Source organism: Xenorhabdus siamensis (assembly GCF_037996745.1).
Lineage (GTDB): Bacteria > Pseudomonadota > Gammaproteobacteria > Enterobacterales > Enterobacteriaceae > Xenorhabdus > Xenorhabdus indica.
Genome location: NZ_JBBMXE010000006.1, coordinates 1 through 115,343 on the forward strand (window position 1 = coordinate 1; position 115,343 = coordinate 115,343).

The 115,343-nt window shown below is 41.1% G+C and carries 101 protein-coding genes, 3 tRNA genes, 9 pseudogenes and 1 other annotated feature; of the genes and pseudogenes, 45 read left to right on the plus strand and 68 right to left on the minus strand.

Annotation, left to right across the window (positions count from 1 at the left end; all coding sequences use genetic code 11):
• Both AAC852_RS06035 and AAC852_RS06040 read left to right on the plus strand, forming a co-directional pair.
• On the plus strand, positions 1 to 466 hold a 466-nt coding region (locus AAC852_RS06035), incomplete at its 5' end, for a condensation domain-containing protein (protein WP_340620253.1).
• Positions 348 to 6,137, plus strand: a complete 5,790-nt coding sequence (locus AAC852_RS06040) for an amino acid adenylation domain-containing protein (RefSeq protein WP_340620254.1) — start codon at positions 348 to 350, stop codon at positions 6,135 to 6,137. The genes AAC852_RS06035 and AAC852_RS06040, both read left to right, overlap by 119 nt.
• 242 nt (positions 6,138 to 6,379) lie before the next feature.
• Here AAC852_RS06040 and AAC852_RS06045 read toward each other — a convergent pair whose 3' ends face one another.
• The 8 genes from AAC852_RS06045 to AAC852_RS06080 all read right to left on the minus strand — a co-directional run bounded on the left by AAC852_RS06045 (position 6,380) and on the right by AAC852_RS06080 (position 10,671).
• The gene (locus tag AAC852_RS06045) at positions 6,380 to 6,592 is read right to left on the minus strand and encodes a hypothetical protein (RefSeq protein ID WP_340620255.1); all 213 of its coding nucleotides are present in this window, start codon (positions 6,590 to 6,592) and stop codon (positions 6,380 to 6,382) included.
• Positions 6,589 to 6,855, minus strand: a complete 267-nt coding sequence (locus AAC852_RS06050; RefSeq protein WP_340620256.1) for a hypothetical protein — start codon at positions 6,853 to 6,855, stop codon at positions 6,589 to 6,591. The genes AAC852_RS06045 and AAC852_RS06050 overlap by 4 nt, the downstream gene beginning before the upstream one ends.
• Positions 6,846 to 7,496: a phytoene desaturase family protein gene (locus AAC852_RS06055; protein WP_340620257.1), complete on the minus strand. Its 651-nt coding sequence runs from the start codon at positions 7,494 to 7,496 to the stop codon at positions 6,846 to 6,848. Before AAC852_RS06055 ends, AAC852_RS06050 begins: the two co-directional genes overlap by 10 nt.
• Positions 7,420 to 7,620 (minus strand): cyclase family protein, encoded by a 201-nt coding sequence (locus tag AAC852_RS06060; protein WP_340620385.1) that lies wholly within the window; start codon positions 7,618 to 7,620, stop codon positions 7,420 to 7,422. Before AAC852_RS06060 ends, AAC852_RS06055 begins: the two co-directional genes overlap by 77 nt.
• Before the next feature lie 57 nt (positions 7,621 to 7,677).
• Positions 7,678 to 7,863: a hypothetical protein gene (locus AAC852_RS06065; RefSeq protein WP_340620258.1), complete on the minus strand. Its 186-nt coding sequence runs from the start codon at positions 7,861 to 7,863 to the stop codon at positions 7,678 to 7,680.
• Positions 7,864 to 7,982: 119 nt separating this feature from the next.
• Positions 7,983 to 8,531 carry a flavin reductase family protein gene (locus tag AAC852_RS06070; RefSeq protein ID WP_340620259.1) on the minus strand — a complete coding sequence of 183 codons (549 nt, stop codon included), beginning with the start codon at positions 8,529 to 8,531 and terminating at the stop codon, positions 7,983 to 7,985.
• Between the two features lie 14 nt (positions 8,532 to 8,545).
• A complete protein-coding gene (locus tag AAC852_RS06075) occupies positions 8,546 to 9,826 on the minus strand; it encodes a styrene monooxygenase/indole monooxygenase family protein (RefSeq protein WP_340620260.1) in 1,281 nt (426 codons plus the stop codon).
• A 56-nt stretch (positions 9,827 to 9,882) separates the two neighbouring features.
• Positions 9,883 to 10,671 (minus strand): SDR family oxidoreductase, encoded by a 789-nt coding sequence (locus AAC852_RS06080; protein ID WP_340620261.1) that lies wholly within the window; start codon positions 10,669 to 10,671, stop codon positions 9,883 to 9,885.
• 613 nt (positions 10,672 to 11,284) lie between these two features.
• Between AAC852_RS06080 and AAC852_RS06085 the strand changes: the two genes are divergently transcribed.
• The 4 genes from AAC852_RS06085 to AAC852_RS06100 all read left to right on the plus strand — a co-directional run bounded on the left by AAC852_RS06085 (position 11,285) and on the right by AAC852_RS06100 (position 15,065).
• Positions 11,285 to 12,622: a cytochrome ubiquinol oxidase subunit I gene (locus tag AAC852_RS06085; protein WP_340620262.1), complete on the plus strand. Its 1,338-nt coding sequence runs from the start codon at positions 11,285 to 11,287 to the stop codon at positions 12,620 to 12,622.
• Entirely contained in the window at positions 12,612 to 13,619 is a 1,008-nt protein-coding gene (cydB, locus tag AAC852_RS06090) for a cytochrome d ubiquinol oxidase subunit II (RefSeq protein ID WP_340620263.1), read from the plus strand. The genes AAC852_RS06085 and cydB overlap by 11 nt, the downstream gene beginning before the upstream one ends.
• Entirely contained in the window at positions 13,600 to 13,758 is a 159-nt protein-coding gene (locus AAC852_RS06095) for a DUF2474 domain-containing protein (RefSeq protein ID WP_340620264.1), read from the plus strand. The genes cydB and AAC852_RS06095 overlap by 20 nt, the downstream gene beginning before the upstream one ends.
• A 329-nt stretch (positions 13,759 to 14,087) precedes the next feature.
• Positions 14,088 to 15,065 carry a hypothetical protein gene (locus AAC852_RS06100; RefSeq protein ID WP_340620265.1) on the plus strand — a complete coding sequence of 326 codons (978 nt, stop codon included), beginning with the start codon at positions 14,088 to 14,090 and terminating at the stop codon, positions 15,063 to 15,065.
• Positions 15,066 to 15,252: 187 nt separating this feature from the next.
• Here AAC852_RS06100 and phoH read toward each other — a convergent pair whose 3' ends face one another.
• Positions 15,253 to 16,056 carry a phosphate starvation-inducible protein PhoH gene (gene phoH, locus AAC852_RS06105; protein ID WP_340620266.1) on the minus strand — a complete coding sequence of 268 codons (804 nt, stop codon included), beginning with the start codon at positions 16,054 to 16,056 and terminating at the stop codon, positions 15,253 to 15,255.
• Positions 16,057 to 16,472: 416 nt separating this feature from the next.
• Positions 16,473 to 17,435 (minus strand): endonuclease, encoded by a 963-nt coding sequence (locus tag AAC852_RS06110; RefSeq protein ID WP_422824263.1) that lies wholly within the window; start codon positions 17,433 to 17,435, stop codon positions 16,473 to 16,475.
• Between the two features lie 308 nt (positions 17,436 to 17,743).
• Here AAC852_RS06110 and AAC852_RS06115 point away from each other — a divergent pair, with 308 nt between their 5' ends.
• The 8 genes from AAC852_RS06115 (at position 17,744) to AAC852_RS06150 (ending at position 30,801) form a co-directional block, all read left to right on the plus strand.
• On the plus strand, positions 17,744 to 17,932 hold the full coding sequence (locus tag AAC852_RS06115) for a hypothetical protein (RefSeq protein ID WP_340620268.1): 189 nt from the start codon (positions 17,744 to 17,746) through the stop codon (positions 17,930 to 17,932).
• A gap of 708 nt (positions 17,933 to 18,640) precedes the next feature.
• Entirely contained in the window at positions 18,641 to 19,492 is an 852-nt protein-coding gene (locus AAC852_RS06120; protein ID WP_340620269.1) for an N-acyl homoserine lactonase, read from the plus strand.
• Positions 19,493 to 19,683: 191 nt separating this feature from the next.
• On the plus strand, positions 19,684 to 20,715 hold the full coding sequence (locus AAC852_RS06125) for a hypothetical protein (RefSeq protein WP_340620270.1): 1,032 nt from the start codon (positions 19,684 to 19,686) through the stop codon (positions 20,713 to 20,715).
• A 352-nt stretch (positions 20,716 to 21,067) separates the two neighbouring features.
• Positions 21,068 to 23,785, plus strand: coding sequence for an inverse autotransporter beta domain-containing protein (locus AAC852_RS06130; RefSeq protein ID WP_340620271.1), 2,718 nt, complete (start codon positions 21,068 to 21,070; stop codon positions 23,783 to 23,785).
• Positions 23,786 to 24,146: 361 nt separating this feature from the next.
• Entirely contained in the window at positions 24,147 to 25,889 is a 1,743-nt protein-coding gene (locus tag AAC852_RS06135; protein WP_340620272.1) for a hypothetical protein, read from the plus strand.
• Between the two features lie 114 nt (positions 25,890 to 26,003).
• Positions 26,004 to 27,737: a hypothetical protein gene (locus AAC852_RS06140; RefSeq protein WP_340620273.1), complete on the plus strand. Its 1,734-nt coding sequence runs from the start codon at positions 26,004 to 26,006 to the stop codon at positions 27,735 to 27,737.
• 119 nt (positions 27,738 to 27,856) lie between these two features.
• Positions 27,857 to 29,119: a hypothetical protein gene (locus AAC852_RS06145; protein ID WP_340620274.1), complete on the plus strand. Its 1,263-nt coding sequence runs from the start codon at positions 27,857 to 27,859 to the stop codon at positions 29,117 to 29,119.
• A 50-nt stretch (positions 29,120 to 29,169) separates the two neighbouring features.
• The gene (locus tag AAC852_RS06150; protein ID WP_340620275.1) at positions 29,170 to 30,801 is read left to right on the plus strand and encodes a hypothetical protein; all 1,632 of its coding nucleotides are present in this window, start codon (positions 29,170 to 29,172) and stop codon (positions 30,799 to 30,801) included.
• A 200-nt stretch (positions 30,802 to 31,001) separates the two neighbouring features.
• On the opposite strand, the gene AAC852_RS06155 is transcribed toward AAC852_RS06150, so the two are convergent.
• From AAC852_RS06155 to adiA, 5 genes are all read right to left on the minus strand, one after another.
• Entirely contained in the window at positions 31,002 to 31,391 is a 390-nt protein-coding gene (locus tag AAC852_RS06155; protein ID WP_340620276.1) for a nuclear transport factor 2 family protein, read from the minus strand.
• A gap of 145 nt (positions 31,392 to 31,536) precedes the next feature.
• Complete coding sequence (locus AAC852_RS06160; protein WP_047683539.1) at positions 31,537 to 31,974, minus strand: universal stress protein; 438 nt, start codon at positions 31,972 to 31,974, stop codon at positions 31,537 to 31,539.
• Positions 31,975 to 32,143: 169 nt separating this feature from the next.
• Positions 32,144 to 32,572, minus strand: coding sequence for a universal stress protein (locus AAC852_RS06165; RefSeq protein WP_047683536.1), 429 nt, complete (start codon positions 32,570 to 32,572; stop codon positions 32,144 to 32,146).
• 318 nt (positions 32,573 to 32,890) lie between these two features.
• Complete coding sequence (adiC, locus tag AAC852_RS06170) at positions 32,891 to 34,219, minus strand: arginine/agmatine antiporter (protein WP_340620277.1); 1,329 nt, start codon at positions 34,217 to 34,219, stop codon at positions 32,891 to 32,893.
• Between the two features lie 3 nt (positions 34,220 to 34,222).
• Entirely contained in the window at positions 34,223 to 36,505 is a 2,283-nt protein-coding gene (gene adiA, locus AAC852_RS06175; RefSeq protein ID WP_340620278.1) for an arginine decarboxylase, read from the minus strand.
• A gap of 743 nt (positions 36,506 to 37,248) precedes the next feature.
• On the opposite strand from adiA, the gene AAC852_RS06180 reads away from it, so the two are divergent.
• The 10 genes from AAC852_RS06180 (at position 37,249) to AAC852_RS06225 (ending at position 44,517) form a co-directional block, all read left to right on the plus strand.
• Positions 37,249 to 38,034, plus strand: coding sequence for a thioesterase II family protein (locus tag AAC852_RS06180; RefSeq protein WP_340620279.1), 786 nt, complete (start codon positions 37,249 to 37,251; stop codon positions 38,032 to 38,034).
• 329 nt (positions 38,035 to 38,363) lie between these two features.
• The gene (locus AAC852_RS06185; protein ID WP_340620280.1) at positions 38,364 to 38,726 is read left to right on the plus strand and encodes a hypothetical protein; all 363 of its coding nucleotides are present in this window, start codon (positions 38,364 to 38,366) and stop codon (positions 38,724 to 38,726) included.
• Positions 38,727 to 38,867: 141 nt separating this feature from the next.
• On the plus strand, positions 38,868 to 39,275 hold the full coding sequence (locus AAC852_RS06190; RefSeq protein ID WP_340620281.1) for a GFA family protein: 408 nt from the start codon (positions 38,868 to 38,870) through the stop codon (positions 39,273 to 39,275).
• 301 nt (positions 39,276 to 39,576) lie between these two features.
• Complete coding sequence (gene uvrY, locus AAC852_RS06195; protein WP_340620282.1) at positions 39,577 to 40,236, plus strand: UvrY/SirA/GacA family response regulator transcription factor; 660 nt, start codon at positions 39,577 to 39,579, stop codon at positions 40,234 to 40,236.
• Positions 40,237 to 40,258: 22 nt separating this feature from the next.
• Entirely contained in the window at positions 40,259 to 42,091 is a 1,833-nt protein-coding gene (gene uvrC, locus AAC852_RS06200) for an excinuclease ABC subunit UvrC (RefSeq protein WP_340620283.1), read from the plus strand.
• A 56-nt stretch (positions 42,092 to 42,147) separates the two neighbouring features.
• Positions 42,148 to 42,696 (plus strand): CDP-diacylglycerol--glycerol-3-phosphate 3-phosphatidyltransferase, encoded by a 549-nt coding sequence (pgsA, locus tag AAC852_RS06205; protein WP_340620284.1) that lies wholly within the window; start codon positions 42,148 to 42,150, stop codon positions 42,694 to 42,696.
• A 145-nt stretch (positions 42,697 to 42,841) separates the two neighbouring features.
• A tRNA-Gly gene (locus AAC852_RS06210) sits at positions 42,842 to 42,917 on the plus strand.
• A 5-nt stretch (positions 42,918 to 42,922) separates the two neighbouring features.
• Positions 42,923 to 42,996: transfer RNA gene (locus tag AAC852_RS06215), tRNA-Cys, on the plus strand.
• A gap of 6 nt (positions 42,997 to 43,002) precedes the next feature.
• Positions 43,003 to 43,089 (plus strand) — tRNA-Leu (locus tag AAC852_RS06220).
• Between the two features lie 165 nt (positions 43,090 to 43,254).
• Positions 43,255 to 44,517: a tyrosine-type recombinase/integrase gene (locus AAC852_RS06225; protein ID WP_099109795.1), complete on the plus strand. Its 1,263-nt coding sequence runs from the start codon at positions 43,255 to 43,257 to the stop codon at positions 44,515 to 44,517.
• 34 nt (positions 44,518 to 44,551) lie between these two features.
• Here AAC852_RS06225 and AAC852_RS06230 read toward each other — a convergent pair.
• Together AAC852_RS06230 and AAC852_RS06235 are read right to left on the minus strand one after the other, a co-directional pair.
• Positions 44,552 to 44,929, minus strand: a pseudogene (locus AAC852_RS06230) (transposase); the annotation flags it as partial.
• 233 nt (positions 44,930 to 45,162) lie between these two features.
• A complete protein-coding gene (locus AAC852_RS06235; protein WP_340620285.1) occupies positions 45,163 to 46,572 on the minus strand; it encodes a hypothetical protein in 1,410 nt (469 codons plus the stop codon).
• 845 nt (positions 46,573 to 47,417) lie between these two features.
• On the opposite strand from AAC852_RS06235, the gene AAC852_RS06240 reads away from it, so the two are divergent.
• Positions 47,418 to 47,627: a helix-turn-helix transcriptional regulator gene (locus AAC852_RS06240; RefSeq protein WP_340620386.1), complete on the plus strand. Its 210-nt coding sequence runs from the start codon at positions 47,418 to 47,420 to the stop codon at positions 47,625 to 47,627.
• A gap of 72 nt (positions 47,628 to 47,699) precedes the next feature.
• Here AAC852_RS06240 and AAC852_RS06245 read toward each other — a convergent pair whose 3' ends face one another.
• A complete protein-coding gene (locus AAC852_RS06245) occupies positions 47,700 to 47,879 on the minus strand; it encodes a YlcI/YnfO family protein (protein WP_099109885.1) in 180 nt (59 codons plus the stop codon).
• A 132-nt stretch (positions 47,880 to 48,011) separates the two neighbouring features.
• Between AAC852_RS06245 and AAC852_RS06250 the strand changes: the two genes are divergently transcribed.
• Positions 48,012 to 50,786: a DUF927 domain-containing protein gene (locus AAC852_RS06250; RefSeq protein WP_340620286.1), complete on the plus strand. Its 2,775-nt coding sequence runs from the start codon at positions 48,012 to 48,014 to the stop codon at positions 50,784 to 50,786.
• Between the two features lie 486 nt (positions 50,787 to 51,272).
• Here AAC852_RS06250 and AAC852_RS06255 read toward each other — a convergent pair whose 3' ends face one another.
• The 6 genes from AAC852_RS06255 to AAC852_RS06280 form a co-directional block, all read right to left on the minus strand.
• Complete coding sequence (locus tag AAC852_RS06255; RefSeq protein WP_422824259.1) at positions 51,273 to 51,449, minus strand: PAAR domain-containing protein; 177 nt, start codon at positions 51,447 to 51,449, stop codon at positions 51,273 to 51,275.
• Positions 51,450 to 51,515: 66 nt separating this feature from the next.
• On the minus strand, positions 51,516 to 52,313 hold the full coding sequence (locus AAC852_RS06260) for a hypothetical protein (protein ID WP_340620287.1): 798 nt from the start codon (positions 52,311 to 52,313) through the stop codon (positions 51,516 to 51,518).
• 21 nt (positions 52,314 to 52,334) lie between these two features.
• Positions 52,335 to 54,269, minus strand: coding sequence for a lipase family protein (locus AAC852_RS06265; RefSeq protein ID WP_340620288.1), 1,935 nt, complete (start codon positions 54,267 to 54,269; stop codon positions 52,335 to 52,337).
• A 15-nt stretch (positions 54,270 to 54,284) separates the two neighbouring features.
• Positions 54,285 to 55,079: a DUF4123 domain-containing protein gene (locus AAC852_RS06270; RefSeq protein WP_340620289.1), complete on the minus strand. Its 795-nt coding sequence runs from the start codon at positions 55,077 to 55,079 to the stop codon at positions 54,285 to 54,287.
• A 5-nt stretch (positions 55,080 to 55,084) separates the two neighbouring features.
• A complete protein-coding gene (locus AAC852_RS06275) occupies positions 55,085 to 57,118 on the minus strand; it encodes a type VI secretion system Vgr family protein (protein WP_340620290.1) in 2,034 nt (677 codons plus the stop codon).
• A gap of 44 nt (positions 57,119 to 57,162) precedes the next feature.
• The gene (locus AAC852_RS06280; protein ID WP_340620291.1) at positions 57,163 to 58,920 is read right to left on the minus strand and encodes a type VI secretion system baseplate subunit TssF; all 1,758 of its coding nucleotides are present in this window, start codon (positions 58,918 to 58,920) and stop codon (positions 57,163 to 57,165) included.
• A gap of 1,068 nt (positions 58,921 to 59,988) precedes the next feature.
• Between AAC852_RS06280 and AAC852_RS06285 the strand changes: the two genes are divergently transcribed.
• The 5 genes from AAC852_RS06285 (at position 59,989) to AAC852_RS06305 (ending at position 66,597) form a co-directional block, all read left to right on the plus strand.
• Entirely contained in the window at positions 59,989 to 60,864 is an 876-nt protein-coding gene (locus AAC852_RS06285; RefSeq protein WP_340620292.1) for an integrase domain-containing protein, read from the plus strand.
• Between the two features lie 249 nt (positions 60,865 to 61,113).
• Entirely contained in the window at positions 61,114 to 61,383 is a 270-nt protein-coding gene (locus AAC852_RS06290; RefSeq protein WP_340620293.1) for a helix-turn-helix domain-containing protein, read from the plus strand.
• 724 nt (positions 61,384 to 62,107) lie between these two features.
• The gene (locus AAC852_RS06295) at positions 62,108 to 63,049 is read left to right on the plus strand and encodes a hypothetical protein (protein ID WP_340620294.1); all 942 of its coding nucleotides are present in this window, start codon (positions 62,108 to 62,110) and stop codon (positions 63,047 to 63,049) included.
• Entirely contained in the window at positions 63,024 to 65,249 is a 2,226-nt protein-coding gene (locus AAC852_RS06300; protein WP_340620295.1) for an AAA domain-containing protein, read from the plus strand. Before AAC852_RS06295 ends, AAC852_RS06300 begins: the two co-directional genes overlap by 26 nt.
• 73 nt (positions 65,250 to 65,322) lie before the next feature.
• Positions 65,323 to 66,597: a phospholipase D-like domain-containing protein gene (locus tag AAC852_RS06305; RefSeq protein WP_340620296.1), complete on the plus strand. Its 1,275-nt coding sequence runs from the start codon at positions 65,323 to 65,325 to the stop codon at positions 66,595 to 66,597.
• Positions 66,598 to 67,319: 722 nt separating this feature from the next.
• Here AAC852_RS06305 and AAC852_RS06310 read toward each other — a convergent pair.
• Positions 67,320 to 67,475: pseudogene (locus AAC852_RS06310) on the minus strand (ISNCY family transposase); the annotation flags it as partial.
• A gap of 755 nt (positions 67,476 to 68,230) precedes the next feature.
• Here AAC852_RS06310 and AAC852_RS06315 point away from each other — a divergent pair.
• Entirely contained in the window at positions 68,231 to 68,929 is a 699-nt protein-coding gene (locus AAC852_RS06315) for a hypothetical protein (RefSeq protein WP_340620297.1), read from the plus strand.
• A gap of 60 nt (positions 68,930 to 68,989) precedes the next feature.
• Here the strand turns inward: AAC852_RS06315 and AAC852_RS06320 are convergent, their stop codons facing one another.
• Positions 68,990 to 69,211: an Ogr/Delta-like zinc finger protein gene (locus tag AAC852_RS06320; RefSeq protein ID WP_340620298.1), complete on the minus strand. Its 222-nt coding sequence runs from the start codon at positions 69,209 to 69,211 to the stop codon at positions 68,990 to 68,992.
• Positions 69,212 to 69,266: 55 nt separating this feature from the next.
• Here AAC852_RS06320 and AAC852_RS06325 point away from each other — a divergent pair.
• Together AAC852_RS06325 and AAC852_RS06330 are read left to right on the plus strand one after the other, a co-directional pair.
• Positions 69,267 to 69,963: pseudogene (locus tag AAC852_RS06325) on the plus strand (IS1 family transposase).
• Positions 69,964 to 70,030: 67 nt separating this feature from the next.
• Positions 70,031 to 71,035, plus strand: a pseudogene (locus AAC852_RS06330) (IS110 family RNA-guided transposase).
• A 32-nt stretch (positions 71,036 to 71,067) separates the two neighbouring features.
• On the opposite strand, the gene AAC852_RS06335 reads toward AAC852_RS06330, so the two are convergent.
• From AAC852_RS06335 to AAC852_RS06410, 15 genes and pseudogenes are all read right to left on the minus strand, one after another.
• The gene (locus AAC852_RS06335; RefSeq protein ID WP_340620299.1) at positions 71,068 to 71,235 is read right to left on the minus strand and encodes a hypothetical protein; all 168 of its coding nucleotides are present in this window, start codon (positions 71,233 to 71,235) and stop codon (positions 71,068 to 71,070) included.
• Positions 71,236 to 71,305: 70 nt separating this feature from the next.
• A pseudogene (gene tnpC, locus AAC852_RS06340) lies at positions 71,306 to 72,477 on the minus strand (IS66 family transposase); the annotation flags it as partial.
• Positions 72,478 to 72,559: 82 nt separating this feature from the next.
• The gene (tnpB, locus tag AAC852_RS06350) at positions 72,560 to 72,901 is read right to left on the minus strand and encodes an IS66 family insertion sequence element accessory protein TnpB (protein WP_340620300.1); all 342 of its coding nucleotides are present in this window, start codon (positions 72,899 to 72,901) and stop codon (positions 72,560 to 72,562) included.
• Positions 72,898 to 73,194, minus strand: a complete 297-nt coding sequence (tnpA, locus tag AAC852_RS06355) for an IS66 family insertion sequence element accessory protein TnpA (protein WP_340620301.1) — start codon at positions 73,192 to 73,194, stop codon at positions 72,898 to 72,900. The genes tnpB and tnpA overlap by 4 nt, the downstream gene beginning before the upstream one ends.
• Positions 73,195 to 73,274: 80 nt before the next feature.
• Positions 73,275 to 73,856, minus strand: coding sequence for a tail fiber assembly protein (locus AAC852_RS06360; protein ID WP_340620302.1), 582 nt, complete (start codon positions 73,854 to 73,856; stop codon positions 73,275 to 73,277).
• Positions 73,856 to 74,869 carry a phage tail protein gene (locus AAC852_RS06365; protein ID WP_340620303.1) on the minus strand — a complete coding sequence of 338 codons (1,014 nt, stop codon included), beginning with the start codon at positions 74,867 to 74,869 and terminating at the stop codon, positions 73,856 to 73,858. Before AAC852_RS06365 ends, AAC852_RS06360 begins: the two co-directional genes overlap by 1 nt.
• 57 nt (positions 74,870 to 74,926) lie before the next feature.
• On the minus strand, positions 74,927 to 75,523 hold the full coding sequence (locus tag AAC852_RS06370) for a YmfQ family protein (RefSeq protein WP_340620304.1): 597 nt from the start codon (positions 75,521 to 75,523) through the stop codon (positions 74,927 to 74,929).
• Positions 75,520 to 76,659 (minus strand): baseplate J/gp47 family protein, encoded by a 1,140-nt coding sequence (locus AAC852_RS06375; RefSeq protein ID WP_340620305.1) that lies wholly within the window; start codon positions 76,657 to 76,659, stop codon positions 75,520 to 75,522. The genes AAC852_RS06370 and AAC852_RS06375 overlap by 4 nt, the downstream gene beginning before the upstream one ends.
• A complete protein-coding gene (locus tag AAC852_RS06380) occupies positions 76,649 to 77,095 on the minus strand; it encodes a phage GP46 family protein (protein WP_340620306.1) in 447 nt (148 codons plus the stop codon). Before AAC852_RS06380 ends, AAC852_RS06375 begins: the two co-directional genes overlap by 11 nt.
• Positions 77,092 to 77,676 carry a phage baseplate assembly protein domain-containing protein gene (locus AAC852_RS06385; protein WP_340620387.1) on the minus strand — a complete coding sequence of 195 codons (585 nt, stop codon included), beginning with the start codon at positions 77,674 to 77,676 and terminating at the stop codon, positions 77,092 to 77,094. The genes AAC852_RS06380 and AAC852_RS06385 overlap by 4 nt, the downstream gene beginning before the upstream one ends.
• Complete coding sequence (locus AAC852_RS06390) at positions 77,663 to 78,769, minus strand: phage baseplate assembly protein (protein ID WP_340620307.1); 1,107 nt, start codon at positions 78,767 to 78,769, stop codon at positions 77,663 to 77,665. Before AAC852_RS06390 ends, AAC852_RS06385 begins: the two co-directional genes overlap by 14 nt.
• Complete coding sequence (locus AAC852_RS06395) at positions 78,766 to 80,175, minus strand: DNA circularization protein (RefSeq protein WP_340620308.1); 1,410 nt, start codon at positions 80,173 to 80,175, stop codon at positions 78,766 to 78,768. The genes AAC852_RS06390 and AAC852_RS06395 overlap by 4 nt, the downstream gene beginning before the upstream one ends.
• 96 nt (positions 80,176 to 80,271) lie before the next feature.
• On the minus strand, positions 80,272 to 80,553 hold the full coding sequence (locus AAC852_RS06400) for a type II toxin-antitoxin system YafQ family toxin (protein WP_340620309.1): 282 nt from the start codon (positions 80,551 to 80,553) through the stop codon (positions 80,272 to 80,274).
• Positions 80,540 to 80,803, minus strand: coding sequence for a type II toxin-antitoxin system RelB/DinJ family antitoxin (locus AAC852_RS06405; RefSeq protein ID WP_187650471.1), 264 nt, complete (start codon positions 80,801 to 80,803; stop codon positions 80,540 to 80,542). Before AAC852_RS06405 ends, AAC852_RS06400 begins: the two co-directional genes overlap by 14 nt.
• A gap of 176 nt (positions 80,804 to 80,979) precedes the next feature.
• Positions 80,980 to 81,777 carry a hypothetical protein gene (locus AAC852_RS06410; RefSeq protein WP_340620310.1) on the minus strand — a complete coding sequence of 266 codons (798 nt, stop codon included), beginning with the start codon at positions 81,775 to 81,777 and terminating at the stop codon, positions 80,980 to 80,982.
• A gap of 162 nt (positions 81,778 to 81,939) precedes the next feature.
• On the opposite strand from AAC852_RS06410, the gene AAC852_RS06415 reads away from it, so the two are divergent.
• On the plus strand, positions 81,940 to 82,386 hold the full coding sequence (locus AAC852_RS06415) for a hypothetical protein (protein ID WP_340620311.1): 447 nt from the start codon (positions 81,940 to 81,942) through the stop codon (positions 82,384 to 82,386).
• 38 nt (positions 82,387 to 82,424) lie between these two features.
• Here the strand turns inward: AAC852_RS06415 and AAC852_RS06420 are convergent, their stop codons facing one another.
• Positions 82,425 to 82,682, minus strand: a complete 258-nt coding sequence (locus AAC852_RS06420) for a hypothetical protein (RefSeq protein ID WP_340620312.1) — start codon at positions 82,680 to 82,682, stop codon at positions 82,425 to 82,427.
• A 29-nt stretch (positions 82,683 to 82,711) separates the two neighbouring features.
• Between AAC852_RS06420 and AAC852_RS06425 the strand changes: the two are divergent.
• Positions 82,712 to 83,311: pseudogene (locus tag AAC852_RS06425) on the plus strand (IS982 family transposase); the annotation flags it as partial.
• Between the two features lie 22 nt (positions 83,312 to 83,333).
• Here the strand turns inward: AAC852_RS06425 and AAC852_RS06430 are convergent.
• Positions 83,334 to 83,720, minus strand: a complete 387-nt coding sequence (locus tag AAC852_RS06430; protein ID WP_340620313.1) for a transglycosylase SLT domain-containing protein — start codon at positions 83,718 to 83,720, stop codon at positions 83,334 to 83,336.
• A 193-nt stretch (positions 83,721 to 83,913) separates the two neighbouring features.
• A pseudogene (locus tag AAC852_RS06435) lies at positions 83,914 to 85,066 on the minus strand (IS3 family transposase).
• A 104-nt stretch (positions 85,067 to 85,170) separates the two neighbouring features.
• Here AAC852_RS06435 and AAC852_RS06440 point away from each other — a divergent pair.
• Both AAC852_RS06440 and AAC852_RS06445 read left to right on the plus strand, forming a co-directional pair.
• Positions 85,171 to 85,763 (plus strand): annotated as a pseudogene (locus AAC852_RS06440) (IS1 family transposase); the annotation flags it as partial.
• Positions 85,764 to 86,138: 375 nt separating this feature from the next.
• Complete coding sequence (locus AAC852_RS06445) at positions 86,139 to 86,303, plus strand: hypothetical protein (protein ID WP_340620314.1); 165 nt, start codon at positions 86,139 to 86,141, stop codon at positions 86,301 to 86,303.
• 221 nt (positions 86,304 to 86,524) lie between these two features.
• Here AAC852_RS06445 and AAC852_RS20170 read toward each other — a convergent pair.
• Positions 86,525 to 86,637 (minus strand): annotated as a pseudogene (locus tag AAC852_RS20170) (transposase); the annotation flags it as partial.
• A gap of 145 nt (positions 86,638 to 86,782) precedes the next feature.
• Positions 86,783 to 87,022: a hypothetical protein gene (locus tag AAC852_RS06455; RefSeq protein ID WP_340620315.1), complete on the minus strand. Its 240-nt coding sequence runs from the start codon at positions 87,020 to 87,022 to the stop codon at positions 86,783 to 86,785.
• 758 nt (positions 87,023 to 87,780) lie between these two features.
• On the opposite strand from AAC852_RS06455, the gene AAC852_RS06460 reads away from it, so the two are divergent.
• Positions 87,781 to 88,146 (plus strand): helix-turn-helix domain-containing protein, encoded by a 366-nt coding sequence (locus tag AAC852_RS06460; RefSeq protein WP_340620316.1) that lies wholly within the window; start codon positions 87,781 to 87,783, stop codon positions 88,144 to 88,146.
• A 167-nt stretch (positions 88,147 to 88,313) separates the two neighbouring features.
• On the opposite strand, the gene AAC852_RS06465 is transcribed toward AAC852_RS06460, so the two are convergent.
• The 21 genes from AAC852_RS06465 to AAC852_RS06560 all read right to left on the minus strand — a co-directional run bounded on the left by AAC852_RS06465 (position 88,314) and on the right by AAC852_RS06560 (position 108,504).
• Positions 88,314 to 89,330 (minus strand): lipoate--protein ligase, encoded by a 1,017-nt coding sequence (locus tag AAC852_RS06465; protein WP_340620317.1) that lies wholly within the window; start codon positions 89,328 to 89,330, stop codon positions 88,314 to 88,316.
• Positions 89,331 to 89,408: 78 nt separating this feature from the next.
• Entirely contained in the window at positions 89,409 to 89,894 is a 486-nt protein-coding gene (locus AAC852_RS06470; protein WP_340620318.1) for a C40 family peptidase, read from the minus strand.
• On the minus strand, positions 89,894 to 90,289 hold the full coding sequence (gene arnF, locus AAC852_RS06475; RefSeq protein WP_340620319.1) for a 4-amino-4-deoxy-L-arabinose-phosphoundecaprenol flippase subunit ArnF: 396 nt from the start codon (positions 90,287 to 90,289) through the stop codon (positions 89,894 to 89,896). Before arnF ends, AAC852_RS06470 begins: the two co-directional genes overlap by 1 nt.
• On the minus strand, positions 90,286 to 90,636 hold the full coding sequence (arnE, locus tag AAC852_RS06480) for a 4-amino-4-deoxy-L-arabinose-phosphoundecaprenol flippase subunit ArnE (RefSeq protein ID WP_340620320.1): 351 nt from the start codon (positions 90,634 to 90,636) through the stop codon (positions 90,286 to 90,288). Before arnE ends, arnF begins: the two co-directional genes overlap by 4 nt.
• A gap of 1 nt (position 90,637) precedes the next feature.
• The gene (arnT, locus tag AAC852_RS06485; protein ID WP_422824264.1) at positions 90,638 to 92,284 is read right to left on the minus strand and encodes a lipid IV(A) 4-amino-4-deoxy-L-arabinosyltransferase; all 1,647 of its coding nucleotides are present in this window, start codon (positions 92,282 to 92,284) and stop codon (positions 90,638 to 90,640) included.
• Between the two features lie 22 nt (positions 92,285 to 92,306).
• Positions 92,307 to 93,200: a 4-deoxy-4-formamido-L-arabinose-phosphoundecaprenol deformylase gene (gene arnD, locus AAC852_RS06490; protein WP_340620388.1), complete on the minus strand. Its 894-nt coding sequence runs from the start codon at positions 93,198 to 93,200 to the stop codon at positions 92,307 to 92,309.
• A complete protein-coding gene (arnA, locus tag AAC852_RS06495) occupies positions 93,200 to 95,203 on the minus strand; it encodes a bifunctional UDP-4-amino-4-deoxy-L-arabinose formyltransferase/UDP-glucuronic acid oxidase ArnA (RefSeq protein ID WP_340620322.1) in 2,004 nt (667 codons plus the stop codon). Before arnA ends, arnD begins: the two co-directional genes overlap by 1 nt.
• Positions 95,200 to 96,183 (minus strand): undecaprenyl-phosphate 4-deoxy-4-formamido-L-arabinose transferase, encoded by a 984-nt coding sequence (arnC, locus tag AAC852_RS06500; protein ID WP_340620389.1) that lies wholly within the window; start codon positions 96,181 to 96,183, stop codon positions 95,200 to 95,202. The genes arnA and arnC overlap by 4 nt, the downstream gene beginning before the upstream one ends.
• Complete coding sequence (gene arnB / locus AAC852_RS06505) at positions 96,180 to 97,325, minus strand: UDP-4-amino-4-deoxy-L-arabinose aminotransferase (protein ID WP_340620323.1); 1,146 nt, start codon at positions 97,323 to 97,325, stop codon at positions 96,180 to 96,182. Before arnB ends, arnC begins: the two co-directional genes overlap by 4 nt.
• A 132-nt stretch (positions 97,326 to 97,457) precedes the next feature.
• Complete coding sequence (gene btuD, locus AAC852_RS06510; protein WP_340620324.1) at positions 97,458 to 98,225, minus strand: vitamin B12 ABC transporter ATP-binding protein BtuD; 768 nt, start codon at positions 98,223 to 98,225, stop codon at positions 97,458 to 97,460.
• A 117-nt stretch (positions 98,226 to 98,342) separates the two neighbouring features.
• Positions 98,343 to 99,362, minus strand: coding sequence for a vitamin B12 ABC transporter permease BtuC (gene btuC, locus AAC852_RS06515; RefSeq protein WP_340620325.1), 1,020 nt, complete (start codon positions 99,360 to 99,362; stop codon positions 98,343 to 98,345).
• A 66-nt stretch (positions 99,363 to 99,428) separates the two neighbouring features.
• Positions 99,429 to 99,725 (minus strand): integration host factor subunit alpha, encoded by a 297-nt coding sequence (ihfA, locus tag AAC852_RS06520; protein WP_086953402.1) that lies wholly within the window; start codon positions 99,723 to 99,725, stop codon positions 99,429 to 99,431.
• Between the two features lie 4 nt (positions 99,726 to 99,729).
• Positions 99,730 to 102,117, minus strand: a complete 2,388-nt coding sequence (gene pheT, locus AAC852_RS06525) for a phenylalanine--tRNA ligase subunit beta (protein WP_340620326.1) — start codon at positions 102,115 to 102,117, stop codon at positions 99,730 to 99,732.
• A gap of 14 nt (positions 102,118 to 102,131) precedes the next feature.
• Positions 102,132 to 103,115, minus strand: coding sequence for a phenylalanine--tRNA ligase subunit alpha (gene pheS / locus AAC852_RS06530; protein WP_340620327.1), 984 nt, complete (start codon positions 103,113 to 103,115; stop codon positions 102,132 to 102,134).
• A 90-nt stretch (positions 103,116 to 103,205) separates the two neighbouring features.
• Positions 103,206 to 103,329 (minus strand) — a sequence feature (Phe leader region).
• Positions 103,279 to 103,326 carry a pheST operon leader peptide PheM gene (gene pheM, locus AAC852_RS19930; RefSeq protein ID WP_422824265.1) on the minus strand — a complete coding sequence of 16 codons (48 nt, stop codon included), beginning with the start codon at positions 103,324 to 103,326 and terminating at the stop codon, positions 103,279 to 103,281. (Overlaps the previous feature by 48 nt.)
• Positions 103,330 to 103,450: 121 nt before the next feature.
• Complete coding sequence (gene rplT, locus AAC852_RS06535) at positions 103,451 to 103,807, minus strand: 50S ribosomal protein L20 (protein WP_010847342.1); 357 nt, start codon at positions 103,805 to 103,807, stop codon at positions 103,451 to 103,453.
• A 42-nt stretch (positions 103,808 to 103,849) separates the two neighbouring features.
• The gene (gene rpmI / locus AAC852_RS06540; RefSeq protein WP_006118955.1) at positions 103,850 to 104,047 is read right to left on the minus strand and encodes a 50S ribosomal protein L35; all 198 of its coding nucleotides are present in this window, start codon (positions 104,045 to 104,047) and stop codon (positions 103,850 to 103,852) included.
• Positions 104,048 to 104,139: 92 nt separating this feature from the next.
• Positions 104,140 to 104,679: a translation initiation factor IF-3 gene (infC, locus tag AAC852_RS06545; RefSeq protein WP_072021977.1), complete on the minus strand. Its 540-nt coding sequence runs from the start codon at positions 104,677 to 104,679 to the stop codon at positions 104,140 to 104,142.
• A gap of 3 nt (positions 104,680 to 104,682) precedes the next feature.
• Positions 104,683 to 106,611, minus strand: a complete 1,929-nt coding sequence (thrS, locus tag AAC852_RS06550) for a threonine--tRNA ligase (RefSeq protein WP_340620328.1) — start codon at positions 106,609 to 106,611, stop codon at positions 104,683 to 104,685.
• Positions 106,612 to 106,915: 304 nt separating this feature from the next.
• On the minus strand, positions 106,916 to 107,554 hold the full coding sequence (locus AAC852_RS06555) for a hypothetical protein (protein ID WP_340620329.1): 639 nt from the start codon (positions 107,552 to 107,554) through the stop codon (positions 106,916 to 106,918).
• 275 nt (positions 107,555 to 107,829) lie between these two features.
• Complete coding sequence (locus AAC852_RS06560; protein WP_422824260.1) at positions 107,830 to 108,504, minus strand: transglycosylase SLT domain-containing protein; 675 nt, start codon at positions 108,502 to 108,504, stop codon at positions 107,830 to 107,832.
• Between the two features lie 293 nt (positions 108,505 to 108,797).
• On the opposite strand from AAC852_RS06560, the gene AAC852_RS06565 reads away from it, so the two are divergent.
• The 5 genes from AAC852_RS06565 to AAC852_RS06585 all read left to right on the plus strand — a co-directional run bounded on the left by AAC852_RS06565 (position 108,798) and on the right by AAC852_RS06585 (position 113,359).
• The gene (locus tag AAC852_RS06565) at positions 108,798 to 109,712 is read left to right on the plus strand and encodes a metal ABC transporter substrate-binding protein (RefSeq protein WP_340620330.1); all 915 of its coding nucleotides are present in this window, start codon (positions 108,798 to 108,800) and stop codon (positions 109,710 to 109,712) included.
• The gene (locus AAC852_RS06570) at positions 109,709 to 110,608 is read left to right on the plus strand and encodes a manganese/iron ABC transporter ATP-binding protein (RefSeq protein WP_340620331.1); all 900 of its coding nucleotides are present in this window, start codon (positions 109,709 to 109,711) and stop codon (positions 110,606 to 110,608) included. Before AAC852_RS06565 ends, AAC852_RS06570 begins: the two co-directional genes overlap by 4 nt.
• The gene (locus AAC852_RS06575) at positions 110,605 to 111,480 is read left to right on the plus strand and encodes a metal ABC transporter permease (RefSeq protein ID WP_340620332.1); all 876 of its coding nucleotides are present in this window, start codon (positions 110,605 to 110,607) and stop codon (positions 111,478 to 111,480) included. Before AAC852_RS06570 ends, AAC852_RS06575 begins: the two co-directional genes overlap by 4 nt.
• A complete protein-coding gene (locus AAC852_RS06580; RefSeq protein WP_340620333.1) occupies positions 111,477 to 112,352 on the plus strand; it encodes a metal ABC transporter permease in 876 nt (291 codons plus the stop codon). The genes AAC852_RS06575 and AAC852_RS06580 overlap by 4 nt, the downstream gene beginning before the upstream one ends.
• 143 nt (positions 112,353 to 112,495) lie before the next feature.
• Positions 112,496 to 113,359, plus strand: coding sequence for a fructosamine kinase family protein (locus tag AAC852_RS06585; protein WP_340620334.1), 864 nt, complete (start codon positions 112,496 to 112,498; stop codon positions 113,357 to 113,359).
• A 295-nt stretch (positions 113,360 to 113,654) separates the two neighbouring features.
• On the opposite strand, the gene AAC852_RS06590 is transcribed toward AAC852_RS06585, so the two are convergent.
• Complete coding sequence (locus AAC852_RS06590) at positions 113,655 to 114,194, minus strand: YniB family protein (protein ID WP_340620335.1); 540 nt, start codon at positions 114,192 to 114,194, stop codon at positions 113,655 to 113,657.
• A gap of 250 nt (positions 114,195 to 114,444) precedes the next feature.
• On the opposite strand from AAC852_RS06590, the gene AAC852_RS06595 reads away from it, so the two are divergent.
• Complete coding sequence (locus AAC852_RS06595) at positions 114,445 to 115,038, plus strand: metal-dependent hydrolase (RefSeq protein ID WP_340620336.1); 594 nt, start codon at positions 114,445 to 114,447, stop codon at positions 115,036 to 115,038.
• Positions 115,039 to 115,343: the final 305 nt, after the last annotated feature.

A 115,343-nucleotide genomic window follows, 5' to 3' on the forward strand; every position in this document is an offset into this window, starting at 1 on the left:
GATTGCGCAGACCCATCAGCAGGTTGCCGAAGCCAAAGCCCATCAGGATATGCCGTTTGAACAGCTCCTTGATGCCCTGAATATTGAACGTGATACCGCCCGCCACCCGATTTTTCAGATCATGTTTAGTTTGCAGGGTTCCGGAGAAAATTCGTCAGACAGCCGCCTGCCATTCAGGCCGGTAACACTGGACGATTCTCTGTACAGCCCCGCCAAGTTTGATCTGAGCCTGTTTATGTCCGACGGGCAAACCAGCATTACCGCTTACCTGAACTATGCAGTCAGCCTGTTTGATGAGGCTACCATCGTCAGGCTGACAGAGAGCTATCAACGGGTGCTGGAAGCCTTTGTGGCAGACCAGAAACAACCGCTGTCCGCGCTCGATATCCTGTCTGCACCTGCTGCATACCTGGAACCAGACCGATGCGCCTTACCCGCGGGACAAAACCCTGCAACAACTGCTTGAAGCTCAGGTGGAAAAAACACCGGATAACGTGGCACTGGTGTTTGAAGGGGAAACACTGACTTACCGTCAGCTTAACGAACGGGTAAATCAGCTCGCTTATGTGATCCGCGAACGCTATCAGCAACAGAATCATGAAACGATACAGGCTGACACACCGATAGCCCTGTATCTGGATCGCAGCCCGGAAATGGTGATCGCTATTCTGGCAGTGCTGAAAGCCGGGGGAGCTTATGTCCCGATTTCCCCCGCTTATCCCGCTGAACGAGTTCAGTTTATTCTGACTGACATAAAAACGCCCTGTGTACTGACGCAACAGCAGCATCTGGCTACATTGGCAGAATACAGCCAAACACTCACGAAACAACCTATACTCATCGCGGCGGATGACCGGACAATCACCGCAGGCCAGCCTGTGGAAAATCCGGTGCGGATAAACCAGCCAACCGATTTGGCCTATATTATTTATACGTCAGGCACCACGGGTCAGCCCAAAGGGGTGATGATTGAGCACAAAAGTGTGGCGCATATGGTGGCAGCACAGGCCGAAATCTTTGATGCGGCAAAGAGAACAAAAGTCTTAATGTTTGCCGCTTATGTATTTGATGGTTCTGTTTTCGAATTATTCCCTGGCTTATTTAATGGCCTGACCATTTACCTTTGCAGCGAAACAGAACGTCATGCTCCTGCAATTGCCAGGCTCATTCAACGGGAAGGTATTGAGATTGCCGCCTTACCCCCGGCCATTTTGAAATTGTTAATCGGCACGGCGTTACCCTCCCTGCAATTATTGGTTACAGCGGGAGAGTCCCCCTCCCTGGATTGTCTGGCATATTTCAGCCAATACGGCAGCGTACTGAATGCTTACGGTCCGACAGAAGTTACCGTCGGGGCAACCGGGCATGTGTATCAACCTGGGGACACTGCCACCAATATCGGCAAAGCGAATAATAACGTCCGCCTTTACGTTCTTGATAGTTATGGCAATCTGTCTCCCGTCGGCGCACCGGGAGAACTGTATATCGGCGGTGCCGGACTGGCGCGGGGGTATTTAAACCGGCCTGAACTGACCGCCGGGCGGTTTGTGACAAATCCGTTTGCTACGGACGAAGACAAGGCACGGGGTTATACCCGGCTGTATAAAACCGGCGATTTGGTGCGCTGGCGGCCGGATGGCAATCTGGATTATCTGGGCCGCAATGATTTTCAGGTCAAAATCCGGGGCTACCGCATTGAATTAGGGGAAATTGAAAGTGCACTGGCGACCCATCCACAGGTGAAACAGGCGGTGGTGATCGATCGGGAACACGAAGGGGATAAAGTGCTGGTGGCCTATCTGGTGACGGAGGAGGGGGTATCGGATGACAGCCTGATCGGGCATCTGTCAGCCCGTCTGCCGGAATATATGGTGCCGGCCAGTTTTACCCGTCTTGAGTCTGTGCCACTGACGCTGAACGGCAAACTGGACCGCCGGGCTTTACCAGAGCCTGTCTGGGTAAATAGAGACAGTTATGTGGCGCCCCGCAATGCACTGGAAACCCAACTCTGTGCCATTTGGCAAGAGGTATTGGGGCTGGAACGGGTTGGCATAGAAGATAACTTCTTCCGTATCGGCGGTAACTCCCTGACAGCGGTTAAGCTGACCGCGGCCATTCGCCGGGTTTTGGCAACCGAGGTCTCGCTGGCACAATTGTTTGAGCTGAAAACCATCGCTGGCCTGACAACCCGGATGGAACAACAGACCTATACGGTTATCCCCCGCCTGCAACGGGAGCGCTACCCGTTATCGTTTGCCCAGGAGCGGATGCTGTTTATCGAACAGTTTGAACAAGGCTCTGATGTCTATCATATTCCTTACCTGGTTCAACTGGATAATGATGCCTGTCTGCCATTATTAGAAACCGCCATTAACCGGCTGGCTGAACGCCATTCAGTGATGAAAATGGTGTACCACAATGATGATACCGGCCAGATTTATCAGCAAATCTTGCATGAAAATCTGGTTATCAGATCCCAGCCCTGTGAAGATTTTAATGCGCTTCTGCACACCGTTCGCGCTGAGATTGCCACGCCATTTGATTTAACCACGGAACCCAGTCTGCGCCTGTGTCACTATCCGGTTTCTGACAGCCACTATTTATTACTGCTATGGCACCATATTGCCATTGATGGCTGGTCAATGGATATCTTTCTGCATGAACTGGCGGAAATTTACCACTCCTTGCGGGAAAAACGGGACAGCCAGCTTCCTGGGCTGGATATCACCTATGGAGATTATGCCGCATGGCAACGCGACTATTTACAGGGTGACATACGTGAACGCCAGCTAGCTTACTGGCGGCAGGCTTTAGCCAACTATGAAGCACTGGCCTTGCCAACTGATTACCCCAGACCGGCTCAGGTGAATTATCAGGGACGGGATTTCACTTTTGCGCTGGACCCCCGGCTTTCTGACCGGTTAAGAAGTCTGGCCAAAATGCAGGAAACAACCCTGTATACCGTGCTGCTCAGTGCCTTTTATGTCACGCTGGCAAAATTAACCGGGCAAAATGATATTGTACTGGGGACCCCCACCGATAACCGTCATCATGCCCAGACTCAGCCCCTGATTGGCATGTTCGTTAATTCACTGGTCTTAAGGGCACAACTGCAACACACTGTCAGCGTGGCAGCCCTGATTGCGCAGACCCATCAGCAGGTTGCCGAAGCCAAAGCCCATCAGGATATGCCGTTTGAACAGCTCCTTGATGCCCTGAATATTGAACGTGATACCGCCCGCCACCCGATTTTTCAGATCATGTTTAGTTTGCAGGGTTCCGGAGAAAATTCGTCAGACAGCCGCCTGCCATTCAGGCCGGTAACACTGGACGATTCTCTGTACAGCCCCGCCAAGTTTGATCTGAGCCTGTTTATGTCCGACGGGCAAACCAGCATTACCGCTTACCTGAACTATGCAGTCAGCCTGTTTGATGAGGCTACCATCGTCAGGCTGACAGAGAGCTATCAACGGGTGCTGGAAGCCTTTGTGGCAGACCAGAAACAACCGCTGTCCGCGCTCGATATCCTGTCTGCACAAGAACGCCATACCCTGCTGCATACCTGGAACCAGACCGATGCGCCTTACCCGCAGGACAAAACCCTGCAACAACTGCTTGAAGCTCAGGTGGAAAAAACACCGGATAACGTGGCACTGGTGTTTGAAGGGGAAACACTGACTTACCGTCAGCTTAACGAACGGGTAAATCAGCTCGCTTATGTGATCCGCGAACGCTATCAGCAACAGAATCATGAAACGATACAGGCTGACACACCGATAGCCCTGTATCTGGATCGCAGCCCGGAAATGGTGATCGCTATTCTGGCAGTGCTGAAAGCCGGGGGAGCTTATGTCCCGATTTCCCCCGCTTATCCCGCTGAACGAGTTCAGTTTATTCTGACTGACATAAAAACGCCCTGTGTACTGACGCAACAGCAGCATCTGGCTACATTGGCAGAATACAGCCAAACACTCACGGAACAACCTATACTCATCGCGGCGGATGACCGGACAATCACCGCAGGCCAGCCTGTGGAAAATCCGGTGCGGATAAACCAGCCAACCGATTTGGCCTATATTATTTATACGTCAGGCACCACGGGTCAGCCCAAAGGGGTGATGATTGAGCACAAAAGTGTGGCACATATGGTGGCAGCACAGGCCGAAATCTTTGATGCGGCAAAGAGAACAAAAGCCTTAATGTTTGCCGCTTATGTATTTGATAGTTCTGTTTCCGAATTATTACCTGGCTTATTTAATGGCCTGACCATTTACCTTTGCAGCGAAACAGAACGTCATGCTCCTGCAATTGCCAGGCTCATTCAACGGGAAGGTATTGAGATTGCCACCTTACCCCCGGCCATTTTGAAATTGTTAATCGGCACGGCGTTACCTTCCCTGCAATTATTGGTTACAGCGGGAGAGTCCCCCTCCCTGGATTGTCTGGCATATTTCAGCCAATACGGCAGCGTACTGAATGCTTACGGTCCGACAGAAGTTACCGTCGGGGCAACCGGGCATGTGTATCAACCTGGGGACACTGCCACCAATATCGGCAAAGCGAATAATAACGTCCGCCTTTACGTTCTTGATAGTTATGGCAATCTGTCTCCCATCGGTGCACCGGGAGAACTGTATATCGGCGGTGCCGGACTGGCGCGGGGGTATTTAAACCGGCCTGAACTGACCGCCGGGCGGTTTGTGGCAAATCCATTTGCTACCCCTGAAGACAAGGCTAAAGGTTACACCCGGCTGTATAAAACCGGCGATTTGGTGCGCTGGCGGCCGGATGGCAATCTGGATTATCTGGGCCGCAATGATTTTCAGGTCAAAATCCGGGGCTACCGCATAGAACTGGGGGAGATCGAAAGTGCGCTTGCGACCCATCCACAAGTGAAACAGGCGGTGGTGATTGACCGTGAGCATAACAATCATAAAGTACTGGCCGCGTATCTGGTCACGGAGGGGGCACTGTCCGATGACAGCCTGATGAGCTACCTCTCCTCCCGCTTGCCGGAATATATGGTGCCGGCCAGTTTTACCCGTCTTGAGTCTGTGCCACTGACGCTGAACGGCAAACTGGACCGCCGGGCTTTACCAGAGCCTGTCTGGGTAAATAGAGACAGTTATGTGGCGCCCCGCAATGCACTGGAAACCCGACTCTGTGCCATTTGGCAAGAGGTATTGGGGCTGGATCAGGTTGGTATCGACGATAATTTCTTCCGCATCGGTGGTAATTCCTTGATGGCAATTAAGCTGACCACAGCGATACGCCATGGAATAGGCGTTGATATTCCTTTAAATATTTTATTTAACTGCAAATGCATTTCTTTATTATCTCAATGGCTAAAAACAGATAATACAAAACTCAGCTTACTTAATTCATTAACACCAAAATCAATTGCAAGCAATAAATTGTTTATGATTCATCCTGCTAATGCCGGTAGTGAAGTCTATGAATCTCTGGCAAATAGCTTATCTGATGTGTATAAATGCATAGGCATCGATAACTATAATCTTTGCACAGATAATCAAATAGATTCACTACACCAAATAGCTCAAATCTATATGGAGTTGATTCTGACAGAAACTTCTATTGATCAACCTATCCATATCTTAGGATGGTCATTAGGTGGACAATTAGCGATGGAAATTGCATTTAAATTGGAACAGCTTGGAGCAAAAAAAATTCAGCTATTCTTATTAGATACTATCATTAATAACGAAGCGCTAGAAGAGCTTAGAAATAAATTAGATATTTCAAAGAAATACAAGGAGATGACTGAGAAATTGCAGGAAATGGGGGCAAACGACACTTATATCAATAAGGTATTGAAAGCCGCGCCATTTGAGTTTAGCATCGCTAACTGCAATTTAAGTGGAAAACTCTCTCACACTAATATTACGTTATTTAAAGCGGGTCAAATGAGTCCATTTAACAAAGAAGGAATTGGATTCACGATGAATCAATTGATAATAGAAACCCCAGATAATAATATTTCCCAATGGACAGTCAATCCATTAAACATTAAAGTGATTAATAATCGTTATCACGAAAGTATTATCGAAGCAGTTTCCATTATCAGTACAGAAATAATCAACACATTCGAAATTAAGGATAATGTCACGATAAATTAACTTAATTATTATTAACGAGGCTGGCACTGCTGGCCTCGTCAGTCAGAATACGATTATTTTATCTTCCAATTTAATCCGGTAAAAATAATCCCGAATTAAAACGGAACCACAACTTTTAAGAAAACCTGTGAACCGGCTGAATGTTAGCGTCATTGATTTTATTGCCATGTATTCTTTCCTCATAGCGTTTTTCTCTCTGTAAAAGATGAATAGATAACGAGTGAAATAATGAATTCATTTGATTAGCGCCGCGCAAGCTGACGGGCAACAAGGTAGCCAGAAGTCCCGGCTAACCCAGGACCAGGATGTGTTGAAGCCCCAATATGAAATACATTACTGACAAAAGTTTGATGTGCTTGCGTACCTTGCGAAGAGGCAAAAGGACGCAGCCAGAAAAATTGATCCGGTGAACAAATTCCTGAATAGGGATCTCCCCCAACCAAATTGCAATTCAATGCCTGTAAATCTGCCGGAGAATACGCCTTACGGCCAACAATCGAAGATGAAAAACGGGGATGACAGTTTCCAAACGAGACTGTACGCGATCTGCAACCGCTTCACGGACAGTTTCATTCCATTTGCCATCAGCAGGAATAGAAATTTCGCCCAAAGCATCTCCTTTCAAATAACCGGGTAATTCCTGCATCTGAACCCATAGGATCCATCCCCCTTCAGGCGCTCTGGAAGCATCAAGTACGGTTGGTTGTCCTATAGCCAATGTCGGATGACTCGGCAAATAACCGTTATTAGCCTGTGTGACAGACAAACCTGTTCCATACTCTCCGTTAAATGAATAAGCGGTACATGACGTAACTCCGGGTCACACCATGATGGAGAAGTATTCAGGGCAAAGTGAATCTGCATCCCACCACGTCCGTAACGATAGCTCTGTGCACGTTGCCGGACTGTATCAGGAATATCATTCAATAAATGACCATAAAGCTGTTGAGGAGTGACATTGCAAACTACGGCATCGCAGGCGTGATAAACCTTTCCTGCGGCTATGACACCAAAAGCACGGCGTTTTTTTCCATGCCCTTGCGTAATGATACGGTCAACCTGGGTATGAGTAAGAAGCTGACCACCATGTTGTTCGATGATCGCCTGTAATGCTTCAACGATGCGACTACCACCGCCTTTAACCACTGGCATTCCTCCGGCTATAACAGCAGCAAAGGTCAATTTACCAATCAGGGCAGAGCCAGCATCATCCGGCCCCAGTCCGGTATGTAGTGCCCACGGTGCAATGAGCGCACGACTGAATTCAGACTGCAATTCACGTTCAGACCAGCGCCAACAGTAACCATGTCTGGGCAGGAATACGCCCGTATTGTTCTTCCCATGCCTGTAAAAACTCAACCGTCAGCAACCAATCTGAATATCGCGCCACCTGTTGACTGGCATCCACCACCACCGCGGGCGCGATAAAATTATGCAGGGGGATAGTATCAACTGTATTATCTGCATGATCTTTACCGCTTATCCAATGTACCGGAGCATCAAAATGGGTTCCCGTATGCTCACCGCAACTGAAATTATTCTAATACCAGGCCGGGCCATTCTCGTCATAATGAGAAATACGTTCCATTTTGAATGACCAGACTTGTCCAAACTGTTCCGGTAACTGCAAGGCCGGAAAACCAGAGGACAATGTCTGCGTGAGATCGATAATCCTCACACTTCCCTGACTCAGCGCAGTAACAAACGCATTTAGTGGGCTTTTCATTCATCTTCTCCCAACATCTGAGTAAAACGACAGAATGATCGATCCTGACTCTGCGGATCTCAGAATGCAGCGTAATCAGCGAAACTGTTATTTGAAAAACGACGGATGACAGCGGACTGTCATATTTCCCGAATATCATGTAACGCAGTAAACATGCCGGCATGAAAAACCAATGGCTTTCCTTCAATACTGGCAATACGCTTTACCTGCCCAATCATCAACATATGATCGCCAAGATGGGTTTGCTGACGATTGGCACAAACCAGTGTCGCTATTGCACCATCAATTGACGGCATCCCTTCTGGTGTTTCCTGCACGGGAATACCCTGAAACTTATTTTCAACTCTCGGATTGGCAAAACGCAGAGCCAGCTCCTGATGGTCACAGCCAAGAATACTGATGGTGAAATATTCACAGTTACGGAATACAGACAGATTGGGAGAGTGATTAATCAGACTCCAGAGTATCAAAGGCGGTTCCAGTGAAAGTGAAGCAAATGAGTTGATGGTCAACCCAACATTCCTTCCATCAGTAGTACGTGTTGCAACAATAGCCACCCCGGTTGGATAACATCCTAAGAGTGTGCGCAGCGTTCGTGTTTCAAATTCTGCTATCCCCCACTCAACATCAGGCAACGGTATTTGAATGTTCTGAATATTCATTGTCATATCGGATACTCCGTTCAGAGCCCACTCTTCTCGACAACTTGCGAATGAGCGGCCTGCGCATTATTAGCAACCAGCACATCATGGACATATGCTTCACAGGCATCGCTATCCCGCCACCACGGAAACAATACAGGAGGATGATTAAAAGCGTTGGCAATCGTACTGGCGAGAGCAGGTAATCGCTGAGCCGCGCCCAACAAATTCAGAATATGGGGTTTTGGCGGGATAAGCAGGCTGTTTGTCCATTCCACAACGTACTGACTATATTTCCAGGACTGTTCGAATGTGTCATTCATCCATTCTGCCGTAAAAGGTTTGTCACCACGGGTAAGAATAGCTTCGTAATAAACTTTGCAGGCTTTAGTTGCATTATTGGAACCCTGCCCGGTCAGTGGATCATTTGTGACTACCGCATCCCCCAATCCAAAGACCTGACGACCAGAAGGCAATGTCAATATTGGTTTGCGTACTACTGGCGCAAAACAGCCAGCCAGAATACCATTTTCATCGGTAAGTTCTATCTGTTCACAACGTGCCGCTTCCCACGGCAAGAAAGTTTTGAGGATATGCTTACTATAGGCCAGATGTTCCTGCGCTGTTCTGACCTCTCGCCAGCCGTCCATCGCTCCTCCTGGGATCCCTTCAAAAACCATAATGTCACAAGGGCCACTCAGGGTCAGGGCAGGAAAAACGAAATATTCCCCCACTCCTGGGATCAAGTTAAAAGAAACACGGGAATATTCGGGGACTGGCAACATACCATGCACATAAGTCAAGGCTAATGCGCGCAGGGGTTTATCATAAGGAGAGCGGGAAGCGTCACGCTCCAATAATTTCACGATGTTCCCCTTTCCCCCGGCCAAAATAACCAACTCATGACTGGCTGTTAGTTGTTCCAACTCAGTCATCCCCACATCACGAATTTCCAGATTACCACCGCGAGAAGCAAACTGTTCCAGCCAAAATGGCATCTTGATACGCTGATCAACAGCCTGTGCGTAGTTATTGAGTCGTGCACTCCAGTCAATCACCTTTTCATGCGGAATTTCAGGATGAGGAACAGTAAAACCGATACCTTCAACGGGTGGACATTGTGTTTCCCACCGGTCCAAAGCTAAATCACGTTCAAATTGTAAAGAGAAATCGAACATGCACTGACTCGACATCACCCGGCCAGTTCGGACCTCATCAGGCGTGCGATTGGTAACAACAGTTACCTGATAGCCTTTATCAAGCAGACCAAGTGCCAAAGGCAGTCCAGCTTGACCGCCTCCGACAATAGCTATACGACGCATAGTATTTACTCCTTCGGATTGTGTTAGATCTGGAATCGCTGCTATTCCTATTTCTCCTATTCCGCCAAACGAGAAATAGCAGGTTTGGCTTGCTCAGGCCCCATTGCTGAATAGCCGCCATCAACAGCGTAATCAGCACCGGTCACAAAACTCGCTAAATCAGAAAGAAGAAATGCAACTACCTGAGCGATCTCTTCAGGATCTCCAACACGGCCAAGCAAGTGATAATCTGCGGCAACTTCATCCGTTTTCTGGCGATTGCCCTGAGTCAATTCATCCATGACCCGTGACCAAGTCCAACCCGGCGAAACAGAGTTCACACGAATGTGATCAGCGGCATAGTCCATTGCCATGCTGCGGGTGACTTGCAATAAGGTGGCTTTTGAAGCGGGATATAACCAACGGCCTGTCTGAGCAATAGAAGATGAAATACTGGTGAAATTGACAATCGCTCCACCTCCGGCAACCATAAAATAAGGGTGTACAAGCTGAGCGGCCCTGACGGCACTGACCACATTAATATTTAGTGCTGTCAGCCACGTTTCGCGACCAGAGGCTAGACCATCATCCAGATAAGTTGCAGCGAGATTAACGAGGCAGTTAAGACGACCATAATAAGCTGCAACCTCATGCACTCCCTGAACAAGTTGTTTATCATCGGTAACATCGACATGCCAGAAACGAATGGAATCCGGTCGGAAATGACAGGCTTTCTTTCCCCCTTCCCGGTCAATATCGAAAATCGCAACCTTAACACCATATTCACTCAATACGCTGGCAACAGTTGCACCAATTTTAGTGGCACCACCAGTGACAATAGCGACTTTATTATTTAAGCCTTTCATGAGTGATCCCCTTATATCATATATACCCAATCCATTACTATTCAGTGTATTAATCAGTAACTAATGAGTCATGAGGGATATCATTACGTGAAATAGAGAAAGTCAAATAGCCTATATATGCAGAAAAGATCCATTTAGTGCAGATATGTATAAATCCAATATATAAACTCAACTAATTCTCATATTACAACCATTAGAATGTGATTGCTGTTCAAAGGACAGTTTATATTATTTCAACTCATTGTTTTCTCTTTTATTATTAGATGATTTGATAAAATTGCCGTTCTATATTCACCATCATTAATATCAATAGTTATTTACTCGGTGATTATACAAACCACTGGCTATATTATACGTTGTAACCTTAATCATATTTTTTTATTAACCAACTCACTTTTATTATAGATATATTATATTTTTTCATGATATTAGCTCAGTTAAATTTAATGTTTCTTCATTGTTTAACTTATGTTGTATATTTGATCTCAATTAAACTGTTATAGCAAATAAATAAAAAATTGTTACTGTTATATCCAAAATCCGTGTGCTCTACTTGTCCTCACTCTTTCACTTCTTTTACCCAATAGGGTTCAGTCAAAAATAAGAGGTCACTATGTTCGGGTTAAGTGCCCTTGAACTCGCAAGGATACAATTCGCGTTTACAGTGTCTTTTCACATTATCTTTCCTGCCATTACGATAGGCTTAGCCAGTTTTCTTGCTCTGTTGGAAGGTTTATGGCTGAAAACGCGCAATCCAGACTATAAAACGTTATACCACTTTTGGATGAAAATTTTTGCAATTAATTTCGGGATGGGAGTAGTTTCTGGTTTAGTCATGGCCTATCAATTTGGTACTAACTGGAGCTTCTACTCTGATTTTGCAGGAACGATCACAGGCCCTTTGCTGGTCTATGAAGTATTGACCGCATTTTTCCTTGAGGCAGGATTTCTTGGTGTTATGCTGTTCGGCTGGCATCGGGTGGGTGAAAAACTTCATTTTTTCGCCACCTGCATGGTCGCTCTCGGAACGATTATCTCTACCTTTTGGATCCTGGCATCCAATAGCTGGATGCAGACGCCACAAGGTTACGAAATTGTTAATAATCAAGTTGTTCCTGTAGATTGGCTGGCAGTAATCTTTAACCCTTCTTTCCCTTATCGCTTGCTGCATATGGGAACCGCAGCTTTTCTTGCCTCAGCATTCTTTATTGCTGCCTCTGCTGCCTGGCATTTGTTGAAAGGCAATCATTCATCAGCCATGCAGAAAATGCTGTCTATGGCGATGTGGCTGATCCTGATTATTGCTCCTTTGCAAGCCATGATTGGTGATTTACATGGCCTGAATACACTGAAACACCAGCCTGCCAAAATTGCTGCGATGGAAGGTCATTGGGAAAATCATCCTGGTGAGGCGACGCCACTCATTTTATTCGGTATTCCTGATCAAACAGCAGAAGAGACACGTTATGCGGTCAAAATTCCCTATCTTGCCAGTCTGATCCTGACACACAGTATTGATAAACAAGTTCCGGCATTAAAAGAATTCGCACCAGAAGATCGCCCCAATGCTTTCATGGTGTTTTGGTCATTTCGGATCATGGTTGGGTTAGGGCTATTAATGATTATGGCTGGCGTTTGGGGACTGTGGTTACGTTATAAAAAACGCTTGTACCAGAGCCGGGCTTTCCTCCGTTTTATGCTCTTGATGGCACCTTCTGGCCTGATTGCCATCTTGGCCGGATGGTTCACCACTGAAATTGGCCGCCAGCCGTGGGTTGTCTATGGTTTGATGCGCACAAAAGATGCTGTTTCGGCCCACGGTGAGATCCATATGAGTATCAGTTTGCTGATTTTCTTTGTTGTCTACAGCACCGTATTCGGTGTCGGTTATGCCTATATGATGAAACTTATCCGCAAAGGTCCCAATAAGGAGTTAACAAATGGGCATTGATCTTCCTCTGCTTTGGTTCCTGATTATTATCTTCAGCACGATGATGTATATCGTGATGGATGGCTTTGATCTTGGTATCGGTATTTTGTATCCCATGATTAAGCAACAATCAGACCGTGATTTGATGATGAATTCAGTAGCACCTGTCTGGGATGGTAACGAAACCTGGTTGGTGCTCGGTGGTGCCGGGTTATTTGGCGCTTTTCCTCTGGCATATGCTGTTATTTTGGATGCGTTGGCGATCCCATTGACGATTATGTTATTGGGGCTGATATTCCGTGGTGTGGCTTTCGAATTCCGTTTCAAGGCAACGCCAGCGCATCAACCCATTTGGGATAAAGCGTTTATTGCTGGTTCAATTATGGCTGCTTTTACACAAGGCATTATTGTCGGCGCAGTTATTGACGGTTTCCCAATCGAAAATCGTACCTATACTGGCGGTGCTTTCGATTGGCTCTCACCATTTCCGCTATTTTGTGGTTTTGGTTTGCTTATTGCGTACGGACTGCTGGGATGTGGCTGGTTGGTGATGAAAACCGAAGGACATTTGCAACAACAAATGTATGCTCTTCTACGCCCATTAACCTTATTGATGCTGACGGCCATCATTATCACCAGCTTTTGGACGCCGGCTTCTCAACCCGCTATTGCCGAGCGATGGTTCAGTTTTCCTAACCTGCTATTCTTTATGCCTGTACCATTACTGGTCTTGTTTTCAGGCTGGAAACTGCTGACTGCCAGTCAGAATAGCAGCCATTACACACCATTTTTGGCGGCACTGTTATTAGTCTTTATGGGCTTCAGCGGATTGGGGATCAGCATCTGGCCAAATATCATCCCTCCGTTTATCAGTTATGAAGAAGCCGCCTCTCCTTCTCAATCATTAGGTTTTATGCTCGTTGGCGCGCTATTTATTATCCCGATAATCTTGGTTTACACCTGTTGGAGTTATTATGTCTTCCGAGGAAAAATTACCCATGAACAAGGCTACCACTAAAACAGAGCACACCCATTTTCCATTATGGAAAAGATTGGGCTGGATGGTAATAATTTGGCTTTGTAGTGTATTAGCACTTTATACTATTTCCACTTTATTTCGTTTTTTAATGACAGCAGCGGGTATGAAAATTAAGTAATTATTAGATTTCCCACCTGTTCAATATTGGCATATTTATTTCTTCGTTATATCCATTCTTTTAATTTTTATCATATGTACTCATTTTCCCCGGTCACAATGGATTCTGTGTCTGGGGATTTATTAAAACTCTCTTCCAGAAAAATAATTTACCCACAAACTTAAAGACAAATTTAGAAAACAATCAGTAGCAACATATCTATTTTAGATATTCATTCGGATTATTTTAATATTAACAAGTATATATTTATACACTATAAATATATTCTCAAGCATATTGTGCTTTTTGGGAAAATAATATTTATACTAAGTTTATAGACGGAGTTTGATATGATCAAAATAACATTACTTACATTTTCAGGACGGGAAAATTATCAATGGTTTTTTGACGGAAATGATATCAAACCGTTATTAGATTTCATGCGAGATAAGAAAAAGGGAATAAACTTTGGCATAAGTGAAAGAAAGCTCGGATTTTCTGGTTTTTTTGTCGAAATTGAAGATTCTGCACAAGGGTCAGCACTTCAATATGGCCTTATTAATTCATTTCATGTCTGTGATGGTATGGCGGAAAATCTACAAGACAGTAAAGAGCTTGGCTTAGTTTTACTTGAGAAATTTACTCAAGATGATCCACTCAAAAAACATGTAAAACAGGAAATACAAGATCTCCAGCCAGATAACTTTGATACTTCCCTAAACGCTGAACAACAAGATGAAGAGCAAGATGAACAGGAATACAAAGAGACTGAATTTAATCAAATACACGAACCAAGTTGGCATATGTCAGTAAAATTTACCAACCCATTAACTGGACGAGTTTATGATGTAGACGCGGCCAGGTATAACCAAAGTTTCTGGAATGATCCCACGCGCATTGCTCTGAATAATTGTTATGCTTACGCATGTAATTATGCAAGTAACGATTATCCTCAACCCGGCAGTTACGGTGGTAAACCAATCATATTTCCTTATACAAAACGTTATCTTCAAGCTGTTATAGATGGGGCTATAGCTGATGGGTTAGTTAAACTTGATGAGTTTACAGATGCACAATATCATCCCAATTATGTTATTGCTCTCTATACTATGCCAGATAATTCATACAATTGGGATTACCATTGGTATCGGTTGGTTTTCGATCAGTACCGAACTCAGATGTGGGCACATAAACTTGGTAAAGAAAGGGTGAGAAAAACAGATAATCAGAGAAAAATTATAAGAGATCCTAACAAAGCTGACCGAGGAAAATATACGGTATTCGGAGGATACTTTATCGTAAATAACCGGGTGAAAATAAAAGCTTAAAATAATATATAGCAACAGAACTGGGGCGATCATTTATAATATAATTATTAACGGCTTCACTCTTGAACAGAATATATTACAACAAGTATCAATAACGAATGAAGCCGCTTTGCTCTTTGAAATTGCCCTACTTAAAAACTCTCTTCTGAGTAATTTTTGTTTCAATACTAAACCGCAATACTAAACCTCAGTACTCAACCTCAGTGTTATAAGCCAACAACGCTTTTTGGCATAATCTGGAGCGTACACAGTCTGCCTGAGAAAAATGAATTACACTGATCGCTTCATCATCGGAGAACCTTTCTAATGCATCCAACAATCCTGATGTGATATTGTCTGGTAAATCACACTGACTAATATCACCATTAACAATTACGGTAATATTTTCCCCTAAGCGGGTTAAAAACATTTTCATTTGATTGATAGTTACATTTTGTGCTTCATCAAGGATCACAAACGCATTCTCAAATGTCCTGCCTCGCATATAAGCAAAAGGCACTATTTCGACCTTTCCTATTTCAGGACGCAGACAATACTGTAAAAACGATGTTCCCATACGTTTTAATAAAACCTCATAAACCGGACGGAAATAAGGTGCAAACTTTTCTGCCATATCACCCGGCAGATAACCCAAATCTTCTTCTGCCTGCAATACCGGACGTGTCACAATGATTTTATCAACCTCTTTATTGATAAGTGCATCAGCCGCCATCACCGTACTGATAAAAGTTTTACCGCAACCTGCTTCACCATTAGCAATAATCAATTGCTTATTATTGATAGCTCGTATATAGCGATATTGCACTTCATTGCGTGGACGAATTTCAGAGATATCCCTGTTTTCGCGCGCCATCCCAATGGCTTCAACACCGCCAATTTGGACTAATGAGGTAACATTATTATCGTTGTGATAACGAGATTGACGCATATCCTTTTTTAACATTCTCCTGACTTCACGACGAGATTTCATCACTGCTTTCTGTCTACTCATAGTCACACACCTTATCATTGGCTTCACACTTGTAGTGTTCTATCACCGATGGCTCTATCACTGATAGAATAACTGCGTTATATAGAATAGATGGGAGCTCCCTTTTCAGCTCATTAAGGCCCATAAAAAAAACCGGTGCTAAAACGACCACCTTTTTATTGGTAGTTCGGTCTCAATCACCGGTTCACTTTCTAACTGAATTGTCATTGTTTCAGTGTCTGTCATCAGCATTCCTCGCATTGCCCGCTCTTTTGTAACAACCAGAGCAAATCTAGCGGACTATGATGTCAGTATAATGACAATTTTTTATTCATGACAAGGTAGCAATTTAAATTTTACTGAAACATTTTTCAACTTTTCCTTGATGAAATAATAAACTAATGAAAGCCATAAAATAACAAACCAGAATATTTTAGTTATTTTTTACAATTACCTGCCAAATAATACCCGGCTTTCTGAGCTTCAAATTCCGAACGAAAATAAACAGCATTTTTATCAGCGACTGTCTTATATCCTGAGCAATGTGCAAAATGATAAATCTGGCTGTTTTTATTGCCTTTAATTATTTCACTTTGAGTGACTTTCGTCGTTGATTTTTTAACTGAAACCGGCTCAGTAACTGATTGGTCTGAATTTAAATTTTGATTATTATTTTGCCTACTCAGCCTTTGATCTGAAACTTTTTGCCCTAATTGCCATTTTTTACTTCCTGTAACAAATGGGTTATGGTGCCCCATAATACGGGCGATTCGATTATCCCGTTCCCGCTCCCAGGCTTCTACCGGATATTGACGATCCCATGCCATCATTAATTGCTGTTGCTGACGTGACATCGTCAAGTGATAGCGATCATGCATATAAAAATAGACTCTGGCGACCATCCCTTTCACTTTGTCACGCGGTTCAAAAAGGCGTAATTTGAAATCCACTTTACTGCTACAAGCACCGTACATATTGGGCAAATTTTTGGAAGCCATTCCATAACTCAAATTACTGCGATCCCCATTAACTTCACCAATAGAAGGTGCCAGATTATGCATATCCGATTCTATCGTGCGAAATACCGGATCATTCTCAACGCAATTTTTTCTTCCACCATTCTGCCAACATTGTCTCTGATGGCCAAATACCCACGCTGGTACAATATGTTCCCACTCGATACGCTCAGCACGGGTTTGTTGTGCTCTGACTTGATAATGACAAGAGGCCAAGTCGACACGGCCACCACTTTTACCTACCCATTGCCAACTACAGCCACAATACAAAGTACCAATGCCTGATTTTTCTTGCCCATCATAAACATATTTTCGTGATTCTATTTTAGCCTGTTCAAAATTGGCCGGCACACTCCATGCGCTAGAAGATGCAATGAATACCAAAAATAAAAGATAATTTGCCCAAAGGCGAAATTTATTGTTCAAAATAATACCTATCACTTGTTGTATCACACTAATCTGGTATCCTGCCTGATCAGGCAAATAAATGATACATATTATTTGTCGAATTTCTCTTAAATGATTACTGTAAAATCAGTTTGCTAACTTAGTTTGTTCAAATCAATATCACTTAATTCATGCAATAGTTAACTTATTGCATCTTTAAAGACTCAAATACTCTGTTTATTAATCCATTGAATTCTATTCATTTGAGTAAAATTAAATCAACTTTACGATATTTAACAAAATAAATGACGATCAACACTAAATTTGAACAGCTTGAACACGAGCTACTGGATGTTGTTAAAAAATACTCAGGAAATGAAGAAGTTACTATCAACACTATTCATACTTCAGAAAATCATTTACAAATTCAGGTTATCATTGCAGGTAAAAATCAGCTAGATATTACTTTAAATTCATTTTCTGATGAACTATAACCCTGTCCTATGTTTAAAAAAACAAACACAAAAAACCATCTATTTTTCTAATGGTTCTTTGTGTTTTATTATTAATCTATTACTCACTGCGTTTCTTTTTGGGTGAGAAATGAGTAATGATAACTTTTGAAGTTCTTTAATCAAGAATTTGTTATTTCCTTTTTCAATAATTAATTTTCAAAAAATTGTTGCATGTATTTATTATACCTTATTATCATCACGTCCTTTTTCTTCTTGTATAAAATCATCATTTTATAAAAATCAAATTAGAAAAGTGAATTAAATTCATCTTACATAAACCCAAAACATTAATCATGGTTTATAGTTCAAAATATTTCTTTCGATAAAGAAATATTTTGAGCCAATAAAAATAAGTTATTAGCTGATAAAAAAAAGTGATTTGAAATAATCAAATAAAAAACACACCTTATACAAACCACAATCACCCTAATTAAAATTTCATTAAGGAGGAGACAATCAAAGATAAAATCAAACCCAAGAACCACATACAAAATCAGGAGACATAAGATCATAATAATACTAATCAATTATAATCATATAACTACTTGAATGCAGTTAAACTAAAACAATTTATAGTAGCCACTTATTATTATTATCTAAGTCATAAATTATATGATACTTTGAAGCTCAAAATTATCATTAACCACCTTATTAACTCTGTAAAATTATACATAGGACAACAATAATATGAAAAAAATAATTTTACTTACCAAAATATTTCTACTCAGCTTTTTCATTCCTATTGTTAATGCTGATCCAAATTATAATGGTTACGATGTTGCCAACAAAATAACTCAAAGGTACTTTGATAATCAAAAATATTGTGGAGATGACGGTCTTCCTGCATTTTTATGTTCAGGTGTTTTGCTGAGAGGAACCGTTGCTTCGGATAAATATCACTCATGGAATCCAAGCCCACATTCCCAGGAAAGCGGCGGTGTATCATTCTCCTATTTGAGACATGATGTTAAGGATATTGAACTCGCTTATGATTACAAAAATGGCTTTATTTTTTCTCCTTACATTGAAAATCCTGCTGATAAAGTTCGTCCCGAAATTCTTTGTTATTTTCCCATTGATGGAGGTACGGTAAACAGAAGTGACAAAGGATGTGGCCCTGATTCAGGAAATCCAAACAGCATGCCTTGTCAACAACAGGGAATTACCACAGCAGAACAGTGGGTCAATCATTATAGAAATGTTGTTCATTCTAGTCGCTTCGCCCAATGTGGTTTTGATGTCACAGGAGCAGGGAGTGCAGATGCATTTATGCAAGGAATTAAAGTTCGCTCACTGATTCAGTTACCATTAAATAACGAACTAATTTTGGCTACCTGGCCCCAAAATATCCCGGATAAATTACCTATCGAAGCCTTCTTTTATCGTGCTGAAGGGTTAAATAGCGCACAACATGATCAAAGAGATTTTTATCAGGTTACAGGGGTAATCATACCAATAATACAGATGACACTCCCTTCTGATAACAATCAAGATACTAGCTTTAGTTATAATCCAGAAGATCAGGCTATTAATCCTTAGAATTAACAAGTTGAAATTAAGAGCATCTAATTAAAAAAAATTATATCTTCATGAAAGATAAATTTTAAATAAAAATCCCAAGAGGCTATATAGAAAATTAACATATAAAAAACCAATAAAATTTCACATTAAATAAGTAGAAAGTACAACAACCAAACTAATATTTACATAACAAAAACAAGAGGTATTCAATGAATAGTTTAGACGATATGACGCTCTCACCACCCAATTTCCCACAAGCAGATGGAACGGGCACTATTAATGTGCATGATATTAGGGCAACAAAAAATGAATACATAATCATGAAGGTGGATAAATACACTGGTGACGAAGTTGGTGATCAAATAACTGGCTATCTTTGTTTAAATGGTAATTGCTCAAATAATGAAGATGGAACTGTCTTAAAATCAATACCCTATTATATAACGCCTGACGTATCGGATGTTCCTTCATACACGTTACTATTTCTTGTAGATGAAATTTCTGTTTATGGCGCCTTTCAAGGGTATTACGAAATAACCAGTAATGAAAATGTACGTAAGTCACCAATAGTTAATATAACTCTTGCATCTTTGGATGCATCCAGTTTGCCTGAATATACTCCAAGTACTCCAGATGCTACAGGTAATAATGGCACATCACTAACAAAAGATGATTATTATAGGTTAGATCAATTGAGAATAGATGTGCCAGTTTATGATGGTATGGCTCCCGGACAGATTGTCAATGTAATATGGAAAGGTCGTAATAATACATACCTAACGCCAACTCAGACAGTAAATGAAGTCATGCCGATGACGTTCTATATTCCTCGCATGGAATTTATTGACACAATTGGTCATACAGCACAAGTGCTGTTTAAAGTGGAAAAATTAGTCAGTGACTCTGCCGTATACTCTGGAACTTTATATATTGTTATTGAAAGACAGAATATTAATTTACCAGCACCCACCCTTTTCTACCGTGGTGATGGCACTATTCACGTTATGATAAAGTATTCTGATATGTCTTTTGATCAAACAGTAGAAATCCGTGCAGTAGGTAGAACAACGCTACAGACCCGTTATAAACAGGTTGATGATCAAAGCCAAATGGCAGTACCGCTACCTACTGATTGGATAGAAGAAAATCGAGGGTATCTGGTATTGATTGATTACGCAGTCGGTAGTATGTATCCCGGAAGGAAATATAGTTTTTCTCGTGTATTCCGACAAATTCTATAAAACAAAATTCTGTGAAATAGAAGTTTTTTGACTTCTAACAAACCTCGTTGGATTAAACGAGGTTTTTTTGCATTTTTAACTGAAAACTATCTTCTGATAACCATAGCTAACAATATATTTTTTATTAATAGTACCACAATGGAACTTTTTTTGACCATTAAGTCAGGGTGTAATCCATGAAAATAGAAACCATCGATTTGAGTGCCGTAACAAATTGGATTCGTCTTTTTGGCAAATTTCTTGTCAAAATTAAAATACTTAACTAATATCGAATATGAATTTATTAAATTATTTAATGGATAAAAATACAGTTAAAACACTTCTAATATCAAAATCTCTAAGGTGCTTATATATGATATCATATATTGGTAAATTCATTATTCTTCTCTCTGTGCTTTATACATTATTGATACCATCTGCGATAATAAACGCCTTTGCTGATGAAAATCTAACAATTGAAAATTCTCTTCCCCAAGAAAAGGAGAGAAAAGATAACTTAGCTATTCGTGTTAACGAATCAAATAAAAAAAATGATATACAGAAAGCAGATAACATTTCAGAAACTGAATTACCTAGTTTTATTACAAAAAATATCCAGACAGTAGGTAATATACTGTCATCATCCTCTTCTGAGCTAGTTGAACAAGCTAAATCTTATGCTTTAGGTAAATTTAACAGTACTATTGCCTCCGAAGCCCAAAAATGGTTATCTCAATTTGGCACAGCAAAAATTAACTTTGGTCTTGATAGAAGAGGTAAATTAGAAAATAACTCATTAGATCTGTTATTCCCCCTTTACGATAATAAAACGGATTGGCTCCTCTTTTCCCAATTAGGTTATCGCAATAAAGACAGCCGGAATACAGTTAACCTTGGTTTGGGAGGACGCTATTTTTATCAAAACTGGATGTATGGCCTGAATACATTTTATGACCATGACCTCACAGGTAAAAACAAGCGAATAGGATTTGGAGGAGAAATTTGGGGTGACTATATCAAATTTTCTGCCAACACTTATCGTCGCTTAAGCGACTGGCAGATTTCACGGAATTTTGAAGAACACCATGAACGCCCCGCCAATGGTTATGACATCAACGGAGAGTTCTTTCTGCCAGCCTACCCTAATTTAGGGGGCAAACTGACTTATGAACAATATTTCGGCGAAAACGTAACCTTATTCAATCGGTATACCAAACAGAAAAACCCCAGTCTGGTTAAGCTAGGAGTGACTTATACCCCAATCCCGTTGATAACAATAGGTGTGGATTATAGACAAGGTGAAGGTGGTCGCTCTGAAACGCAATTTTTGGCGAATCTAAATTATAGGCTGGGAGTTCCTTTGGGCACGCAACTATCGTCAGCTAATGTAGCGACTATGCGTACATTAGCGGGGGAACGTTACGATTTAGCCGAAAGAAATAACAATATTGTGCTTGATCATCGAAAGATCCCAATTGCTCAGTTTCTTGTAGCAATTCCTGAAGAACCCAAGGGTTACAGGATTAAAGGGCATATCTTGACTGTTAAGGCAGATACTGATGGAGGAAACGCTTCCGAAGATAAAACCACTTCAACAGAATCAGAGGGAAAAGTTAGAACAGAAGGAGAAAAGACATCAGAAAAAGAAACTGCTGCAAAAAAGACTTTACCTGCTAATGATCAAAGTAAATTTATCTATACGGCAACTATCATAGATCGTAATGGTAAGCAGGTAGAAGATGATGAAAAAATCCCCAATGTAAGATGGGCATTGAGTATAAATGATAATCCTATAAACCCTGCAAACAACAAACACGGACTTACTCTGCAAGGACATACAAAACCGAAGCAAGGGACATTAACAGCAACATTGACCAGTAATAAAGGCGTAGAGAATGTTCTTGTCACACTTTTTATAGATCATCCTGTAAGAGAAGATGCTAAATGCACAAAAGAAGCGGAAGAAGCAGAACAATGCGCAAATGCAGAGACACCTGTATCTTTCAAATCGGAATCTTTTGAAATAAAAGAATTTTGTCTAATGATAGATAATAAGTGCACAGAACAACTTAAGCCCAGTGATATCTTAACAGGCAACGGCAAAGATAAATTTACATATCAAGCAACAATTTATAAGAAAGGCTCAAATAAACCATTACAAGGTGAACATAAAATAAGTGCAGAATGGAAAACTAATTTTGAAGCCAGAACCTATAAAGGTGAACCGGAATGGAAAGTTGAGAGTGATAATACAGTCAGGGATGGAAAAATGACGGGTACATTAACCAGCCAGGTTGGTATTGGTGATATTGAGAGTGGCCAGATAATTGATGGTTTGACAGTAGAATTAACCGTGCCAGGTGATAGTAAGTCGGCTATTCCGGTTGCTTTTGAAATTCCTGCGCCTATAACCACAGGGGTTGTTGTCTATGTTAAAGAAGCTGATAATAGGACAATCAAGAAAAGCAAAATATTTGAAGATCAACTCAGGCCCAGTAATGTATTTGGAAATATGTACGCTCAATTGTACGACTTATCGATAAAGAAAAAGATTATGGATGAAGGAGGGGGAATTATTTCTACAAAAGGTTTTGGGGGTGGAATTAATGACTTTTGGGATATCGATATGACTACAGGAGAGATAACTCTGGGCAGTGTGCTTCAGACTAAGAAGGACACATCTATAACGATTAAAAGAACCAATAAGGCTAAATATACTTATAACTATTCTTTTTGGGTTAAAAAGATCATCCTGCCCAGTGTTATTCATCCAGGAGTTATGAAACAAGATAGTGAGGAGGAAAAAATTACATGCAGAAGTCCGGATCTACCGTATTTGCGCAATATTAATGAGCTTGATATAGGTATTGGCAGAATTGATAGTTATTCCTTACAAAGTGAATTCCCAGATAGCTACTCTTGGGGAATACTTGATGCAGTTACACCACCCCCCCCAGTGACTCCAAACATCCTTGGAAGATATCTGAGAAACGCAGATAGAGGAAATTTTATCTATAATACTCAAAAAAACGAAGAGGTAGGTAATCTCAAGGGTTATGTACTTTGTGTTACGAGTTATTTTGCTCATTAACTTAAAAGTACAGGATTCAATATATTGTAAATTCAGACAGCCGTAATATGCGTTTGGCTGTCTGTTAGCTCAATCAGCTTTTTACCCTACAAAAATACAACTCCATCTACTTATTACTAATGTTGAATAATGAAATAAGTTTCATAATAAAAAAACTTTCAATCTAAATATCACTCAAATAGATATGGTTATTAGGTGATAACTATTTTTCATTATCCAAATCTGAATCGATCATCTAATCTACCTACGATTGTTATTTACAAGCATAAAAAATACACTCAAATAAAATAATTTCAGTGTATTTCATTTTCATATCAAAACATTTTCTCAAAATAATAAATTTAATTAGCGAGGCATTAAAATGAAGATTGAAGAAAATTTAATTACAAAAAATCCCTCTCAAGGGGATTATACCGTTACTGCAACAATACCTAATCAATCTGATATTCTTGTTGGACAATCCTGTTATATAACAATACTTGTATCAGGACAACCAGAAAAGATAAGAAATATTAAAGATATGACGATAGAATTTGATAAAAATATAGCTAAATTCGTTAAATGGAAGATAGAGGAACCATGGAATCATTCAATTAATGTTGGAGATATAACAATTCTTTTAACTGTTGAAAATAACCTGGACGAACAACAGCATAAGGAAATCAATTATATTATTAAGCTCTGGGCTGACAATGAAATTACTAAACCTGTATCTAATTACACACCTAAAAAGATCACATATAATGTGAAGAAAATTAATCCTGACACCATTATTGAATTAAAAACTGATAATGAATATATTCAACCCCCAACAGAGGATAACCCAGTAGGAACAGGAAAGAAAAGTATTATATATTCTGGTAAAGTCGTTGACAATCAAAAAAAACCACTTAAAAAAACCCAAGTTATAGTCGCATCTTCATTATCAGATCAAATATACTCTGATAATCCAGATAAGATTCTTGTTAATATAGGAACAGAGCCAGATAGTGGTAATTCTAAGCCGATTACAACTAATAGGGATCATGGGATAGATTATTTCATTGTTAACAGCGATGAAAATGGTTACATAAAATTTCGTTTATATCCAAAAAAAAATATATCTGCCAGAATCGATTTCAAAACAGGAATATTAGGAGTGACATCTATTAGTTATGCTGCATCTGCATATATATTTAATAATACAAATCAAAGTGATGATCCATTCGGCCCATCATCACCAAATATATACGATGCATCAACAACGGGAGAAGTTCCTAAGATAACTGGCTCCAAGGGAATGAATGTTGGGATTACTCCATATGCCGGATATCAGAAGACAGATAGTTTGATATTTTTTATGCAAGGGTATGAAGAAAATGATAAACCAATTCAACTCAAACCTATATATAAACTTGATAACGTAGCCAGTCTAGAAACAAATCCTTTCGTTTTTACATATGATCAACTGCCACTTAATAAGCTTATGAAGCTTTATTATCTGATTGCTCCCGTCAGTAAGGAATCTCTCTATTCCATGTCATCAGAATTTATGTATGTTGGTGAAGTATCTGAAGGTGATAACAATAATGGTGATTACGGGATTTATACACCAGTTGAGGTATACTCGAGTTATTCACCAACACCGTTTGACCTCAAAAATGAAAATGATCGTATGTATGATAATCGTCTAGTCACGCTAGATACGATAAATCAATATATAAAAGGAACCCCTAACATAACAAATACCGATCCTACTGGCATGTATGTCGTTATAAAAATAGCAAAAACTGATGAAGAGGAAGTGAAGGGACTCCCTCCGCTCAATTCTACTTGTACTTTAACGATTAATATAGATTCGGCTACAAGACAAGAAAATAAATCTTATCCACCCATTCAATTGACTGATAATGTTAATTACTATCACATTATAAAAATTCCATATTGTGATTTAACCAGAGCTCAGGGATGGGAGAATGGTATTCAGGCAAAACTATCGTTTGTTTATTCGATAGAAGATGCAGGAATCACAAGAAACAGTAAAGAATGGAAAGCTACAATAGGTACAGCAAATACTGGTTTTGATCTAAATGACGATGGTTGTCCGAAACCAAAGAAAAATTAAAAAATCAGTTATCTCAATGAACACTGCTTAAGAAGATTAATTTAATAAAGATATCTACATTATTTATTCATATAGATATGTCGATATCGAACATATTAAAAACAGAGGTAGACTATGAGTACAATAAATAATATAAGAATAACAGACAGCCCATGTAAATTTGGTGAACTTTGTGTGTCTATACCTGACGGAGCTGATGTTGTTATTGGGCAAATTTGTTATTTAACTGTATCACTTACTGCTGATCCAAATTTAATTTCCCACATTGACAATATTTCAATAGAAGCCGATAAAAGGTATGTTACTGTAGAAAACAAACCTTTCTGGAAAATATCAGAAGATAAAAGTTCTGGTAGTACCATAATTCTATTACATATAAATAATAACTTACCCGAAGGATCATCAATTAGATATATAATTAATGCAACGTCAAGCAATAGTTATATTAATGAAATAAAACCATTGGAAATTAAATATACGGCAAAGAAAGTTCAACCAACAAGCTTTATTTCATTAAGCACTCAAAATGAATATATTGAACCACCAACAGAAGATAACCCTGTTGGTATCGGAAATTCATATATTAAATATTCCGGTAAATTATTAGATCATAATAATAATCCACTAAGGAATACACAAATTATTATATCATCCGAACAGCCAGGTAAGATATTCTCACATGATGAAGACAAAGCGCTTGTAAATATAGGCACAGAACCAGAAGATGGACAACTATCCCAAAAAATTATTACACATCGCCAGAATGACTTTGATTTTTTTACTATCAACAGCGATATTAATGGCGATATAAAATTTCGCATTTATCCAATACGAGATACCTCTGTTAGAATCGACTTTGATACCCAAATATTGAATGTAACTTCTGTTAATTATGCAGCATCTATATATATATTCAATGCAATAAACAATTCAATATTTGGTCCAAATGCTCCCACAATACTCGGAATAAAAGATGGGAAAATCGAAAAAATACCAGAAACTGAAGGAGTTAAAGTGTATGTTACTCCTTATCCAGGATATCAGGATACAGATTCTCTGATATTTTTCATTCAAGGATTTAATCCTAATGATAACCCCATTCAACTTAAACCTATATATAATCTTAATGGTATATTCAATTTAGAAGAAAATCCTTTTTCCTTTACATATGATCAAATACCACTTAACAAACCTATGAAGCTCTATTATTTAATCGCTCCAAAAAATAAAGAATACAGCTATTCTATGACAGAAATGTTCACGTATATTGGTGAGCAAAACGATTCACCTAAAGTCAGAATTTACGATAAGGTCAAAGTATACTCTAGCCGTGCCACACCTCCTATTGATGTATATAGTGAAACAGATATATATAGTGATCCATATGAAATTCTTGAATTTGATGGTGTTAATTTGGACACAATAAGCCATAAAAGAAAACATGGCCAAAGTGCTAAAGGTGTTGTAGGGCTGTATGTCGTGATAATGGGGACCAGTGAAAAAGACAATAAGACACTACCTCAACTCGGCAGTAAAGGAAGTCTAACTGTTCGAGTAGAAACACAGACATCCAGAAATACTCATAATAGTTATCCGATCCAATTGCCACTTATACCTGATCCGGGGAAATCAACAGGCCACTGTACAATTGGCATTCTATATTGTGATGTTAACCGAGCTGGCCCTTCATTTACTCAAGGAGCGGGAACACTTGTTTTTGAATATTATATTGAAGAAAATGATGGTTCCAGAAAGTATAGTAAAAAATGGCGTACCAAAATTGATACTGTATTACCAAATCAATCAAATGATGATCCTGATGGTTGTGATCCTTTACCTGATAATTAAAAACATTATTAAATTAGGCTCTATGAAATCCGCTTTTTATTAAGCGGATTTCTACAATAATATATTAACCACTATGTTAATATATTATAAAAAATTAAAAATAAAGTTAAGGAAATAATATGAAAAACAATATGTCGATAGATGAAAGCTCCATATCAATATACTTTGAAACAGATATTTTCCAAATTCTGGAGTATGATAGTTTACCACCTGATGGTAAATATATTAAAGCAATTGCCTTGATCAGAGATAAAGGAGGAAAACCATTACCAAATGTTTCTATTGCCATTATTGAAAAAGAATATGCTTATTTTGACCAAGTGAATATTTATCATGCTGATAAAACAACCCCTGTCGAAATTAAAAATATTACTGCTGATTTAAGATCTTTTTCTGTTACTTCTGATGATAATGGAGAATTAGTTTTTTATATTTATCCGAAAAAATCAACACCATTAGTATTTCAGGTTGACTCTATGGTGATGAATGTAACAGGACGCATTTCATCAAAAAATAAGGTATATATTATAGACAATAATAAAAACGATCTAGATCTTCCTCCTCTTGATATTATTGGAGATAATGGTAATTTATGGGTAGATCCTACATCAAATTTCTTTACACTGATAATTCAAAATTATCCTGGCTCCAAAAGAAACGACACAATACTATTTTTCATTAATAACAAATATGTTAAAGAATCATTTTTTGTTGAAGATGTTAATCAATTAGGTAATAGCTACATGACATTCCCTTATAATCTTCTTAAGAAAAATCAACTTTCTCATTTCTCTTATACTGTAGTAGATCAGGCAGGATTAGCTCGTTCTTCATATCCACAAAGCATAATATACCCTGGAGGAAGTTATAACCAACCACTTGATGGTAAAAAAAGAATATATGACAGTTGCATAGTTTACAATAGCGCTGGTTATAGTGATGATGAAAATATTATCAATGATTCAATTCATGAAAAAGATGTAGCGCACAGATGTAACAATCCACATCATGAAGGATTATTCGTTAAGATAATAGGAACAAGTGATTATAGAGATAAAACAAAAGTTCCACTTGGTGCTGAAGTTACATTAAATTTATATATTAATAATTATCCAGATAATACTTATCAATTTAAATCAAAATTAATGCCAACTCAAACAGATAGTTATGGTAGTAATACAGCAGAATTATTGTTTGGCATTCCTTTTAAATATGTTGGTCATATAAAATCTGGGCGTATTCATTTAGATTTTAAAGTTAATTATTATGGAGACATTTTTTATGGTCATATTTGGGAGGCTGATATTTATACTATACGACCAGGAGGAGAACCTTCCGGGGATGCCTGCCCTGATAGCATAACCTGGTCTGGCATATGGTAAATGATAAACAAAGGCGTTTATTCTTCGAAATAAAAAAGAAAGAGGTAAAAATGTTAAAAAATGACAGTGATATAATTTTAAAAGACCATATTTTAAATCTATCCGTTGAAAACGGTGCAGATGTTATCATTGGCCAAAACTTTTATCTTGATATAAAAATAATTTCCAAAACAATATATTCTAATCCATTAAATATAGATATAAAAAATAGTGAAGGCTTCGAATTAATAGAGATAATTAATTCCTTCTCTCAACAAAATAATAATACATATAGTATGAAGATCCTGTGCACTGTTAAAAATGATGATTCAATCAATTCAGGAGATGAAATATTTTTTACACTTACAGGTATTGACAAAGTCATAAAATATTATGCAAGAGATTTAGTGAAAAGTTCAATTCAATTAAAAAAGAATAAAAGTGTTTGCCTGACTCCAGTCGATGACAATAATCTGAATAATAATAAAGAACACTATATAAAATATAGTACAACTTTATTTGATACTAATGGTCAATTACTGAAAAATACACCTGTTCATATTTTTTCTGAAATTAAAGAGTATATAGAAAGGAAAATCATAATTACAACTGATCCTGATAATATAGAGGAATCACCTCAACCTATAAAACCATATAATTATGGTGATAACATTGAAATCATTGTCAACAGTGATAAAGAAGGAAAAGTAAAATTTCGCGGGTATCCAATAACAGATACCCCCGCAGTTATAAATTTAGTCAGTAAAGTGGAAGGTATAGCTGAATATCCTGCTGGTGCTGTATATATGATTTCTGCTATTCCATCAAATAGTGCAGAATTACTTAATTCACCATATGTACCTGAGCTGTCCGGAAATTTATTAGATGGTGATGGCCGTAAATTTTTTGAAGCTCAGATTAATTCCTACTCTCAAGTTTCAATGGCAGATAATGTTTTATTTTTTAACAAGAAAAAGGAAAATGGAGCTATTGATCCAGAAGGATTAATACTTCCCGTCAAAAAAATTTCTGATGTTGTAGAATCAATTAATCAAGACATTTCTAATTATACATTTTTGATGCGAAGAGATATTTTCCCGCCTGAAAAGGACTCAATGCTTTATTATATAATAGCACCAATTTCTGGTAAAAACCTATATTCAGATATTACAATGGTAAAATATATAGGAAGAGAATTAACCACACCTAATTATGATATCGAAAGAATATATGAAATACCAAGCGTTTTCTCAAGTTTTGCCGATATAAAAAATGATCCTAAACTTGAACATTCTGACAATGACAGAAAAATGCATGATGAAATAATTACTCAAAGAGATATATCTAACTATACCGAAAATAACTGTCAGTTATATGTAAAAATTAAGTGCACTAATGATGAAAATGATCAATCCTATCCACTTTGGGGGCAAGAAGTATATTTAAGAATGTATGTCAAATCAAAAAATAAAAACTTTAATAAGATATTTAAAACTGTTGCACCATACACTCCCGATGAATTAAGAGGAAAAAAATCAACCGTTATTATTAAAATTGATTCACCAGATCTTAATGATGTTAGAGGGTTTACAAACGGTGGCATAGGTATGATTTATTTTGAATATTATACAATTAATCCAATTAATCAGGAAAAGACATATAGCCATTATTGGAAAAGTAAAATTATTACATCTGATTTATAATTAGAACCAAATGTTTTCTATCGATAATAATATTTAGCCTGAATTTTTATTACAATCTGTAAAAAGTATCTAATCACAGTGAAAAAAACACTTACCGAGTTGCAGTTTCTTCATTAAATTTGCAACTCGTTTTTTATTCACTTACCTACTCTCTGATATAAATCAAATTTAAGTTAAACAATACTATTTGTTAGACAACACTATTTCCTAGATCCTAAATCATCATCCTGTTCACTGCCGCTAATCTTTCTGGTTAACTCATAGCAACGTATTATTTTACTTTCGTTAATCAAAAATCTGGCAAATACTTCAAATTCAACATGTTCACCATCCTTTTTTATTGCTTTTACTATATGGTGTGTATGGACATTATTTTCATTTTCCGCAATGGATAAAATATTGACCTTCGTACTTATCAGAGTCTCTTTTAATAAATTTATGTGGGAAATGAAATCATTAAAATTAAGTTCATTACCATTTACTACTTGAACATAATTCTTGGTAAAATATTCCTCAATGGTTGAATTATTAACATCATTATTTTCAAGTATACGTTTTAAAGAATTTATCACTATATTAGAATAAGACAAAACATACTCTCCATATAAAAAGAAAACAATGGTTACAGCCCGTTAATTGTGCTGGACTTTGAAGTTTATTAGAGTAATCACCCAACAGATAAAAATTTCTGCTGGGTGTAATATTTTATATCTGGTAATACCGGAATAGTTTAGGTTAGCGAACGACTAACACAGAAATATTTGCGTACCCTACAATGCCTGATGCGTTCGAACCCAGCAGGTGGGTTGATATATCAGGTCTTCGTGAACCGACGACAATCAGGTCGGCATCAATCTCACGGGCAGTAGAAAGCACTTTGTCACGTGGAGAACCAAAAGCAACAGAGTACGATACTCTGTCCTTCGGCAAATTGATTTTTTCTACCACTTTTTTGAGTTCCTCTTCGGAATTTGCAATGGCTTTTTTCGCAAAGGCGCTCAGTAAATCATAATGATAGCTATAGCTCACAGAAAATCTCGAAATATCAGGAACTGAGTGAAAAAGATGCACTTTTGCATCAGAGATTTTTGCCAAAAATTCCGCATGCTTAAGCGCATTATCAGTCAGGTGATCTTCAGCAATATCTATTGGAACTAAAATCATTTTATACATATTTACTCCCCTGTAATCGAATATATACCCATTGTCTCTTAAATTGCGTTTTGTCAGCAATCTATTGAAATAGATAGGGTATAGCCGCTAACCATTACGTTTTAACCATCAATAAAACCACAACAAAAACCGATAATAGTTATCAAACTGCAATTATCAATGCGAATAACTATCTTACAACTAATACAGATGTTTTCGCATATCTGACAACTGCCGCAGAATTAGAACCTAATAAGTGGGTAGTAATATTCGGTCGCCTTGAGCCAATCACGATCAAATCAGCTTCAATTTCATCTGCTGTAGAAGTAATTTCGTCCCTCGGTGAGCCAAAAGCAATTGAATAACTGATACGATCATTCGGCAAATCAATGGAAGCAGCCAACTTACTCAAATCTTCTTCAGCCTTAATCGTCGCTTTGTCTTTAATTTCCATGTACCCTAATGCATAAGCATTAATAATCGCGGATGAAATAGGTAATACATGTAAAATATGCAACTTGGCACCTGTTTCTCTGGCAATGTTAAGCGCGCAGTGAACAGCTTTGCTTGTCAGTTCATCTTCAGAGATATCGACTGGTAATAAAATAGTTCTGTACATATGCACGCTCCTATTATTTAACTACCTAAAATTAACTGATTTTCCAAGTATATTAAGATCCAGAATAATTTACTGTGAGTTGTCTAACAACTCAACATCTTAGCGCTTATCCAAACCAATAAACAGGGGCTTAACCTGACAAAGTCACAAGCATAACAATTTACTTTAAATTAAAAACATTGGGAGATTATGGCGGCACATCAAAAAAGACTGGCATACAGATTTTAATCTGTGATGTATTGAGAAATTGGTTCAATTACAAAAACTAACATAAAAATGCGCTGAATATCAGCGCATTATAATAAGATAAAGATCGTATTAATCTTTTTTTTCTAACGGGAAAGGCGCCGGATGCTTTGTGTTGTAGTTAAAGGTATACATGGCTGTTATAACCATCATTACCACCAGCGTCCAAACCACTTCTTTTGCACCTGTCCCCAATACGGCCCAAATGCAATAAATAAAGGCAATGAAGGCGATCACAATATAACGCGTTTTTTCCTGTCCAAAGTGACCATGACCAAGCAGCAGCAAAGCCGCACAAGTGTACAAATAAGGTATTAGGGTGAAAATCACCGATACGGATGAAACCAAGCCGAACTCTTTCGCCGCATCAGGAGAGATGCTACTGAATTGTACAATCGTCATCAAAACACCCAAAATTAATAATCCATTCACAGGCGTTCCGGCTTTGTTCACTTTGGCAAAGATTTTAGGGAATAAGCCATCATCTGCCGCCGCTTTTGCTGTCTGCCCGGCAAGCAATGTCCAACCTCCCAATGATCCCAAACATCCGGCTGCTGCACAAAATGCTACTATTGCACCGGCAGTATCGCCCAGTGCCAGACGTGCCGCATCACCAAACGGAGAAGACGAAATGACTAATGTCGCGTTGGGGATCATCCCCATAATGACGCTACTGGACAACACATAACACACAGCAGCAATCAATACACCGCCAATAGTGGCAATCGGCACATTCCGCTTTGGATTTTTAACGACTCCCGCTGCAACTGAAGCACTTTCAACACCAATAAAAGACCATAATGTCACGTTTAAGGTGCTTTGAATGGCACTAAAAGTATCTAATCCACTGACATTCCAGGCATTCATGTAGGTTGAGCCACTAAACCAGAACCAGCCAAATACCGCAACGGCCACAATCGGGATCAGGGCGAGTGTTGTAGCCACAGCTTGTACTCTGGTTATGACATGCGGGCCGATAATATTCAAAAACACAAAAATCCACAGTATCGCTATACAGGTGAATGTAGAAATGATTGGATCTTTTAGGATAGGGAAAAAATAACTGATGTAACCGACCCCAATTACGACCATAGCAATATTACCAATCCAACAGGCCAGCCAGTAAAGCACGTTGGTCTGATAACCTAAAAATGGCCCAAAAGCTCGTCTGGCATAGGCATAAGAGCCACCTGGGCTATCATCTAATGAAGACATCTTGGCATATACCATAGATAGCCCAACCGCACCAATGATGGTCACCAGCCATCCCAGGATAGCAATCCCTCCCGTTGCTGCCAGACTCGCCGGTAGCAGAAAAACTCCCGATCCCATGATGTTCCCCGCTACCATCAGCGTAACGGGGATTAAACCCACTTTTTTGGTATCTGCAATCGTAGCCATAGTTTATTTTCCCTTACGCTTTATACACATGACGTGATAAATACCATCAATAATCTCCGTTCCTTCCGTTTCATGCTCAAAGCCAGGGAATTCACGATCCCATTTTTGCAACGCATGCAAGTAACCAATTTGCGGGCTGTTTTTGTCACCGAAGTTTTCCCCTGACATCAACATGGGAATACCAGGTGGATAAGGAATAATGGAGTTCGCCGCAATGCGATGGGGAAGTTTATCGAGTGCTACCAATTCCACATTATTAGTCACAATCGCCTGATAAGCCGCTCGTGGTGTCATATCAATTTCAGGTAACGCAGCATAAGCCTGATTCAGTTTCTCACCCGGATTATTCTTATATAAATAAGCAAACATTTTATCGCCTAAATCTTTTACTCCTAACTTGCCATATGCTTTTTGATGCTCGTTCACCAAATCAGGTAATACTTTACTCATAGGTGTATTCGCATCGTAGTGATGTTTGAAAGACAGTAAGGTATTCAGCAAAGTCCCCCATTTCCCTTTGGTAATTCCCATTGAGAACAGGAACATGATTTGAAAATCAGTCGTGCGCGTCGGAACAATACCATGTTGACTTAACCATGCCGTCACTAACGCTGCCGGTATACCCTGTTTTAGTAACTTACCATTATCCCCCATACCCGGTGTCAGGATACTGACTTTGATAGGATCAAGCATACTCCAGTCATTAGGCAAATCCTCAAACCCATGCCAACTATCGCCCGGATCCATCGTCCAGCAGCTTTGTTCTTTGGTCAGTAACTCTTTTGGTGCATCAGCAAAAGCAATTTTCTTACCAGTCGCAGGATCTGTCACTTTCTCCTGATTCCAGGGTTTAAAGAACCAATCGCCCTTTTTACCAAAATCCCGATATAGATGCGCCAATGCCTGACGAAAATCGACTGCTTCCTCAATCACTTCCTGTGTCAAAGAATAACCACTGTTACCATCCATCATTGAGACAGCAACATCATTTGAGGCACAGATCGCATACAAAGGCGATGTTGTCGCATGCATCATATAGGCTTGATTAAATCTTGAGAAATCAATCGGATTGCGGCCATCACGTACATGAATGAAAGAGGCTTGCGAAAGTGCATTCAATAGCTTATGAGATGAATGAGTGGCAAAAACGGTTGGCCCTTTATGCTTTTTAGGATCACCCCGCATGGCATAATGATCATGATAGATAGGGTTAAAACGGGCATAACCATACCATGCTTCATCGAAATGTATTCTATCGACACTTTTATCCAGCAGGTTTTGTACATGTTTGGCGTTATAGCAAACACCATCATAAGTACAATTCGTCACAACGGTATAAACGGGTTTTTGCTTCACCCTATCTTTAGTTAGTGGGCTCTGTTTCAGCTTTCTCTGGAGTGTCTTAGCCTCCATTTCCTGTGGATAAATGGGGCCGATAATGCCATATCGGTTACGGCTCGGCAGCATATAAACAGGCTTTGCCCCTGTCAAAATAAGCCCCTGCTCAATGGACTTATGGCAATTACGGTCGATGATAACGATGTCATCTTCTGTCATGCAGGCTTGCATTATCGTACGATTAGAGCCTGATGTACCGACAACAACAGAATAAGAATGGTCTGCACCAAATACTCTGGCCGCGTTTTTTTCACTCTCGCCAAATGCCCCACTGTGATCCAACAGCGACCCCAGTGAAGATCGCTCAATTCCCATATCCGTACGAAAAAGATTCTCTCCGTAATAATCATGATAAATGCGACCAACGGGTGTTTTATTAAACCCAACACCACCCTGATGCCCTGGTGCTGCCCAGGAATATTCATAGACTTTTCTGTAATTCATCAAAGCTAACATCAATGGCGGTAATAATTGTTGGCGATAGCGGTGCATGGCTGCAATAGCCCTGCCGGCAATAAAATCTGGAGAATCTTCAAGTATCCAGGCAAATTCGGCTAATTTTTCCAACATCTCATGATTTAATAAAAATACAGCTTTTTCCCGGTCGCTTAATAGAAATACTGGTACATTTTCCTGACGCTCAAACAGTTTATTCAGTAATTTTTGGATCTGCTGAAATAAGTCATCATCCATCAATGCACAACTTACCATTAAACAATCAAACGGCTCGTTGGCTGCAATTATCGTATAACTGTCATCAATAGAGTCTGCAATAACAACATCAACGTCCCGTTCAATTAACTTATCTGCCAAGCGGTGTACTGCATTTTCGATATAATAACTATGATGCCTTGTACCCACTTCGTTTTTTGCTATCAATACCTTCATAATGTTTTCCTATCAAAATGACAAAAGAACTTAGTGTTACCTGGCGCTTGCCATAGAATGATTGACACAATCAGAAAAATTAAACGGTTATCACTGCTATAACATTGCATTGAACTTAATTTTTCACAGTACTGTATGAGTCGTAACATGAATATCAATAAATTAATAACATTAACTAACTATTTATGAAAATATAAATTTTTAGATTAAAATCACATTGATTAAATATAGTGGTTATTTTGGATTGTGCAATCCAACGATAGTTATACCTGAGGGAGAATCGGCCATTGAAAGGAGTGCAAAGAGCCATCAGTTATATACAAAGTTTAGGACGAATAGCAGCGATAAATGGTATGCCTGTTTACACATGGCCGTACACAGCCATCACTGATGGCAGTTAAAAGGGGATAATTTACGGGAAGATAAAACACAATATCATCACCAAAATTGTAGTTATTCAGTGATTGATATTACAAAAAATCATATCAATATAGTTAACTAAGGTGTTGCAACCCATTTAGCAAGAATGAAAAATTCAATATATTCAATAAAATAATTACAAAACCACTTTTCCTGTCTTATTTCATAAAATCTTATTATCATAATAAAAAAACCCAAAAAGAATTATATTTTAATATTGGATAGAATGCTCCAGGGACGGTAGCATTCTGCTAATGAGAAATCAGAAATAATCAAATCTGCTTATTTTAATCTACCTAAAAAAATAATAATGGGATCCGATTGTGAACAAAGACTACTCCCCATATTTTATTAAACTCAACCATGTTCTTAATCCAGAAATCAGGATATTTTGTTTTCCTTATGCCGGAGGCGGTAGCTCAACTTTTGTTCCTTTTGCCAGAAAAATCAGAGCAAATGTTGAATTTTTAGTTATTCAACCACCAGGTAAGGGAGCAAGATTCAAGGAAAAGCCTTATGACGATATGCAGAGCCTGATTGAAGACTTATATGTCAATATTAAGCCACTATTGAATATACCATACATCTTTTTAGGGCACAGTTTAGGCAGCCGGATAGCTTTTGAACTGTTAAGAAAAATCGATGCAGAATCATTACCGTTACCCATTGAATTTATCGCCTCAGGTAGCAGGGGACCGCAAGTTTCCGCCATCCGAAAACCAATAAGCGCTCTAGAAGATAAAGAGTTTACTATTGCATTGCAGGAATTTGGGCGTATTAATCAAGAGCTTATTGATAATGATGAATTACTCTCACTGATTTTACCTGCCATAAAGGCTGATTTTAAAATATCAGAAGAATATTACTATTCTGGTACAGCATCTTTGGCTTGCCCTCTAACGGTATTCGGCGGAACAAATGATGCGCTGGTAGCAGAGCAAGAACTTTATTCCTGGTTTGATTTTTTCGGGCAGGATAAAAAAGTCATCATTTTTGAAGGTAGCCACTTCTTTATTGATGATAATAATGACCCGGTTATCGATGCTGTAGCAAATATCCTTGAATTAAAAATATCCAGACGACCATATACACTTCTATCAAGTGCTTAACTAATACTCTGTAAAAGAACAAATCCCTGGTCACATAATAGACTATGTTTCTGGGGATTTGTTCTCTTGCCACCGTGATGAAGCTCGAAATTTATTAGGCATATTATAATAATCTCAAGATTATTTTTTGAACCATATGAACATTACCTATATTTTTGTGATGGTGCGTACTTAAATAAACTCTCCTTTTATTTTTCCTTTCAGAAAAAGGAAATTTAAACGGTGAAAGAATAAAAATAATATTAAACAGGCTATAATATTTATACTGGCAAGTTTACTCAGATAATCATTATTGAAAAGATAAAAGATTTATTGGTGGAGGTCTCAGTATGGAGAAATTTACTGACAAATTAATTAGCCTGGATCATTTTCTTTTACGACTCTTACGTTTCTTTCTTCATGCTCTTATCATTTTCTTAATCGGTATTATTCCTGGAGTATTGGGCTTTTTCCTGATTGAAAGCCATGCTATTCCTGATGCACTTTTAAATTCTATTTCAATGATTGGAACGCAAAGCCTACATATTGAGCCAACCAGTACACTGGGAAAATATTTTGCGGCTGTTTATGGCTTATTTCTACAAGCGATCTTTTTCATTGCTGTCGGATTGGTGGTTACACCATTTGTTCATCGTATATTGCATAGCTGGCATATTGATGATGACGATGAAGACGAGGGTAAGAAGAAATAATTCATCATTCTTACTTTATGCTGCACCGAACCAGCAAATTATTGTGATAAATGTGACAATTATAACAAAACAAAATAATCCTTCCTCAATCATATTGGTATAAAATTTTAAATAATCATCTCAAATATATAAGGTAGAATAATGAATAAAGGCCATTGCTTGTGTGGTGCAGTAGAAATAAAAACTAACCAAAGTATCGAAAATATCAATGCCTGCCACTGTGAAACATGCCAGAAATGGAGTGGAGGCCCGTTTTTATCTGTAGATTGCAAAAACGATTTGCAAATAGCGGGTAATGAGAATGTTTCAATCTATCCATCTTCAGAGTGGGCAGAGCGGGCTTTCTGTAAAAACTGTGGAACTCACCTCTTTTACCATCTGCATCAACCTGGTACTTATATTGTTCCAGTTGCACTATTTGAAAATAGTAACTCAGGAAAATTATCTAAACAGATCTTTGTCGACAGCAAACCCGGCTATTACAACTTTGTTGAAAAAACACCAATGTTGACTAAACAAGATATTCTTAACTTATTTAATAATCATTAACATGAGGGGAAATTACCCTCGTTGCATTTTTCAAGATAAATAAGCTTTATAACAAATACATCTCATAAAAAATAATTGCTTTTACATTTATTCTATTGATATGTAACAATTTTATTTCTGTTTTACACTAATCTCAGTATAATATAGTCTTTATCAAGAACAATTTAATTTGGTTTGAGCGTCAAAGTCACTCCATATCAAATTATATTATAAAAATCATAAAGATAAATTCAGTGTATCCATTGGGGTTTTCTTAATTTGTCGCTATTTTCAGTAGATATTACGTTGGTGGAGAAGTTGTTTGATTAATGTTTTATTAGTTGATGATCACGAACTAGTTCGCATTGGCGTGAAAGGCATACTTGATGACGTACGGGGAATTAAAGTTATAGGAGAAGCCAGTAGCGGAGAAGATGCCGTTAAATGGTGCAGGTCAAACAACACGGATGTCGTTATGATGGATATGGGAATGCCGGGAATAGGAGGCCTTGAAGCTGCGAAAAAGATCATCCGCTATTCACCGGATACCCGCGTAATTATGTTGACTATCCACATAGACAGTTCCCTGCCGACAAAAGTGATGCAGGCCGGAGTCAGAGGGTATTTAAGTAAAGCAGCAACGCCTCAGGATATGATCAACGCTATCCGAACAGTTTATGCAGGGCAACGTTATCTCTCCCCTGATATTGCCCAACGGATGGCACTTGATCAGCTATCCCCGCAAAAAGAGAATCCGTTGGATGAACTGTCTGAACGAGAACTCCAAATCATGACAATGATAACTCAGGGTAAAAAGGTGAATGAGATATCGACGTTACTCAACCTCAGTCCGAAAACAGTAAACAGCTACCGCTATAGGATGTTTAACAAATTAAATATCAAGGGTGATGTAGAATTAACTCATATAGCAATACGCTGTGGTTTGCTTGATGCACCCAATATGATAAATCATAGTGGATGATAACAGTGATGGGCGGTAAATCGTGGCAGAGCAATTTGATTCAAAGGCATTTTTAAAAACAGTAACCAGTCAACCAGGTGTTTATCGGATGTATGATACCACTGGTACAGTAATTTATGTCGGTAAAGCCAAGGATCTGAAAAAGCGGCTATCCAGCTATTTTCGTGCACAAGTTGGCAGTCGCAAAACAGAATCGCTGGTGAAAAATATCGCCCAAATCGATGTCACCATAACTCATACAGAGACAGAAGCACTTCTACTTGAACACAACTACATCAAACTTTATCAGCCCCGCTACAATGTATTACTGCGGGACGATAAGTCTTACCCGTATATTTTCCTAAGTGGTGATATACACCCTCGTCTGGCCATATACCGTGGAGCCAAACATGCTAAGGGGGAATATTTTGGGCCATTTCCAAATTCCCATGCAGTACGTGGCACATTAGCACTTTTGCAAAAATTATTTCCCATTCGTCAATGTGAAGACAGCGTATACCGCAATCGTTCCAGACCCTGCCTGCAATATCAGATTGGCCGCTGCCTTGCCCCTTGTGTCAAAGGATTTGTGACAGATGAAGAGTATCAGCAGCAGGTAGAATACGTCCGCCTGTTTCTATCCGGTAAAGACCAGCAGGTACTGACCAAGCTGATTAAAAGAATGGAAGATGCAAGCAAACAACTTAACTTTGAAGATGCAGCACGTTATCGTGATCAGATCCAAGCTGTCCGGCAAGTTACTGAACGGCAGTTCGTCTCTGGTGGAGAAGATGATCTGGATGCTATCAGTGTTGCTTTTGACGCTGGCATGGCATGTGTGCATGTTTTATTCATTCGTCAGGGCAAAATTTTGGGTAGCCGTAGTTACTATCCCAAAATCCCAATCGGTACTAAATTAGATGAAGTAGTACAAACTTTCCTTGGTCAATTTTACCTTCAGGGCAGCCAGAGCAGGACATTACCAACAGCGATTTTGTTGGATTTCTCGTTACCGGAAAAAGAATTATTGGAAAGCTCCCTTTCTTCCTTATCCGGCAGAAAAGTTCATATTCAACCGCGCCCAAGAGGTGACAGAGCCCGCTACCTCAAACTGGCACGCACCAATGCAGCCACAGCATTAACCGCTAAACTTTCTCAGCAATCGACAATTCACCAACGCCTGGCAGCACTTGCCGAATTTGCGGGTATTGAAAAAATTCACAGAATGGAATGCTTCGACATTAGCCATACTATGGGTGAACAAACTGTTGCATCCTGTGTTGTATTCGATAGTAATGGCCCGGTGCGTTCTGAATATCGTCGCTATAACATAACGGGAATAACAGCAGGAGATGACTATGCTGCGATGAATCAGGTCTTGCATCGTCGATACAGCAAAGCAATTGATTCAGCCAAAATCCCTGACATCATCTTTATAGACGGTGGCAAAGGACAGCTAACGCAAGCAATAGACGTTTTTCACTCATTAAATGTCGAATGGAATAAAGAACATCCCAAACTGATTGGTGTAGCAAAAGGGAGTGACCGTAAAGCAGGTTTGGAAACTCTTTTTTTCACAGTAGAAAGCGAAGGCATAGCTCTTCCTTCTGACTCGCCAGCATTACACGTCATTCAACACATTCGTGATGAATCTCATAACCATGCTATAACAGGTCATCGTCAACGCCGGGAAAAAATGAAAAAGACCAGTACACTGGAATCTATAGAAGGAATTGGGCCAAAACGTCGACAAATGCTGTTAAAATATATGGGAGGATTACAGCCCTTACGCAACGCAAGTGTAGAAGAGATCGCAAAAGTGCCTTCTATCTCTTATTCACTGGCAGAAAAAATCTATAATGCGTTGAAACACTAAGAGTATTGATGCACCATACTAATAAACTTTACATGGCCAGATAGTTACTAAGCATTATGCAATTAAATATTCCAACATGGCTTACCCTGTTTCGTATTGCCTTAATCCCGTTTTTTGTTTTGGCGTTTTATCTGCCTTTCCAATGGGCACCGATGTTATGCGCCATCATCTTTATTGTCGCTGCTGCGACAGATTGGTTTGATGGTTTTCTTGCCCGCTTATGGAAACAGACGACACGTTTTGGTGCATTTCTTGATCCAGTTGCAGATAAAGTAATGGTTGCTACCGCATTGGTATTGATAACTGAATATTATCACACCTGGTGGATAACCTTACCGACAGCAACAATGATTGCACGAGAGATCATTATCTCTTCCCTTCGGGAATGGATGGCTGAATTGGGAAAACGCAGCAGTGTAGCAGTTTCCTGGATGGGAAAATTCAAAACAACCGCACAAATGGCTGCATTGGTTGCTTTATTATGGCGTCCTAATGTTGAATTCGAAGTTAGTGGGTTCATCTTATTATACGCTGCAGCAATCTTAACATTCTGGTCAATGTTTCAATATTTGAGTGCTGCATGGGGTGATTTGCGTGAAACCTGATCTAAGTGACGCAAAAATCACCGAACGAACCGGTTTTATAAATAATTGTATTGACTCATTTCGTGAAATAAGTAGAATGCAACGCATCGAACGGCACATGAGGTTTACAAAATAAATTAAGTAAATCAAGTGGTTCGAAAGAAAGGCGGGAATAGCTCAGTTGGTAGAGCACAACCTTGCCAAGGTTGGGGTCGCGAGTTCGAGTCTCGTTTCCCGCTCCAAAAAGGGCGCGTTGGCAGAGTGGCCATGCAGCGGATTGCAAATCCGTCTACCTCGGTTCGACTCCGGGACGCGCCTCCAGATTCAGCCCAGGTGGTGAAATCGGTAGACACAAGGGATTTAAAATCCCTCGGCCTTAAGGCTGTGCGGGTTCAAGTCCCGCCCTGGGCACCAAATATAAGTTTACTAACGTCTACACTAGTAAACTAACTCCTAGAAAGACCTGATTAATCAATCAGGTCTTTTCTTTTTAGGTCTACTCTAGTCTATTGCAATCAATATGCACGGCGGGGCATAATCAGGGGCACCTACACTTCTATTTTAAATGTGCCCCTTATAATGAAACTAAACGCACGACAAATCGAAACAGCAAAACCCAAAGAAAAAACCTACAAACTCGCTGATGGTGGTGGCCTCTATTTAGAAGTCACGACACGCGGCTCGAAGTACTGGCGTATGAAGTACTACCGCCCCACCGATAAAAAAGAAGACCGACTGGCTTTCGGTGTCTATCCGGCCATCTCTTTAGCTGATGCTCGCACCAAACGAGATGAAGCAAAAAAGCTAATTGCTCAAGGGATTGATCCCAAAGCCGAGAAAAAAGACGCACATGCTGGAGTAAAGGGAAAACATACCTTTGAAAAGGTCGCCCGTGACTGGCACGCCAGCAACAAACGCTGGAGCGAAGATCACGGCAACCGCATTCTACGCAGCCTTGAACATTATATATTTCCGCATATTGGCAAGCTTGATATTTCCACTTTACGGACAAGCCAACTGTTAGCGCCGATCAAAACCGTTGATGCTGATGGAAAACATGATATTGCCCAGCGATTACAGCAACGTGTCACTTCCATCATGCGTTATGCCGTTCAGAATGATATCCTTGATTCCAATCCGGCTAATGATATGGCTGGTGCACTTTCTACTGTTAAATCTAAACATCACCCCGCCCTGCCCCACGAACGTTTACCTGAATTTTTGAGCCGACTTTCTCGCTATCGTGGACGTTTAATCACCCGTATCGCGGTGGAGCTGACTTTATTAACGTTCGTCCGTTCCAGTGAACTGAGATTTGCGCGTTGGGAAGAACTCGATCTTGAAAATGCAGTCTGGAAAATCCCTGCCACAAGAAAAACCATTGAAGGCGTTAAATTCTCCGAACGAGGCATGAAAATGAAAACGGAGCATATTGTTCCTTTGAGTCGTCAGGCTGTCATTTTGTTCAAGTCATTGCGCGAGCTGAGTGGTGATTGTGAAGTCATGTTCCCTAACGATCACGATCCACAAAAGGTCATGAGTGAAAGCACGGTTAATAATGCCCTTCGTGGCATGGGATACGACACCAAAACCGATGTTTGCGGGCATGGGTTCCGAACAATGGCACGTGGTGCAATGGGAGAATCAGGATTATGGAACGATGACGCCATCGAACGCCAGTTAAGCCATGTGGAAAGAAAAAACGTCAGAGCCGCCTATATTCACACCTCTAAACATCTGGATGAACGGCGACTGATGGTGCAATGGTGGGCCGATTATCTGGATGCCAACCGCGAAAAACATATCACGCCGTATGATTTTGCTAAGAAACGCCGGAAGTAACATTTATTAATACTTATAATAACCCCAATTCCGCTTAAGCTATTACTGAAATATCTTCTTCTGAGTAGAAAATTTTCAGTGATGGCTTTTTCTCTTTAAGGCAGTAAGCAATCAATCCCGTTAAAATGGTTAACAAAAAACCGGTTATACTTCGGTGACGAGAATGTTCTAATTGAGAGCCGTTTTTTAATTGTCCATTAATCGTTTCAATGATAAAACGCTTTTTAAGCATAACCTTATCCCACTCAGCCAGTGCAAGCGCTTTCATGTTGCGGCGCTTTTTCGTGATAAAGGTGATATCCGTTTTAGCTAAATCATCCGCCAATTCCTGACTCAGATATCCTTTGTCGCCGTAAAGAGAACCCGTGAGATCTTTTGATAATTCGCGTACAGGCTCCCTATCATCCACATCAGAATTCAGGTTATAATATACTGAATAAAAGATGATTTTTTAGACTTTGTTGGTAGTGCCAACAAAGTCTGCTTTTTATACAACCCATAGTTGTATTATTTCATCTATAATCTGATAGTCAGCTCAGTGCCAGATATAGTCATTCACACCCTGAAAGTTACACGGTGAGGTAATTCAGGGTATGCGCTTATTGGTTACGGATATTGTGCCAGAATTACTTGATGATCGCCGCTTTATAAGGATTTAGCCTTCTTCCTAATTTCATTTTCTTCCTTTCTGAAGTGCTCCGGAGCCTCTGCCCGGAAAACGCCACATTTCACCAATTCCTGAGCATCGCTGTTCCTTCCAAGAAATGACATACCAATGCTACGCATCAGAACATCATTCCAACGAAATTCCTCGACAGGATCTGGAAGTGGAACTGACATTTTAATGTCACAACTACTATAGATTTTCATTACTGACAAGGTGAATGGGGTCTGGGATTTATTAAGCTTGTACCCGGAACGCTCTTTCAGGATCCCACTAAGACGATTTGCCTGATCAAGCATACTGTGAGGAACTGGTTGGTCATTTATCTGTCGGGCAGATGTTAACGCAATAGCTTTCATCGACTCCATCCCCGGAAGGATAAAATCATTCATAACGTAATAAAACTGCAATTGCTGATTTACAGCATTCTCTGCTGCTGTTCTCGTTCCTTTGAAAACATCTTTGTTCCGCTGTTTTTCAGGTAAACACATTTCCTTCTGGCTTCGAATGATATTGTCTTCAAAAAATCTAGTCATTTCCACGGCAATTAATCCCTGCCGATGATCCTCACGCAAAACTTCAATCATTCCTCTCATGTTGTCATATGCCTTAGCATCAATATTCAGGCTTGCTTTTTGAACAAATTTATCAATAGAGTCAAGTTGCTTTGCAATGGGGACAGTACAGAATTGTTTGAGCTCAAATGAGGATGAAAGTATGTTGGTATTCATCATCTCATCACAATGATTATAGATCTTGATGAGCTTATCATTTAGTGCCACGAATTCTTCAGTATCTTTAGATGTTGCTTTTCGTTGTGCTGACGTTTCACTGTAATAATTCACATATCTGTAGACACCCAGAATACTTAAAGTAATAAGCAAGCAGCCTGTGGCAATCAGTGTGCTGTATTGCTTTATGGAGAATCTTTTAAAAAATCCGCGATAAAATGCATGTTGGATAGACTCATGTTCGCGGATAATATTCTCAAGCGTTTGCCAGCCAAATACATGTACGGTGAAACTGTCTGTCTCGCTGTGAGAACAACTGAGCTCAAAAGCTCTTTGTTCGAGGTTTTTATCGTCCGGCCCCGTAGTGAGAATATAAAACTCGTCAATTTTATGTGGGAATTTTTCTGTACTTTTTACAGCATTGTTGATGTCTTCAGAAGACAGGCGACTGCCATATCCCTGATTTCGCCCTTTACACTGGACTGCGATAAATGTACCGTTATGCTTACAATATAGATCCACGCCATCCTGACGCTGTCCACTTCTACCGTACTGACGGAAACGTTTTTGGAAGATTGCGCTCATGATTGCAACGCTTAAACGTTCAAAATGTTGCCAGTCTGCTGGGATTGGATAGTTTACTGTGTTTGGTGTTGTCATTGCATATCTCAGAAGATTCGGAAATGTACTTTAAATACTTACATTATTTTCATAGTGTTATTGTTTGAAGATATCATATCTATTTATCAGTGTTTAAATTTATCTTAACAGTAAGATGCATTGTTTCAGCGCTGTGAACAGTTTTTTGGTCTGATAGGTATACTCGATTCGTTATACATGTTGCATTGTCCAACATGCTAATGCTCCGTGATCAGAAAGGGACGTCATCAAATACTTTAAGCATTATTTGGGATCAGATGTCATGCTACATACATGTGTCTAGCGATGCCCGATGCCCGCTGACTATCAGATTTAGCCGTACCTTTCTACAGAATACTGCCAAATAGAGTAATGAATAAATCCACCATAGTATAACTATCATCATATGGTGATATTTCATCCTTTTTGAGGCTATTTTTTATTCGGCTCATAAACTGATAAGAATTTTATGTTCTGATCTTGTCAACAATTTATTTTACCTTTATTTTGATTTAAATTTATACAAAAGATGGTTTTTTAAACGTTGTTGCCCAAGACAACAAAGACTATTTTTCATACAAAAAATAAATAATTAAAGCTTCACGCTCTGCATAAATAATATATTCCCTTATTTTTCAATTCATTAATAAAAAGCATTCATTATACATATGATTGCTTTTTAATCTTCTGTGCCCGTGGCACGCAGGACTGTTTTTCATACAGTCAATACCTCGCATTTAATTTTACGAATTGCATAAAGAGTTTACGCTTTCAATTAAACAGAATTTTTAAATAATCCTCTGTCATCAAATAACGTCTACCAAGGCATTTCAAGGACTCGATAACAGGGGGTATACATGACAACAATGACAACAATGACAACATCTAAAGAAAGTCTTATTCGCCTGCCAGAAGTTCAGCGCAGAACAGGCTATAGCAAGGCATGGATCTACAGGCTGATTAAAGAAGGTCAATTCCCGAAACAAGTCAAAATCGGCCCTCGTTCGGTTGCATTTGTTGAATCAGAAATTGATGGCTGGGTAGATCAGCGGATTGCTGAGTCTCGTGGAATTTAATGACATGTACCTACCATTTGATAAGAATACAAAAACTAAGGGTAGCACTTGCCTACCCTTAACTTGCTTTTTTCAGAGGTTAGATTCAATACCTCTTGATTGCAATTCTCTACGGACAATGCGCTTAATCCACGCAGCTAAAGACTCATCGCCATCTTGTGCCTGGGCTATTTCCATGAGCGCCCGTAGTTCAGGATCAAGTCTGAATTGGAATGGGGGATTGCCCCGACGAGTATTTTTGTGTGTTGACATGTCAATTACACTCACTGTAATGTGTTTATGTGTCATTACACATTACCTATATCAATATGAAAAAACAACGCCCCAGTGTGCTGGAACACATCTGAGGCGTCTGACCAATAACCGTTAATTGGAGTAACGATAATGGCTGATACACAGCATAACCAAACTCGCCCTAAATTGACATCTTTGGATAAATCAGACAGCCAAAAACCGCTCGAATTTATCCAAACCGTGAAGCAATCCGCTATGTACCATTGGGAAAATCTGTTACCTGCCTGTGGTATCGATATTCCTGCAAAGGGTAAACATAGCGCTTGCCCTGTCTGCGGCGGCACCGACCGTTTTCACTTTATTGATGACCACCATCACGGCAACTGGCACTGTCGCCAGTGTGATCTTCCGAACTACGGCGATGGATTGGATTTAGTAGCGAAAACCAACCGTATCTCAGTTCTTGAGGCTGCTAAGATTGTTGCTAACGTACTGGCATTACCTTTGCCAGAATCCAAACCAGCCAAAGAAATCACTTATCCAGTACAGCCGATTGCCGAAAGAGTCGCAGCACTGATGGCGCAGACTGTCGTGGGGCAATCTCCCTATCTGGCTGCAAAGGGACTACAACACCATAATCAACGTTTACTGGAAGATGGTTCCCTATTATTGGCACTGGCAGCGTTAGATAAAAAGGTCACTGGTGCACAGATCATCAAACCTGACGGTGAGAAAAAATTACTGTCTGGCAGCCGGAAGAAAGGCGCATTTATTACTGTATCAGAACTGGAAAAAAATCCCGACACGCTAATCCTTACCGAGGGTTATGCCACTGCACTGACGGTTAGCCAGCTCTATAAAGGCACTGTTCTGGCGGCGCTGGATGCTGGCAATTTGTATTCTGTCGCTAAAACCGTTAGGGAGCGTTGGCCGGACACGAAAATTATTCTGGCAGCAGATAATGACTGGCATCACCCCGACGAACTGGATAAGAACGGCAGACCAAAAGTAAATATCGGCAAGGTTTCAGCAGAAAAAGCGGCCCTTGCAGTGAATGGTTGGGTTACGTTGCCACCAACGGAATACAAAGCTGATTGGGATGATTATCGCCAGCAACATGGTATTGAGGCAGCAAAGCAGGTATTCAGTAATGGGTTATATCAGGCGGCAGGGAATGTAGCAGTGCCAAACTCTGTAACCACTCATTCAGATGAATACCAAGAGAAAGAATACGATCCGCTAAAACCTCATATCGATATCCGCAAGAATGGAATTTACTGGGTTGAACCGAAAGAACAAGGTGGCGAAATCGTCGAAGTTGAAAAATGGCTGAGCGATTACATGGAAATCGTTGGCATTGGCAATGATGGTAGCGAAGGTTATCTCATTATTAAGCTACGTCAGGAAGGCACAGGAAAATGTATTGTTGAGGCACTTCCCCGCCGTGAAATCGGGATGCCGGTTGGTTGGGCTAGATTACGTTCACGAGGAATGAACATCACCGTAAAAAACAGTCTGTTGCCTGTTTTAGCTGAGCATCTGCAACGCAGCGGCGATCGCCGTGAATGGGTTGTGACACAGAAAGCAGGCTGGCACTGCGGCGCATATGTCATGCCGGACGGTGAAATCATCGGCCAACCTTATATGCCTGTGGCGTTCAGTGGTGGTACCTCCGCCATTGCCGGTTATGTGGTCAGAGGAAGCACCGAACAGTGGAAAACACACGTTGCGTCATTACTGCAAGGCAACCGCTCAATGATACTGGGCGTACTGGTGGGATTGTCTGCCCCACTTAATTCACTAACAGGCGGGACCTGCTTCGGTGTGCATTTATTCGCCCAATCCTCCGCAGGGAAAACCACCACCGTTGAAGCGGCCAGCAGCTTATACGGTGATCCCGAAGAGCTGAAATTATCATGGCACGGTACTAACCACGGGTTAAACAACGAAGCCGCAGCCCGTAACGATGGTTTTATGCCGATTGACGAAATCGGGCAAAGTTCTAACCCGAAAGAAGTCGCTAACAGTGCCTACAGTCTGTTTAACGGTGTCGGCAAAATTCAGGGGAAACGGGAAGGTGGGAACCGTGCAGTGATCCGTTGGAAGATTGCTGCCCTTTCGACAGGCGAGGAAGATTTAGAAACGTTTCTGATAAAAGGTGGGATCACCCCAAAAGCCGGACAGCTTGTCAGGCTGCTCAGTGTGCCCTTTATTGATACGGCATTTTTCAATGGCTATGAGGATGGTGATTCTCATGCAAGAGCCATCAAACGGGAATCCAAACGCTATTGTGGTGCTGCGGGTCGTGAATGGATTCGGTGGTTGTCTGAGAATCAGGAGCAGGCAATAGAAATGACTGCCCGTAAAGAAAAAGAGTGGCTTGATAACCTGCCAGAAGAAGCCTCAGCGCAAGTCAAGCGCGTTGCCGTGCGTTTCGCGTTACTGGATGCCGTTGGAGAGCTGGCAACCCATATTACCGGCTGGAATAAAGATGCGTGTCATGCTGCGGTAAAGCAAAGTTTCGATGACTGGTTAGCTGATTTTGGCATCGGAAACCGGGAAAAATATCAGGTGATCACGAGAACGCGTGACTTTATCCAGAAATACGGGCTGTCACGCTTTCAACCTTATACCTACGGCAGGCCAAACGGGGATATTGATACCTCACACGCCATGAGGATTAGTGATCTTGCCGGGTATCTGGTGCATAACCGCCGTCATGATGGACAGGCGGAATACCATATTATCCCCAGTGTATTTGAAGCAGAAATATTGCAGGGATTACAGAAGAAATCTGGCTTTGAAGCCTTAGAAGAGGCCGGAATGTTGGTTAAAGCAGAGAAAGACCGTTTTATCAGTAAAACCATTTCAGTGAATGGAACTCAGGGACGGTTTGTGGTGCTGATTTTCAGGGATGAGGATTAACCTCACGTAAGAGAACAAAACATTGGGATAACGGGATATTGGGATAATAGAGATTAATTTTAATATATATCAGTTAGTTATAGATATTTTACTTATCCCGTATTATCCCGCGCTATCCCGTAATATTATGTGATTACAAATAAAGAGATATTGTGACAGTGGAAGTTATCCCGAAAAAGATTTTTCTCTGGTAGGTTGTAATTTATTGAATTTTAAATAATTTAAATTAGTGACATGATGTTACGGGATAGGCTGGGATAACATGGGATAAAGTAACGTAATGAAATATATAATAAATAGGTCATTTACCCCGTTATCCCGTGAAAAACTGTGCAGTTATATAAAAATAATCGATAGTGACGGTTATGTTTTTTTCAGCTCTCCGAGCTACTGGGTTAATGTATTAGCCCGGTAGCTCGGAGATGACAAGCGTAGCGCGTCAGTGTGGTTTGTCAGGCGAGAAACTCTTTCTGGCTGGCAATCAATCTAGCACCACAAGCGATGTGCATACCCCTCCACGGCAATCGCTTTTCCATGACTCTTTAGATTTTCACTGCCTTCAACAATGGGAAAAACTCCTTCACATTTAGAGCATTCAACTAAATCCGTTTCCCCAGCAACCGGAATGCCTTTATAAGTATAGCCACAGATAGCGGTAATCACTTTTCCACCGTGATCGGTAGTATCGTTTAATAAAATAAAGGTTTTTTTGCCATTTTAAATCTCTGCCTATTCCCATTGTGATGTGTTATTTATTTTCCAATAATCAATAGAATCTCTGTCTAAATCCACCTTTCCATCAGGGTATTCAACTCTGGATGGTTCATTGCCAGCTGGGATAATAATCTTAGGCATCTTTGTTTCATCTAAAATAGGTTTATAGATTATTTTCCACTCGTTATCTTCTGTTAAATTTAATCTAAAAGTAGTCATTCCACCGCTCTCACCGTATAACCCGATTTTATCAGTATTGGCGTAATGTTTTCTTAAGAAAGGATAAATTTTAGGTTTATAGTCAATTATGTTAAGTTCTTTTTTTATACTGGACTGTTTTTTTTCTACATCATTTATGGTGGTATATATCCCTGTTCCATCATAAGATATTGCACCTTTTCTCAGATGATTAACATCAGTGTAATGAAGGGATAATGAAATAGCACTGATTTTCCATTGGCACCATCCACCTCCATCAAAAGGCATTTTCTCTTTGAAGTAACCTGTCTTTGGATCAACCAATATATTAAAACCATTCCAATGATGATTAAACTCATGATAAAGCGTACCACCAGCAGTATGATGAGCGGAAAGACACTTGGCTGAGATATAATCACCTTTTAAGCTAGGTTGAGTATTTGGGGGAGCAATACCCTCAACAATGATCCATTTATTTTTTTGAGGAGGGGAAAATGGGTTAGCATCATTTCTATAAGAATTCCAAGATTCTGAGATAGCGCTTGACAAAAAATCACATCCACTCAAACATAAAGTTAATGGTAATAATATTAATGGTATAAGTTTTATCGTCATATTATCAATTCCTCATTATTCTTATTGTTTTTCAAAATAACGTTGTAATGATACTGAACCTATTTCGTCTTTTCGAGTGACTTCCAAAGTGGTTGCTAACTGGTTATCGATCTCCATCAGATAATAATGTTTACTAATCTTTTCTCTTCCCAACATTGCACCAATAGAGCTAGGTGCTGTATCTAAAAATGATAAGTCTTCACTAGTTCTTTGATGTCTTTGATCTGGAAGAAGAGCGCATAACTCTCTTAATCTCTGATCAATATAATCTGCATATAAAGCACTACCGTGATCAAAAGCGCCTAAATGACCTTTATCCGTGGCATTCTCATTATTAGTTGGATATAGTGATTGCATTATAGTTTCTTTAAATCCAGCTACTTTTGTTTGCTCATATTGTGTAATAAATTCTGTGGCATTATTTTTGGTTTTTTCACTTAATGATGGTAACAAGTAAAGTTTAGTTTTTGATTCTGAAAAAGACGAAACATAAAAATAAACTAGTTTCCCATGATGTAAAAATGGCTCATCATTACTATTAAATGATTTAAAAACTTTTGCAATAATTCTTCCCGCAAAAAGTGTTGGACTCGGATACCATATGGATGCTTCTTCTGCAATAGGGCTATCAAACAGTTCAATCAGTACTCCATTAGGCGCAGATCCTACTTGGAATGCAATATTGTCCATATCTTTGTTAAAAGGCACAGAAGGAACTGTGTCGTCTTCATTAACATGACGATAGTGTGTAATTTCAGATATTTCTTGAACTGCGCTTCTGGTTAGTGTGCGTGGCATACCATAAGTATAAAGGCAGGGATTATACTTTTTCATTTGTGCGCTATGAATTAAAGCAAGTGAACCACCTAAACTATGACCACAGACAAATAGCTTTTTTTTATCTGTAAGTTCTATTATATGTTCAAATACTTTTTTCTTATCATCTCGTTTAGGGACATCTATTGTATCCACAAGATGATATGCCTCCCAAAAACCTTTATGAATCTTCCCATTTTCTATAAAACCACTACATACCCCTTTAGGAGTACACTCTAGTTCCAATGGTTGAAATGTCACATCTGTTATATCATCTTGAACACTTTCAGTACCGCGCCATCCAACAATAACTTCTTTCTTATTAGCCACATAAAAAAATTGGGTATCTCCATGAGGTATCGCTTGCTTTTTGGAATCAACAAATACAATGTCTGTATAACGATCACTAAATGGGACATCATAAACAATAGGGGAAAAAGATTGGTCACTGACCCGATAGGGTGAGCGTGATAGATCAAGTAGCTGTTTATTAAAAAAGTGATTTACTGAACCTGTGTGGCTATCATTATCGCCAGCATAGGTTAATATACTCATCAATGAAAGGTTATAAGCATTAACTATTGAATAATCTTTTTGATGATGTAGCAACAGAGACCATGCTCTGAAAGGACACACCTCAATAACATGACGATACTCACCTGTATATGATGGATGAACTTCAAGCCCCTGAATTTCACGATCTGGAAAATGGTAGCTTGGAAAAGGGTCTTCTTTTTTCCATTTTTCAATAAATGGCATTTTATCAACCAATTCACCAATCTTTGCGTAATAATACTTGCGGCCTGATTCCTGACTCTCTTTAAAAACTGGTGAAATGGCCTCCATAGCTTTAGTAGAACGTGTGTATTCACTATTACGCTTCATTCTCAATGGACGTTTTTCCATTTCATCTGCAAGTTCTTGCCCACTAAGAAACAAGCGTAAAGGAGAAGCAAGCAATTTTTCTTCTCGGATAATTCCGTTTCCATCCGTCATTCCCTTACGCTCAATTTTACTATTTTTTAAAATATAGGGCATATTAGAAATGGGTTTATTATGTTCATCGACAAGCTGAATTTCTATCTTGTTCTTCAGCATATTCTTACAATCAGGACAATAAACCGAATTTGCATTACTCATAAATAGGCGCTCCTGTTATTTTTCTTGTTCCATTGCCAGCAGGTAATCCTGACTGGACACTTTTTCAATACGTTGCCCGGCTTCCAGTTTTTGTCTCAACCACTGTTCAATCCGGGGTTCTAAACTGCCTTCTGGCTGATCCCATTGTTTCGCCATTGCACCATGGTTTTCCCATAAATCATTATGGAGGGAACTACTTAAGGCTTGCAGACCATAGGGAGAACGTAGCCAGACTGCCAGCAAGTGCTCACCCAATGTAAACGGGATTTCGCTGTTACCTTCGCTACACGTTTCGGGGCGGCAAAACTGCATCGGTTGCGGCCTGTCTATCACCAGTTCGGTGACAGGCGACAGCATCAGTGACCAGTCGCTGGGCGTAAAGGCAGGCATCAGTGCGCCCAATATCCGCGCATCCATCATGCGGAACAATACCGGCTCGCCATTCATCATGACCCATTGCCGCTGCTGCCAGTGGTTAAGCTGTTCCTGCCACGGTGTCTGGCTGCGGTAAGCCCACCCCCAGCTGTTGTCACTGAGTGCATGGTTATCCAGCACAGCCCCTATCTGAACTAACTGATTAGCCTTTGGTTGTACCAACCACGGACTCTGTTTCATCATATTGCGCATCGGGGTACCGCTATACAGCGGAAATGCCTGCTCAACCCAGTCATGGCGGTAAAATGGCTCTATCGGATTCGGTTTAGCCAGCGAATTGAGAATGAAAAAGACAGGCGCTTTATTGGGTTCATTCAACCAGTCTTGCCAGCTTATTGCAGATTCTGTGTTCTCCATGGTGGTAACTTTTTCCATTGTGTTTACTCTTTAACAGGTTTAATGACTAAACTGGCATCCTGTTGCGCCAGTTCTGCACAAGCCGGTTGCACCGGAAATTCAGTGACCGGAAGCGCTTCCGCCATCGGGAGCTGTCCTACTTGTCCGAGTGGTGCCACACCTTCCGGTAATTGCAGTGAAACCCCGCGTCCGCTGCCGCCTGAACCCTGCCCGACATTAATCATTGAAGACAAAATGCCAGCCGGTGTGACTTTCAGAAAACTGCCGCCCACTTTCAGCGTAATTTCTGCGGCGGCTTCCAGCACCACTTTGCCGCCACTTTTCAGGTGGATTTCCTGTCCGCTGTCAATGACGGTCGCATCCCCGGTCTGAATATGCTGGCTGCCGGCAATCCGGTGCGACACGTCCCCTTCGGTGGTAATTTTTTGAGAACCCGCCACCTGATGATGGTCATCGGCGCGGATATCGTGGTAACGGTTGTTATCAATGCGGCTCTTCTGATCATGTTTGATATGCCAGTAAGCATCGTTTTCAATGTGCGCGGTCAAATCCTTCTGGCCGTGGAGATAGATTTCCTCGCTGTCTTTCGCATCCTCAAAACGCAGTTCGTTAAAGCCCTTGCCTTTGTGGGTCTTGGTTTTAAACGTGGTGCGGGTTTTCTGCGCCGGTAAATCCAGTGGCGGACGGTTCAGCCCGTTATAGACACAGCCGGTGACAATCGGGCGGTCAATATCACCATTGAGATAGGAGATAATCACCTCCTGCCCGATCCGCGGTATCGCCATAAACCCAAAACCGTTACCGTTCCAGCCCTGCGCCACCCGCACCCAGCACGATGCCCCATCATCCGGTGGGTCGTAGCGGTTCCAGTGAAAATGCACTTTAATCGCACCGTCTTTATTGACGAAGATTTCTTCCCCTTTCGGGCCGACCACAATGGCAGTTTCATCCCCGTCTGCCAGCGGTTTATAGTGGAAAGGCGGACGCCAGTCGGCAAGGCCATCGATAAAACTGAAATGATTGGAGAGCGTGGTGCCTTCACCGCCACTGTCGCCCAGTGCCTGCGGGCAACGTCCGTGGTGGCTAATGCCGACCACCTGCCAGCGCACATTCAGCGGCTTATGGGGATGGTTTTTTATCTCGAAGATTTTACCCGGCATCAATTTGATGCAGTTGCTGCTGCCACTGCCCGTCTGTTTCTGGTTGTCCAGTGCTTCCTGCCGGTATTTTAAAAACGGAATAGCTGCCGCATCTTTCTGAAAACGCCCGTAACTTTCAAACACGGCATAGGGGGTCTGGCTGCCGAAGTCACGGAAACCTTCACTGCTGTGCATATGGGAGAGGTGATAACGCGGCTCTGCCGGGTTGAAATCTTTATGCAGGCTGCGCTGCGGACTCATACCGACACCCAACCGTACCTGATAAATCGTATCGGTTCCGTAGGCGGTTTCCGGCTGTGGCTGGTATTGCAACGGCAGCCCGGCGGTCATCCCCAGATGGCTGTCGCTGAAAAACGCCGTTTCATCCTCAAACCAGAAACTGATGCCCTCTTCCGCCGCCAGTCGGCTGAAAAACGCATAATCGGATTCACGTTTCTGGGTCACGTACTCCCTGTCCTGATGCGCATCGTAGAGTTTTGAGTCGGCCTGTACCCGGTGTTTTTTCAGCAGGCTGTTTAAAATCGCGGGGACATTCTGCCGATGGTAAATCCGACTGTCCTGATTGAGCGTCAGCCGCCAGCAGGCAGGCCGCACCGTCAAAGTATAGAGTGTTTTGTTGCCATCGGTGCCCGCCCAGTCCGCATGGGAGATGATGCCGGTGATTTTACGTTGCAGCCTGTCCCCGTTAAACACCTGCAACACCGCTTCCTGCATCAACAGTGAGGCCAAATCAATGTCAGCCTGTGGTCTGAACGGATTCGCGTTACCGGCTCTGACCAGCGTCATGTTGAGGGTAAAGAGTTCTGATAATCCCTCTTGCAAGGAAAATTCCCCGACAGCAAACGTGTCTGCCGGCACACCGGCGATAGTGCAGACAAAACGTAATCCACTTTTCATATTGATTTTTTCCTTATGGTTCCTGTCATGTGTTCCTTAATCCATTACATTTCCGGGCGTAGTCCATCGACATGCCAGAACTGCCACAGCGCCTTGTGACTGTCCGGCGTAAAAATCTCCAGCATGACAAACGCAGATTGGGTGATAAAACAGGCCAGCGCCTGATTGATTAACCGGCAGAAACGGTACATCTCCCCCGGATTACGGTAGCAGTCGGGATCCAGCGTCAGCGAGAGTAAATGACCGCGCACAGAACGCCCCAGCCGCATCCGGTCGGTCAGGCGCTCTTCGACCTGCACAATACCGTCAATGTGTTGGCGGAACTGGCGGCTCAGAGGACGATGTGTGTCGGCATACGGGTCAAATAACCGGAGAAACTGTTTCAGGCTGTCGGTGGCAAACAGCATCATTGGCGGGCTGGAAAGGCAGGACAGCAGCGGCCAGCCGCTCTTTTCCTGCAACAGGGGCGGATAATCGCTCGTGACCGGCGTGATATTGTGGACGCTGAGATGAGACGGCGCGCCTTCCTGCGTCACGGTAATCGTACCTTGCGTCAATGCCTGTGCCTGTTCATGGTAGCCGGTGAAATAACACAAAATCGCAATGGCAGGTAAGTTGTTGGCCGGTTTGCCCGTCAAATCAAAAAAGTGCAACCGGTGCTGGATTCTGCCGAGAAAATCGGGTTCGGTCTGGAGCTGGTAATAAAACGTGTCGGGTTGCTCATTTTCATCCCGAAAACGCCCGGCCGGAGTGAACTGTTCAATCGGCAGCCAGTGATACGGTGTCCCGCGTTGCTCACTGTCACCGGGTTGTTCCACAACCTCAATATCCCCCAGCCGGAACAACTTCACAGATTCCCCCAATGGCAGAGGATAACGGTGGTTGCCAGCTTCCAGCTCAATGGGTAAGCTGACGCGGTTTTCCAGATGAATGGCCGGTACACAACCCAATAAGAATGCTTCATCGACATTATCCAGCGGCAATTCACCCTCGAAACGAAAAATCAGCTCAAATGTACCATCCGCATTCAGGGGTACTTTTGTACAACTTTTGCTGATATCCAGTGTGATAAAGTTATACAGTGGGGACAGGGCATAATATTCCACCAACGGTTGCAGACCAGAATACGTATTTTTGGGCACAGGCAGCACCGGACTATCAAGCAGATCATGCCAGCCATAAGGGAAACCGCGCAGCTTTCGCTGCTTGCCCTGTGTGTTCAGGCTGACCTCACAAATATGTTGATCCAGCCACAGACTGAGCTGGGCGGCCTTTTCGGTGTCAGTGCCGAGGAAAAAAGTTAATGCACCACTTTGCCAGACTGGAGATACCGTGCCGGTCTGGCACAGAGTCAGCATAATTTCACTGTGGGTACCGGTTTTTTTCACCGTACGTTGTTGCACGATCAGGGGTTCAATATGCAGCGGACGGCAGGTTTTAAAGGTCAGTAACTGCCCGTTGTGGTGAGCGGAAACAGCAGTGTTCACTGGAATATCCGTGCTGCCCTGATGTTCGCCATCGGCGGGATAAAACTGAAGTATCGTGGTGGGTGGGATGGGACATAACGCTAACGGCCAGATACGGGACAGAATACCGTGGGTGATTTCAGGGAGTTCATCCTCCAGTTTATCCCGTACACTGGCAATCAACAGGGCAAAGGCTTCGAAAATACGCGTAATATCGGGATCATGGGAGGAAATCAGAAAATCGGCCAGATGCGGTGAATCTTTCGCCACGCGCTGTGCCAGTTCCCGCAGATAGGCGCGTTCTCGCAGGTACAGTGATTCCTTGTTGTTGTTCATTGAATTTCACTTAAGCTTTGTCAATCAGGACGCGGTATTATGCCGAATTAAAATAGGTATCCAGTCTATAAAGGTGGCTTATTGTACACATTTACCAATAAAATTAATTAACCAATTAAATCCAATTTTTATCTGATTTTAGCCAAATATGGGGAGATTTGCGGAATCCGCACGGGAATTCAGGCAAAAGTCAGGATGACAGAAAAAATGGTCGTTTGACTCGCCTCTGACTAACCGTTAATATCTTTTCTTACAAAAATGATCCATCGCCTGTCAGGATCGCCTTCGGGTGGCGAAACCAAAACTCCTGTAGCCTGAAAGGGAGAGCAAGCATTGCGGTACATCTGCGCACTTTTGGAAGCAGATATCATTGGACACCTAACCCCTCGTCCAGTGATGAAAGTCTCTTAAACTGAAAAAGACCTCAAAAAGGTGTTTTTGTCTTGTCGTATGAGTGACTTGAACGTTAGATCATGCACTGACTTTTCAAACCGACATAAATCGTATATTCCTTTATCTTCAATGGACAACAGGATGGATTTTGCACGTCCAGACATCCCGTTCATCTTTCTCACTATCCTTGTTTGACATATTCAACGGACAACTTTTTACACCTAAACCATTAACTCGTTGCTCCCATTTGACACGGAATCTGGCGGCGTTTTGCCGTACCTGTGCGCATTTCAACGCTGCACTACTTTTACTGACTGTCTACAAAACCTAAAGGCGTCACTTTTTGCCGGTTTACCGCTGAAAGTGACGCCGCAGCCAAAGAAAAATCAAACCATGACAGGCTCAGGCTTGCTTAACCGCGCAGTGAATCTGACACTGCATTTTATAGATTGAAAAAGGAGAACTTGACAATATCGAGGCTGGCTTTTAGCCAGTGGGGATGACCTGTTAATATAGGCGGCAGTACAGTGTACTCAACCGATACCCCGCAATACCTCAACCTGCGTTCACTCTGGCGCACAGATATCAGTCAAGGGTAAGACAGGCATTTTCTGTTTTGCCACGCTTTCGCGCGCCAGAGATCGCATGTTATCAGGTATCAATAAGGGGAAGCCGATGAGCCGACTGATTAAGGAATTAAAATTTTTTGCCCGGCAGGGTGGTGGCAGTCATAAGACCTGCCATGACCGCATTCGGATCGCAGATCGTTTGGGTGCGTTGTTATTGAGCCTGAATATTCAGGTGAAAAGCCTCAGCCATTTGAAAGCCAAGCATGTGGAACAGTATGTTGATGCCCGTTTGTCTCAGGGGATTGCTAAACGAACGGTGCAAAATGAAATGGCTGCGCTTCGTAATATCTTTCGCATGGCAGGCCGAGAAAAACTGGAGACCTCGCCGCGTTTGAGTAATCAGACATTGGGATTAAGCGGAACCAGCCGCGCCGGAACAAAACAAGCGATCCCTGATGCCACGTTTCAGGTTGTTTATCAGAAAGCACTAGAACGTGATGTCGGACTTGCCGTTACACTGAAACTCGCCCGATTGCTGGGGTTACGTTCTCAGGAAGCGGTACAATGCAGTGCATCATTGAAAAGCTGGCGCAAACAGTTAGCGCAACCAGAGCCGAAACTGCATGTTGTTTTCGGTACAAAAGGCGGTAGGCCAAGACAAACTCGTGTATTGAATGTTGCAGCAGTGAAAGAGGCTGTAGAACAGGCCATTACTATTGCAGAACAACGAGACGGCAGGCTGATTGATAAATCAGATCTCAAGCAGGCCATGAACTACTGGCGGACACACACAACACGGATTGGTTTAACAGGCCGCCATTCGCCCCATAGTTTGCGCTATGCATGGGCGCAGGAGGCGCTGAATTTTTACCAACAGAATGGCTTTAGTCATTTGGAAGCAAGGGCACTGGTTTCAATGGATTTGGGGCATGGTGATGGTCGTGGGCGTTATGTTGAACGGGTTTATAGTCGTTCAACTTAGCCGTCCAGTTATTGAGTTAGATAAAACAATCAGTTAAAGTAACTCCGCCATTAGCAAAATCTAGTGGTAAGGTTTCGCAGCCTTAAAGACACTCCACTGGTAGGATGTTTCTACCAGTGTGCCTGTTATCGCCTTTTCAATGGTGGTTCAGGTGGGGGAGACTTCGGTCTCGCCGGACGAGTGTCCCGGTACTGCGAACCCCGTCTGAATCACCACCATCAATATTAATTAATGGAAGGGGTAACAGGAATGAATAACAATATTAGAAATGACTGGCATCAAGCCGATATTATTGCTGCATTGCGTAAGCGCGGTACAACCTTAGCAGCTGTTTCTCGTGAAGCGGGACTCAGTTCATCAACACTGGCAAATGCTTTCAGCAGACCGTGGCCTAAAGGTGAATGGATAATTGCTAATTATCTTGGTGTCCACCCTTCAGAAATCTGGCCTAGTCGGTATTTTGATTCTTATACTGGAGAATTATTAGAAAGGAAAGCCCGCTCTAAGCCACAGGAATAACCGACTTTAATTTGTGATCGACTTCGTGAAAATGATAATTTTTAATATGAAGCCCTGAGTGTGGAATGGCATCCCAATTTGACCATTTTTATCCCTCACGGCTTTTTTGTTTGAGGGTAAAAAGAATACAGAGAAAGATAAGTAAAGTCAGCTATCTACTCTTCCGAAAAGAATTGTTGTACAAAGGTGCCATAGAACACCAGATAAGCCATAGAAATGGAACAATGTTTACACTACCTGAGCATCAAGGAATTAACAAGAAAGCCTTGGCTGGCTTGAAAAAGTAAAGCTACGATAGTTTTCTCTGCAATTGATAAAAATGCTCAGTCCGAGCTTCATATCCATGAACTTACAGTAATTTCGTTGGTGGTCTCAAAAAATAAGCTTATGTTGCAATTGTAGGCTAACTTCCTTGAGTCTGTAGATCAGAGCCTATTACTCTGTTTGAGTTCACAAATCAACTCAAAAACAGTAAATATCCAAAAAAATCAATTAGTTAATCAACATTCAAACATAGTCATAGAAAATGGAGAAATAATATTTTTTGATCCAAGTAAGACAACATTCACTAACTAATTGTAAAAGTTACATATTTATGATAGCAATGAATTCAATATACAGCATACTTGCATATGTTGGGGCGGTAGCATAAAAGAGTTAGCATATGAAAACTACAGCTCTCACCAGTAAAATTTCCACATGCATATTGGAGTAAGGTTGAAATATGACTGATAATCATATCTTAGATAATTATGAGATCGTCGAAGATAATATTTTAAAAACAGAAGAAAACAAAAACATTCCAAATTTGATACTCTCCCAAAAAGATGGTGAGAATTTCATTATAAAATACTGGCCAAGAAATATTACAAGTGACGAGCAAGTCCTTGAAAGTATTTGGCAACATGAATTACGACAGTTACAAAGATTAAAAGGGTATCCCGGTGTTGGGGATTATATAGTCTACCCTGTTGAATCAAAAAAAACGAATGAAGGCTTCTATCTTGTTCTGAATTCTGACGGGAGAGTTCCGGAATCTTATTTGCTTAATAGAAAAACATTATCCCTTCCAAGAAATAGCCATTGGTTGACTCGATTAAAAGATCCCACAATTAGAATAAGATTCTGGAAAAACATATGCAGAATTACAAATGCTATTGGTTTACTTCACGCACAAGGATTATTACATCGTCATTTAGATGAAAACTCCATTCTTACATATAAATATGAAGATGATGATTATAATGATTTTCAGCTAACAGGTTTTGAGTGGTCAATACGGATGCCAACTCTCACCACTGCGAAAATAAAACCAGTAGGTGAGCAAGGAAAAATATCAACTTTCGCTACAGACTGGATAGACCTTGGAATATTGATATCAAAATTTCTAAAAATAGACTTAAGTCAGATCAAAAATCTTAGTTTCTCTGCAGAACACTTCATATCCAATCACGATTTAACAATAAGTGAAGTAACAATAATTCGAAGTCTTTTGGGTATCCAACCTATACAGCAAAATGCTATTAAAGAACTTCTTAGTGAAAAAGAAATTTTACACTCTATTAATCGTATAATTAATGAGCTTACCGAATTTTATAAAAAAACAAAAAACATACATGGGGTAGCCATAAATACCAAATATGAGCAACCAAATAATAACAAATGATCTATCTGATTCACCTGTGTTATTTGTAAACACTTTAGAAACAAACCCCCACGAAGTTCTCACTCCGTTCCAACCAGACCACAAAACTAACGATAAAACATGGGAGTTAGGATATTCTAAATATGCATATTTAGAACTGCCAGCTAAATTTTTCAATAAAGAAAATTATATTGAAATCAATAGCAATAACATTTCTTGCTTTACTCACTATGAAGCTAGGAAATTCTTAAGTAATAACGATGACTCACTAAATTTAATGCCGTGGAATCTTGTATTCGCAGAAACAGGTAAAGATAAGAACAAAAGGAATGAAGCTCATCTAAAATTATTAGAAGGATTAACAGCCGTACATATTGCTAATATTGCATATGCTAAGGCAGAGATTTTTCCTGTGGAAAACATTAGTGAAGACAGTGAACCAGATAATGTTAGCTCATGGATTTTTAAATTTGTGCCAAGGCACGATGAAGCAACTGAGGAATTATCAAAATCACTTGGTATAGAATCGCCTTCAGTAAGGCTTGAGAAAATTATAAACAGTAGTGATAATAATGACAAACTATCCTGGAGTCTTGTGAATAACAAAAACTTCAGTAAAGTCGATGATGAAATTCTTTTAGAGTTTTATGGCTATGAAAATGACGCTAACAAACAAGATATTTACAGTTTTATATCAAAAAAACCACTTCCGGAATGGAAAGAGTTTTTCATTGTCCCTGATTCCCTTGAAGGAACATTACGACAAATCACAAGACATGCTAATACTTTGGACATGCTCGAAAATCATGTCGAATTAATGAATGTAATTACTTCCCCGCAATCACACCTTCTAGTAAATAATGAAGAAATTATTGCAAAAGATATAATGGCTTCATTGGATGAATCAAAACAAAAAGTTTTTTCCAAAGTATTATCAACATTACCAATGAATCTTGTACAAGGACCTCCTGGGGTTGGTAAAACTCACTTAGTAAAAGCACTTTCTCAATTTATATTCAAGGAAGAACCAAACAGTAGAATACTTTTTACTGCTCAGAACCATGCAACCGTACAACATCTTTATCATGAAGTAGTCAAAGATTTTACAAATCAAGAAGAACATATCAATTCACCTATTATTGTTAGATGCAACAAGGTTTCGGGGGAAGACAATGTTGTATTAAATAGTGCAGATGAAACAGGTTTAGACTATTTAAGGAGGTTTATCGAAAGTGATTTATTTAGAGATTCACCCAATCATAAATTAAAGAATGATATTGACAACTTACTTAAAGCATCTCCTGTAAAAAGATATCCTCTGATTAATCAACTGATAAAATCTGCAAGTTTAATATTTGCTACAACAAATTCTGATTATGTAGAACGGATGATAAAAGAGAGAGCACAGTTTGATTGGTCAATCATGGAGGAAAGTGGAAAGGTTACGGGTATAGAACTGATTAGTCCTCTTTTGTTATCTTACCGTAGATTAATGATAGGCGATCATCATCAATTACCACCATATAGATCAATCGAACTAAAAAATATATTAGTTAACAATAAAAAACTAATAAACATTTTCGAAGAAGTGGATAGCATAAACAATTTTAGATTAAAGAATGAACTGATTCGTAATGGGCACTTTTCTTCTATTAATGGCAACCAAGCAAAAGAAATAGGGCTACGAGCAACAAAATTTGTAAACCTATTTGAATCACTTATTCTGGATGATGAACAAGAGGATATAAGGTATGAACAATTATTTGGTAAAGATAAAATACGCAAAAATAAACTATCGTCTATGTTGTCAGTCCAGCATCGTATGCATCCATATATAGCAGAAGTAATTTCCAATGTTTTTTATAAAGACAAGTTAGTTACAGATAAGGATAAGGAAAGAAAATATCTTGACGAAGATTTTGATGCAGTAATAAATTTAAAAGAGGAATCTGCACTCAAAAACACACCGCCAATTATCTGGATTAACCAGCCTGATATACAGAAAGTTAAAGGCAATCGTTCAGGAGAACATAAACCAATATGGTCAAATGAAAATGAATGCAAGGCAGTGATTTCGTTACTAAAAGATCTCGATAAGAATGCAACACCTACTAAAAAAATGAAATTGGTTGTACTTTCACCCTACTCCAACCAAGTAAAACTTATATCTAAATCTATAGAGATAGAGAAAAAAAAGAAGGAGATTTTTAATAGACCCTAAAACAGCTAAATGTTATAGGGTAAATGCAAGAAATCAAAACTATCAAACATATAAAAAACCAAGAGCAAACGAGTTGCTTAAGAACAAAACTTCTATTGCAACAGAACTTAATATTAAAAATCCGAAATATACCCCATTTTTGTCAGACGTTCTTAATTGTGTAGAAGATACTGATGAAGAAGTTATTGGATATGAAGAAAGAGTAAATGATAGACCGTACTATCAAAATACAATTTTTGCGATAGCACAGGTTGATGAAGCGGATAATATAACCGGAGTGCCATCCGATATATCAAAAGAATTAGCTAATGATATTATCGCTGCTGCTAATTTAAAACGAATTGAAAATAAAGAAAAAAATGATTCCCCCAATAATATCTCAAAGTTAAGTAAATATAATACCGAACCTCATGAGAATCGATTTGAAGAGCATTTCATTGATGAAAGTGAATTTAGTATAATATCTGGAGCAGAAAGCCATCGTGATCATTTGATAGATATGATCGATAATGCTATAAGCAGAATTATCATACACTCGACCTTTATACAGCTAAAGAACTTTCAAGTTATTTTTCAAAAATTAGTTTATTCTGCTCAAAGAGGTGTACAAGTTGATATATTATGGGGACAAGAAGAACCTGACGATGAGAGAAATATAGGAAGTTATAATCAATTTCTTAGTGGACTTTCTGTTTATAGAGACGAAATAGTAAAGCTTGGTCTAACTTCACTTTTCACTATACATTCAGATCCAACTGGCTCACATGCAAAAGTTATAGTATGCGATACGATGGAATACGGATATGGTGTTACTATAGGTTCATGTAATTGGTTAGCAAGTGGATTTAATCGGTATGAATGCTCTGTTTTTGTAACAAATAATTCCCTTATCACCGAAATATTAGATATAATGAGCATAATGTCAAAAGGGAAATCAAGAGTATCAAACTATTTGAGCAAATCCATTTCAGCCATCTCATACGAATTGAAAAAAACGTTTCATAATTCACCCTCAGAACTCTCTCAAAATAAAAATGTCAAAATAAAAATTGTCACTAAAAACGAACATCATGACTATGTATTAGATGCAAGAGACAATGCACAACATTCAATATTCATTGCAAGCCATAGAATAAGCAACAATGCAGAAAGACCAATTTTAACACCATTAATAAGCTCTATGACAGATAATAATAACTTGAATATAAACATGTACTATTCATCTCTTAGTGGAGGCATAAATACTCAGCAACTTGAAGAAATAAGTGATTCACTAAGAGAAAATGGAATTTTTTTAGAAAAAAAAGAAAAACCCTATTTCTCATGCAAAGATATTATCTTGGGATAATGATCATATTTTAATTACAAGTCTTAACTGGTTATCAGCATCAGCTTATGGAAATCCATATGATGAATTGGGTTTCTACATTGAGAAAAAAGGTATCTTCTCTGTAATATCGAACAACTTTTAGATAATTTTCTGTTGAATCTTTACCAAGGATCTACAGCTGTAACTATCATTCTATATATTGAACTTCATGAGGATTATTAGGTGTCAGTATATATTACCATGATAGAGATCACCTGATAACATTGATGAAGATAAGTTCATATCACTTTCACAGAGCCATTTTTAATTTAACTTTGCTTGTAGTAGTGTGATTACCGAGGGACTTTGTCGTTTCAGTATACCTGCTCCCAGCTTAATGACTCAATCAAAGATCATCACAATACGTTAGCAAGTGATGATCTTGCTTTCTCAACTCGCAGCGCACTGGTATTCATTTGTTCCCGTAGCCAGATGGGAATTTTCCAATGAAAAAGCAATGACCTGTTCTTCTATATTCACGGGCAGTCCGATTTTTATGATATAATGCCGGATTAACGGTGGGTGTGTTTGAGTGCTTACGGTTCTTTTTTTCTGAAAAATTTACGGTAACGATAGAGCATGTCGTGGGAACAGCCACTCTGTCGGCTCAATCACTTCAGAGACACATAATTGTCGGCCTGCAAAGTAGGCCGTAAAACGTCCCTCACAGTACTTTCAGATCTCGATTTTCTGGTTGGCTATCGAATACCCACTTGTTGATATTGTTGAAGATAATGTTCTACCGCCCTGTGGGATTTACTGAGCAGCTTTGACGCATTAATAATGCTGATTTTTCCTTGTGCTACCTTGGCAATTATATCCACGGTGAGCTGTGCTTTAGCGTCCATCATAATCATCCTTTATCACCGCATTCATCAAGGAAAAATGAGTTATGGCCAAACACCAATAGAGACATTATTGGAAGGAAAAACAATTTGGGCTGAAAAAAATCTGACCCGAATTTAATCTGACAGACCCTGAATCAAAGCGGATGACTGTCAGAACAAGTATGAACTACTACACTTTATATCTATAATCTCTTTATGTGCTCTTTACCTCTTAGGAAAAAACCAACATTAATGATAAAAATCAATAAAATAGAAAGATAAAGAAACTAAACATTTCAGGGGCACAAAAAGGGGCATAAAATCAATATATAAAAATAAATTAAATATTCAAGTAATTAAATGCAATTGCTAGTCCCGCCCTGGCACCAAATTAAAGACCACTGATAAAACAGTGAGTTAGGGAATAAAAATAGCCACCTTCGGGTGGCTTTTTTCTTTGATTTGAATTGCACGAAAATAGCAAAGTGGCGACGAAATGGCGACGGAGTGGCGACTCAGTTTTTCTCTTATCGCCAAATCCCCTTCAATTACCCCCCCTTTTCACAGTGACGTATCTCACGAATAGAAATTAAAAAATCCGCTATACGAATGCAAAAATGCCCTTCTATTTTCGAAAGGTTTTCTACTTCATCGCTATAAATCTATTAGATAAATCTCACATCTATACAGAACCACCCTTGACCAAACATTCTCATTTGTCATATTTGTCTCATCAAGGTGATTGAAATGGATAACCAAACAAAATTAGATAGGGATTGATGGCGATGAAGCGCGTAAATTGTAAAAAATGTCAGGGGGAGATAACACAGAATGAACAAACATGCCCACACTGCGGAGAAAAAAGATCAAGCGGATTAAAGCCGCAAACCATCATAGCCATAACCGTTGGTATTATGGCTTGTGCCGCTACCTTCCATATCGTCAGTAATGCTGACTTGACCCACAATGATGACCAGCAAGCCGCTTCCAACGATAAAAGCCATTTTCCTTTCAAGAACATACATGAGATGGTGACGGGGCCTTTCTACACCTGCTTAACTCAACGCTATTCTGCGAAACCGGGTAAACTAAAACCTGATGAAATCCTGGCGTGTGATGAGGATTTCAGAAAATATTTAAGTACACCTGATGACTCAATCAATCTGGATAACTTTATTGCAAACTTTAGCCGCACAAATAATGCTTACAAACCGTTAGAAAAAGCCATTAAACGCAATATGTTTGATGTTTCCAGTTATCAACATATTGAAACAACCTACCAATTAGCCTTCAACCAACAACAACAACCTTACGCTGTCGTACAAACCGTATTCAAAGGTAGAAGCATATTCGAAAGGATAGTAGAAGATTATCGTACGGCGAAAGTAGATATAAAAACGGGTGAAATTATAGCGTACATACCGAAAGTGACCGTATCAGATGAAGGACAGGTTATCGTGATAACGGATATGCTCCCTGAGTAATGAATTTTCTGCATAACAAATACAGAATAAGCCCCGGTTTTTATTCGGGGCTGCCTTCAATCAGAATCCAAATCCAATTTGTTCATCACCGTAATGGCTGGCCGGAAAGGCCAGTTTCGGGACGGTAAAATCAGTCGGAAGTTGCTGGGGTGTCGGAAGTGTCAAATACCGCTCAATGCTGGTGATTGTGGTAAACGTGCAGCCACACAGAATATTCTGGCATTGGTGATAACTGCGCCGTGTTTCTTCACTCATCATTTCGCTGGTTCGCGTCTTGGTCATGCTCCCAATGATTAGATCTTGTGATAAACTCCCTACTTTTTATTCTGGGTGAGATATGGCTAAAGTGGATGTGATTTGTCGTTACTGTCATAAAACAGACGAGGTTAAAGGGCATGGAAAAGGACGTACTGGACATCCTCGCTATCACTGCTATGCCTGTCGCAAAACCTTCCAACTGCACTATACCTATCAAGCCTGCCATCCCGGTATGAAAGAGCGAATTATTGATATGGCCATGAATAACGCCGGTGTTAGGGACACGGCTCGGGTTCTGAACGTCGGCATTAACACCGTCATTCGCACATTAAAAAGCTCACACCAAGACAAGTAACTACGCTGCCGCTTGCGGGCAGTGAGATTCATCTTGTTTGTGAAATAGACGAGCAGTGGTCCTTTGTCGGTAATAAGAAAAATCAACGCTGGCTCTGGTATGCCTGGGAGCCGAATAGGAAACGGGTAGTGGCACATGTGTTTGGGGATCGCAGCAGGAAAACGTTGAAAAAGCTGCTGGCTCTCTTGTCTCCTTTTACTATCCGGTTTTACTGTACAGATGATTATGCCGTTTACGATTGTCTGCCTAAGAAAAACACCTCACGGGAAAGAAATTTACCCAACGTATTGAGAGAACAAATCTTACGCTTCGTATCCGGATAAAGAGGCTGAATAGAAAGACAATAGGTTATTCCAAATCCGAAGAGATGCATGACAAAGTGGTCGGTACGTTCATTGAGCGTGAATACTATCTTTCATAACAGATCTAACTATTGGGAGCATGACCCGGTATGCTGGCAGGGTGTTTTTCTTTCAGGAGAGGCCATCATGCAAAACGTCACACTTATTGGTATTGATCTCGGTAAACATTCTTTCCACGTGCATTGTCAGGATAAGTCTGGCAAGGCGCTACTACGTAAAAAATTCACGCGTACCAAACTGATTGAATTTTTAGCAGGATGTTCATCAGCGACTGTTGTGATGGAGGCCTGCGCCGGTGCCCATTTTATGGCGCGCCGGATCGCTGATTTAGGCCATGAAGCAAAGCTGATCTCTCCACAGTTTGTCCGCCCTTTTGTAAAGAGTAACAAAAACGATTTTGTCGATGCTGAAGCTCTATGTGAAGCCGCCTCTCGTCCATCCATGCGATTTGTGCAGCCGCGAACTGAATCTCAGCAGGCTATGCGGGCTTTGCATCGCGTCAGAGAATCGCTGGTCAGGGATAAAGTCAAAACGACCAATCAGATGCATGCCTTTTTACTGGAATTTGGCATCAGCATGCCGAAAGGTATTGCAGTGATTAAGCGGCTTTCAACCGTCCTGGCGGAAAATGAGCTACCGCCTTATCTGGCTCAGTGACTGATTCGACTGCACGATCATTACCAATATTTAGTGATGCAGATAACAGAGCTTGAAAGCGCTTTGGAGCAAGAATTGTCGCGCGATGAAACAGGACAGCATCTAATGACGATTCCGGGAATTGGGCCGATAACCGCAAGCGTTTTATCGTCTCAGCTTGGCGATGGTAAGCAATATGGCTGCAGCCGGGATTTTGCAGCATCTACAGGGCTTGTTCCACGTCAGTACAGCACTGGAGGCAAAAATACTTTACTGGGTATTAGCAAACGAGGAGATAAAAATCTGCGGCGGCTACTAGTGCAATGCGCACGGGTATTTATCCAGAGAATAGACTACCAGTCTGGAAAATTAGCTGACTGGGTAAGAACCCAACTGGCGAGAAAACACTCCTGCGTAGTGTGTTGCGCCCGGGCAAATAAATTAGCCCGGATAGCCTGGGCTATCACGACGCAGAAAACCGTGTTTGAAAAGTAGCGATAAAACCATTCTGATAGGAAGGTTAATCGTTAATTTAAGAAGTTACTCATCGGGTTTTGCGAAGACTGATTATTGATGACATGAACGGCCTGACGACCTGATAAAAAACCTAACATAAAAAATGGCTCATTGAAGCCGACGGCTTTTTTAGGAATATCAGGTGCGGAACTCATCGAGGCGCGGGCATCCTTGCCCATAGTGACGCCGGATAGATTTAAGCAAGCCCATCATAAATCAAAATCAGTGTTGCAAAAACGGGGGTGACCATAGATTTTTACCCGCCTGAGCTTTCTGGGCGTCCGTAAATTTGCGACGGACATGCACCATGCACCCAGCGTGCCTGACCGATTTCAGCGTATCGTAAGCCGCATAGCCATCGGTCAGCAGGTCACCGGCATAATCCCCTAAAAAATCGGCGGCACAACGCCCGCTGCGGCTTGGCTGGTAGTCGAAAATCACCGCCGGATGAGTGGCAAATTCGCCACTGCGATACACCCACATATAAGATTTGCTCTGCGCCGGGCGATCGGCTTCGTGGAGCACCTGAACAGGCGTTTCATCCGCACAAATCAGCGGCTCATTGAGTAAGTGCGCCTGCCTCTGTTCAACCAGCACATGCACCTTGCGACCGAGCTGCACGCGCCAGTTCGCCAGCGTACTGCGGCTAATCTCAATACCGGAACGCGCTAAAATATCGGCCTGCCGGTACAGCGGCAGCGCATCGACATATTTAGCCGTGACAGTAGCGGCCTGCGTCTCCGGGCTGGCGATCGTCCGGGGTAACAGGCTGGGTGGGGACGGCGCCGTGATAATTTTGCTGTGAGTTTCGGTTTTTTCACACTGCCGACAGGTGTATTTGGTGCGTTCGTGACGAATGACGCTGACTTTCTGCGGGATGATTTTCAGGGTTTCTGACGTTTCGGTCCCACAGGCATGCAGCGGTTCGCCACAACAGTCGCAGTGCGGCGCATTCAGCGTATGGCACTGCACTTCCCGTTCTAATCCTGCCGGTAACGGCTGACGGCCTTTTTTGTGATGCGCCGGCGTCGGTTGTGGTAGGCTCACCTGCTGTTCCACCTCGTTAAAGGCTGTCTCTTATACACAACTTTGTATCCTGCTGTTTTTTTATATGAATTATTTTAAACTTATCGAGACAGCATTGGGAAATATTTCCTTTAAAATCAGTTGGGTATATTTATCAAATTGCGGTCATTTGCTCGTAATTTGAGATGTGACTAAAAGACAGCGTTAAAGGGGCCTTTATCGGCTTTTTCGCTCTGTTTGCCAAAGCGTTTCGATTTGCTGAGATTGAGCTGTTCGAGCAGGTGCTGGATTTGAGTCCGCAGTTCAGCCAGGGATTCAGTCTGCGCCTGATTAAGTGCCTGAAGCTGGCAAACGAGCGCTTTGAGTTGGTCAATATCATCCGGCAGGTCAGTCATCATTCAGGCTCTCAGAAGGAAAACCTGAGTGTGACAGTTAAATCGGATCGTGCCAGTCTTAATGAACGATCTGTGTCACCGATCACATTTTCAAGCCCTGTAAGGGCTGATGCGCACGAGGATGGGTTAATGCCAGGCCCGACAACAGCCAGTTCAGTTGCGGGCGCGTAATATGGACGGTGCCGTCCGCCACGGGCGCTGGCCACTGAAAGCGGCCCTTTTCCAGCCGGCGGTAGTAGAGCCAGAAGCCGTTGGTGTCCCAGAACAGGATCTTGAGTTTGTCGCGATGACGGTTACAAAAAATAAATCCGGCTTCACTGAGCGGATCCAGCCCCAGCGCATCCACCACATTCGCCAGCCCGTCGATGGATTTTCGCATGTCGGTCTGGCCGGAGACCAGATAGAGGTTGCCAACCGGTATCATCGCAGCACCTCAACCCAGTGGCGGATCTGTGCAGGGGATAATCCGGCGGGCAGCTCCGCCCGAAGTCCGTTGGGCAGGCAGAGTATGATGGTGTGCCCGGTATTCGTATGTTCTTCAACCACAACAGGATGCAGGCATTGAGGCTCGCGCTGTTGCCGAAGTTTTTTTGTCCAGTAGTAAAACGTCGCCAGCTTAATCTCATGGTGCTGGCAAAACGCCGTCACCGTCAGTCCGCTCTGCTGCTGGGAATCAATCATCCCTGCCCAGTGTTGCTGTTTTTCAGTCAGTGTCATGGTGGTTTATCTCCTGAATAAAAAGAAAACACACTATGACAAAAAATTAATTAATCGGGTATGTGGGGTTAATTAGGCGTTTACGAACAGTCGACATCTGAAAGTTTGACACTGTAGATTTCCCATTCCTGCAATAACGCGATTTCTTGTTCTGTCGCCATTTCCAGCCGTTTTCGACGCTCCAGTTGTCTTATTCTTTCCTCCGCTTCATGCAGCAAGGATTGCCGCTGGCTTTCAGCCTGCTGTACGGCGTGTTGATGCTGTGCAGTGGTGTCTGTAACCCACTTTTTGCCGTCCCATTTATCAAACTCTGTCTGGGGTTTTAACAAGGTTAATTCTGGTGGCAATTCCCCAAACTGTTGCAGGATTCTGGGTTCTCTGGTTTCGATGTGATACGCGGTTTTTCCTCGATAATCAGGAACGCGTACCCAGGATTTACCGTCAGGGTGACGACATACCGCAATATCGCCAGATTTGGGTAATTCAGGCGCATCCAAATACGCCCCCGCAGACAAACTAAAGCCCGGATACGTACGTTCCATATCTGCACACAAGTATTCACCGGTTTCAGTATCTGCGCGATAAACTGTTACCCAACCAATCAGGGTTGCGTAGCCATTTTCATCAAATTCTGGTGTTGTAATTTCTGTTGTATATTTCATTATGCGGCTCTCACTATATATAAGAAGGCGATATTACGTGGCCGGGCTGAGACATACGCCCCCCAATCATAACGCCGTGCTAAACGTTGAAGACTGAGAATCCATTTTTTACCTGCAATTCTCCCCCATTGCGTGTCAGTGAGTGGATCACCAAATGCAATACCAGGAGTACCGAGACCACTTATATCGCCAGTATCGTTGTCATCAAAACCGGATATGATTGTGCCTTCTTGATGCGTTAAAATTTCCCTGCCTGGATCTGCGTCGCGCCCAGCATCCAGACCGCGAATAAACTCACCTCTTAAGTCCGGTAATACACCGGACGGATAGGCCTCCGCCAAGAGGGGATATTGATTCGTCGGGAATGACTGCCCACGGCACTCAACGTATCCCGCGGGGGGAACGGGGTGTGGCCACGGAATAGGGGAACCTACCGGTATATTTTGGGGTGGTTTGTTTTTAGGACTGTAAACACGTTCCCCTTGCTCGTAAATATGCCGTACTGCCCGGATATCCTGACCGGATACGACATCATATCCATCACCGGATTTAACATATCCGGCTGCATTCAGATTGCCGCTCAGGGAGCCACCCGTTCTTGGAAAGGCGTTTTGTGCCTGCTTGACCGTATCCCGTAAGCCCAGATTATCCACAAACGCCTTCTTATCCGGGATATCCGCCCCGTTCTGCGCTTTGTCGAGGCGGCGGTTGGCGTTGTCGTTGGCATCGGTGGCCAATTTCTGACTGGCCGCTAATGTGCTGGATTGACCGAAACTGTTAGTCAGTGCCACCTGAGAATCAGAGACCAGTTTTTTTATTGCCTCAGATAACTGGGCGTCATTGGTCTTGTCCGGATTCATTCCGGCTTTCAGCAATACGTTAATCATTTCCCGCTGCACAGTGGTGAACCACGGCGCTTCTAACCGTGTCGGCGGAATACCCGCTGCCACATTCCCATTGGTGAATTCACCGTTACTGTCCGCGGTGTTCGTAATATCACCGATTTTTTGCATGATTGACCCTCACTCAATAAAAGTGATAAGAAACTATTGAAATGGCTTAGTAATGAATTATTGTCTGTAACCGAATTGAAGAATCGTGTGAGACGGGCTTATTCGATGAAACTGGCATTCGAGTTTTTTATTGCCCCACGAACGCAACGGATCACCGCAATAACTGCCGCCTGCTACAGCGTAATTTATCGTGGTTGCCGGGGCATTAATTCGCCAGACAAACGGCCAGTCACCGCCATTCAATGCGTCCCCGCACGCAGACATGCCTGCTCTGGCCTGCCGGAATTCAGTTATAGTAATGTGGAATCCCAGTTCTGCCGCCAGTCCGATAAAATAGGACCTGGACTGACCCCCTGTGCGTAATAACTTTGAGACCACGGATTTTTGCCGCAATGAGATACTGTCAATTTCCCCAATCGCGCAGTCATCCGGCAGCCCTAGTGATTTTTCCCACTCCGGTAACATGATCGTTGCGGTTGCCGGGAAACTGCCTTCCAGTAATAAATGCGCATCCTGATCACTGCGATGATAGCTACGGGCAAGCGCCCGAATGACCTTACTGATAGCCGATTCCGGGTGCCGCGTCCATGCCATCCCGGTAGGTAACAGACCATTTAATGCCATGGTATAATTCACTTCGCTGTACTGTTTCATGTGTATTTCACCTCGCCCCGTACGGGTAAGTGACCAACTGGTAAGGCAATATTCTCTGCCGGTGATGTGATCACAAATCCTGTTGTGCCCGGTATGCCCGCAATGGCATATTGCAGTTCGGATATGAATATGCGCCCGGAGCCATCCGGGTTACCGTTTTCAAACAGCACGTTATCAATCGCCTCATTAATACGCGCCGTCACATCGGTGCTGACATGAGACAGGCCGTGGAGGGTAAAATCAATCCGGTATTTTATCGGCGATAACACCCAAACCAAGGCCGTGACCGGTTGTAAGGCATAAAGGGCGTCAGCCACCCTCAGTTGATCTCCGGTGGCATGCACGGCATATGGTTCATGGGATGACACACCATCTGTGCCGATGGGAAAACCGCCCTGTGCATTGTTATCACACATAATATAGACGCCGACTGTTCCGGCTCCAGCCGCTCTCGGCCTGACCCAGACACGGGTAATGCCCGGTACGGATAGCGCCCACTGTTTATAATCGTCACTGGAACCCCCCTGTGGTGTACCCTGATAGGCGAGTAACATACGGGAACGAAAATCCGCTTCTTTCTCAATATCTGCCCCGCCTGTTATAGGTGCAATCGCTGTACCTTCAACATCGACCCCTGCCAGACTCTGATCCAGCGTTAGTACCGTACCCGATGGCGCATTTCCTGCCGCACCGCCCCCCGAATCATCCTCTGTGCTCTCTGGTAATAACGCAATCAGGCTGACATTTCCCTGTCCGTTGGTATCAATGCGAGTCTCAGTCAGGGTTTGGTACTGATAGCCATCCCCCCGGTTAAGTCTTGTCCCGGCAGGAATGACAGCCCCTGCCATCCCTGTAAATTGATATTGCTCACAGTGAGCTGCTGTGGCCGGTTTGCGAAAAATCTTCTTTAACGCGGCCCATCCAGACAACCATTCATCCGTGGCCGTAAACGGGGTAGTCTGTCTGGCGATATAATCAAGGTAGCCGTAATGCAGATGCGCCATACCTGCGTCCATATCAGCCAGCACACCCATATTGGAAAAGCGTAATAACGGACCCGTTTCCTGTAATTCTGACTGTAAATAACTGCGGTTCTGCGCCCGAAGTTCAGTGAGTGTTTTTCGTTTAAAGGGCATTTTCTCGCTCCCAGACCCAGAAAAAGCGTAAATCCTCGTTATCCCGCCCCGGACGCTGATAACGGATTATCATGTTCAATCGATTAGGCCAGACAATTTGTGTGCGAATATCAATCGCCGCGGCCACGCCATCGTCTAACATCCATTGCAGCGCCTCACGGGCATAATCCTCAGCCGCCAATGCGACAGGGGTAGTGAGTTTCTGTCGATGTAACAACCACAAACGGGAACCTATCTGATAATCAGCCCCGCTATCACCCCACCAGCCGCGACGATTTGTGCCCTCTATATCATCATCAGGACGCGCCTGACGATCCGTAAATAAGCTGATAATGATGGCGGTTTGCAGGTCATTACCGGTTACCAAATCCCCGCGCCCTACCAACCAGTCAGCATGAATATTTTTGACATCCCACCAGGAAGTAATATCACTCATTTGACGGTTTCCCCGGTTATCTGACTGGTGACTGTTGCATCGCCGGATTTCACACCCGGCACTGGATGTGTATGACGGTTATAGGTATCGCGCAACTGTTTCATAGTTGCAGTGTTACTGTTGCAGTTATCAATGACATCGCCGGTGACTTTTAGCACCGGGGTATTCAGCAACACTTCGGTGGACGCATTGACGGTGACTTTTGCCGCATTATTGACAGTCACCGGTTGCTCTTTCGCTTCAATGGTGATCCCCGATGCCGTCAGTAAGATATGCAGCCCCCATTGGTTATACACCACCACTTCACCGGGGCTTAACCCTTTGTGCCGGTATTGTTGATGATTGCTGCCAATCACCACCGCGTTAGAGCGGTCACCGCCTAAGAACGCCAGTACGACATCGGTATCAGCAGGTAACCCGGAGGAAAAACCAAACTCAGCGATCCGGTGGGTATTGTCCCGGACTTCCATTGCAGTTTGATACTGTACTTGCTGGGTAACCCCCTTATCATTACAGGTAGTGACCCGGCCTAAACCGAGCATCATCATGGCGCGGCGATATAAATTTTTAGCGGCTTCCATCACGTGAATAACCTCCGTTACGCAGTTCTATGATGGCATCGTAAAATTCATACGGTTGCACAGTAAACGCTGCCGGTGGCATCAAGGTCAGCTCTGCCCGTGTGCCGTCATCTTTATTGCGAATATAAGACACTTCCGATAACAGCCATTGCTCGGACTCCAGCCCGAACACCGGTAAATGGATCGGGATCAGGGTATTGGGCGTCCACAATGTTCCGCTGACATCCCGCCAGCTATCAACCAGTACTTTAAGCACCTTAGAACGCCCGTAACGGCGGTTCATTTCCCAGTTAATCGCGTCTTGTTGCCTCCCCCATGTATGCAAGGTACTTTCGATAATGGTGACGTAATTGCGATAGCGCATCTTTTCCGCCTCCGGGTCTTTTGCTGTGGCAATTGTTACCACTTCATAACCTTTTCCTGCCGACAGTTCAGTTAACCCGCTGACATTCATAGACAGACCGATGTACTCAGAGAACCGTTCATTCATGGAGGACTGGTAATCGGCCATCTCAATATTTTTTCCCTGTGCTACACCACTGGCAGCCACTTTGTCACTGACACGGGTCAGAAATAAATGACCGTCCGGGGTGTCGTAATACAGCAGGGCAGACCAGCGGGTGATGCGGTCAATGATTTCCTGTGAAGATTCCCCCCAGTTCAGGGTGAATTGCGGCACGGCTTCCATATCAGTCACATCCGATTTCACTTCAATGCCGTACCATTGCGCCAGTTTTTGAGCAATTTGTAATGCCGTCGCCGAAGTAATTACGTTCTGCGGCCATTTTGCCGAACAATCAACCAAATCCTGACATTTACCGCGTCCGGTCACCCGTATCTGGTGAGTACTTTTGTTAATCGACGAATTCCAGATGTCGATATATCCCGTCATCACCGGATCACTTCCCAGTAATATCTGGCAGGGCTGACCCGCTTCTACCAGTTGTTTCTCATCGCTGCCGGGATAATAGTCCATCAGCATCAGTTCAAAATCAGACGGCAACCGTTCAATGCCCCGTGTGACACGGACACTGTCCCAGCCATAAATGGCCTTGCCACCAATCACTAATGACAGTTCATCGTTTTTTTTCATTGTCTCAGCGCCTTAAATCGAGTGGGCATAAAAGCCGGATGACGGGGATTGGTCGCCTGTATCAGCTCATTGCTGCGTCCGGCATCCTGATAAATCCGGTTAGCCACCGTCAGGGCTGGCAACACAGCGGGCAGACTGAACTGGGCCAACCGTCCTGCCTCTGCGCCTTTCAATGCTGAACTGGTCATAAATTCATCCCGCAATGACATCAGGGACTGATAAATGTCATCCATGCTTAAATCACCGGCCATCACTAATGCGGTATCCAGCGCATGACACACCCTGTTCTGTAGATCATGGGCTTCCTGATTGTTTGCCGGGGTAAATTCACTGGCGATCTGCGCCATTGCGCCCGCTGACAACACGACCAACAACAGAACGGTCATTTCTGTGACATACCGGTCAACCGTGCCTTGCTGGTAGCGGGTATTCTGAAAGGCAGCCAGATGTTCAAAAATAGCCACTTTTTCATCGGTACTGCCTGCCGACTGGATAATCGCCATCACTACACTGCCGGCTGATTCAGTAAACATTTCCACGGTCGGGGCAGTGCTCAGGGCTTCAAGGCTGCGGGCAATGGCTTTACGACCCATCACCACTTCGGCAGTGGTTTTCTTCACTGTCTCAGCCTCATCACGGCTTCCGTCATCCCGTGACCGAATCCCCGTTGCCCCTGATACCGTACCGCCAATGGTGCCGCGCTGATAACGGCCATAACGCTCACTGCCGAAAGTGGTCTTCAACATGTCACTGAGGTTGGTCACTTCATCCACCGAACGAGTCACCATACCCACCCACTGATTGGCGGTCTGTTTGATGATCCGCATCCCCTGCACCACTGAGCGGATTTCCCCCCTCACCGTTGAGATATATTTGGCCAGTGTGGTGGTGTAGGTTTTCAGCCAGTTTTTCTTCACCTCGGTAGCGGATTTGGTGCTGTTAGTGACCGCAAAGACTTTCAGGCCGGATTCAATCACCGTTAATGTGAATTCAAACACCCGGCCCGATTCCATGCTCTCAGTCATACGCAGACCGCTTTCTGTCACACTGACGGTCAGTTCACCCAGTGTCGGATGAACCAATGTCCCCGTAGATCCGGTTTCACAGGCGGCAACCAGATTCTTGCGCTGTGTGATAACATCCGGGGCATCATAGACAGCACTGTTCTGAATGATAAACCCCCGGATCGTTATTCTGCGGGTTGCCCGGCCTAAATCTTCCAGCCAGGCCGTATCACGGTACGGGTATTCATGTACAGCCTGACGGCGGCCAAAGACACTCTCACCAGAAACCACGGCAAACGGCACACCACGAAACGAGGCCGGGTGCAAATGTTCGGCCCACTTCCATGACGCATCACTGCCACCACCCAACAGAGAAGAAAGGGCATCTTTTATCAAGGCCATGTCATAACCTCTTTTTTGGATACAAAAAAACCGCATCAGGCGGTGTTAGAAATGAAAAACCTGCACGAAGCGGGTTATTTATGATTGATTAAAATATTACAAACCAAGCTCTGAGTGAGAACCAAGACGGACAAGACGTAATATATCAGCATTGGGCTTCTGATAAATTAGTATCAAATCAGGTCTAATGTGACAGTCCCGAAAATCTTTCCACTCCCCTGAAAGGGCATGATCGCAATATCTCGGTTCCAGCAAGCTATCGGAGGACAATAATTCAATTACTGTAGTAAGTGCATCATCAAGAATTTCCCGATAACGACCTTTCTTCTCTCTTTTGTAGTCTCTCCTAAACTGGCTTGTGTAGTCAGTCGTCCGCATTGAGATCAGCCATCAAATCTTTAACTGTGGAAAATGACTTGCCGCCACCTTTGCGAGACTCTTTCATTGCCGCTATTGTTGTCTCATTCGGTATCAAAGGTTCAAACGGCAACGCTTTCTCCCTTGCTACCCGCGTTAACATCATACGAACAGCATCGGATACAGTCAGGCCCATTGCTGCCAAAACAGCAGTAGCTTCTTCCTTAATCTCACCGTCAATACGAGCCTGAATTAACTGGTTTGCAGCCATGATAAAACTCCTCAATGAATTACAATGTAATTCAATTGTAGTTCAATGAATGCCTATTATCAACTTTATGGATAAAAAACAGCCACAAGAAAGGGGAATGATGTTTTATGAAACTGTTGTAAAAATCAACTAATGAACAACAAAAAAGCCCCTTTACGGGGCTATTTTATAGTGAGTTAATTCACATTTGGTATAACTTCCTTGTATTTTCCGATATTTTCTTCGCTAAATTTTATAATCTTTTCCTTTAGAGAGCCTTTAACATAGCCAGGCGTTTCTTTCTCATTTCTTATAAAATTAATTGCCTCATAGCATCTATGCTTATTGCTACATAGCTTTTCAAACTTGCTCTCATATAATTTATACACAAATGCAATTTCTGACTCTAAATAATATGAAACTTTTACATCATTTGTTTTAAAATCTTCACTAATTTTATTGAATAACATGTTGTAAACATCATTAATATGATCTTCTTTGAAAACACAATTATTTGTTACAACAAACTTATTGCTATTACCACTCAAAATATTACATCTAACTGAGATCTTATCCCCGCTACTCATTTGTAACATTCTTTTATCTGCTTTATCAAAAAGAGATAAAATATACCCCTTATTATCACCTACAAAGGCTCCTAGCACAAAAACGACTCCTTCATCCACAACCTCTACAGAGTAAAGTTTTCCTCTTATATTTACTCTTTCATTCTTGTATTTATTTACTACCAATTTATTGCTAGAAGCAAGTTCATATAATGAATCAGCTGTCTTTTCATCATAATAAAATAGATACTTAGAGAGCCAGCGTGAACTTCCATCTCCCATAGCAGATTTTACTTCTTCATAAAGATATTCTTTGGAAAAATTTAAAAAAGAATCTTTGCTTTTTGGAATTAGATTCTTATCCAAAGAAACATCTTTTGCATACAAGCTAAAAGATAACAATGGAAGTAAAAATAATAATCGAATCATATTGATATCTTAACTCATGGCAGTTGTGACTTTACCCGCAGTTTTTGTTTGGAGTTTTTGTCGCCCCCAGCCCTCTCATTGATAAAAGTGATCGGCAAATACAGGATAAACAAATTAGTGTTATGCTATATACATAGATCAACCACTTCGAGGTGCAATGCAATGAGACCAATAAAAGCCGCACTCCTTATGATTGCCACTGTAATAGCATTACCTTCTCTGGCAGTAGAGAATAAAAAATATGAGCACATGCTTAATGTCAGTGACGATTACTACATGGATATTCGAGATGGTGAAATTTATGGAATTTATGATGTGCCAAAACCAATTGGCGGAAAGAGTCCCTGGATGGGATGCTCTGATCCTTTTACAGAAAATGTCACTGTTATCTCTGTTTCACCAGATGAAAGAACTATAGAGACTTTTAAAATAAAAGATAGCAAAGGTAACTATGAAACATATGATATCTCACCAATCTACAAAGACATTCCCCAATATGCTTACAACTATATACGTTACCTAATAAAGCAGGATGCTAAGATAAAATTAACTTCCCGTGGGTGTGGTAGCGGTCTTTACCCCACCTTTGTAGCCGCAGAGAAATTATAAATATAGAAAGATAATCGACGTGGAATTACCCACCTCAGTCAAAGATACTTCATAGATGTTGTGACTTTTCCGGCAGAATTCGACTGGAACTTCTGGCGCTCTCCGGTCTTTTCATTAACCAGAATGACTTCGAACTGGAACGGCTTGCCAGCAATAGCCTCTTGGAATGCCTTTGCCATACTCTGCACAATATCCACCTCGGACTCGTTCTCTTTTTTCCGGCCGTAGAGTGAGGGAAATTGGTGCTCTTGTTTGCTGTTGATGTTCTTTTCAGCAATTGCCGCCCCTACTATCATGTTTCTCTTAACTTCGGGGACATAATTAACCTGAATTCTTGGTCCCCTTATCCAGTTATCTGACTCAATTAAAAGGAAAACCGACAGGCATTGCTTTTATCGACTCCACGAGTTTGCGCGTTTGTCATAACATCCGTATTCCTCGTCATAAGGTCTTTCAGGGCATAGCGCAACGCGGAAAAACCTCAATGGGATGGTTCTATGGGTTCAAATTACACCTGATTATTAACCATCTGGGCGAAATTTTAGCGCTTAAAGTGACCCCGGGTAATGTGGATGATAGGGAGCCTGTACGCGAATTATCAAAAGATCTCACGGGTTCTCTTTACGGCGACAAAGGATATCTGAGTCAGGAATTGGCGGATGATTTAGCTAAAACGGATATCACCTTTATCACGAAAAAGCGCCGCAACATGAAAGCGCTTGCACTGGCTGAGTGGGATAAGGTTATGCTTAAAAAGCGTTTTATCATTGAAACGATTAATGGACAATTAAAAAACGGCTCTCAATTAGAACATTCTCGTCACCGAAGTATAACCGGTTTTTTGTTAACCATTTTAACGGGATTGATTGCTTACTGCCTTAAAGAGAAAAAGCCATCACTGAAAATTTTCTACTCAGAAGAAGATATTTTATACTACGGAATTGGGGTTAATTACTCTTTTTCCTTTTTTTTCCGATCCCCCCGTTATAAGCCGCCAACATTCCATCTGTACTCCCGGTTTGCTGACGTAGCCAACTGAAGTATCGGGCCGCTGCCTCAGCAGATTTGCGAATATCGAAGACATCATTGCCTTTCAGTCCCCATTCTTCAGCCGTAGAATCGACGAATTGGAACGCCCCTTTTGCTCTGCCCTGTTTGGTCATTGGCCCAATTGCGTTGGGGTTACCCGAAGATTCAGTCATCGCAACACCATATAACAGGCCGGGTTCGTGTCCGTATTTCTTCTCCAGCATAGCAAAGTAGTCAGACATGGATTCTAATAATGCTGTACCGGAATTACCGTATGTTTGGTAAGGTTTGGGGTAATCAGGCATTTCATACTTTGGCAATGGCGGGATTTTATTAGCTGCCGCTTTCGCTTCATGGGCTTTTTTCTGCTTCTCCCATGCTTCGCCGTATTTATCTTCCAGTTTTTTATATAAATCATCACTGGGATACCCCCATTCTCCCTAAGCGTCTGATAGCCCTTAGTCATGCCATAACCAATCGCACCACCAACTGTTCTGCTCAAGAAAAATCGAACATTTTTACGAAGGCCATTTCATATTCCACAGGGGTTAAATCATTATTAGCCGTGTGTAATCGCGTTAAATTGTAATAATGCAGATAATCCAGCACATCTTTTTTCATCTCCGCCTGATTTTCATGATGAATTTTGAAGAGCCAATCAGGTTTTAAACTGCCAAAGAAACGTTCAACGACTGCATTATCCCAACAGGCCCCCACATCCCCCTGACTCGCTCTCATATCATAACTGTCGAGCAGATTCCGATATGGCTGGCTTGTCTATTGGCTGCCTCTATCACTGTGAAAAATACAGCCTTTTGACGGCTGGCGTAAGTGATACGCTTTCGTTAAGGCCTGGCTGATCAGGGTCGTATCTATCTCCGTTGACATCCGCCATCCCACGATACGCCGCGAGTATAAATCCATCACGATGGCCAGGTATAACCAGCCTTCAGGCGTTTTGAGATAGGTAATATCGCCTGCCCAGACTTCATTCGGGGCCAACGGATTAAAGTTCCGGTTAAGCAGGTTACAGGCCGTTGATACAGCTTTCCCTTTGCGTGGAGCCCGGTAGCTTTTACGCTGCCTGACGGATAAGCCGAGCTGTTTCATCAGCTTTCGGATCCGATAATCACTGATAGTAAAGCCTTCTTTGCGTAATTTTTTCGCCAACATCCGATAGCCTAAGCTTTCCCGGCTTTCTTTAAACAGCGCGGTGGCTTTTTGGTGCAATGCACGTTGCTCATCGGAAAGCAGCCGAACGGGTTTTGCCTGCCAGGCATAAAACGTGGAATGACTGACTTTCATCACGCGACATAACTGGCAAATGGGAAATTGCTCTGCATGTTCTTTGATGAACCAACACCTTACAGCAGTTCTCTCGCAAAGAATGCGCTCGCTTTTTTAAGATCTCTTTCTCCATTTTTAGCTGTTTGTTTTCTTTACGAAGCTGCAATAACTCCTGTCGCTCCTCAGTGGTTAACGCTCCGGGTTTGGCTTGCTCCACAGCCTGCTTTCGCTATGTATACAGGAGTTTTGTTGAGATACCCAAAGTTTCAGCCGCCAGTGGGACGGTATAACCCTGTTCAACAACCAGATTGACAGCTTCTCTTTTAAAGTTATCAGTAAATTTTTGGGGCGATTTTCGTTTCATAAAGACACCTTAATTAAAGTCATTCTATTCCTTTACCAAAATGGGTCATGCTCCCAATAATTAGATGTTGTGGTAAGATCCCCATTTTTTATGGTGGGTGAGATATGACTAAAGTTGATGTGATTTGTCGTTATTGTCACAAAACAGAAGATGTGAGAGGACATGGAAAAGGTAGTCGTGGGCATCAGCGTTATCACTGTTATGCCTGCCGTAAAACCTTTCAATTAAATTACACCTATCAGGCTTGCAAACCCGGAGTAAAAGCGCAGATCGTTAATATGGCGGTAAATAACAGCGGTATCAGAGACACCGCTCGGACTCTGAAGGTCGGTATCAACACGGTGCTCCGCACATTAAAAAACTCGAACCCAGACAGGTAACCACACTCCCATTGATGGGAAACCACATCGAAATTATCTGGGAAATCGATGAACAATGGTCGTTTGTTGGTAATAAGAAAAATCAGCGTTGGCTCTGGTATGCCTGGGAACCAAACCGAAAAACGGTAGTTGCGCATGTATTTGGTGATCGCAGCAGGAAAACGCTGGAAAATCTGTTAGCGCTACTGGCACCTTTTGAAATCCAATATTACTGTACCGATGATTATGCCGTCTATGACTGTCTTCCTGAGGGGAGGCACCTCAGAGGGAAGAAATTTACCCAGCGTATCGAGAGAACCAATCTGACTCTTATAAGCGTATCGCTTGTGATCATTGAAAAATGAAAGAAATCTATCTTATTATAACAAAAAGACAGTTCAATAATATCACCGTTATTAGAAGCAAAAAACACTTAAACAGATGATATCATAACTTTATATATATTTATACTTCATCAAAAAAATCATATAATATATAAATAATAATAATCATTCATTGTATCCCCAAAAAAAAATTTTTTTTATAATTCTGTACTATACTAATTATAAACAAAAATCACATTTCTATCGGTTAAATCATTAATCAAGCCAACTGTAACAATTAATAATATAAGCAAATACTAAGAAAATTAATTTTAAGATTAAAAACCAGAGACAATTTCATAAAATATAAACAGTATAGGAGAAATTACTATGTCTTATATAAGAAAAGGGAAAGTTTACCTTTCTACTTACTGGGAAGGCGCAGATATTGATAGTGTTGTATTGCGTCACCGCAGAGGTAATGATGCGAGTAAAGAAGAACGTGTACAATTATATTGCCTAGCAACCGCAGGTATTCAATGTCTTTATGAATAGAAACAGTTACCCCAATCTTACCATCAATGAAAAGCGGGTTTATCAAGACCCAATGCCTGATGTTCAGCACTGAACAGCTCCTGAACCTCTTTTTTGTTAAATTTATTTTCAATTTCAAGTAATTGTGACGATTTATGGGCATTTCTGGTATACGTCAGAATTTCTTAATGGTATAACGCAAATCCGCAAATACCCTCGTATAAAATTAGCCAAATCAGCAACATATAGCCCAGCAGCATCATTTTAATCAGCATAACCAGGTCTATCGCCGGGCGGCTATTATTGTGGCAATACAACGGGCCACTAAGTCACGGATAAATTCGAAATCAATATCTCCCTTAACCAGTTTATGTTCAACCGCTGTGAGGTCATCCGTATTCACTTTCGTTTCAACATCCACTTTACAGTCGGAAAGGATAAGTACTGAGCTTGCAACTGCTAACACGATTAGTGATGGCAATCTCCCACAGGTCAAACGCCTATTCCAAATCCATTGACGTTTTGAGTTCGATGAGGGTGGCATAGCCTGCACTGATGATGACGGCAACGAACCCATCCTTAAAATCAGTCAGTAGCACATAGCCGCATTGATGCGACGCAATTTGAAATCCATTAGGTATATCCCACACAACCCTGTCTTTGGATTTAAAAACAAACCTTATGATATTATGGTTTCTGGATTTTATCCATCTGACGGTCATGACATTAATTTTTGCCATCGGCATGTTCTCCAAATAGGCATACTATACACTCGATTTAATAAATTAATGTCATGACCCCAAGTTGAATGACTCCTCTGAAAATAATATATCTATATCTGTTCTTCGTTTATATATCAAATGTGGTAATAGGCAAAAGCTAATTCCAAAACATAACCCTTCCCTAGTTTATCATCTTGATGTCGAAGATTCTTTTGATCAAAAGAAAAAAACTCATCTATATTAGGGAGACCTGTATTTACACACATAACTCATACCAATAATTAATTTTAATATATCCTTCATCTCTCAAATGCAGATTGGTTAACCTAGAAGCGAAAGCAACCTCTGAACTTTGCTTTTATAAATACATAATTATCTATGCTCTCAGAAGTTCATTCCGTTACCACCCCTCGAATCCATAACGTATTGAAAAATATAATCTCTATAAGTTATAAAAGATGCTATGCCAGAATTAGTATTGTTACAATTAGAATTACAAATCTTTAATGTGAGTATATATTAAAGGATAGAAACAGAAATAATTAGTTGCTCAACTAATAACCCCACACATATAAAGATATAAATAATTTGTCGCTCCATTGCCATCGCGATGTATCTTGAAATCCATAGAGATAGATATTATTCATTAATTCAAAACCGCACATTTTGCGTATACGGTATAAAATAAACTCTTAAAATGAGCCTTTCGATAAGATTAATCATTATTTATATATCGGTTTCTTTTAGCACAAGCCCCACTCTAGTGGGAGGTAAATATGTTAGAAAGTATTATTAACGATATTGTTAAATGGTTAGAAAACCAACTTCAACTGACTGAAAGCATCAAAATAGATGCCATTGCACATAAAAGCGGTTATTCGAAATGGCACTTACAGCGAATCTTTAAAGAGCTGAAAGGTTGTACACTTGGTCAATATGTGCGTCGGCGTCGGCTCCATGAAGCCGCTAAATCCTTACGTGAAGATGATTTACCTATCCTGGATATTGCCCTGCAATATGGTTTTAGTTCTCAAGCGACATTTACCCGGATATTTAAAAAACACTTCAATACAACACCGGCTAAGTTCAGAGAGAATGGGCAATTACCTGAGCTGAAAGCATTTTTATATTGTGAAAAGTAAGTCATTGTGAAAAATAAGCCATTGGAAAAATAGGTGTCTGAATAATGACAAAAGTTAACTAATCGTCCAATCCCGATTTACAAAATGTGTTTATAGTAAGCTCATCCTTTCTGGTCAACTTCCCTGTCGTTGACCATTTTTTGTTGTTAAATCATCTAAATTATTTTTCATTTCAGCTCATTCATCAACCAATGAGCAAATTGTTGTAATTCCATATTCAACAAAGGATTTTGCTCTCTGATGCGCTGGATCACTTGCCCAACGGCATCCGGCTGATACAGTACACCAATCAATTCCTCTGCCAATAATTCGAATGGGGCAGGTTCTAAGCTATCAGTGAAAATCTGGCAACGATTGATAATTCCACTTTCAATATCAACATGTAATTCAATACCACCCCAACAAAATCGGGTATCCAGTGTATGGCTAAATGCAGGTGCCTGGCCAAAATTCCATTCCCAGCTACTTTGCTTGCTAAAAATATCAATAAAGCCCGGTAAATCCGGTAAAGCGTGTGGAGAAATAAGTTCTGGTTGCACAACTTCACTAAAATACTCAAAAAATGCCTCAGTGATCCCTTCACACACTTTTTCATGTGTGATATCCGGCAATAATTCTGACAAGTTTGTCACTCTGGAACGAACAGAAGTAATGCCTTTTGCCTGTAACTTTTTAGGATCAGGGTTGAGATAATCCACAAGGCGGTTCAAATCTGTATTAATCAGCAATGTGCCGTGATGAAAACCTCTGTCCTTGGTTTCCCGATACGCCGACCCAGAAATTTTGCGTTCCCCATCCGGTAAAGGCAAAACCAAATCATTACGGCCAGAAATCATTGCATGAATACCAGATTTTTTTAATCCATCCAGAATGATTTGAGTAGAAACTGTTTTGTTATATTCTGGTTTACCTGCCATAAAGGTAAAACAAGTATTCCCCAGATCATGAAAAACAGCCCCGCCGCCACTACTACGTCGTGCTAGTTTTATACCATCTTGTTCCATACGCCGTGTATTACACTCTTTCCACGGATTTTGAGCTCGTCCTATGACAACAGTATTTGCATTACGCCATAAGAACAAAACACGTTGCTCTGGCGACATTTGACGGAAAATACACTCTTCAACAGCGAGATTAAACCAAGGATCGTGGGAATCAGACAGCAGTAAGCGTAATCTGGACATTATTTATCTCCGAACAAAGCAAAAACAGTGTCTTAAGATATCATAATGTGCTGATTTAATTAGTGACTCAGACTGAGATCATATTCTGCGGGCCTGCCAAAAAACACGACGCCAATAGATATTATCAAGAGAGGAACGTATTACACCTTTGCTAGTCGATGCGTGAATAAATTTATTATTGATATCATAAATACCAACGTGTAACCCGTTATCACCACTACCAGTTTTGAAAAATACCAGATCACCTGGCATTAAATCTTTTTTATTAATTCGTGTACCCAATTGGGTCTGTTCACTCGTTGTCCGTGGAAGCAAGATATTAAAACGATCATGAAAGGTACGGTAAACAAAGCCAGAACAATCAATCCCTCGCCGATCCATGCCACCATAACGATAAGGTGTTCCTTGCCATTGTGTAAGCTGCTCTTTTAACTGTGCAATAACAATAATCGGATCAGAAAGTGCTGCTCGTAATGGAGGTAAATTTGACTTAGAAATAGGATTGGAACACCCAATCAGAAATAAGCTCAGTAATAAACATAAATGTCTTATTCTTATAATCATCAATCAGCCTCTCTGCCTTCTGGTCTGCTAATAAACCAAACTCCCAATGAAATTAACAAGATCCCTATTGTTTTCAGTAATGAAATATCTTCATTAAACCAGGGTAATAATACCGCTAATAGATAAACAAAAATATAACTCAGACTGATAAGCGGATAGGCTTTATTCAACGGCAGATATTTCAAAACAAAAATCCAACTGAACATGGATAATGTGTAACTCACTAGTCCCACCATCACCGTTAATAAAGGTCCATGATGCAACCAAAGCCAACCGATATCCAACCAATGTCTAGATAAAGAAAGTTCAGGTAATTGTGCCATTCCCCATTTCAATAATAGCTGAGCAACAGTAATCAACAGGACACTGACCACTCCCCAAAAATACCCTTTCATTGATTTAAGCTCATCAATAAAATTCCCAACATAATCAAAAACACACCTATCCAGTGTTTCATTCCCGCTTTTTCATGATACAGAAATTGTCCGATCAGCGTTACCAGTACAAAATTGATACTCAGCATAGGATAAGCAATACTCAGTGGCAGAAATTGCAGCAAACGTAGCCAGAATATCATCCCTATGCCCAACAGAAGAATAGCACCAACCAACCATGCCGCTACAATTGCCAGTTTATAGGGATCATTTTTCCCCCCCCAGCGGGTAACAGCTTGTTTCTGACAAATTTGTCCTGCACAAGTTAATACACTAACCAGTATCAATAACCCTATACTACTGTTCATATCATGGCTGCTTCTTATAAATCACAAGGACAAAACGATAGTTACGCTGTATTAAATCAGGTTCAGGCAACTCAGGAAGCCCCCCTTTTGTGGGTAGTAAGAAAACTACTGCAACCTGTCCCTCTTTCCGCGCACTGGCTAACCATGAGGGAAATTGTTCTTGTGTTATATACCGATTGTGGCTATCTGGATAATCCAATCCGTATTCCAATTCACCCTTGTTTTGAAATAAGTAAATATCACTGCGTTTCAGTTCCCACGCAACTGCGGCGCCTAAACCAACTGATTCAGATAAAATATACTTACTTTCAGCCAACTCTTTTTCATTTTGTCTGATAAAATTCTGCGGCAGCTTAGAATTAATTGTCTTATCTGGTAATGCACTACCTATTGATAAACTCAGCACAATTGAACAAGCGGCAGCCCACTGCCAATGTTTACCATTACGTATAAAACAGAAATAACCTACTATTCCCCAAAACCCAAAAGTGAAAATTCCTATCATCCATTTAAGCCATTCATTGGATTGATAAAGAGGACGATTAGAAAAAATTTCCAGAAATACAAGCGTCAGTATTGCTATCAATCCAATGAAAACATTTATCAATCCATTGAACTTTAATGCCTTCATATTGCCATTCTTCATGTTATCAACCGCATACTTTGCCATCATTAATGCTAAGGGCCCGATAAATGGCAGAATGTAAGTTGGCAGTTTCCCTTTAGAAATGCTAAAAAATAGCAATGGGACAAAAAACCAGCAAAACAGGAAGAACATCTCAGGATGATCTTTTTTCTTTTGCCAGCTTTTGAGCAAAGCGCCGGGTAATAATCCCAGCCACGGAATAACACCTAAGATCAATATCGGCAGGTAATACCAGAATGGGGCGGAATGCTGCGCATGATCAGAAGCAAAACGCTGTATATGCTCTACCCAGAAAAAATAACGCCAATAATCAGGCTCTCGCAAAGCAATTGCGAGCACCCACGGCAGACTAACCAAAACAGCACAAATAATTGCAAGTGGGCCAAAACGAACCATTTCCAGAAAACGTTTCTGGTATATCGTGATCGGTATCATGGCTATTACCGGCAGAGCCAATGCCAGAAAACCTTTTGTCAAAAATGCCATGCCACAGGTTATACCCAATACAGACCAAGCCCAAAGCCGCTCACGGCAACTACTGGCCTTTAGTGCCCAATAACAGCTTACTATTCCTGCCGTGATCCACAGTGAAAACATTGGATCAAGAACACTATAAGTGCCGACAGAAAAAACGATAAACATGGAGATATAAATCAGGCTGGCAATAAATGCAGTCTGGCGAGATTGCCACATCATCATAGCTAACCGATAAAGAAGAATCGCACTAATCATAATGCTGAATACAGCACCAAAACGCACCGCAAAATTATTATCCCCAAAGATCCACTGGCTAATGTTATTTATCCAATATCCAGCCACTGGTTTTTCAAAATAACGGATATCCAAAAAATAAGGAACTATCCAATCTCCACGTTGTAACATTTCCCGGCTGATTTCAGCATATCGTGTTTCGTCTGGTTGCCACAAAAGACGGCTATTCAGAGGGATCAGGTAAGTAAAGATAAAAAAAAGAGCCATCAGAACGCCCCCGGCTCTATTCATCCAAGTATCTGACATATTTGTTTTATACCTCTTGTTGGCAACCTAACCAGCCTTCACGACCAGAAAAATCTGAACGGATAATTCTCCCAACAGGCAGTGTATCTCTATTTTCTGGTAATAAATCACATAACTTGCAAAACTGAATATCTTGTTGATAGAGCATATCCAGCAGTGCTTTAAACTGCGGCGCTTTGGACATTCCTTCAACTTCTGTATGAATGGTATAAACAGGAACACCTTGAGCACTTTTGATTGCATCAAGAATAAAGTGGTTAAAATCCGCATCACTGACCTGCGTTCCGACAACTTCATCATAGGTCGGCAATGTCACAGGAATTTGAACAGTACCTAGGCTACCATCCGGCAATAATGGTCTGAATGGATGTGTTCCCCGACAATCACTGTTGTAGTCAAAACCAAATTGCTGTTTGACTGCCAGTACACGTTCATCTACCCGCCAGCCAGCAACGGCAGAGCATGTCACGGAGTGTCCTGTCGCCTTTTCCAGGGCATCAATGCCAAGTTGTATCTGTTCTGCCAGTTCTGATTCTGACCAATGCCCTACTTTTGCCTGCCAACCCTGATGATCCCACGCATGCAGACCAACTTCGTGACCAGCATCCAGGGTTTTTTTCATCAAATAGCCTAAATCTTTTGCAATTTTCTTTCCCGGCCAGGCTGTGCCGGCGAATAGAATATTCAGACCATAAAGAGATACTGCATTTGATCTCAACATCTTCCACAGAAATTTAGGCCTTAGCAGGCGCCACAAATGGCGTCCCATATTGTCTGGACCAACGCTAAAAAAGAAACTAGCCTGAATATGATGATGCCGTAAAATCTTAAGTAATTGTGGCACACCTTCCCTGGTGCCCTGGTAAGTATCTACATCAATTCTCAAGCCAACTTTTTGCATCATATATTCCCTGAATATTCTTTCTTCCTTCTTAGCTCTTTCACCGCATCACGCAAGAAGAAATCCAATGTTTCATCAATGGTTTGTTCCATATTGATCGTGGGTTTCCATCCCAACAGATGTTCCGCGTTTTTAATGCTGGGCTTACGGTGTTCAACATCCTGATACCCTTGACCATAATAACTACTGCTTTCGATTTTCTTGAATCCGGCAAACGGAGGGAAATATCCACGTAATTCATGTTCTTCAAATCTATTCAGCAATATTTCGGCTAATTGACGAATACTGGCCTCATTCGTCGGATTACCAATATTGATAATCTGTCCATCACACAAACCATTTTTGTTCTCGATAATTCTGAATAACGCTTCAATTCCATCATGAATATCAGTGAAACAGCGCTTTTGCTCTCCCCCGTCAACCAACTTAATGGGGGAACCTTCCACCAGATTTAAGATTAATTGAGTAATGGCTCTTGAGCTACCAATACGGGCTGAGTTCAAATTGTCTAACCTTGGCCCCATCCAGTTAAATGGCCGGAACAAAGTAAATTTCAACCCCTCTTTTTCGCCGTATGCCCAAATAACACGATCAAGCAATTGCTTAGAAACTGAATAGATCCAACGCTGTTTGTTGATTGGCCCTACGATTAAACGAGAAGTATCCTCATCGAATTCCTTGTCGTCACACATGCCATAAACTTCAGAAGTGGACGGGAAAATAATCCGTTTATTGTATTTCACACAATAGCGAACAATTTTCAGGTTTTCTTCAAAATCTAACTCAAAAACACGCAATGGATTACGGGTATATTCGATAGGTGTAGCTATCGCCACTAATGGCAGCACAACATCACATTTTTTAATGTGGTATTCAATCCATTCTGTGTGAATGCTGACATCCCCTTCAATAAAATGAAAATTTGGATTACCAATAAAACGCTCAATGGCAGAAGATCCAATATCCATTCCATAGATATCATAATTACCATCGTTCAACAGACGTTCTGTCAGATGATTACCGATAAATCCGTTAACCCCCAGAATCAAAACACGTTTACGGCGGCTGATTTGTGTTGTGTCTTTTGGCCCAATCCGAATACCTGTCACAATCCCCATTTCCAAAGCAAGTCGGCTACCCTGCACATAAATACCGGACTCACTCTGACCACTGACAATCTCTAATGCCCCTTCTCCGCACGCAATAATCAGTGGAGCCGTAGAAAGCACAGTTCCTGGCTGTTTATCATGGGCTTTATTAATCGGGAGTGAACGCCAAATAGTAATTTTACGCTCACCAAGGAAAGTAAACGCACCTGGATAGGGTTCTGTTACCGCCCGGACGAGGTTATTAATCTCTTCGGCAGATTTATGCCAAAAAATTTCCCCATCCTCTGCTGTCCTGCGACCAAAATAGGTTGCCCGATTTTCATCCTGCGGAATAGAGGGGTAATTATTCGCCTTTATCTGAGGCAGAATATTATTCAATAGTTCAACTGCAGCTTCACGAATTTTGCCATGAATATCCAATGACGTGTCTGTTTTCTCAATCTGTACCGCCTGTTGAGCAACAATATTTCCGGCATCTGCCTTAGCTACCATTTTATGCAGTGTTACACCTGTTTCTGTCTCACCATTTAATATCGCCCAATTAACAGGAGCACGACCACGATATTTCGGCAATAAAGAACCATGTAAGTTAAATGCTCCTTTTGTTGCCAGTGATAAAATATCCTGACTGAGCAGATCGCGATAATAAAATGAGAAAATAACATCCGGCTGCATTTCACTAATACGTTCAATCCAGAGTGGATGATTCACATTCTCCGGAGCAAATACAGGTAAGCCCATATCCGCACCAATATGTGCCACAGAAGAGAAAAAATTATTTTCATTCGGATCATCGACATGCGTAAAAACAGCCTGGATATCAAAACCCGCTTTCACTAATGCATTAAGCCCGACACAACCAATATCATGATAGGCAAAAATAACGGCTTTCATTTTTTTTCTTCCTTAATTACTGTTGGATTTTTAGCTCCAACCACTTTTTGAATAAAATAGCGTGGACGTGCACGAACATCGTTATATATCCGGCCGATATATTCTCCGAGTAACCCCATCGCAACAAACTGCGCACCAATAAACATGAAGAGGATGGCAAATAAAGTAAACACTCCCTCAGCAGCCCAGATAGAACCAAAGATAAAGCGCAAAGCAATCAGCAATACGGCCAACAGGAAACCCGTCACAGCAATAATGCTTCCCACAACGCTCAATAACCGTAATGGTGCTGTTGTCAGACAAGTTAGCAGGTCGTACATCAGGTTTATCAGCTTCATAAAGCTGTACTTAGAATCACCGAACTCACGCTCTGCATGAGCTACATCAATTTCGATTGTTTTGCGAGCGAATGTGTTAGCCAGAATGGGAATGAATGTGCTGCGTTCATGACACTGTAACATCGCTCGCACAATATGGCGGCGATATGCCCGTAACATACAACCATAATCCCCCATTGAACGCCCCGTTGCTTTCGTGATCATTGCATTAATGAGCTTAGAGGCGGTTTTACGGAACCAAGAATCCTGACGATTGGCACGACGTGTACCGACAACATCATATCCCTCTTCGGCTGTTTTCACTAAACGGGGGATCTCTTCTGGTGGATTTTGTAAATCTGCATCAAGGGTGATAATAAGATCACCATCGGCCTGATGAAATCCCGCCATAATTGCAGAATGCTGCCCATAATTACGATTCAGCAAAATTGCAATGACACAATTTTTAGGATCTTTAGCCGCTTGAGTTAAAATATCGGCGGAACTGTCGCGGCTACCATCATCTACTAAAATTAATTCATATTTCTGCTCAAGTTGTTGACATGCAGATATCGTCCTTTCCAATAATTGGGGCAAACTTTCTTCTTCGTTATAAACCGGGATAACAACTGACACTTTTTTTATTTTTTCAAACACCACTATCTACACTCCGCAAGAATTTCCAACACTGCGTTCACGACACGATCTACATCACCATTGCTCATATCTGGAAAAAGGGGTAACGAACAAAGTGTTGCCGAATTCCACTCAGATTCGGGCAGAGACAGTGCCGGATAACGTTCCCGATAATATTTTTGTGTATGCGCCGCTCTAAAATGTAATCCTGTGCCAATATTGCGTTCTTTTAAGCGAGCCATGAAAGTATCGCGGTTAATACCGCAAGTACTTTGATCAACACGTACCATGAATAAATGATGAGAGTGCCGATGTTCATACTCAGGCACACTCAACATCTGTAAAGGGGTATTTTTAAGAGCAGAAGAATATCGTGCTACCAGCTCCCGGCGGCGGGCATTCATGGATGCCAATTTACTTAACTGGACAACCGCCACTGCCGCATGAATATCTGATAAGTTATATTTGAAGCCCGGTTCAATAACTTCTGCCTGAGGTTTCCTGCCCTGGACTTGCCGATCAAAGGCATCAACGGCCAATCCATGAAATTTCAAACAACGAACTCGCTGAGCAAGTTCATCATTATCTGTAACCAGTATGCCGCCTTCCGCACATGTCATATTTTTGATGGCGTGGAAAGAAAAAATAGCTGTTCCTCGTTCCCCAACCCATTCATTCTTATAGCGGGTTCCCACTGCATGAGCGGCATCTTCAATCAAGGGAATATTAGCTTCTTTTGCAACCGCACGCAGGGCATCAAGATCACAGGGCGCACCTGCGTAGTGGACAGGGATAATTGCTTTAGTTTTCGGCGTAATAGCCTGTTTAATCGTTTTGGCATTAACCATCAGAGTATCACGATCCACATCGACCATAACTGGCTCTGCACCTAACAGGCAAATCATATTGATAGTAGAAACCCAGGTTTGGGAAGGCGTTATTACTTCATCGCCAGATCCAATACCTAACGACAGCAAGACTAAATGCATTCCCGCCGTAGCAGAATTCAAAGCTATCGCATGCCTGCAACCAAACATACGAATAAAATCCTGTTCTAACTGTTGGTTTTGTGGCCCTGTTGTAATCCAACCTGAACGTAAAACTTTTTCTACTGCTTCTATCTCTTCATTTCCAATTGATGGACGAGAGAATGGTAAAAAATTATCCATAATTGTCTTGTGTAGCCTGATTTATTTTATGGTAGAAAATATTTATTTAAAAAATAATAACAATCAAATAAAGTCATGGCAATCAACAGATTAAAGAAAAATAATCAATTAAAGTGATTGTATTTATGAAAATTAATCATGATTGACCCTCCATAATTTATAGTTATTATTTTGGATATGTCTAATGTTTATTTCAAAGATTTTAGATAAATTTATTTCATTCATAATATCCTGTGGGATACCCGACATAAATAATTTACCGTGTAAAAGTAACCATACATTACTAGCTTGTTCGTAAGTATGATTAATATCGTGACTACTCAATAAAACAGAACCACCTAATATACAAAATTGGTTAATTAACTTATCTAAAATAGCTTGTTGGGTGATATCAAGGTTATTAGTTGGTTCATCAAGGAGTAATAATTTTCCAGCCGGATTCAATTCAGGCCATACCTGCAAAAAAGCACCTGCTAATCTGACTCGTTGCCATTCTCCTCCCGATAATTGCCCAATTGTTGAAGACAGTAGTGAGGTCAATTTCAGTTGACGACAAAGTTCATATAACACCTCTTCTCCTTCAGACAATCGTGCTAACTCAGGGCGGTACATATCTAAGTATTGAAAAACAGGCATAACCGGGGCTGAAGCAGATTGAGAGAACCATGCCCGGCATTGCGCTAATTCACTTTGTCGATAATCACGCAATTCTTTGCCATTGATATAAATATTGCCACCGTAAGGCAAAACTCCGGCAATTGCTGCAAGCAAAGTGCTTTTTCCTGAACCGTTCAACCCAACTAAGTGAACTTTTTCGCCAGCTTTTACTGATGCAGACAGTGAAGCCAGCCTGTTATTAACCGTGATATTATCCAATACTAAAAATGGTTGATGAGTCATGCTATCTTCCCTACTCTTTTATTTCTTTGTTATCCTCTTCGTGCCTTTCCGTAAACTATTAGGTCACTTATTAATGCTCAATGTGTATGACTAGGTGTATTTATGACTAGCATGCAGCTATGCCCGAGGTGTTCTTAATAACAACCAGATAAAAACGGGAGCTCCTAACGTTACTGTAACAACACCGATCGGTACTTCGGCATGGGATAAAGACAAACGAGAAATTAAATCTGCCAACAGCAAGCAACTCCCTCCCGCCAATGTACAGGTTGGTAGTAACGTTTTATGATCCGTAAGGCCAATCAGCCTCAAAATATGGGGAAGCACCAAACCGATAAAACTGATCGCTCCGGCAAGAGCAACACTTAAACCAACCAATAATCCCACAGCCGATACAAATAAATTACGCCATTTATTATGAGATATTCCCAATTGTTGTGCCTGCAATTCCCCAAGGGAGAGATAATTAAGTATCTTCCCGGTTCCGCTTAACCAGAAAATAATAGGGATCAGTGCGATCACCAGCCATATTTGCCGCCAATCAATACCGCTAAAACTCCCCATCATCCAGTACATCAATTGGCGCAAGTCCAGACTGGTACTGAAATAAACCATCCATGTCATCATGGCCCCGAATACAACACCGAAAGCTACGCCAATTAATAATAAGCGTGCATTAGTCACCCGGTGCCTTTTAGAGAAAGCCAATAAAATCGTGGTCATAAGCAGTGCTCCTAAAACTGCACCAGTGCTTAATATCCACAATGGAGCAATACCATGAAAAACAAGGATCAAAAAAACAACCACTGCTCCCGCACCATTACTAATTCCCAATAGTCCAGGTTCAGCTAATGGATTTTCAAATAACGCCTGCATAACTGCACCAGACGCTGCCAAACTTGCACCAACGACAAACACTGCCAGTGCTCTGGGCAATCTTAATTGCCAAATAAAAAGTCGTGCAGGATCAGACAGCCATTGATTGGGCCAGAACCATATTTCCCCCGCGCACAGGGATAAAATAAACAGCACAATTGATAAAATGAATAAAAGGGCCATCATCCGATAATCACGTTTCCTCTGGCGTGTGATCAATTCAGAGACAGAAAGTGTCGATAAAGAGTATGTAGGTAACATGAAGAGTAAAATTATTCAGAATGGAAAATAAGAAAAAAGACCGCTTAAAGGCGGTCTTTTTATGCATTATTCTTTTGGTAAGGCTTTTTCTACCCGACTTTTCAACTTCTGTCCTGGGCGAAAAGTGACGACTCGGCGAGCAGTAATTGGAATATCCTCGCCAGTCTTCGGGTTACGACCTGGACGTTGATTTTTATCTCTCAAATCAAAGTTGCCAAATCCAGATAACTTAACCTGCTCCCCATTCTCCAAAGAACGACGCACTTCTTCAAAGAACATTTCCACTAGATCTTTAGCGTCACGTTTGCTAATACCCAGTTTTTCAAACAGATTTTCTGACATTTCAGCTTTAGTAAGCGCCATAAGTTCAGTCCCTCAAGGATGCTTGGAATCGCTGTTCTAATGCAGCAACGCATTTGTTAACGGTCGCAGCAATCTCTTCTTCTTCCAGTGTACGCGAGGTATCCTGCAAGATTAAGCTAATAGCAAGGCTTTTACAGCCTTCCGCAACACCTTTACCACAATACACGTCAAATAAGTTTATGCCAACTATATGATTTATGCCAACTTTCTTACATTCAGCCAGAATATCTTCTGCGGCTACATTTTCAGGCACAACTATCGCGATATCACGGCGATTGGATGGGAAGCGAGAAACTTCCTTCATTTCAGGAATTATGCGGTCCGCAAGATTGGCCCACAACAATTCGAATACCACGGTGCGGCCATTTAAGTCAAGTTTACGTTCCAGCTCTGGATGAACAACCCCAATATAACCAATGTAATTATTTCCCAGATAAATCCCGGCACTTTGTCCAGGATGCAAAGCAGGATGTTCTTCTGCTTTAAAGGAAATCTCGGATAGTTTACCCGTCAATTCTAAAACGGATTCTAAATCACCTTTCAGATCAAAGAAGTCAACTGCTTGTTTTTCAATCGACCAGTGTTCATCGAAACGATTTCCGGTGATTACACCGCCAAGCATCAATTCCTGCCGGATTCCATATTCTGCGCTTTCATCAGGCACAAAACGTAGACCTGTTTCAAATAATCGAACTCTATTCTGTTGACGGTTCTGATTATACGCAACAGTAGTCAATAATCCTGTCAACAAAGACAGACGCATTGCAGACATATCAGCCGAAATTGGATTTGGCAGGATTAATGCTTCTTGCTGTGGATGCAAATATTGCTGGATCTTAGGATCAACAAAACTATAGGTAATAGCTTCCTGATAACCTTTGTCCACCAGCATGGTCTTTACACGTTTCAGGGATAAGTCCGCTTCACGATGTGAAATCATTACCAAATCAGCACGTACAGGTACATCAGGGATATTGTTATAACCATAAATACGAGCAACTTCTTCAATCAGATCTTCTTCAATCTGCATATCGAAACGCCAGCTTGGTGCAACAGTTTCCCAACTATCATTATGCTCTGTTACCTGACAACCTAAACGTGTCAGAATATCTGTGACTTGTTCATCAGCAATATGATGGCCAACCAAACGATTCAATTTGCCGCGAGTCAGAGTGATGGTTGCTGGTTTCGGTAGATGAGACTCACTGGTAACATCAATGATTTCGCCAGCTTCTCCCCCACAAATAGTAATCAATAACTGAGTCGCATATTCCATCGCTTTGTATTGAAGCTGTGGATCAACACCGCGTTCAAAACGATGAGAAGCATCTGTATGCAGACCATAACGACGGGCACGACCTGTAATTGCTAATGGTGCAAAGAATGCACATTCCAGCAGAATATTCTGGGTTTCAGCATTAACTCCAGAATATTCGCCGCCAAAAATTCCTGCGATTGCAAGTGCCTGCTTTTCATCAGCAATGACGAGAGTATCAGCAGAAAGTTCCGCTTGATTACCATCTAGCAGAGTTAATTTTTCACCTTGCTCTGCCATACGCACGACAATTGAACCGCTTAGACGTTCTAAATCGAATGCGTGCAATGGTTGACCCAATTCAAGTAATACATAATTAGTCACATCAACAGCAGGATCAATAGAACGAATGCCACCACGACGCAGCTTTTCACGCATCCATAACGGTGTCACTGCTTTAACATTAACGTTCTTGATAACTCGTCCCAGATAACGTGGGCAAGCTTCTGGTGCATCAACACGAATAGGGAATGTTGCATCTGTAGATGGTTTAACAGATTCGAGCTCTGGCTGAGTCATTGACAGTTTATTGATAACCGCAACATCACGTGCAACCCCCTGAATACTCAAGCAATCAGCACGATTAGGTGTAATGCTGATTTCAATCGCATTATCATCCAGTTTCATGTAATCACGTAAGTCAGTACCAATTGGCGCATCCGCAGGCAGTTCGATGATGCCGTCCTGATCACTGGCAATTCCCAGTTCAGAAAACGAACAAAGCATACCTTCCGATGGCTCACCACGTAATTTGGCAGCTTTTATTCTGAAATCACCCGGTAGTACAGCACCAACAGTAGCAACAGCCACACGAAGCCCCTGACGACAATTCGGCGCACCACAGACAATATTCAACAAGCGATCGTCACCTACATTGATTTTTGTAACGCGCAATTTATCCGCATTTGGATGCTGGGCACACTCAACAACTTCACCAACAAAAACACCGTGGAATTGACCTGCTATTTTTTCAACACCATCAACTTCCAAGCCTGCCATGGTGATCTGATCAGATAATTCTTCACTGCTGATGGCAGGGTTCGCCCACTCGCGTAACCAGAGTTCACTGAATTTCATGAGATATTCCCGCCTTATTTAAACTGTTTAAGGAAGCGCAAATCATTTTCGAAGAAAGCACGCAGATCGGTAACGCCGTAACGCAACATAGTCAAGCGTTCCATTCCCATACCAAAGGCAAATCCAGAATAAACTTCAGGATCAATACCTACATTACGTAATACGTTCGGATGTACCATGCCACAGCCTAATACTTCCAACCACTTGCCGTTTTTCCCCATCACATCAACTTCTGCGGATGGCTCAGTAAATGGAAAATAAGACGGACGGAAACGAACTTGCATATTTTCTTCAAAGAAATTGTTCAAAAAATCATGTAGCGTACCTTTCAGATTGGTGAAGCTGATATTTTTATCAACAATCAACCCTTCTATCTGATGAAACATTGGCGAGTGTGTCTGATCATAATCATTTCGGTATACACGGCCAGGGGCAATAATGCGGATCGGCGGCTGACGATCTTTCATTGTACGAATCTGTACCCCTGAGGTTTGTGTGCGCAGCAAACGCGTTGCATCAAACCAGAAAGTATCATGATCAGCACGAGCCGGATGATGCGAAGGAATATTCAGAGCATCAAAGTTATAATAGCTATCTTCAATTTCCGGGCCTGATTCAACAGAAAAGCCCAACTCACCAAAGAAAGTTTCGATTCGTTCAATCGTGCGAGTAACAGGATGTAATCCGCCATTTTCCATACGACGGCCAGGCAATGAAACATCGATTTTCTCTGCTGCCAAACGGGCATTCAAAACATCCGCTTCTAATTTGGCCTTACGTGCATTCAAAGCTTCCTGGACTTCTTGCTTTGCCTGATTAATAACAGCCCCTGCTGCTGGACGTTCCTCGGCAGGCAAGTCACGCAGCGATGACATCTGGAGAGTTAAATGGCCTTTTTTTCCCAGGTATTCAACTCGCACCAAATCCAACGCGGCAACATCCTGGGCTTCTTCTACGGCTGCTTTTGCTTTTGCAACCAGCTCAGTAAGATGTGACATCGTTTTCCTCTTCCTTCGGCCAGATGGCCTTTTAGTTGTTATCGACTATGCCCTCATCAATATTTGTATATCTCTTAATGAGGTCATAGAAATAAAAAAGCCTCCACACTGGAGGCTCAAGCGCTGTTTTTCGTCTCTTTTCTTACGCGCAAAGCCCCTGATTTCAGGTAGTAAAGTAAAAAAAGAAACGAAAAAAGGCTAATTTCATCATTTTTATTCTCTCTCCTATATCCTTTTTAAGCTGACCATTTTCGCCTGACTAGCAAACTTGACTCATAGTAAGCATATTTTTGAAAAAGTAAAAGAGGGAGCGTTGCTCCCTCTTTTAACCTGACTTATGCCAGAGCGCCCTTCGCTTTTTCAACCAAAGCAGCAAATGCTACTTTGTCGAATACAGCGATATCAGCCAGAATCTTACGGTCAATTTCAATCGAAGCCTTTTTCAGGCCGTTGATGAAACGGCTGTAAGACATGCCGTTCTGACGTGCAGCAGCGTTGATACGAGCAATCCACAGTTGACGGAATTGACGTTTACGCTGACGGCGGTCACGGTAAGCATACTGACCAGCTTTGATAACAGCCTGGAAAGCAACACGATAAACGCGCGAACGAGCACCGTAGTAACCTTTCGCTTGTTTCAAAATTTTCTTGTGACGTGCACGGGCAATAACACCACGTTTTACGCGAGCCATATACTTCTCCTATCGTCTCTGAGTTCTAATCTAAAAAATTGCTTATGCGTATGGCAGACAAGCAACAACCAGGCCCAGATCACCTTTGGAGACCATGCCTTTTGGACGTAAATGACGTTTACGCTTAGTTGATTTTTTAGTCAGAATGTGACGAAGGTTAGCGTGCTTACGCTTGAAACCGCCGCTTGCAGTTTTCTTAAAGCGTTTAGCTGCGCCGCGTACTGTTTTAATCTTTGGCATTTTAATATCCACTTCGCATTGTTAATTACAACGAACTAGTAAGGCGAACAGACTCTATCCAAATGGTTAGAGCCTATTACTTGTCTGCCTGACTATTTCTTCTTAGGAGCGAGCACCATGATCATCTGGCGGCCTTCGATCTTCGATGGGAAGGATTCGACTACAGCCAGTTCACTCAGATCATCACGAATGCGGTTAAGCATTTCGATACCAATCTGCTGATGCGCCATTTCACGTCCACGGAAACGCAGAGTGATTTTGGCTTTATCGCCATCTTCCAGAAAACGAACCAGGTTGCGTAGTTTGACCTGATAGTCGCCTTCATCTGTACCAGGACGGAATTTAATTTCCTTGACCTGAATAACCTTTTGTTTCTTTTTCTGTTCTTTGATTGATTTACTCTTCTCATAGAGGAACTTGCCGTAATCCATGATACGACAAACCGGCGGTTCGGCATTTGGGCTGATTTCCACCAAATCAACACCAGCTTCCTCAGCTTTTTCAAGAGCTTCTCTCAGACTGACAATACCAATCTGTTCGCCATCTAACCCAGTTAAACGAACTTCAGAGGCGCGAATCTCTTCATTAATGCGATTTGGGCGCGCCGGTTGAATTCTTTTTCCGCCTTTAATACCTTATTCCTCCAATTGACGAAGATTACGACTGCGTATTTCTGCCAGCAGCTTCTCTGTAAACTCACTGACATCTATGCTACCTAAATCCTTGCCTCGGCGGGTACGAACGGAAACTTTTCCTGACTCGACCTCTTTATCACCACAAACAAGCATATAAGGCACTCGACGCAGAGTGTGTTCGCGAATTTTAAAGCCAATCTTCTCGTTTCTCAAGTCTGCTTTTGCACGAATGCCTGCATCTTGAAGTTTTTTAACCAATTCCTGTACATAATCTGACTGACCGTCTGTAATATTCATGACAACCACCTGTTGAGGCGCCAGCCAAGTTGGGAAGAACCCAGCATATTCTTCTGTCAGAATACCGATGAACCGTTCAAGGGAACCAAGAACAGCACGGTGGATCATTACAGGAACCTTACGTTCATTATTTTCACCGACATATGACGCGCTCAAACGCGCTGGCAGTGAAAAATCAAGCTGCACAGTACCACATTGCCACGCACGATCCAAACAATCATACAAAGTAAATTCGATTTTAGGACCATAAAACGCACCTTCACCAGGCTGGTATTCAAATTCAATACCATTCATTTTCAGTGCTTCTGCGAGATCAGCTTCCGCTTCATCCCAGTGTTTTTCAGTGCCGATGCGTTTTTCCGGACGAGTCGATAGCTTAACAACAATCTTCTCAAAACCGAATGTAGCGTATACATCATAAATCATTTTGATGCAGTTGCTGACTTCTTGCAGGATCTGCTCTTCAGTACAGAAAATATGGGCATCATCCTGAGTAAACCCACGAACACGCATCAAACCATGTAATGCACCTGAAGGCTCATTACGATGGCAACTACCGAACTCAGCCATACGCAAAGGCAGATCACGGTAGGATTTTAACCCTTGGTTGAAAATCTGGACGTGACCAGGACAGTTCATCGGTTTTACGCAGTATTCACGGTTTTCCGATGATGTGGTGAACATGTTCTCTTTATAGTTTTCCCAATGCCCAGTTTTTTCCCACAGGATGCGGTCCATCATAAATGGGCCTTTGACTTCCTGATATTGGTACTCTTTCAATTTGACACGAACAAAAGTTTCCAACTCACGGAAAATAGTCCAACCATCATTGTGCCAGAATGCCATACCCGGCGCTTCTTCCTGCATATGGTATAAGTCAAGCTGCTTACCAATTTTACGATGGTCACGTTTTGCAGCTTCTTCCAGACGCAACAAATAAGCGCTAAGCTGTTTTTTATCTGCCCAGGCTGTACCATAAATACGTTGCAACATTTTGTTATCGCTATTGCCGCGCCAATATGCACCTGCAACTTTCTGCAATTTGAAATGATGACAGAAACGCATGTTAGGTACGTGAGGGCCGCGGCACATATCCACGTATTCTTCATGATGATACAGGCCTGGGTGATCATCATGGCTGATGTTCTCATCCAAAATCTGGATCTTATACTCTTCACTACGAGCCGCAAAAGTATCACGAGCTTCCTGCCAAGTGACTCTTTTCTTGATAACATCATAGTCTTTCTTGGCAAGTTCCAACATGCGTTTTTCAAGCAGCTCAATATCTTCCTGCGTTAAAGAGCGATCCAAATCGATATCGTAATAGAAACCGTTGTCAATCACAGGGCCAATTGCCATTTTCGTATTAGGCCACAGTTGCTTAATTGCATGCCCCAACAAATGAGCACATGAATGACGGATGATTTCCAAACCTTCTTCATCTTTACTGGTGATGATAGAAAGAGTGGAATCAGTTTCAATTAACTCACATGCATCCACCAATTCGCCATTAACACGACCAGCAATACACGCTTTTGCCAAACCAGCTCCGATATCGCGAGCAACATCCATCACAGAGACGGCATGCTCAAATTGACGCTGACTACCGTCAGGAAGAGTAATTACAGGCATTTAAAATCCTTATCTACAGTGGTGACCCACACGAAAGATCACTTGTATGAAATATTTTACCTTAAAGTTCAATACGTTAATTACAGGCACTTGCTGCACCATGCAAGTTATGTACATAGTTAAGTACACAAAATTACAAACAACTCATGTACACCGCCTTAACTCAGGAGGGGATGTTATCACCCATATCATTTAGCAACAAATAAAAAGAACAACATAAGTATTGTCATTCTATTAACACAATTCTTTTCGCCAAATAAAACAGCAAATTTCGTTATGATTTCTCAATTTCAAACCTTGAACATTAATTATCCAAGTTATGTTTAGCTAATTCCGTATTTATTTTTTTTATACGTCTCGGAGAGATGCTCAATGTTAAAAAGCAAATGCCTAACAATTCTAAGATGATAACGAGGCATATCATCGCTATAAATTCCAAACTGGAGATATTTTGATTATCGATATATAGGATTTTAAAAACGATGAAAACCATTAATGCAAAAATAATAATAGACATTAACTTCTCAACCCAATAAGCGACCACATAAGAAGCATCAATTTTTATCTTTGCGATATTTGCATTCACTATCACATATCTTTTCAATCTTCTAATATCGAATATATAACCTGATTCAATACCGAGAGCAGCGAGCTTTATGACCAGGTGTCTGAGTTCCTTTGATTTAATCCTGGTTACTTTAAACATAATCTCAGAAGTAATAATGTCTTTGATATATTTTTTATCTTCCTGACTCAGATATTCATCATATTTTTCAAGATAATCAATATTGTTTGTAAGCCTCCTATTTCTCAAGAAATTTAAACTGCTATAAAAATTTTTAAGCATTACCCAAATTCCACCAAGAAATGCAGTCAAAGCAGATAATATTGATGCTATCGCAGAGTAGTTTCTTATTGACCAATCAAGTAAATCATCAAACATACATTCACCATCATAGTTTAATCAGATAACTATAGTATGAACATACTATTCAGATTTTCCTCTTTCATGTTATTTTTATTGACAGCCTTCATTCTACTTACATGAAGCTATACCTATGTAAAAAACCACCTGCATAGCAGATAGCTTAGGGGTAACTGTAATATGGTTTTTCCTATTTCAACTCTCCACTCGGAAATGAATGGCCTCATATAATGATCTAATCTTCTGTCAATCTCATCAATACAATAAATACTCAAAACATGCCAAAAATCACACTACTCTAAGGCACGATAAGCATTCTTCACTTTCCATAAATAACGAGGTGCTTGCGGTGCGGGATGATTGTTCTGAACATATTGATAAAATTCATTCGGCGTCATTCGGTTAATTTTATTAATCGCCAAAGTACGATTGGAATCAAAAGTCCGCAATAAGGCCCCTGCACCATTAACATAAGCGACTATCGTCGCATAATATAAAGTTTCAGGATGGATAATTCCTTCCAAATGCTGCTTTTTCAAAATACTGATATAAGCAGTGCCAAGATCAATGTTAGTTTCAGGATCTTTCAACTCTCGCATCGTCGGTTGCCCCGATTTTCCTTTCAATCGATAGGCATCCCGTCCTGCTGTAGAGGCCTTAATCTGCATCAATCCAACCGCATTAGATCTACTGATAACTTCTGGACGGAAACCGGATTCCACCTGGATAATTGCCTTGATCAAAGTTTCATCCACACCATACCGCTTTGCGGCTTGCTCAATAAACTCATCAAATGGCGTTGTTCTGGTTCGACTTGTCAATTTACCAGAACCCAAAGCAACATTATTACCACTGAATATTCCTTTAGGCGATGGACTATGATTCTTTACTTGATGGGATTCCTGACTAGCACACCCCGTTAACAATATTGCCAGAAAAATATAAACATGAATGAAATTTAATCTCACGAAAATTCCCCTGAACTAAAATTAACCTCATAAAGCATATATAATTTTATAAAAAAAATAAAAATATTTTTATTTATCTCATCAAAATAAATTGAAGTAGTTATATTCAATAAACTTCAAAACACTAGACAATGTGCTGTTTTTTTGTTCGCATAGTAATTCCCAAAATAGGAAGAAAATTCAGGAAAGTCTGCAAAATTATCATTCATATGGCAGCATCACCTTGACTTTACAAAGATGATACTGATAATCATTATCAACAATTACAGGCATAAAAAATAAGGATTACACTAATGAACAAAAAACATTCGCTCTCTGTACTCCCAATACTCAGTATAATCGTTGCTCTCTTCTCAATCCTTCTATTCAGCCAACAGGCACATGCTGATAAAAAATTCAGGGTCGTTACTACATTTACCATTATCCAAGATATGGCCCAAAATGTCGCAGGAGATGCAGCGATTGTAGAATCAATCACAAAACCCGGAGCAGAAATTCACGATTATCAACCCACCCCAAAAGATATTATCAAAGCAAAGCGGGCAGATCTCATCCTCTGGAATGGTCTGAATCTTGAACGTTGGTTTGAACGCTTTTTCGAAAATATGCAGGATATTCCTGTTGCCGTCATTACCGAAGGCATTACACCGCTTCCAATCCGTGAAGGACCTTACAATCAAAATCCCAATCCACATGCCTGGATGTCTCCGAATAATGCGTTAATTTATATTGAAAATATTCGCAAGGCCTTAGTCGAACATGATCCAGCGAATGCAGATACTTACAATCGCAATGCAAAAATCTATGCCGATAAGATAGCCAAACTGGATGCACCACTCAGAAAGCGCCTTTCTCGCATTCCCGAAAATGAGCGTTGGTTAGTAACCAGTGAAGGCGCTTTTAGCTATCTCACTCAAGATTATGGTTTCAAAGAAGTCTATTTATGGCCGATTAATGCTGAAGCTCAGGGCACGCCACAGCAGGTTCGCCGTGTCATTGATACTATGATGAAACATAATATTCCCGTTATATTCAGTGAAAGTACTGTTTCAGATAAGCCAGCAAAACAAGTCAGTAAAGAGACCGGTGCTCATTACGGCGGAGTGCTTTACGTTGACTCTCTTTCTACATCAAAAGGCCCAGTGCCGACTTATATTGACCTACTGAATACAACAGTAGACACCATAGCAAAAGGATTTAATCAATGAGAAACACATCGTCACTATTTGAACATCCACATTTATTGGTTAATAACGCTACTGTTACTTACAACAATGGGCACACTGCAATCTACGATGCCTGTTTTGATATTAAAGGCGGCACAATTTGTGCTTTAGTCGGTATGAACGGTAGTGGAAAATCCACATTGTTTAAAACCATTATGGGATTAGTGACACCTTCTCAAGGAAAAGTGACTCTCAATGCCCAATCCATTAAAACAGCATTAAAACAAAATATCATCGCATACGTTCCACAAACCGAAGATGTTGACTGGAATTTTCCGGTTTTAGTTTCTGATGTTGTGATGATGGGACGCTATGGAAAAATGGGGTTCCTACGCAGACCCAGTAAAATCGACCATCAAATCGTGAACAACTCACTTGAGCGTGTCGGGCTGATTGAACTACGCGACCGCCAAATTGGTGAGCTTTCCGGCGGGCAGAAAAAACGGGCATTTCTGGCACGAGCATTAGCTCAGGAAGGAAAGGTTCTGCTACTAGATGAACCTTTTACCGGAGTAGATGTTAAGACAGAAAACGCTATTATCGATTTACTCCGTGATTTACGTGATGAAGGACACTTAATCTTAGTATCAACACATAACCTCGGGAGTGTTCCCGAATTTTGCGACCACGTTATTTTGATTAATCGAACGGTTCTGGCCAGCGGTCCAACTGAAACAACATTCACTCAGAAGAATCTGGAAATGACATTTGACGGTGTCTTACGCCATGTCAATCTTTCTGGGTCCGAACTCCATGATGATGATGATCCACGCTCCCTCACTGTCATTACCGATGACGAACGTGCCGCCGTATTTTATGGTCATAACCATCATGTCCCCCCACGACAAAACCAAAAACAGAAGGACAGCCAGCCATGATGGAATTATTGTTACAACCATTTGATTATAACTACATGGTTAAAGCCATGTGGGTAAGTGCTATTGTCGGTGCTGTCTGTGCTTTTTTATCAGCCTATTTAATGTTGAAAGGTTGGTCGTTGATGGGGGATGCTCTCTCCCATTCTGTTGTACCCGGTGTTGCCGGTGCATATGCTCTTGGTTTACCTTATGCCGGAGGTGCTTTTTTTACCGGGATGCTTGCTGCATTATCAATGACACTGGTCCGTCACATCACACGATTACGTGAAGATGCAGTGATCGGTTTTATCTTTTCCACTTTTTTTGCCGCTGGGTTATTAATCGTTTCTTTAAACCCGACTTCTGTCAATGTGCAAACGATTATTCTCGGCAATATTCTGGGTATTGCTGATGAAGATGTTTTACAAGTAGAAATTATTATTGCTGTATCCTTCGTGATCCTGATGCTGCTCTGGAAAGATCTGCTGGTCGTTTTCTTTGATGAAGTCCATGCCCGATCTATCGGTTTATCACCACTACGCCTGAAAATTATTTTCTTTACCTTATTAAGTGCCTGTACTGTTGCTGCCTTACAAACAGTAGGAGCCATTCTGGTTATTGCTATGGTAGTCACGCCCGGAGCAACGGCCTATTTGCTGACAGATCGTTTTAAACACCTACTCATCATTTCGGTTGCTATTGGCTCACTAACAAGTTGTGTAGGCGCTTACATAAGCTATTTTCTCAATGGTGCAACCGGTGGTGTGATTGTCACAATACAAACTCTGATTTTCTTGTTGGCTTTCTTTTTTGCACCTAAGCATGGCATGTTAGCTTCTCGCAGACGAGCCAGAAAAGAATCTCAAGCATTAACTCAAGGAGGACACCCATGAGTACACTAATTGAACTCATCACGGAACCCTTTTTGCATGATTTCATGCAACGCGCTATTTTGGCGGCTATTGTTGTGGGAACGGTCTGCGCAGTACTATCATGTTATTTAGTATTAAAAGGCTGGTCATTGATGGGAGATGCTATCTCTCACGCTGTTTTGCCGGGTATCGTTCTGGCATTTGTCGCAGGTATACCACTTGCGATCGGTGCTTTCCTGTCAGGAATATTCTGTGCATTCGCCACCGGATATCTGAAAGAGCACAGTAGGATCAAAGAAGATACCGTAATGGGTGTTGTATTTTCTGGTATGTTTGCATTTGGTTTAGTACTTTTTACCCGTATAGATACGGAACAACATCTGACTCATATTCTGTTTGGCAGTATACTCGGAATTACCGAAAGTGAATTGATTCAGACATTCTGCATTGCAGGATTCACGCTGGCAGTTGTACTGCTGAAACGCAAAGACTTTATGCTCTATTGCTTCGACCCCAATCAAGCAAAAGTGGTTGGCCTGCCAGTAAAACTGCTCCACTATGGCTTGTTGTCCCTTTTAGCTCTAACCATTGTCGCTTCATTACAGGCTGTCGGTATTATTCTGGTCATTGCTATGCTGATTTCCCCCGGCATTATTGCTTTTATTCTCTGCCGGAGTTTTGATCGAATGTTGATTGTTGCCATAATAGCATCTGTTTTATCAAGTGTTTTAGGTACAATAATCAGTTTCCATATCGATGGTGAAACAGGACCATGCATTGTTATCATTCAAGCTATTTTCTTCACATTTGCCGTTATTTATGACCAAATAAAGTTAGCTAGAAAGAAAATGCATAGAAAGTTGACCAAAGACATATTCTCTCCATCATTATGAGTCTTCAATAAAATCAAATTAAAGGGCTATATCTGGTTTAAATATAGCCCTGTCAATTGCATTTAAATTCCTTTTTAATCTGTTCAATTGTTGGTTCTGTATGTAATATGAGCATAGTAATTGTCAACTTAATGAGGTGAGTCATGTGGCAAACTGTTAGCCGTCTATTAAGTGAACATTTTGGTGAGGCAGAAATCCGCAATCAAACGGAATTATCAGGAGGTGACATTCACCGCTCGTGGTTCATTGAGTATGGTGAACAACATATCTTTGTTAAATCTAACACAAAAGAAATGTTGACTGTTTTTAAAACAGAGGCAGAACAGTTGGAATTGTTAGCTCGTAGTAAAACAACGCGCATACCTGAAGTTTACGGTGTTGGGCATGATCGTAGTCATAGTTTTCTTATACTGGAATACCTTCCTATAAAACCATTTGATGCTCACAACGCGTATTGCTTCGGCCAACAACTTGCTAAGCTGCATCAATGGAATGAACAACCGAAATTCGGTTTTGATTTTGACAATATGCTTGGTACTACAATACAGCCTAATGGGTGGCAAAAACGCTGGAATCAATTTTACGCAGAAAAGCGTATTGGCTGGCAATTGCAACTCGCAACAGACAAGGGAATGGTATTCGGGAATATCGATTCTATTGTCCAAAAAATCAGTGATAAACTGCATTCTCATCAACCTGAACCATCTTTATTACATGGCGATTTATGGCCAACAAATTGTGCATCATTAAACAACAATTGCGCCGTAGCATTTGATCCTGCATGTTATTGGGGAGATCGTGAATGCGACCTTGCTATGCTCCCTTTTTATCCTGAATTGCCTCTGCAAGTTCTTGACGGTTATCAAAGTGTTTGGCCATTACCGTCAGACTTTATTGAACGACAACCACTTTATCAACTCTATTATTTACTGAATCGCTGTAACCTTTTTGGTGGCGATAATTTTATTGCTGCACAAACCATAATCGATAATATATTATCTGAATAATCATTCTGACTATCTACAGAATAAAGGAAAATTTCTTTTTTCAAATCTAATCCAATGGTTAAAGTTATTAACTAGATTTTATTTAGTTATTATTTAATTTTTATAAAAATGCAAATAAAAATAAAGCAATCAAATAAATAATAGAAATTAATCACATCAGTTAAATTTTATTATTCTCACTTTACGAGTATTATGTCTACCCGATATCAGAGTGCTATTTTAAGCAGTTCTCCGTTCTGTTCTTGGATATATCAGTAAGCTGCGGAGTTAACTACTCTCGCAGCTATCTTATATATTACCAACCTAATAATTTCGTTAAAAAATAGGCGATTGCGCCGATAATAATGGGTGATATATAAAGAATGAATATTTGGCTGAATAATGAATGGCGTGGAAATTTGATTTTAGATTCCAACTGTTCTTTAGTTACACCGCTCTCTTTAGCTTTCTCAAAGATCATATGGTCTTCAATTTGTTCCTTAATGAATTTGAATTGGCGGTATATCCTCAAACCAGATGCACTCATTGCCAAGCCAACAAACATCAGAAAATAGATAATCAAAAAACTGACATTTGCCCCTGTGATCATCGCCATATAGTCTGGAGTTGGAGAATGCTTCCAAAAAAAATCCAAAAATGGTGTATTGAATTTGATCATTTCAGCCATCATTCTCAAAAAATCATTCAATACTGCATTAATACCCTCACCTTTAACCTCATGTTGCCATATCAGGTTAACCACTGAAACTAAAGTTGACAAAAAAGCGGGGACAAAAATAATCCAACCCAACAGCCGCTTCGCAATAGCAACATATCTTGCTTGTTGATACGTCATTAATACTCCTCATGAGCATATACCCAATAGATTTCAAATCATAACGCGACAGTCAGTGAACGAATCTCCAGAAGCATAGATAGCTATTCTAGACAAAAATCATTTAAATATTAGTGTGATATGTTAATAAATAAAAGATTTTTCTTGTTTACCCCCTATTCAACTTATACAAAACCCTCTATACTAGCGCGCACTGTATACATAAACAGCAATAGATATCAATATAACAAACAATTTAGTATAAATAATTATGACAGCAGAAGGGCATCTTCTCTTTTCGGTTGCCAGCCTTGTATTGGCTCATCAGCTAGAAATTACTCCAGAAATAGCACAGGGAGATTGGTTGCATATGCTTCCTGGTGTACTTTTGGCTTCTTTATTACCTGATATTGATCATCCACATTCAACGTTAGGCAGGTTATTCCGTTTTATTTCCATTCCCATTGCACGACTTTGTGGGCATCGTGGATTTACACATAGCCTATTGGCACTCGTTGCTGGCATTATTCTCTTTCAGACCAAAATGCCTGCTAACTGGCCGATACCAACTGACTTTTTCCATGCCATGATTGTAGGCTATATCAGCCATTTAGTTGCAGATATGCTTACGCCAGCAGGCATTCCTCTCTTATGGCCACTAAAAATGCGTTTCCGAATACCTATATTAAGGGGAAAAGAACGCAAAAAAGTGGAACGATTTATAGCCGTTTTGATTGTAGTGATTGCTATTTTCATTCCACAATACATCGACTTATCGTTTATGCACTATTTAGACAAACTACCATTCGATAAGCTACTGCTTGATAAGTTAAATATCGATAAATTACAAAATCTATATAAGTAACTGAGTTTATTTTTGATGAAACCATAACCCCATATTTTCAATGGGGTTAACTTAAAACATAAGTATTTATTTTTGATTTTTACTCGTCATTTTCATCTTCGGTGTCGCTATTTTGTTAGTTATGGACTCCTATTGTGATGTAATGGACTGAAATATATTAATTATATAACATCAGAAAACTCATATATCATCCGTAAATCCCTGCATATTGTTACGAAACCTAAACAAGGTACAAATAGATTACATAAGAACTTATAACTAATTGTACTAGATAGTGATAAACAATTATATTATATTCTTTTTAA

Bases quoted from the DNA above. Each gene is read 5' to 3' on its own strand.
- AAC852_RS06065 (WP_340620258.1), bottom strand. From the start codon at position 7,863: ATGAAAAGCCCACTAAATGCGTTTGTTACTGCGCTGAGTCAGGGAAGT.
- AAC852_RS06070 (WP_340620259.1), bottom strand. From the start codon at position 8,531: ATGACAATGAATATTCAGAACATTCAAATACCGTTGCCTGATGTTGAG.
- AAC852_RS06075 (WP_340620260.1), bottom strand. From the start codon at position 9,826: ATGCGTCGTATAGCTATTGTCGGAGGCGGTCAAGCTGGACTGCCTTTG.
- AAC852_RS06080 (WP_340620261.1), bottom strand. From the start codon at position 10,671: ATGAAAGGCTTAAATAATAAAGTCGCTATTGTCACTGGTGGTGCCACT.
- AAC852_RS06085 (WP_340620262.1), top strand. From the start codon at position 11,285: ATGTTCGGGTTAAGTGCCCTTGAACTCGCAAGGATACAATTCGCGTTT.
- cydB (WP_340620263.1), top strand. From the start codon at position 12,612: ATGGGCATTGATCTTCCTCTGCTTTGGTTCCTGATTATTATCTTCAGC.
- AAC852_RS06095 (WP_340620264.1), top strand. From the start codon at position 13,600: ATGAACAAGGCTACCACTAAAACAGAGCACACCCATTTTCCATTATGG.
- AAC852_RS06100 (WP_340620265.1), top strand. From the start codon at position 14,088: ATGATCAAAATAACATTACTTACATTTTCAGGACGGGAAAATTATCAA.
- phoH (WP_340620266.1), bottom strand. From the start codon at position 16,056: ATGAGTAGACAGAAAGCAGTGATGAAATCTCGTCGTGAAGTCAGGAGA.
- AAC852_RS06115 (WP_340620268.1), top strand. From the start codon at position 17,744: ATGACGATCAACACTAAATTTGAACAGCTTGAACACGAGCTACTGGAT.
- AAC852_RS06120 (WP_340620269.1), top strand. From the start codon at position 18,641: ATGAAAAAAATAATTTTACTTACCAAAATATTTCTACTCAGCTTTTTC.
- AAC852_RS06125 (WP_340620270.1), top strand. From the start codon at position 19,684: ATGAATAGTTTAGACGATATGACGCTCTCACCACCCAATTTCCCACAA.
- AAC852_RS06130 (WP_340620271.1), top strand. From the start codon at position 21,068: ATGATATCATATATTGGTAAATTCATTATTCTTCTCTCTGTGCTTTAT.
- AAC852_RS06135 (WP_340620272.1), top strand. From the start codon at position 24,147: ATGAAGATTGAAGAAAATTTAATTACAAAAAATCCCTCTCAAGGGGAT.
- AAC852_RS06140 (WP_340620273.1), top strand. From the start codon at position 26,004: ATGAGTACAATAAATAATATAAGAATAACAGACAGCCCATGTAAATTT.
- AAC852_RS06145 (WP_340620274.1), top strand. From the start codon at position 27,857: ATGAAAAACAATATGTCGATAGATGAAAGCTCCATATCAATATACTTT.
- AAC852_RS06150 (WP_340620275.1), top strand. From the start codon at position 29,170: ATGTTAAAAAATGACAGTGATATAATTTTAAAAGACCATATTTTAAAT.
- AAC852_RS06160 (WP_047683539.1), bottom strand. From the start codon at position 31,974: ATGTATAAAATGATTTTAGTTCCAATAGATATTGCTGAAGATCACCTG.
- AAC852_RS06165 (WP_047683536.1), bottom strand. From the start codon at position 32,572: ATGTACAGAACTATTTTATTACCAGTCGATATCTCTGAAGATGAACTG.
- adiC (WP_340620277.1), bottom strand. From the start codon at position 34,219: ATGGCTACGATTGCAGATACCAAAAAAGTGGGTTTAATCCCCGTTACG.
- adiA (WP_340620278.1), bottom strand. From the start codon at position 36,505: ATGAAGGTATTGATAGCAAAAAACGAAGTGGGTACAAGGCATCATAGT.
- AAC852_RS06185 (WP_340620280.1), top strand. From the start codon at position 38,364: ATGGAGAAATTTACTGACAAATTAATTAGCCTGGATCATTTTCTTTTA.
- AAC852_RS06190 (WP_340620281.1), top strand. From the start codon at position 38,868: ATGAATAAAGGCCATTGCTTGTGTGGTGCAGTAGAAATAAAAACTAAC.
- pgsA (WP_340620284.1), top strand. From the start codon at position 42,148: ATGCAATTAAATATTCCAACATGGCTTACCCTGTTTCGTATTGCCTTA.
- AAC852_RS06225 (WP_099109795.1), top strand. From the start codon at position 43,255: ATGAAACTAAACGCACGACAAATCGAAACAGCAAAACCCAAAGAAAAA.
- AAC852_RS06235 (WP_340620285.1), bottom strand. From the start codon at position 46,572: ATGACAACACCAAACACAGTAAACTATCCAATCCCAGCAGACTGGCAA.
- AAC852_RS06240 (WP_340620386.1), top strand. From the start codon at position 47,418: ATGACAACAATGACAACATCTAAAGAAAGTCTTATTCGCCTGCCAGAA.
- AAC852_RS06245 (WP_099109885.1), bottom strand. From the start codon at position 47,879: ATGTCAACACACAAAAATACTCGTCGGGGCAATCCCCCATTCCAATTC.
- AAC852_RS06250 (WP_340620286.1), top strand. From the start codon at position 48,012: ATGGCTGATACACAGCATAACCAAACTCGCCCTAAATTGACATCTTTG.
- AAC852_RS06260 (WP_340620287.1), bottom strand. From the start codon at position 52,313: ATGACGATAAAACTTATACCATTAATATTATTACCATTAACTTTATGT.
- AAC852_RS06265 (WP_340620288.1), bottom strand. From the start codon at position 54,269: ATGAGTAATGCAAATTCGGTTTATTGTCCTGATTGTAAGAATATGCTG.
- AAC852_RS06270 (WP_340620289.1), bottom strand. From the start codon at position 55,079: ATGGAAAAAGTTACCACCATGGAGAACACAGAATCTGCAATAAGCTGG.
- AAC852_RS06275 (WP_340620290.1), bottom strand. From the start codon at position 57,118: ATGAAAAGTGGATTACGTTTTGTCTGCACTATCGCCGGTGTGCCGGCA.
- AAC852_RS06280 (WP_340620291.1), bottom strand. From the start codon at position 58,920: ATGAACAACAACAAGGAATCACTGTACCTGCGAGAACGCGCCTATCTG.
- AAC852_RS06285 (WP_340620292.1), top strand. From the start codon at position 59,989: ATGAGCCGACTGATTAAGGAATTAAAATTTTTTGCCCGGCAGGGTGGT.
- AAC852_RS06290 (WP_340620293.1), top strand. From the start codon at position 61,114: ATGAATAACAATATTAGAAATGACTGGCATCAAGCCGATATTATTGCT.
- AAC852_RS06295 (WP_340620294.1), top strand. From the start codon at position 62,108: ATGACTGATAATCATATCTTAGATAATTATGAGATCGTCGAAGATAAT.
- AAC852_RS06300 (WP_340620295.1), top strand. From the start codon at position 63,024: ATGAGCAACCAAATAATAACAAATGATCTATCTGATTCACCTGTGTTA.
- AAC852_RS06315 (WP_340620297.1), top strand. From the start codon at position 68,231: ATGAAGCGCGTAAATTGTAAAAAATGTCAGGGGGAGATAACACAGAAT.
- AAC852_RS06320 (WP_340620298.1), bottom strand. From the start codon at position 69,211: ATGACCAAGACGCGAACCAGCGAAATGATGAGTGAAGAAACACGGCGC.
- AAC852_RS06335 (WP_340620299.1), bottom strand. From the start codon at position 71,235: ATGGGCAAGGATGCCCGCGCCTCGATGAGTTCCGCACCTGATATTCCT.
- tnpB (WP_340620300.1), bottom strand. From the start codon at position 72,901: ATGATACCGGTTGGCAACCTCTATCTGGTCTCCGGCCAGACCGACATG.
- tnpA (WP_340620301.1), bottom strand. From the start codon at position 73,194: ATGACACTGACTGAAAAACAGCAACACTGGGCAGGGATGATTGATTCC.
- AAC852_RS06360 (WP_340620302.1), bottom strand. From the start codon at position 73,856: ATGAAATATACAACAGAAATTACAACACCAGAATTTGATGAAAATGGC.
- AAC852_RS06365 (WP_340620303.1), bottom strand. From the start codon at position 74,869: ATGCAAAAAATCGGTGATATTACGAACACCGCGGACAGTAACGGTGAA.
- AAC852_RS06370 (WP_340620304.1), bottom strand. From the start codon at position 75,523: ATGAAACAGTACAGCGAAGTGAATTATACCATGGCATTAAATGGTCTG.
- AAC852_RS06375 (WP_340620305.1), bottom strand. From the start codon at position 76,659: ATGCCCTTTAAACGAAAAACACTCACTGAACTTCGGGCGCAGAACCGC.
- AAC852_RS06380 (WP_340620306.1), bottom strand. From the start codon at position 77,095: ATGAGTGATATTACTTCCTGGTGGGATGTCAAAAATATTCATGCTGAC.
- AAC852_RS06385 (WP_340620387.1), bottom strand. From the start codon at position 77,676: ATGGAAGCCGCTAAAAATTTATATCGCCGCGCCATGATGATGCTCGGT.
- AAC852_RS06390 (WP_340620307.1), bottom strand. From the start codon at position 78,769: ATGAAAAAAAACGATGAACTGTCATTAGTGATTGGTGGCAAGGCCATT.
- AAC852_RS06395 (WP_340620308.1), bottom strand. From the start codon at position 80,175: ATGGCCTTGATAAAAGATGCCCTTTCTTCTCTGTTGGGTGGTGGCAGT.
- AAC852_RS06400 (WP_340620309.1), bottom strand. From the start codon at position 80,553: ATGCGGACGACTGACTACACAAGCCAGTTTAGGAGAGACTACAAAAGA.
- AAC852_RS06405 (WP_187650471.1), bottom strand. From the start codon at position 80,803: ATGGCTGCAAACCAGTTAATTCAGGCTCGTATTGACGGTGAGATTAAG.
- AAC852_RS06410 (WP_340620310.1), bottom strand. From the start codon at position 81,777: ATGATTCGATTATTATTTTTACTTCCATTGTTATCTTTTAGCTTGTAT.
- AAC852_RS06415 (WP_340620311.1), top strand. From the start codon at position 81,940: ATGAGACCAATAAAAGCCGCACTCCTTATGATTGCCACTGTAATAGCA.
- AAC852_RS06420 (WP_340620312.1), bottom strand. From the start codon at position 82,682: ATGATAGTAGGGGCGGCAATTGCTGAAAAGAACATCAACAGCAAACAA.
- AAC852_RS06430 (WP_340620313.1), bottom strand. From the start codon at position 83,720: ATGCCTGATTACCCCAAACCTTACCAAACATACGGTAATTCCGGTACA.
- AAC852_RS06445 (WP_340620314.1), top strand. From the start codon at position 86,139: ATGTCTTATATAAGAAAAGGGAAAGTTTACCTTTCTACTTACTGGGAA.
- AAC852_RS06455 (WP_340620315.1), bottom strand. From the start codon at position 87,022: ATGGCAAAAATTAATGTCATGACCGTCAGATGGATAAAATCCAGAAAC.
- AAC852_RS06460 (WP_340620316.1), top strand. From the start codon at position 87,781: ATGTTAGAAAGTATTATTAACGATATTGTTAAATGGTTAGAAAACCAA.
- AAC852_RS06465 (WP_340620317.1), bottom strand. From the start codon at position 89,330: ATGTCCAGATTACGCTTACTGCTGTCTGATTCCCACGATCCTTGGTTT.
- AAC852_RS06470 (WP_340620318.1), bottom strand. From the start codon at position 89,894: ATGATTATAAGAATAAGACATTTATGTTTATTACTGAGCTTATTTCTG.
- arnF (WP_340620319.1), bottom strand. From the start codon at position 90,289: ATGAAAGGGTATTTTTGGGGAGTGGTCAGTGTCCTGTTGATTACTGTT.
- arnE (WP_340620320.1), bottom strand. From the start codon at position 90,636: ATGAACAGTAGTATAGGGTTATTGATACTGGTTAGTGTATTAACTTGT.
- arnT (WP_422824264.1), bottom strand. From the start codon at position 92,284: ATGAATAGAGCCGGGGGCGTTCTGATGGCTCTTTTTTTTATCTTTACT.
- arnD (WP_340620388.1), bottom strand. From the start codon at position 93,200: ATGCAAAAAGTTGGCTTGAGAATTGATGTAGATACTTACCAGGGCACC.
- arnA (WP_340620322.1), bottom strand. From the start codon at position 95,203: ATGAAAGCCGTTATTTTTGCCTATCATGATATTGGTTGTGTCGGGCTT.
- arnB (WP_340620323.1), bottom strand. From the start codon at position 97,325: ATGGATAATTTTTTACCATTCTCTCGTCCATCAATTGGAAATGAAGAG.
- btuD (WP_340620324.1), bottom strand. From the start codon at position 98,225: ATGACTCATCAACCATTTTTAGTATTGGATAATATCACGGTTAATAAC.
- btuC (WP_340620325.1), bottom strand. From the start codon at position 99,362: ATGTTACCTACATACTCTTTATCGACACTTTCTGTCTCTGAATTGATC.
- ihfA (WP_086953402.1), bottom strand. From the start codon at position 99,725: ATGGCGCTTACTAAAGCTGAAATGTCAGAAAATCTGTTTGAAAAACTG.
- pheT (WP_340620326.1), bottom strand. From the start codon at position 102,117: ATGAAATTCAGTGAACTCTGGTTACGCGAGTGGGCGAACCCTGCCATC.
- pheS (WP_340620327.1), bottom strand. From the start codon at position 103,115: ATGTCACATCTTACTGAGCTGGTTGCAAAAGCAAAAGCAGCCGTAGAA.
- rplT (WP_010847342.1), bottom strand. From the start codon at position 103,807: ATGGCTCGCGTAAAACGTGGTGTTATTGCCCGTGCACGTCACAAGAAA.
- rpmI (WP_006118955.1), bottom strand. From the start codon at position 104,047: ATGCCAAAGATTAAAACAGTACGCGGCGCAGCTAAACGCTTTAAGAAA.
- thrS (WP_340620328.1), bottom strand. From the start codon at position 106,611: ATGCCTGTAATTACTCTTCCTGACGGTAGTCAGCGTCAATTTGAGCAT.
- AAC852_RS06555 (WP_340620329.1), bottom strand. From the start codon at position 107,554: ATGTTTGATGATTTACTTGATTGGTCAATAAGAAACTACTCTGCGATA.
- AAC852_RS06565 (WP_340620330.1), top strand. From the start codon at position 108,798: ATGAACAAAAAACATTCGCTCTCTGTACTCCCAATACTCAGTATAATC.
- AAC852_RS06570 (WP_340620331.1), top strand. From the start codon at position 109,709: ATGAGAAACACATCGTCACTATTTGAACATCCACATTTATTGGTTAAT.
- AAC852_RS06575 (WP_340620332.1), top strand. From the start codon at position 110,605: ATGATGGAATTATTGTTACAACCATTTGATTATAACTACATGGTTAAA.
- AAC852_RS06580 (WP_340620333.1), top strand. From the start codon at position 111,477: ATGAGTACACTAATTGAACTCATCACGGAACCCTTTTTGCATGATTTC.
- AAC852_RS06585 (WP_340620334.1), top strand. From the start codon at position 112,496: ATGTGGCAAACTGTTAGCCGTCTATTAAGTGAACATTTTGGTGAGGCA.
- AAC852_RS06590 (WP_340620335.1), bottom strand. From the start codon at position 114,194: ATGACGTATCAACAAGCAAGATATGTTGCTATTGCGAAGCGGCTGTTG.
- AAC852_RS06595 (WP_340620336.1), top strand. From the start codon at position 114,445: ATGACAGCAGAAGGGCATCTTCTCTTTTCGGTTGCCAGCCTTGTATTG.